Origin of the sequence: Polaromonas sp. JS666, assembly GCF_000013865.1 — a bacterium.
GTDB lineage: Bacteria > Pseudomonadota > Gammaproteobacteria > Burkholderiales > Burkholderiaceae_C > Polaromonas.
On record NC_007948.1, the window covers coordinates 112,818 to 225,849 of the forward strand.

The 113,032-nt window shown below is 64.6% G+C and carries 100 protein-coding genes and 1 riboswitch (2 of these 101 only partly in view); of the genes, 53 read left to right on the plus strand and 47 right to left on the minus strand.

Translation table 11 applies throughout. The features are described from left to right. The 3 genes from BPRO_RS00555 to BPRO_RS00565 form a co-directional block, all read right to left on the minus strand. Nucleotides 1-189 carry the 5' portion of a CopD family protein gene (locus BPRO_RS00555; RefSeq protein ID WP_011481085.1) on the minus strand. 249 nt of this gene lie to the left of the window's left edge, so only the first 189 of its 438 coding nucleotides appear in the window; it begins with the start codon at nt 187-189; its stop codon lies beyond the left edge, outside the window. 157 nt (nt 190-346) lie between these two features. Beyond that, nucleotides 347-1,768 (minus strand): FAD-binding oxidoreductase, encoded by a 1,422-nt coding sequence (locus BPRO_RS00560; protein WP_011481086.1) that lies wholly within the window; start codon nt 1,766-1,768, stop codon nt 347-349. Nucleotides 1,769-1,926: 158 nt separating this feature from the next. Beyond that, complete coding sequence (locus BPRO_RS00565) at nt 1,927-2,307, minus strand: EF-hand domain-containing protein (RefSeq protein WP_011481087.1); 381 nt, start codon at nt 2,305-2,307, stop codon at nt 1,927-1,929. A gap of 199 nt (nt 2,308-2,506) precedes the next feature. On the opposite strand from BPRO_RS00565, the gene BPRO_RS00570 reads away from it, so the two are divergent. Then, entirely contained in the window at nt 2,507-3,076 is a 570-nt protein-coding gene (locus tag BPRO_RS00570; RefSeq protein ID WP_011481088.1) for a cob(I)yrinic acid a,c-diamide adenosyltransferase, read from the plus strand. A 35-nt stretch (nt 3,077-3,111) separates the two neighbouring features. Here the strand turns inward: BPRO_RS00570 and BPRO_RS00575 are convergent, their stop codons facing one another. Then, nucleotides 3,112-3,540 (minus strand): hotdog fold thioesterase, encoded by a 429-nt coding sequence (locus BPRO_RS00575; RefSeq protein ID WP_011481089.1) that lies wholly within the window; start codon nt 3,538-3,540, stop codon nt 3,112-3,114. A gap of 137 nt (nt 3,541-3,677) precedes the next feature. Between BPRO_RS00575 and BPRO_RS00580 the strand changes: the two genes are divergently transcribed. Next, nucleotides 3,678-4,985: an AsmA-like C-terminal region-containing protein gene (locus BPRO_RS00580; protein ID WP_011481090.1), complete on the plus strand. Its 1,308-nt coding sequence runs from the start codon at nt 3,678-3,680 to the stop codon at nt 4,983-4,985. Between the two features lie 205 nt (nt 4,986-5,190). Next, nucleotides 5,191-5,583, plus strand: a complete 393-nt coding sequence (locus tag BPRO_RS00585) for a hypothetical protein (RefSeq protein ID WP_011481091.1) — start codon at nt 5,191-5,193, stop codon at nt 5,581-5,583. 283 nt (nt 5,584-5,866) lie between these two features. Here the strand turns inward: BPRO_RS00585 and BPRO_RS00590 are convergent, their stop codons facing one another. From BPRO_RS00590 to BPRO_RS00600, 3 genes are all read right to left on the minus strand, one after another. Next, a complete protein-coding gene (locus BPRO_RS00590) occupies nt 5,867-7,153 on the minus strand; it encodes a solute carrier family 23 protein (RefSeq protein WP_011481092.1) in 1,287 nt (428 codons plus the stop codon). Between the two features lie 115 nt (nt 7,154-7,268). Next, entirely contained in the window at nt 7,269-8,153 is an 885-nt protein-coding gene (locus BPRO_RS00595; RefSeq protein WP_011481093.1) for an alpha/beta hydrolase, read from the minus strand. A 243-nt stretch (nt 8,154-8,396) separates the two neighbouring features. Next, nucleotides 8,397-8,999, minus strand: coding sequence for a TetR/AcrR family transcriptional regulator (locus BPRO_RS00600; RefSeq protein ID WP_011481094.1), 603 nt, complete (start codon nt 8,997-8,999; stop codon nt 8,397-8,399). 99 nt (nt 9,000-9,098) lie between these two features. Between BPRO_RS00600 and BPRO_RS00605 the strand changes: the two genes are divergently transcribed. Together BPRO_RS00605 and BPRO_RS00610 are read left to right on the plus strand one after the other, a co-directional pair. Beyond that, entirely contained in the window at nt 9,099-11,189 is a 2,091-nt protein-coding gene (locus BPRO_RS00605; RefSeq protein WP_011481095.1) for an acetoacetate--CoA ligase, read from the plus strand. Further along, nucleotides 11,186-11,635, plus strand: coding sequence for a YbaY family lipoprotein (locus BPRO_RS00610; protein WP_011481096.1), 450 nt, complete (start codon nt 11,186-11,188; stop codon nt 11,633-11,635). The genes BPRO_RS00605 and BPRO_RS00610 overlap by 4 nt, the downstream gene beginning before the upstream one ends. Before the next feature lie 13 nt (nt 11,636-11,648). On the opposite strand, the gene BPRO_RS00615 is transcribed toward BPRO_RS00610, so the two are convergent. Continuing rightward, nucleotides 11,649-12,548 carry a DMT family transporter gene (locus tag BPRO_RS00615; RefSeq protein ID WP_011481097.1) on the minus strand — a complete coding sequence of 300 codons (900 nt, stop codon included), beginning with the start codon at nt 12,546-12,548 and terminating at the stop codon, nt 11,649-11,651. 86 nt (nt 12,549-12,634) lie between these two features. Between BPRO_RS00615 and BPRO_RS00620 the strand changes: the two genes are divergently transcribed. The 3 genes from BPRO_RS00620 to BPRO_RS00630 all read left to right on the plus strand — a co-directional run bounded on the left by BPRO_RS00620 (nt 12,635) and on the right by BPRO_RS00630 (nt 15,603). Continuing rightward, nucleotides 12,635-13,537, plus strand: a complete 903-nt coding sequence (locus tag BPRO_RS00620) for a LysR substrate-binding domain-containing protein (RefSeq protein WP_011481098.1) — start codon at nt 12,635-12,637, stop codon at nt 13,535-13,537. An 87-nt stretch (nt 13,538-13,624) separates the two neighbouring features. Continuing rightward, a complete protein-coding gene (locus tag BPRO_RS00625; RefSeq protein ID WP_011481099.1) occupies nt 13,625-14,632 on the plus strand; it encodes a Bug family tripartite tricarboxylate transporter substrate binding protein in 1,008 nt (335 codons plus the stop codon). Then, the gene (locus BPRO_RS00630; protein ID WP_011481100.1) at nt 14,629-15,603 is read left to right on the plus strand and encodes a succinylglutamate desuccinylase/aspartoacylase domain-containing protein; all 975 of its coding nucleotides are present in this window, start codon (nt 14,629-14,631) and stop codon (nt 15,601-15,603) included. The genes BPRO_RS00625 and BPRO_RS00630 overlap by 4 nt, the downstream gene beginning before the upstream one ends. A 120-nt stretch (nt 15,604-15,723) precedes the next feature. Here BPRO_RS00630 and BPRO_RS00635 read toward each other — a convergent pair whose 3' ends face one another. Both BPRO_RS00635 and BPRO_RS00640 read right to left on the minus strand, forming a co-directional pair. Then, on the minus strand, nt 15,724-16,242 hold the full coding sequence (locus tag BPRO_RS00635) for a flavin reductase family protein (protein WP_041388150.1): 519 nt from the start codon (nt 16,240-16,242) through the stop codon (nt 15,724-15,726). Nucleotides 16,243-16,387: 145 nt separating this feature from the next. Beyond that, nucleotides 16,388-18,202, minus strand: coding sequence for a sigma-54-dependent Fis family transcriptional regulator (locus tag BPRO_RS00640; protein ID WP_011481102.1), 1,815 nt, complete (start codon nt 18,200-18,202; stop codon nt 16,388-16,390). Between the two features lie 258 nt (nt 18,203-18,460). Between BPRO_RS00640 and BPRO_RS00645 the strand changes: the two genes are divergently transcribed. Genes BPRO_RS00645 through BPRO_RS00675 form a run of 7 tightly spaced genes read left to right on the plus strand, consistent with a single transcriptional unit; the run spans nt 18,461 to nt 28,305 of the window. Then, complete coding sequence (locus tag BPRO_RS00645) at nt 18,461-19,915, plus strand: benzaldehyde dehydrogenase (protein WP_011481103.1); 1,455 nt, start codon at nt 18,461-18,463, stop codon at nt 19,913-19,915. 23 nt (nt 19,916-19,938) lie between these two features. Next, entirely contained in the window at nt 19,939-20,706 is a 768-nt protein-coding gene (locus BPRO_RS00650) for a coniferyl-alcohol dehydrogenase (RefSeq protein ID WP_011481104.1), read from the plus strand. A 53-nt stretch (nt 20,707-20,759) separates the two neighbouring features. Beyond that, a complete protein-coding gene (locus tag BPRO_RS00655; protein ID WP_011481105.1) occupies nt 20,760-22,433 on the plus strand; it encodes a DUF1302 domain-containing protein in 1,674 nt (557 codons plus the stop codon). Between the two features lie 8 nt (nt 22,434-22,441). Beyond that, entirely contained in the window at nt 22,442-23,818 is a 1,377-nt protein-coding gene (locus tag BPRO_RS00660; RefSeq protein ID WP_011481106.1) for a DUF1329 domain-containing protein, read from the plus strand. Further along, on the plus strand, nt 23,818-24,897 hold the full coding sequence (locus BPRO_RS00665; RefSeq protein ID WP_011481107.1) for a WD40/YVTN/BNR-like repeat-containing protein: 1,080 nt from the start codon (nt 23,818-23,820) through the stop codon (nt 24,895-24,897). Before BPRO_RS00660 ends, BPRO_RS00665 begins: the two co-directional genes overlap by 1 nt. A 10-nt stretch (nt 24,898-24,907) precedes the next feature. Then, nucleotides 24,908-27,334, plus strand: a complete 2,427-nt coding sequence (locus tag BPRO_RS00670) for an efflux RND transporter permease subunit (protein WP_011481108.1) — start codon at nt 24,908-24,910, stop codon at nt 27,332-27,334. An 11-nt stretch (nt 27,335-27,345) separates the two neighbouring features. Continuing rightward, on the plus strand, nt 27,346-28,305 hold the full coding sequence (locus BPRO_RS00675) for an alpha/beta hydrolase (protein ID WP_011481109.1): 960 nt from the start codon (nt 27,346-27,348) through the stop codon (nt 28,303-28,305). Between the two features lie 33 nt (nt 28,306-28,338). Here the strand turns inward: BPRO_RS00675 and BPRO_RS00680 are convergent, their stop codons facing one another. The 9 genes from BPRO_RS00680 to BPRO_RS00720 form a co-directional block, all read right to left on the minus strand. Beyond that, complete coding sequence (locus BPRO_RS00680) at nt 28,339-29,157, minus strand: M55 family metallopeptidase (RefSeq protein WP_011481110.1); 819 nt, start codon at nt 29,155-29,157, stop codon at nt 28,339-28,341. 10 nt (nt 29,158-29,167) lie between these two features. Then, the gene (locus BPRO_RS00685; RefSeq protein WP_011481111.1) at nt 29,168-30,244 is read right to left on the minus strand and encodes a P1 family peptidase; all 1,077 of its coding nucleotides are present in this window, start codon (nt 30,242-30,244) and stop codon (nt 29,168-29,170) included. 15 nt (nt 30,245-30,259) lie between these two features. Beyond that, nucleotides 30,260-31,180: a glutathione ABC transporter permease GsiD gene (gene gsiD, locus BPRO_RS00690; protein WP_011481112.1), complete on the minus strand. Its 921-nt coding sequence runs from the start codon at nt 31,178-31,180 to the stop codon at nt 30,260-30,262. 13 nt (nt 31,181-31,193) lie between these two features. Beyond that, the gene (gene gsiC, locus BPRO_RS00695) at nt 31,194-32,114 is read right to left on the minus strand and encodes a glutathione ABC transporter permease GsiC (protein ID WP_011481113.1); all 921 of its coding nucleotides are present in this window, start codon (nt 32,112-32,114) and stop codon (nt 31,194-31,196) included. A gap of 78 nt (nt 32,115-32,192) precedes the next feature. After that, the gene (gene gsiB, locus BPRO_RS00700) at nt 32,193-33,755 is read right to left on the minus strand and encodes a glutathione ABC transporter substrate-binding protein GsiB (protein WP_011481114.1); all 1,563 of its coding nucleotides are present in this window, start codon (nt 33,753-33,755) and stop codon (nt 32,193-32,195) included. A gap of 61 nt (nt 33,756-33,816) precedes the next feature. Further along, a complete protein-coding gene (locus tag BPRO_RS00705; RefSeq protein ID WP_011481115.1) occupies nt 33,817-35,715 on the minus strand; it encodes a dipeptide ABC transporter ATP-binding protein in 1,899 nt (632 codons plus the stop codon). 72 nt (nt 35,716-35,787) lie between these two features. Then, nucleotides 35,788-36,720, minus strand: a complete 933-nt coding sequence (locus BPRO_RS00710; RefSeq protein ID WP_049764186.1) for an isoaspartyl peptidase/L-asparaginase family protein — start codon at nt 36,718-36,720, stop codon at nt 35,788-35,790. A 50-nt stretch (nt 36,721-36,770) separates the two neighbouring features. After that, on the minus strand, nt 36,771-37,730 hold the full coding sequence (locus BPRO_RS00715; RefSeq protein WP_011481117.1) for a MurR/RpiR family transcriptional regulator: 960 nt from the start codon (nt 37,728-37,730) through the stop codon (nt 36,771-36,773). A gap of 338 nt (nt 37,731-38,068) precedes the next feature. Then, nucleotides 38,069-38,371, minus strand: coding sequence for a hypothetical protein (locus BPRO_RS00720; protein ID WP_011481118.1), 303 nt, complete (start codon nt 38,369-38,371; stop codon nt 38,069-38,071). A 172-nt stretch (nt 38,372-38,543) separates the two neighbouring features. Here BPRO_RS00720 and BPRO_RS00725 point away from each other — a divergent pair, with 172 nt between their 5' ends. After that, nucleotides 38,544-38,957, plus strand: a complete 414-nt coding sequence (locus BPRO_RS00725; RefSeq protein ID WP_011481119.1) for a VOC family protein — start codon at nt 38,544-38,546, stop codon at nt 38,955-38,957. A 15-nt stretch (nt 38,958-38,972) separates the two neighbouring features. Here BPRO_RS00725 and BPRO_RS00730 read toward each other — a convergent pair whose 3' ends face one another. Further along, a complete protein-coding gene (locus BPRO_RS00730) occupies nt 38,973-39,608 on the minus strand; it encodes a LysE family translocator (RefSeq protein ID WP_011481120.1) in 636 nt (211 codons plus the stop codon). Between the two features lie 59 nt (nt 39,609-39,667). Beyond that, a complete protein-coding gene (locus BPRO_RS00735; protein ID WP_011481121.1) occupies nt 39,668-40,195 on the minus strand; it encodes a hypothetical protein in 528 nt (175 codons plus the stop codon). 126 nt (nt 40,196-40,321) lie between these two features. Between BPRO_RS00735 and BPRO_RS00740 the strand changes: the two genes are divergently transcribed. Beyond that, the gene (locus BPRO_RS00740) at nt 40,322-41,272 is read left to right on the plus strand and encodes a helix-turn-helix transcriptional regulator (protein WP_011481122.1); all 951 of its coding nucleotides are present in this window, start codon (nt 40,322-40,324) and stop codon (nt 41,270-41,272) included. Between the two features lie 58 nt (nt 41,273-41,330). On the opposite strand, the gene BPRO_RS00745 is transcribed toward BPRO_RS00740, so the two are convergent. Continuing rightward, nucleotides 41,331-42,668 (minus strand): D-amino acid dehydrogenase, encoded by a 1,338-nt coding sequence (locus BPRO_RS00745; protein WP_011481123.1) that lies wholly within the window; start codon nt 42,666-42,668, stop codon nt 41,331-41,333. 107 nt (nt 42,669-42,775) lie between these two features. Here BPRO_RS00745 and BPRO_RS00750 point away from each other — a divergent pair, with 107 nt between their 5' ends. The 3 genes from BPRO_RS00750 to BPRO_RS00760 all read left to right on the plus strand — a co-directional run bounded on the left by BPRO_RS00750 (nt 42,776) and on the right by BPRO_RS00760 (nt 49,305). After that, nucleotides 42,776-43,690, plus strand: coding sequence for a LysR family transcriptional regulator ArgP (locus tag BPRO_RS00750; RefSeq protein ID WP_011481124.1), 915 nt, complete (start codon nt 42,776-42,778; stop codon nt 43,688-43,690). 162 nt (nt 43,691-43,852) lie between these two features. Then, the gene (locus BPRO_RS00755; RefSeq protein ID WP_011481125.1) at nt 43,853-45,106 is read left to right on the plus strand and encodes an ABC transporter substrate-binding protein; all 1,254 of its coding nucleotides are present in this window, start codon (nt 43,853-43,855) and stop codon (nt 45,104-45,106) included. A 134-nt stretch (nt 45,107-45,240) separates the two neighbouring features. Then, nucleotides 45,241-49,305: a PAS domain S-box protein gene (locus BPRO_RS00760; protein ID WP_011481126.1), complete on the plus strand. Its 4,065-nt coding sequence runs from the start codon at nt 45,241-45,243 to the stop codon at nt 49,303-49,305. A 39-nt stretch (nt 49,306-49,344) separates the two neighbouring features. On the opposite strand, the gene BPRO_RS00765 is transcribed toward BPRO_RS00760, so the two are convergent. Continuing rightward, a complete protein-coding gene (locus BPRO_RS00765; RefSeq protein ID WP_011481127.1) occupies nt 49,345-49,896 on the minus strand; it encodes a hypothetical protein in 552 nt (183 codons plus the stop codon). A 305-nt stretch (nt 49,897-50,201) separates the two neighbouring features. Between BPRO_RS00765 and BPRO_RS00770 the strand changes: the two genes are divergently transcribed. Then, complete coding sequence (locus BPRO_RS00770; protein ID WP_049764189.1) at nt 50,202-50,777, plus strand: TetR/AcrR family transcriptional regulator; 576 nt, start codon at nt 50,202-50,204, stop codon at nt 50,775-50,777. A 292-nt stretch (nt 50,778-51,069) separates the two neighbouring features. Further along, nucleotides 51,070-53,670, plus strand: coding sequence for a CHASE domain-containing protein (locus BPRO_RS27875; protein WP_081430461.1), 2,601 nt, complete (start codon nt 51,070-51,072; stop codon nt 53,668-53,670). Between the two features lie 45 nt (nt 53,671-53,715). On the opposite strand, the gene BPRO_RS00780 is transcribed toward BPRO_RS27875, so the two are convergent. Next, entirely contained in the window at nt 53,716-54,585 is an 870-nt protein-coding gene (locus BPRO_RS00780) for a metallophosphoesterase (protein ID WP_041388155.1), read from the minus strand. Nucleotides 54,586-54,771: 186 nt separating this feature from the next. Between BPRO_RS00780 and BPRO_RS00785 the strand changes: the two genes are divergently transcribed. After that, the gene (locus BPRO_RS00785; protein ID WP_011481131.1) at nt 54,772-55,194 is read left to right on the plus strand and encodes a VOC family protein; all 423 of its coding nucleotides are present in this window, start codon (nt 54,772-54,774) and stop codon (nt 55,192-55,194) included. A gap of 171 nt (nt 55,195-55,365) precedes the next feature. Beyond that, a complete protein-coding gene (locus BPRO_RS30045; RefSeq protein WP_198140970.1) occupies nt 55,366-55,542 on the plus strand; it encodes a hypothetical protein in 177 nt (58 codons plus the stop codon). Nucleotides 55,543-55,592: 50 nt separating this feature from the next. Here the strand turns inward: BPRO_RS30045 and BPRO_RS00790 are convergent, their stop codons facing one another. Both BPRO_RS00790 and BPRO_RS00795 read right to left on the minus strand, forming a co-directional pair. Further along, nucleotides 55,593-56,603: a Bug family tripartite tricarboxylate transporter substrate binding protein gene (locus BPRO_RS00790; protein ID WP_011481132.1), complete on the minus strand. Its 1,011-nt coding sequence runs from the start codon at nt 56,601-56,603 to the stop codon at nt 55,593-55,595. Nucleotides 56,604-56,852: 249 nt separating this feature from the next. Continuing rightward, the gene (locus BPRO_RS00795) at nt 56,853-57,809 is read right to left on the minus strand and encodes a LysR family transcriptional regulator (protein ID WP_041389083.1); all 957 of its coding nucleotides are present in this window, start codon (nt 57,807-57,809) and stop codon (nt 56,853-56,855) included. 175 nt (nt 57,810-57,984) lie between these two features. Here BPRO_RS00795 and BPRO_RS00800 point away from each other — a divergent pair, with 175 nt between their 5' ends. Further along, on the plus strand, nt 57,985-58,494 hold the full coding sequence (locus BPRO_RS00800; protein ID WP_011481134.1) for a hypothetical protein: 510 nt from the start codon (nt 57,985-57,987) through the stop codon (nt 58,492-58,494). Nucleotides 58,495-58,637: 143 nt separating this feature from the next. On the opposite strand, the gene BPRO_RS00805 is transcribed toward BPRO_RS00800, so the two are convergent. Then, nucleotides 58,638-60,506, minus strand: a complete 1,869-nt coding sequence (locus BPRO_RS00805) for a phosphoenolpyruvate carboxykinase (GTP) (protein ID WP_011481135.1) — start codon at nt 60,504-60,506, stop codon at nt 58,638-58,640. A gap of 411 nt (nt 60,507-60,917) precedes the next feature. Here BPRO_RS00805 and modA point away from each other — a divergent pair, with 411 nt between their 5' ends. From modA to BPRO_RS00820, 3 genes are all read left to right on the plus strand, one after another. Continuing rightward, complete coding sequence (gene modA / locus BPRO_RS00810; protein ID WP_011481136.1) at nt 60,918-61,793, plus strand: molybdate ABC transporter substrate-binding protein; 876 nt, start codon at nt 60,918-60,920, stop codon at nt 61,791-61,793. Between the two features lie 118 nt (nt 61,794-61,911). Next, entirely contained in the window at nt 61,912-62,580 is a 669-nt protein-coding gene (gene modB / locus BPRO_RS00815; RefSeq protein WP_011481137.1) for a molybdate ABC transporter permease subunit, read from the plus strand. 36 nt (nt 62,581-62,616) lie between these two features. After that, nucleotides 62,617-63,768 carry an ABC transporter ATP-binding protein gene (locus BPRO_RS00820; RefSeq protein WP_011481138.1) on the plus strand — a complete coding sequence of 384 codons (1,152 nt, stop codon included), beginning with the start codon at nt 62,617-62,619 and terminating at the stop codon, nt 63,766-63,768. Nucleotides 63,769-63,853: 85 nt separating this feature from the next. Here BPRO_RS00820 and BPRO_RS30050 read toward each other — a convergent pair whose 3' ends face one another. After that, nucleotides 63,854-64,021, minus strand: a complete 168-nt coding sequence (locus BPRO_RS30050; RefSeq protein WP_198140971.1) for a hypothetical protein — start codon at nt 64,019-64,021, stop codon at nt 63,854-63,856. Between the two features lie 117 nt (nt 64,022-64,138). Between BPRO_RS30050 and BPRO_RS00825 the strand changes: the two genes are divergently transcribed. Beyond that, on the plus strand, nt 64,139-64,603 hold the full coding sequence (locus BPRO_RS00825) for a glycine zipper family protein (protein WP_011481139.1): 465 nt from the start codon (nt 64,139-64,141) through the stop codon (nt 64,601-64,603). A 330-nt stretch (nt 64,604-64,933) separates the two neighbouring features. Here BPRO_RS00825 and BPRO_RS00830 read toward each other — a convergent pair whose 3' ends face one another. Then, nucleotides 64,934-66,136, minus strand: coding sequence for a threonine ammonia-lyase (locus BPRO_RS00830; RefSeq protein ID WP_011481140.1), 1,203 nt, complete (start codon nt 66,134-66,136; stop codon nt 64,934-64,936). Nucleotides 66,137-66,313: 177 nt separating this feature from the next. Here BPRO_RS00830 and BPRO_RS00835 point away from each other — a divergent pair, with 177 nt between their 5' ends. Further along, nucleotides 66,314-68,683: an ATP-binding protein gene (locus tag BPRO_RS00835; RefSeq protein ID WP_011481141.1), complete on the plus strand. Its 2,370-nt coding sequence runs from the start codon at nt 66,314-66,316 to the stop codon at nt 68,681-68,683. Between the two features lie 143 nt (nt 68,684-68,826). Here the strand turns inward: BPRO_RS00835 and BPRO_RS00840 are convergent, their stop codons facing one another. From BPRO_RS00840 to BPRO_RS00860, 5 genes are all read right to left on the minus strand, one after another. After that, nucleotides 68,827-69,531 (minus strand): SDR family NAD(P)-dependent oxidoreductase, encoded by a 705-nt coding sequence (locus tag BPRO_RS00840; protein ID WP_011481142.1) that lies wholly within the window; start codon nt 69,529-69,531, stop codon nt 68,827-68,829. Beyond that, entirely contained in the window at nt 69,528-70,427 is a 900-nt protein-coding gene (gene phhA, locus BPRO_RS00845) for a phenylalanine 4-monooxygenase (protein WP_011481143.1), read from the minus strand. The genes BPRO_RS00840 and phhA overlap by 4 nt, the downstream gene beginning before the upstream one ends. A 10-nt stretch (nt 70,428-70,437) precedes the next feature. Next, a complete protein-coding gene (locus BPRO_RS00850; RefSeq protein WP_011481144.1) occupies nt 70,438-70,749 on the minus strand; it encodes a 4a-hydroxytetrahydrobiopterin dehydratase in 312 nt (103 codons plus the stop codon). A gap of 458 nt (nt 70,750-71,207) precedes the next feature. After that, on the minus strand, nt 71,208-73,109 hold the full coding sequence (gene recQ / locus BPRO_RS00855; RefSeq protein WP_011481145.1) for a DNA helicase RecQ: 1,902 nt from the start codon (nt 73,107-73,109) through the stop codon (nt 71,208-71,210). 92 nt (nt 73,110-73,201) lie between these two features. Further along, nucleotides 73,202-73,594 (minus strand): rhodanese-like domain-containing protein, encoded by a 393-nt coding sequence (locus BPRO_RS00860; RefSeq protein ID WP_041388161.1) that lies wholly within the window; start codon nt 73,592-73,594, stop codon nt 73,202-73,204. A gap of 328 nt (nt 73,595-73,922) precedes the next feature. Here BPRO_RS00860 and BPRO_RS00865 point away from each other — a divergent pair, with 328 nt between their 5' ends. Continuing rightward, the gene (locus tag BPRO_RS00865) at nt 73,923-74,969 is read left to right on the plus strand and encodes a homocysteine S-methyltransferase family protein (RefSeq protein WP_011481147.1); all 1,047 of its coding nucleotides are present in this window, start codon (nt 73,923-73,925) and stop codon (nt 74,967-74,969) included. Nucleotides 74,970-75,033: 64 nt separating this feature from the next. Here the strand turns inward: BPRO_RS00865 and BPRO_RS00870 are convergent, their stop codons facing one another. Beyond that, entirely contained in the window at nt 75,034-75,642 is a 609-nt protein-coding gene (locus tag BPRO_RS00870; protein WP_157045701.1) for a cyclic nucleotide-binding domain-containing protein, read from the minus strand. A 60-nt stretch (nt 75,643-75,702) separates the two neighbouring features. Then, nucleotides 75,703-75,796: riboswitch (S-adenosyl-L-homocysteine riboswitch) on the plus strand. A 17-nt stretch (nt 75,797-75,813) separates the two neighbouring features. Between BPRO_RS00870 and metH the strand changes: the two genes are divergently transcribed. The 6 genes from metH to BPRO_RS00900 all read left to right on the plus strand — a co-directional run bounded on the left by metH (nt 75,814) and on the right by BPRO_RS00900 (nt 83,222). Further along, nucleotides 75,814-78,648, plus strand: a complete 2,835-nt coding sequence (gene metH, locus BPRO_RS00875) for a methionine synthase (protein ID WP_011481149.1) — start codon at nt 75,814-75,816, stop codon at nt 78,646-78,648. Nucleotides 78,649-78,873: 225 nt separating this feature from the next. Then, complete coding sequence (locus BPRO_RS00880) at nt 78,874-79,698, plus strand: glycine zipper 2TM domain-containing protein (RefSeq protein WP_011481150.1); 825 nt, start codon at nt 78,874-78,876, stop codon at nt 79,696-79,698. A gap of 517 nt (nt 79,699-80,215) precedes the next feature. Further along, entirely contained in the window at nt 80,216-80,932 is a 717-nt protein-coding gene (locus BPRO_RS00885; RefSeq protein WP_011481152.1) for a Crp/Fnr family transcriptional regulator, read from the plus strand. Nucleotides 80,933-81,161: 229 nt separating this feature from the next. Then, a complete protein-coding gene (locus BPRO_RS00890) occupies nt 81,162-81,875 on the plus strand; it encodes a Crp/Fnr family transcriptional regulator (protein WP_011481153.1) in 714 nt (237 codons plus the stop codon). A gap of 299 nt (nt 81,876-82,174) precedes the next feature. Further along, on the plus strand, nt 82,175-82,600 hold the full coding sequence (locus BPRO_RS00895) for a hypothetical protein (RefSeq protein WP_157045702.1): 426 nt from the start codon (nt 82,175-82,177) through the stop codon (nt 82,598-82,600). Between the two features lie 64 nt (nt 82,601-82,664). Continuing rightward, nucleotides 82,665-83,222 carry a hypothetical protein gene (locus tag BPRO_RS00900; protein WP_011481155.1) on the plus strand — a complete coding sequence of 186 codons (558 nt, stop codon included), beginning with the start codon at nt 82,665-82,667 and terminating at the stop codon, nt 83,220-83,222. A 73-nt stretch (nt 83,223-83,295) separates the two neighbouring features. On the opposite strand, the gene BPRO_RS00905 is transcribed toward BPRO_RS00900, so the two are convergent. After that, the gene (locus BPRO_RS00905) at nt 83,296-84,867 is read right to left on the minus strand and encodes a YifB family Mg chelatase-like AAA ATPase (protein ID WP_011481156.1); all 1,572 of its coding nucleotides are present in this window, start codon (nt 84,865-84,867) and stop codon (nt 83,296-83,298) included. 196 nt (nt 84,868-85,063) lie between these two features. Here BPRO_RS00905 and BPRO_RS00910 point away from each other — a divergent pair, with 196 nt between their 5' ends. The 8 genes from BPRO_RS00910 to glcF all read left to right on the plus strand — a co-directional run bounded on the left by BPRO_RS00910 (nt 85,064) and on the right by glcF (nt 94,934). Continuing rightward, a complete protein-coding gene (locus tag BPRO_RS00910) occupies nt 85,064-85,861 on the plus strand; it encodes a TorF family putative porin (RefSeq protein ID WP_011481157.1) in 798 nt (265 codons plus the stop codon). Nucleotides 85,862-85,920: 59 nt separating this feature from the next. Continuing rightward, nucleotides 85,921-86,259: a P-II family nitrogen regulator gene (gene glnK / locus BPRO_RS00915; protein WP_007873831.1), complete on the plus strand. Its 339-nt coding sequence runs from the start codon at nt 85,921-85,923 to the stop codon at nt 86,257-86,259. Between the two features lie 36 nt (nt 86,260-86,295). After that, complete coding sequence (locus tag BPRO_RS00920; protein WP_011481158.1) at nt 86,296-87,843, plus strand: ammonium transporter; 1,548 nt, start codon at nt 86,296-86,298, stop codon at nt 87,841-87,843. 360 nt (nt 87,844-88,203) lie between these two features. Then, complete coding sequence (locus BPRO_RS00925; RefSeq protein ID WP_011481159.1) at nt 88,204-91,248, plus strand: transglycosylase domain-containing protein; 3,045 nt, start codon at nt 88,204-88,206, stop codon at nt 91,246-91,248. A 91-nt stretch (nt 91,249-91,339) separates the two neighbouring features. Continuing rightward, complete coding sequence (locus tag BPRO_RS00930; protein ID WP_011481160.1) at nt 91,340-92,275, plus strand: SMP-30/gluconolactonase/LRE family protein; 936 nt, start codon at nt 91,340-91,342, stop codon at nt 92,273-92,275. A gap of 107 nt (nt 92,276-92,382) precedes the next feature. Beyond that, entirely contained in the window at nt 92,383-93,489 is a 1,107-nt protein-coding gene (gene glcE, locus BPRO_RS00935; RefSeq protein WP_011481161.1) for a glycolate oxidase subunit GlcE, read from the plus strand. 18 nt (nt 93,490-93,507) lie between these two features. Then, nucleotides 93,508-93,696 (plus strand): hypothetical protein, encoded by a 189-nt coding sequence (locus BPRO_RS00940; RefSeq protein ID WP_157045703.1) that lies wholly within the window; start codon nt 93,508-93,510, stop codon nt 93,694-93,696. Nucleotides 93,697-93,701: 5 nt separating this feature from the next. Further along, nucleotides 93,702-94,934 carry a glycolate oxidase subunit GlcF gene (glcF, locus tag BPRO_RS00945; RefSeq protein WP_011481162.1) on the plus strand — a complete coding sequence of 411 codons (1,233 nt, stop codon included), beginning with the start codon at nt 93,702-93,704 and terminating at the stop codon, nt 94,932-94,934. Between the two features lie 48 nt (nt 94,935-94,982). Here glcF and BPRO_RS00950 read toward each other — a convergent pair whose 3' ends face one another. The 4 genes from BPRO_RS00950 to lplT are packed head-to-tail and all read right to left on the minus strand — an operon-like array spanning nt 94,983 to nt 98,259. Further along, complete coding sequence (locus BPRO_RS00950) at nt 94,983-95,489, minus strand: GFA family protein (RefSeq protein WP_011481163.1); 507 nt, start codon at nt 95,487-95,489, stop codon at nt 94,983-94,985. A 38-nt stretch (nt 95,490-95,527) separates the two neighbouring features. Further along, the gene (locus BPRO_RS00955; RefSeq protein WP_011481164.1) at nt 95,528-96,013 is read right to left on the minus strand and encodes a glutathione peroxidase; all 486 of its coding nucleotides are present in this window, start codon (nt 96,011-96,013) and stop codon (nt 95,528-95,530) included. Between the two features lie 36 nt (nt 96,014-96,049). Next, nucleotides 96,050-96,979 (minus strand): DMT family transporter, encoded by a 930-nt coding sequence (locus BPRO_RS00960; RefSeq protein WP_011481165.1) that lies wholly within the window; start codon nt 96,977-96,979, stop codon nt 96,050-96,052. Beyond that, on the minus strand, nt 96,979-98,259 hold the full coding sequence (gene lplT / locus BPRO_RS00965) for a lysophospholipid transporter LplT (protein WP_011481166.1): 1,281 nt from the start codon (nt 98,257-98,259) through the stop codon (nt 96,979-96,981). The genes BPRO_RS00960 and lplT overlap by 1 nt, the downstream gene beginning before the upstream one ends. Before the next feature lie 202 nt (nt 98,260-98,461). On the opposite strand from lplT, the gene alr reads away from it, so the two are divergent. Beyond that, nucleotides 98,462-99,556 (plus strand): alanine racemase, encoded by a 1,095-nt coding sequence (alr, locus tag BPRO_RS00970; RefSeq protein WP_011481167.1) that lies wholly within the window; start codon nt 98,462-98,464, stop codon nt 99,554-99,556. 284 nt (nt 99,557-99,840) lie between these two features. Further along, nucleotides 99,841-100,302, plus strand: a complete 462-nt coding sequence (locus BPRO_RS00975) for a GNAT family N-acetyltransferase (protein WP_011481168.1) — start codon at nt 99,841-99,843, stop codon at nt 100,300-100,302. 17 nt (nt 100,303-100,319) lie between these two features. Here BPRO_RS00975 and BPRO_RS00980 read toward each other — a convergent pair whose 3' ends face one another. The 5 genes from BPRO_RS00980 to BPRO_RS01000 form a co-directional block, all read right to left on the minus strand. After that, the gene (locus tag BPRO_RS00980; protein ID WP_011481169.1) at nt 100,320-101,213 is read right to left on the minus strand and encodes an NAD(P)-dependent oxidoreductase; all 894 of its coding nucleotides are present in this window, start codon (nt 101,211-101,213) and stop codon (nt 100,320-100,322) included. Nucleotides 101,214-101,307: 94 nt separating this feature from the next. Beyond that, entirely contained in the window at nt 101,308-102,216 is a 909-nt protein-coding gene (locus BPRO_RS00985; protein WP_041388172.1) for an EamA family transporter, read from the minus strand. Next, the gene (locus tag BPRO_RS00990) at nt 102,216-103,190 is read right to left on the minus strand and encodes a 2-dehydropantoate 2-reductase (protein ID WP_011481171.1); all 975 of its coding nucleotides are present in this window, start codon (nt 103,188-103,190) and stop codon (nt 102,216-102,218) included. Before BPRO_RS00990 ends, BPRO_RS00985 begins: the two co-directional genes overlap by 1 nt. 299 nt (nt 103,191-103,489) lie before the next feature. Further along, on the minus strand, nt 103,490-104,476 hold the full coding sequence (locus tag BPRO_RS00995; RefSeq protein ID WP_011481172.1) for a Bug family tripartite tricarboxylate transporter substrate binding protein: 987 nt from the start codon (nt 104,474-104,476) through the stop codon (nt 103,490-103,492). An 84-nt stretch (nt 104,477-104,560) separates the two neighbouring features. Beyond that, complete coding sequence (locus tag BPRO_RS01000; protein ID WP_011481173.1) at nt 104,561-104,974, minus strand: 5-carboxymethyl-2-hydroxymuconate Delta-isomerase; 414 nt, start codon at nt 104,972-104,974, stop codon at nt 104,561-104,563. 135 nt (nt 104,975-105,109) lie between these two features. On the opposite strand from BPRO_RS01000, the gene radA reads away from it, so the two are divergent. From radA to waaF, 6 genes are all read left to right on the plus strand, one after another. Then, on the plus strand, nt 105,110-106,507 hold the full coding sequence (gene radA, locus BPRO_RS01005) for a DNA repair protein RadA (protein ID WP_011481174.1): 1,398 nt from the start codon (nt 105,110-105,112) through the stop codon (nt 106,505-106,507). A gap of 73 nt (nt 106,508-106,580) precedes the next feature. After that, nucleotides 106,581-107,375 (plus strand): metallophosphoesterase family protein, encoded by a 795-nt coding sequence (locus BPRO_RS01010; RefSeq protein ID WP_011481175.1) that lies wholly within the window; start codon nt 106,581-106,583, stop codon nt 107,373-107,375. Between the two features lie 137 nt (nt 107,376-107,512). Next, a complete protein-coding gene (locus BPRO_RS01015; protein WP_011481176.1) occupies nt 107,513-107,947 on the plus strand; it encodes a hypothetical protein in 435 nt (144 codons plus the stop codon). A 102-nt stretch (nt 107,948-108,049) separates the two neighbouring features. Next, entirely contained in the window at nt 108,050-108,988 is a 939-nt protein-coding gene (locus tag BPRO_RS01020; RefSeq protein WP_011481177.1) for a branched-chain amino acid transaminase, read from the plus strand. 140 nt (nt 108,989-109,128) lie between these two features. After that, nucleotides 109,129-109,338, plus strand: coding sequence for a zinc-finger domain-containing protein (locus tag BPRO_RS01025; RefSeq protein WP_011481178.1), 210 nt, complete (start codon nt 109,129-109,131; stop codon nt 109,336-109,338). 93 nt (nt 109,339-109,431) lie between these two features. Further along, nucleotides 109,432-110,427, plus strand: coding sequence for a lipopolysaccharide heptosyltransferase II (gene waaF, locus BPRO_RS01030; RefSeq protein WP_011481179.1), 996 nt, complete (start codon nt 109,432-109,434; stop codon nt 110,425-110,427). Nucleotides 110,428-110,443: 16 nt separating this feature from the next. On the opposite strand, the gene BPRO_RS01035 is transcribed toward waaF, so the two are convergent. Together BPRO_RS01035 and BPRO_RS01040 are read right to left on the minus strand one after the other, a co-directional pair. Then, nucleotides 110,444-111,490, minus strand: a complete 1,047-nt coding sequence (locus tag BPRO_RS01035; protein ID WP_011481180.1) for an NAD(P)H-dependent flavin oxidoreductase — start codon at nt 111,488-111,490, stop codon at nt 110,444-110,446. Between the two features lie 277 nt (nt 111,491-111,767). Further along, nucleotides 111,768-113,032 carry the 3' portion of a HAMP domain-containing sensor histidine kinase gene (locus BPRO_RS01040; RefSeq protein ID WP_011481181.1) on the minus strand. 58 nt of this gene lie beyond the right edge of the window, so 1,265 of the gene's 1,323 nt are visible here — the last part of the coding sequence; the start codon falls outside the window, past its right edge — the gene reads right to left on this strand; the stop codon is at nt 111,768-111,770.

The window sequence follows — 113,032 nt, forward strand, 5'->3', positions numbered from 1 at the left end:
CAGCCCCAATGCGGGTGTTGTGACTTTGCGGTCCCATCGATGGATGGCGACCAGCAAACGGTGCTCGTTCGCCTCGCGTGGCAGCGTTGCGTGGGCCAGCGACCCCAGCACCAGGGACAGTGTCAACATCCCGCCGATCCAGGTCACGACGGCGACGATGTGAAAAGCCTTGATGGAAAGATAGATCACCGCGAACTGCCGCCTTGTGTGCTTTCGGGGCCTTCAGTCACCAGGTTACCAGGTCACCAGGTCACCAGGATTTGTTTGCAGGCAAGGCGTGCGGGGCAATCTCATGGCACTTTCATGGCACTTCAGGCCAGCAGAAATCGACCAGCAGCCCCTGTACTCACAGCGTGAAAATCTTGCCCGGGTTCATGATGTTTTTCGGGTCCAGCGCGCGCTTGATGGTGCGCATCATCTCGACGGCGGCATCACCGGTTTCCGTCACCAGGAAATCCATTTTGTGCAGGCCCACGCCGTGCTCGCCGGTGCAGGTGCCTTCCAGCGCCAGCGCGCGGCTGACCAGCTTGTGGTTCAGTTCTTCGGCCACTTCACGCTCTTTGGGCTGCTCGGGGTCGATCAAATAGCCAAAGTGGAAATTGCCGTCGCCCACGTGGCCGACGAGGAAGTAGGGAATGCCGCTGGCGTCGACTTCGGCGACCGACTCCAGCAGGCAGTCGGCCAGGCGCGAAATCGGCACGCAGGTGTCGGTGGAGATGGCGCGGCAGCCGGGGCGCGACTGGATGGCGGCGAAATAGGCGTTGTGGCGCGCCGTCCAGAGCCGGGTGCGCTCTTCCGGCGTGCTGGCCCATTCAAACGCCTGGCCGCCATGGCCGCTGGCGAGCTCCTGCACCAGCTCGGCCTGCTCCTTCACGCTGCTGGGTGAGCCATGGAACTCCATCAGCAGCATGGGTTCTTCGCGCAGGCCCAGCTTGGCATAGGCGTTGACCATGCGGACGGTGTTGTGGTCGATGAGCTCCACGCGCGCAATCGGCACGCCCATCTGGATCACTTCAATCGTGGTGCGCACGGCCGCCTCGATGCTGGGGAAGGAGCAGATCGCCGCTGAAATGGCTTCCGGCAGCGGATAGAGTCTGACCGTGACTTCGGTGATGACACCCAGCGTGCCTTCGCTGCCCACCATCAGGCGCGTCAGGTCGTAGCCGGCCGATGATTTCTTGGCGCGGGTGCCGGTGCGGATGACCTCGCCGCTGGCCGTCACCACTTCCAGCGCGAGCACGTTTTCGCGCATGGTGCCGTAGCGCACGGCGTTGGTGCCGCTGGCGCGCGTCGCGCTCATGCCGCCCAGCGTCGCATCGGCGCCGGGGTCGATGGGGAAGAACAGGCCCGTGCTTTTCACTTCTTCATTGAGCTGCTTGCGCGTCACGCCGGGCTGCACCGTCACGGTCAGGTCTTCCGCGTTGATCGACAGCACCTTGTTCATGCGGCTCACATCAATGCTGATGCCGCCCTGCACGGCCAGCAGATGGCCCTCCAGCGAGGTGCCAACGCCAAAGGGGATGACCGGCACGTTGTACTGGCTGGCCAGCTTCACGGCGTCGGCCACGTCCAGCGTGCTTTCGGCAAAGACCACGGCGGCGGGTGGCGGCGCGGCGAACGAGGACTCGTCACGACCGTGCTGCTCGCGCACCACCAGCGCGGTGGAGCAACGCTCGGCGAAGCGGGCCTTGAGTGCGTCCAGCAGCGCGGCAGGTGTCTCGCGCTGATGAATTTCCGGCAGCAAATGGACGGGTAGGGGTGCATTCATGGGTGTCTCCAGGTCAATGGCACAGTTTACGACGTGCGCGTCGCGTCTGCCAAAGAAAGCTTGTGGAGTTCCCGGACGCCGGGGCGTTGCCGGAGCACCTGGAAGTCACGCCGCCGGTGCAGGCCGGCGGCGCGCCAGGAGCGAAGATGCGTAAGGGGTCAGGAGCCTGCTGCGCTGCTGAATTCGCCGCGCGAGATGAAGGTGTCGTGATCGGTGTCGATCAACTCGAAACGCTGCGCCACGGCCGGGAAATGCTCGGCTTCCTGGCGATCCAGTTTGCCGTCCCGGTTGGTGTCGGCCCGGTTAAACGCCGCCTCCAGGTCATTGCGGGTCACCCGGTTTGGCGGGATGGTACCGGTTGTTGCCGAAGGTGCCATCTGTGCCGACGGATTGGTGGGGCTTGCGGGACTGGTAGGTGAAGGCGGTGAATTTTGTGCCCGCGCGGCAGCGGCGGCGCCCATGGCCAATGCAGCCACCAGCACCACGCTGCGCAATTCAAAGTTGCCAAAGTTGGGAATAGAATGGTTTTTCACCGTCATGCAGAGATGTCCTTCAAAGGTTGCTTCAAGGTTGAACAGGGCCTGATTGCATCGCAAAGCGCGCCAGGCGGCCAGCACTCTTGCAGGGTGTTTCTCTGCTGACATGGTGGCGGACCACGACACATTTGCTTGCCTCGCGTAACGCCGCGCGAGGCTTCACCGGTTTCACGGCGCCTCACCCCCTTCACACCTCACCCATATGGCCAACAGACTTTCACAGATCGCAACACGCACGGGCGACAACGGCACCACGGGGCTGGGCGACAACACGCGCGTCTCCAAAGACAGCCTGCGTGTTCATGCCATGGGCGACGTCGATGAATTGAATTCGCAGATCGGCGTGCTGCTCTGCGAAGAAATGCCGCCCGGCGTGCGCGACCTGCTGGTCGAAGTGCAGCACCAGCTGTTCAACCTCGGCGGCGAGCTGTCGATCCCGGGCTTTGAGCTCCTCAAGCCCGAGGCCGTGGCCCTGCTCGATGCGGCGCTGGCCGAGCACAATGCCCAACTGCCGCGCCTGGCGGAATTCATTTTGCCGGCCGGCTCGCGGGCCGCGGCGCTCGCGCATGTGTGCCGCACCGTGGCGCGCCGCGCGGAGCGGGCGGTGGTGGCCCTGGGCGCGGCCGAGCCCCTCAAGGAGGCGCCGCGTCAGTACCTCAACCGTTTGAGCGACCTGCTGTTTGTGCTGTCACGCGTGCTCAACCGCATGAATGGCGGTGACGATGTGTACTGGAAAAGCGAACGCATGGCGAGGGCGGCCTCGGAGGAGTGAGCGCATCTTAAAGCCGGCAGCGTCGAGCCTGGATATCACGACTGCTTCGGCTGCAGCATCGCCATGGTGATGCGCGACACGCAGGTCAGCTCGCCCGCGTCGTTGGTCATCTCGATCTGCCAGACCTGGGTGCTTCGGCCAATGTGCACGGGCCGCGTGATGCCGGTCACCCAGCCGCTGGTTGTGCCCTTGAGGTGGTTGGCGTTGATATCCAGTCCCACAGCGCGATGCCCTGCAGGCGCTGTGTAAGCGGCGCCACACGAGCCCAGTGTTTCGGCCAGCACCACCGACACTCCGCCGTGCAGCAGCCCATAAGGCTGGACCGTCCGGCGGTCCACCGGCACGCGGGCGCGGATGAAATCATCGCCCACTTCCAGAAATTCGATGCCCAGATGGGTGACGGCGCAGTTCGCGTTGGACGCGGTGAGCAATTCGATGGAGATGGGCTGTTTCCAGATGCGCATGGTGATTCCAGACTGATTCGGGGACAGGGCGCCCTCCACTATAAGGTGGCCGCCTACACCCCTTGGGCAACTTGTCGCGCCTTCCGCTGCCAGGGCCGGGCGTAAGCTGGAGAAATGGTCACGAAAGCACCCTCTCCATGACACGCGCACACCGCTGGCTGGTGGGCCTCGGTCTTGTCCTGGGCCTGCCGGTTTTGCTCTGGGTGGCGATGATGCGCCTCGTGCCCTCCGATGACGAGCTGGCGCGTCGCGCAGCCCTGCAGCTGGAGGCGTGGCTCGGTGTCAAGGTCAACGTGGGTGCGCTGCACTGGCGGCTGCTGCCGGCGCCGACGCTGGTGATGGAAAACATCATCACGGTGCAGCCGCAGCCCATCGTCATTCAAAAACTCACCGCTTATCCGGACCTGCTGGCGCTCTGGCAGCGCCGCGTGAAGATGGACCGTGTAGACCTGCACGGCGCCACCGTGCCGCAGTTGTCGCTGGGTTGGGCCCTGGCGCGGCCGGAACACGGTCGCGAGCCAACTGAATCGAGCGTCGGCGACATTCCGCTGGCGCGTCTGGTGTTTCGCGACGTGACCTGGATTTCGCGGCACGGTGTTCCCGTCATTTACGACGGCGAGGTGGACTTTGATCCCGGCTGGCGGCCGCGCCACGCCCTGTTGCGCCGTCCCGGTTTCACGCCCGTCACCGACCTCACGCTGACCCGCGAGGGGCAGGATGACCGGTGGGCTGCCCGCATCAACGTGGGCGGCGGCACGGCCCACGGCACGGTGGAACTGCAGACCCGCCCCAACGGCCGCTTCCACCTGGAAGGCGCCTTGCAACCGAAGGATATGGAGGTGGAGAGTGCGCTGGCCGCCTTCAACCGCCGTTCCATCGTCGCGGGCAAGGCCTCTGGCAATACGGTGTTGTCCGCCCATGGCGACAACGTTGTCGAACTGGCGCAGTCGCTTCACACCAGGACCACGTTCGCCATGGGCTCTTCGAAGCTGCTGCGGTTCGACCTCGACAAGGCGATTCGCAGCGCGGGCCAGGAGTTCGCCGGACAGACAGCGCTCGAATCAGTCACCGGGCAGCTCGACACGCAGAACACACCGCAGGGCATGGTGGTCGACTACACCGGTATCAAGGCAGGGTCGGGTGCACTGACCGCATCGGGAAAGGCCCGGGTGGCCAACCAGCAAGTCCAGGCTGAACTCTCGGTGGATCTCGTGGACGGTGTGGTCGGCGTACCCTTGCAAATCAACGGACCTCTTGAGAACGTGAGGGTGTCCGTATCCCGCGGTGCGCTGGCGGGTGCCATGGTGGGCACGGCGATACTGCCCGGCGTCGGCACGGCGATTGGTGCCCGTATCGGCGCCACGCTGGGCAAGATCCTCAGCCCGGATCCCGCGGGCAAGCCGGTTCCCCGAAGCGGCACGGGATCCCCCGGAAAGCAGCCCTGAGGCTCCCCACTCCCGAACTGGCGGGCGCGAAGTCCACACATGTGTTTATTTTTGTTAACGCCGTAATGGCCCGTAACTTGCCCGTCCTTGGGGTATTCCAGTGGAGTAAAGTTTTAAGTCGATAAATCTCCAGCTTTGCGGCAATCCGCTATTCGGGCAATCCCCCGGTGTCGATGTCCTTGCAACCTGACCCAAGGTCCTGACCATGTCCCCAAAGCAGTCCGCCTCTCCCCTTTCCACTCCGCTTGCGCGCGCGCTGGATCAGAATGACACGGCGAAAGAGACGATGGAGCAGGCGGCCGATGAACTGATGGTGATCAACACCGTACTCAAACAGGAAATTCCCGACCCCTTGCAAACCGGCGAAGTCGCACAGGCCCTGCGAAAAACTGACGAAATCGAACGCAGGATTCAGGAGTCCGCCGACGAGCTGGCGCAGGTTCACCAGGTCCTGGCGCAGGAAATCGGCGCACGCGTCGACCTGGAGCGCGAGTTGGTGGCGACCAAAATTGCCCTGGCCCAAGCCAGAGGTCAGCGCCTGCACGAAGTGGAGCCCTGCTCGACAGGTGGTCAGGGCGGCAGCCCGCGGCCCCGCTAGTACTCCGACCCAGAAATATCGAAACATGAAGGCGCGCCTTCGAACCCATGCCGTCGCTGCAAATCCTCGCCATAGCTACAGCTATGTCTGCGGTTTGCGCCTGGGCCCAATACGGTTCAGTTAAGCCCTTGCCCCCTGGTTTGTCATCGCGGACTTGATCCGGGATCCATGGATTGCGGGTCAGGCCCGCAATGACAAGTCAAGGTTTTGGTTCGGGCCCGAATCCATCGCTTTCATTGTGTTCCGATGCCTCTGTGTCGAAGTACTAGTGTGCAACACCACACTAGCGCTGGCGGTTGAGCAGCGCATACAGCAAGATGGCGCCGAAGGTGGCGGTGCCAATGCCGCCCATCGCAAATTGCCCGAACTTCAGCGTGAAGTCGCCGGTGCCCAGCACCAGCGTGATGGCCGCCACGATCAGGTTCCTGTTGTCTGAAAAGTCCACCTTGTTGTCGACCCAGATCTTGGCGCCGGCCACGGCAATGAGGCCGAACACCACGATGCTCACCCCGCCCATCACGGGCAGGGGAATCGCCTGGATCAACGCGCCGAACTTGGGGCTGAAGCCCAGCAAAATGGCGATCAGTGCTGCCACGACAAACACGGCCGTTGAATAGATCTTGGTGGCGGCCATCACGCCAATGTTTTCGGCATAGGTGGTGACACCGGTGCCGCCGGCGCTGCCCGAGACGATGGTGGCCACACCGTCGCCGATGAAGGCCCGGCCGATGTAGACATCCAGGTTTTTGCCGGTCATGGCGGTCACCGCCTTGATGTGGCCGAGGTTTTCCGCCACCAGGATGATGGCCACCGGCGCAATCAGCAGCATCGCGTTCAGGCTGAAGACCGGCGCGGCAATGCCTGGTAGACCGACCCAGCCTGCGCTGGCGATCCCCGACAGATCCAGTGGCTTGCCGAGGCCCAGCCCATTGGTGAGCACGGCATACACGATGCTGGCCACCAGCAGGCCGACGAGGATCAGCAAACGCTGCACCATGCCGCGGGTCATCACGGCCACCAGTGCCACGCTCACGAAGGTCACCAGCTGCATCCATGCATCGAAGTTGCTCGCCGCCATGTTCTTGACGGGTATGCTCGCCAGGTTCAGGCCAATCACCGCCACGACGGCGCCAGTCACCACCGGTGGCATGACGCGCTCTATCCAGCCGGTGCCGACAAGCTGCACGATCACGCCAATCAGGGTGTAGGCCACTCCGCAGGCAATGATGCCGCCGAGGGCCACGCCAAGGTTGGCATTGGGCCCCTTGCCCGCATAGGCCGTGGCGGCAATCACCACGCCGATGAACGAAAAGCTCGAACCGAGGTAGCTGGGCACCTTGCCGCCCGTGACGGCAAAAAAGATCAGCGTGCCGATGCCGCTCATCAGGATCGCGATGTTGGGGTCAAAGCCCATCAGGATGGGCGCCAGCACCGTGGCGCCAAACATCGCAATCACGTGCTGCACGCCCATCACCGCAGTTTGCGGCCACGGCAGCCGTTCGTCCGGCGCGATCACGCCTCCCTGCTTCAGCACGTCGACGCTCTTCTCCTTCCAGTCCAGCATTCCCATCACTTCCTCCCTTTGTAAAGTGTGGCAATGCTAGGGGGAATGGACGCATCCCACAAGAGCGACCGGATGCCGGCAGAACGGGCACCCTGCGATCTGCGGCCGGTGATGGCCGGCCTCAGGCCAGGAACGAGGCGACGTGTTGCAGCACCCCGGTGTCTTTCAGGATCTTCTGGTGCCCCAGCCCTTCGGTGGCCACCAGGCGTGCGCCTTCGATCGTTTGGCTGTACGCCACGCCGTCGGCGAAGTGGTTGATGTTGTCCTGCCGGTCATGCACCACCAGCGTGGGCAGGTGAATGCGCGGGCCCACCGCCGCCGGCTCAAACTGCGGCATCAGGATGCCTTCGCGCGCTTCGACGCGATGCTGCATGGCTGCGCGCGTGGTCTCGCTCAGGCCAAACACGTGGGCAAACAGGCGCGTGTACTCATAAGGTGAGGCGGGCGGGGCCAGCAGCACCAGCCGGTTCACCGGCAGGCCGCGGCTGGCGGCATAGGCGCCGGCGTTGGCTCCCAGCGAATGGGCCACCAAGCCGTGCACGCTGTAGCCCTGCTGCTGCAGGCGCGCCGAGACGTACTCGATCACACGTGCGAATTGCGGCAGGTTGCTGGTCGAGCCGCGGCTGCGTCCGTGCGCGGGCATCTCGACGATCATGGGCCGCATGCCCTGCGCCGCCAGCGTGTCGGCCAGCGCCAGCATCTGGCCGGCGTGTCCGCCCCAGCCGTGCACCAGCAGAACGACCGGGCCCTGCGGCGCGATCGGGCGTGAATAAAGCGTCAGGCTGGCGTCTTCAAACGGCCACTGTTCCAGGTGCCAGGCAGGGCTCCAGGCTCTGCGGCGGCTCAGCCACTTGGGCGGCAGCGGCGTGCCAAACAGGCGATAGGCCGCACGCACGGCCAGCGCCGGCCAGATGCGCTGCGAGGCTCCCAGGCCCCAGCGGAACACCCGCGTGAGCGGGCTGGCGTTGTAGTAGGCTGTGGCTGCCTGCAGGGATGTACGTGTCATGGGACTCTCCGTTTTTGAGTCAGCAGGGGGCCGGCCCCGGCTTCAGTCATTCAGTAATAGATCCAGTCTTCATTGCTGCGCGGCAGATGGCGCAGCGAGGCCAGGGCGGCCGTCACACCGCACACCAGCAGAAAACCGATGAACGAAAAAATGATGATCAACATGGCATCTTCCTTTCTTCGCACGGTCGTGCGAAATTAGAGCAAACACAACAAACAAGGGCACGTGGGCGTCCCTCAACAATCAGGTTTTGTAGCTGTTAATCAGGCGCTCCCAGGATGCCTGGGTGCGCTCGGCCGCGCGCGGGTCGCGCAGAAAGCGCGCATCGTGCAACAGCCCAATGGACAAGCTGCTGATTTCGCTGACCAGCTGCTCGGGGTCGGTGTCTGGTTGCAGGTGGCCGGCCTCGATGGCCTGCAACACGGTACGGCGCAAGGCGGCGCGCCAGCGCGTCACTTCCTGCAGCAGCGTGTTGCGCAACTCGCCCTCCTTGTCGTCCAGCTCGAACGCGCCGGCCGTGTAGATGCATCCCTGCTGCACTTCGACGTCGCGCGTGCGCACAATCCAGCGGCGCACGATTTCGTTGAGGCGTGGCAGGCCTTTGGGCTGCTGCATGGCCGGTACAAACACATCGGCCAGAAAGCGCCGGCCAAACTCTTCAATGACGGCTTTTTGCAAAGCCTCGCGCGAGCCGATGCGCGAGAACACGCCGCTCTTGGACAGGCCGATCCGGTCGGCCACGGCCTGCAGCGTGATGGCCTCCAGGCCTTCCGCCGCTGCGAGATCAATTCCCGCGCCAATGATGGCGGTCCGGGTCATCTCGCTTTTCTGGGTTTTGGCGTCCATGCGGCGAATATTAGCACGATTGTGCGAAATTGCAAATCACGCACTTCATGAGGCGTGCTGACCCTTCTCACGTCAAGGTCGTGGCGTTAAGCTTGCACCATGAGCGCACCCTTTACTCCCCAAATACGCCTCTACCAGGACTGGTTGAAGGCCACGCGCGGCCTGTCCTTTGACAGCTATGACGCACTGTGGCGTTGGTCGGTGACCGACCTGGAGGCCTTCTGGCAAAGCATCTGGGACTATTTTGAGTTGCAATCGCCGACGCCGCACACAGCGGTGCTGGCCGACCGGCGCATGCCTGGTGCCCGGTGGTTTCCGGGCGCCCAGGTCAACTATGCGCGGCAGGTCCTGCGGCACGTGGACAAGGCCCACGCCGCAGGTTTCCCCGCGCTTGTCAACCACAACGAAAAAAGCCTTGCCAGCGGCCAGCACCGCGAACTGAGCTGGCCTGCTCTGCGCCAGCAGGTCGCGTCACTGGCACTGCACCTGAAGGCCCAAGGTGTGGAGCCGGGCGACCGCGTGGCCGCCTATTTACCCAACATTCCCGAGGCCATGGTGGCTTTCCTGGCCGTGGTCAGCATAGGCGGCGTCTGGAGCATTTGCGCGCCCGACATGGGCACCCACGCCGTGCTGGACCGCTTCAAACAGATCGAACCCAAGGTGCTGATTGCCTGTGACGGCGTGCGCTATGGCGGGCGCGATTTTGACCGCACGGCTGTGCTGGCGGAGCTGCGCGCCGCGCTGCCCAGCCTGCAGCATGTGATCGTTCATGAGAATCTTGGCAGCACAAATTCAATAGCCGACAGCACCCTTCTCGAAAGCGCGACGGCCCGAAATGATGCGCAAACTGCGGCGTTTGAACCGCTCTGGCTGCCGTTTGACCATCCGCTGTGGATTGTCTATTCCAGCGGCACCACCGGCCTGCCCAAGCCCATCGTGCATGGCCACGGCGGCACGCAACTGGTAGCGCTGGCGTTGAAGACCCTGCACAACGACATCGGTTGCAGCTACGAGGCCAACAGCTGGGGCGAGCGCTACCACTGGTACAGCTCCACCGGCTGGGTGATGTGGAACGCGCAGCTGAGCGGCCTGCTCAACGGCACCACCTGCTGCCTGTTTGACGGCAACCCCGGCGGCAGCAAGGACAAACCCGACTGGACCACGCTCTGGCGCTTTGCGGCCGACCTTGACGTGACGTTTTTCGGCGCCGGTGCCGCCTTCTTTGCCAATTGCATGAAGGCGGGGGTTGAGCTGGCGGAATGCGGCGATCTGACAAGGATAAGGGCACTCGGCAGCACCGGTTCGCCGCTGAGCGAAGACACGCAGCGATGGGGGACGCAGCAATTCCGCAAGCTCCATGCCGTTCGCTCTGAGCCTGTCAAAGAGCCCTTCGACCTTGCTCAGGACCGGCTTCGACAAGCTCAGCCCGAACGGGAAGATATCTGGTGGTGCAACATCTCCGGCGGAACGGACTTCGCCGGCGCTTTCATCGGCGGCAACCGCGAATTGCCGCTGGTCCCCGGCGAGATGCAGTGCCGCCTGCTCGGCTGCGCGGTCGAGGCCTGGAACGAGCAGGGCCAACCTGTCATCAATGAAGTGGGCGAATTGGTCTGTACGCAGCCCCTGCCGTCCATGCCTCTGTACTTCGTCGGCGATGAGGGCAACCAGCGCTACCTCTCCAGCTACTTCGACATATACCCCAATGTCTGGCGGCATGGCGACTGGCTCAAGATTGGCGCCAACGGCGGTTGCGTGATATACGGCCGCAGCGATGCCACCATCAACCGCCACGGCCTGCGCATGGGCACCAGCGAGCTGTACAGCGCGATAGAGGCGCTGCCCGAGGTGCTGGACTCGATGGTGGTGGACCTGGAGTATCTGGGCCGCGAAAGCTACATGCCGCTGTTTGTGGTGCTGCGCGAGGGTGTCGCGCTCGACGACGCCCTGAAAGCCCGTTTGAATGGTGCGATCAAAACCGCGTTGTCGCCGCGCTTTGTACCCGATGCCATTTTTCAGGTGCCCGAAATACCGCGCACTCTGTCGGGCAAAAAACAGGAGCTGCCAATCAAGAAACTGTTGCTGGGGCAACCGATCGAGAAGGTGGTGAACCGGGACGCGATGGCCAACCCGGATTGCCTCGCATGGTATGTTCAGTTCTCGCAAAACTACCTTGCCGAAAGGGGCGCATGAATCGACGAATGATGGGGGCGGCCGCCCTCGCTGTCCTTGGCCTGCTCACTGCATGCGCGACCGGACCCGCCTCCGCTCCCCCGGCCGACGTGCCAGCAGCATCTGCCACCTCCGGGCTGCGTGTGACCGGCACCGTGTCCTACCTGCAGCGCGTGGCCTTGCCGCCCGACAGCGACGTCATTGTCCAGCTGCGTGACATCTCGCGACTCGACTCGCCATCGGGCGTGTTGGCCGAGCAGCGTTTCACGCCCCGCAGCCAGGTGCCCTTGCCGTTCGAACTCAGCGTGGATCCGGGCCGGATAGACCCGCGCATGCGCTACGCCGTGGCAGCGCGCATTCAGCGCAACGGCAAATTGCTGTTCATCAACGACAAGCTGCACCTGGTGCTCACGCAAGGCCATGGCAACCGTGTCGACATGGTGCTGCACATGGTGTCCAAACCCTGAAACCCTGAAACGCTCAGGCCGCCGCCGGCTGACGATTCACCAGCACGACACCGACGGCCACCAGCGCCAGCGCCGCCAGCAGGCCGGGCGTCACACTTTCCCTGAGCCACAGCGCGCCAAACAGCAGCGCAAACAGCGGCGTGAGAAAGACAAACACTGAAATCCGGGTCGCCGGGTAGTGCCCCAGCATCCACATCCAGGCCAGGTAACTGGCGAAAGCGCCGATCACGGTCTGCAGCAGCAGCGAGGTGATGGCAAACGGGCTGAATTGCCAGACCCACACCTCGCCCAGCGCCAGTGACAGCGCCGGGAAGGCCAGGCCGCTGACGGCCAGTTGGTAAAAGAGCAGTTTTTCCGCCGCGATGTTGGTCAGGCTGGAGGCGCGAATGACCACGGTGGTGAGTCCCCAGAGCAGCCCGGCCAGCAGCGCCAGCAAGTCACCGCGCGCCGTTGATCCGTGGCCGGCCGTGAAGCCTTCACGCAGGGCAAACACCACGGCGACAAAGGCCCCGAGCAAGCCAACCCATTGCAGGCCGCGCAAGCGTTCGGCCTTGACCCACAGCGGCACCAGCAGGGCGACCCAGAAAGGCGAGGTGTACAAAAACACCGTCAGGCGCGAGGCGCTGGTGTACTGCAGGCCCAGGTAAATGCAGGCAAACTCCGCGCCAAACAGCGCACCTGCCAGCAGGCCGGCCCGCAGGGAGCCGTCACGGCCAAACAGCGCAATGCCGCGCCACAGGCACCACAGCCCCAGCAGGGCCGTGGCGCCCAGCAAACGCAAGGAGGCCTGGAACATCGGCGGGATCTCGCTGATGGTGGCCTTGATCAGCACCTGCTGCAGGCCCCAGAACAGGCAGCAACCCAGCAGCAGGGAGACAGCGAGGGTGTCGAGGTGGGTCTTGCGTGCGGTCATGCCTTGATGGTAGCCGGGGCTCCCCGCGGCCCGGCGGTGGGTGACAAGGAATACCATCACATGAACTGACAGGACAGGGTGTTGCTGTGGACCATAAATGGCTGGAAGATTTCATTGTGCTGGCGCGAGAGCGCAGCTTTTCAAGGGCAGCCGAACTGCGTCATGTGACGCAGCCGCAGTTCTCGCGCCGCATACGCGCACTGGAGCTGTGGGCCGGCGCCGACCTGATCAACCGCGCCAGCATGCCGCTGGGGCTGACTGCCGCTGGCGAGGAACTGCTGCCGGTGGCGCACCGGGCGGCGGCGAGCCTCAACGACGCCCGCGCCCGCATACGCCATGCGCGTGGCAGCCTTGACTGGGTCACGCTGGCGACCGGGCGCACGCTGTCACGCACGGCCGTGCCGGACTGGCTCGCGCGCGTCAAGCGTTCGGCCGGCGAGTTTCGGCTGCGCATCCTGACAGGCTCCATCCATGAGGGGGCCACGGCCCTGGAGCAGGGCGCCGCCGATTTCCTGTTGTCGTTTACCCATCCGCGCCTGCCGCTGCTGCTGGACGAGCAGACGTTTGAAGGCATCACGCTGGGCACCGACGAGCTGGTGGCCGTGAGCGCGCCGCGCGGCGATGGCCAGCCGCGGCATGCCTTGCCTGGCACGGACCGCCACCCGGTGCCGGTGCTGGGCTATGCCCCGACGCTGGCGCTCAGCCAGATCCTTCAGGACGGACTCAGCCGCAGTTCGCGCGAGCTGCACCTGCACACGGTGACCGAATCGGACTTTGCCGAGTCGCTGCATGAGCAGGCGCTTCAGGGCGTGGGCATGGCGTGGCTGCCCCGCGGGTTGGTGGATGGCGACCTGCGCAGCGGCCGGCTGGTGGAGGCGGACGGCAAAGGTGCGGCGGTCCGCTTTGAAATCCGCCTGTACCGCCCGCGGAGCCCGCGCAACGATCTGGTGCAGCGCATCTGGTCGGCCAGTACCGCAGCCGGCGCCTGAGTCCGGGGCTCGCATGCTCCCATGCGTGATGCGCATGCGCGGCGCGCGGACGACTTCTAGACTGGCGCCATCAACAAGGAGCCCGTCATGCCTGAAACGTTTACCCTCAACCGCCGCGGCGTCGGCCGCACACTCTGCCTGGCCGCAGCCGGGCTGCTGTGCCTGCCCGCTGCATGGGCGCAGGCCTGGCCCGCCGGCAAGCCCATTTCCCTGGTGGTGGGCTACCCCGCCGGCGGGAGCGTCGACCTGGTGGCACGCATCATTGCGGAGCCGCTGGCCAAGCGCCTGGGCACCCCTGTGGTGGTGGACAACGTGGGCGGCGCCGGTGGAACGATAGGGGCGCAGAAGGTGGTCAATGCCGCAGCCGACGGCTATACGCTGTTGCTGGGCTCCGGAAGCGAAGTTTCCATCGCAAGGCTCTTCAATGCGGCGGTCAGGTACAACGGCGAAACCGACCTGGCCCCCGTCGGGTTGATCGGCGTCACGCCGATGGTCTTCGTGACCAGCCCCCGGACCGGTGTGAAAACCATCGAGGAGGCATTGGCCAAGTCCAGGCGCGAACGCAACCAGTTGAACTTCGCATCGTCCGGCATCGGCACGCCGCTGCATGTTTCAGGCGAACTCATCAACCTGCTGGCCGGAACGACCTTTCGCCATGTGCCCTATCGCGGCGCGGCGCAGCAGCTGCAGGACCTGCTGGGGGGCAATATCGAGTTCAGTGTCTCGGTGCTTTCCTCTGCTTTGCCGCACATCGAATCGGGCAAGATGGTTCCGCTTGGTGTGACGACAGCAACCCGCTCACGGGCGGCGCCGCAGATTCCCGCACTGGGCGAGAACCCGCGCCTGAAAGGTTATGACATGAACGTCTGGTTTGGCCTCTTCGGGCCCGCGAAATTGCCGGCGCCCCTGGTGGCGCGCCTGAACCGGGAGCTCAACGACATTTTGCGCGAGGAAGCCGTGTGGCAAAAGCTGCAAAAGGCCGGCATTTCCAACGAAGGAGGCACGCCGCAGGCGCTCACGGCCTTTATCCGGGCGGAAACCCAGCGCGTGCGCAGTGTGGTCAACAAGGCCGTGGCGACCGGCGCGGCCTCGTGAGCGGCGGTCCCATCAAGGCCCATGCGGTGCAACTGGAGCCGCCCGGGCTGTCCGGCTGGGCGGCTTCTCCCACAGGTACGGCCTATGTGCACGAGCGTGCCTCGGTCGAGGCCGGCCCGGAAGTCCTGCTGACGGCGCTGGTGCACGGCAACGAGTACTCGGGTGCGTGGGCGCTGGATGCGTTCCTGCGCAGCGGACTGCACCCCCGGCGGGGGCGTATCACTGCTGCGTTCTGCAACACGGCGGCCTTCGCACGCTTTGAGGCCCGCCATCCGGACGCATCCCGGTTTGTCGACGAGGACTTCAACCGCGTGTGGTCCGCAAGCGTGCTGGATGGCAGCAGACACAGCGCCGAATTGTCACGTGCCCGCGAAATCCGACCCTTCGTCGACCGCGCCAGCCATTTGCTGGACCTGCATTCGATGCATGAGCCCTGCGGGCCTCTTCTGGTCACCGGCCTGCTGCCACGCAACATCGCTTTCGCGCAAAGCCTGGGTACGGCGAGCCAGGTGGTCGTGGATGCCGGTCACGCCGATGGCGTGCGCATGCGGGACTACGGGCCGTTTGCGGAAAAAGAGGGCTCCCGCATTGCCCTGCTGCTGGAAGCCGGGCAGCACTGGGAGCTGGCGTCGCTGCAGGCGGCGCGCAATGTGCTGATGCGTTTTCTGGTGGGCTGCGGGGTCATGGATCATGGCGACGTGCCGCCTGGCTGGCTGCTGCCCGACGCGATGCCGCCACCGCCGGTGATGGTCACCCACCGCATCGTCGCGCGCTCGGCCGATTTTGCGTTTGTGCAGGACTTTCGTGGCGGCGAAATCATTCGCCGCGCCGGCACACCGATTGCGCACGATGCCGGCGAGGCGGTGGTGACGCCTTATGACGACTGCGTGCTGGTCATGCCATCGGTGCGGCAGTTGCGGCCCGGTGTGACCACCGTGCGCCTGGGGCAGCGGGGCGACGGGATGGTGTAGCGGGGGCGGCCAGGTCGCGTAGAACCCGGATGGATACTTCAGTCACGGACAGTCGTCGCGCCCTGCGCCTGTCGGCCAGGCAAGGCGCGCCGGATTCACCGATGAGGCATCAGCGCCGGCTCACAAAGGGTGCTCGGTGTAGAACCTGCCGCCGTGAAACAGCAGCGGCGCTGCGCCAGCGCGATGGCTGCAGCGCTCCACTTCGCCGACGAAGATCACGTGGTCGCCTTCCTCGTAGCGGCTGCGGTTGAAGCATTCGAAGGTGGCGGCCGCGCCGCTGAGCAGGGGAGAGCCGCTCGCGCCTTCGGTGAACAGCACGTCCGCCCAGCGGTCTTCGCGCCGGCTGGCAAAGCGTTCGGCCAGCGCTTTCTGATCCGCCGCCAGGATGTTGATGGCGTAGTGCGACCCGGCGCTCAGCGCAGCCATGGAGCCCGCTGCCTGCGCCAGGCTCCAGAGGACCAGGGGCGGGTTGAGCGACACCGAATTAAAGGAGTTGGCCGTCAGGCCGACCAGCACGCCGGCCGGCGTGCGCGCGGTGACGATGGTGACCCCGGTGGCAAACATGGCCAGCGAGGCCCGGAACTCTCGTTGGGAAAAGCTGGGACTGCTCGCTTTGCGCGGAATGGAAGGGGTCGGCATAGACGGGTAATTTAACTGAAGCGCTTGAAGCGCACCGGCCACAGGCTTGGCGGCCCTCCCGCCTGGGTGCGATGCTGGATGGGTGAGCGGGTTGGGGGCCGAAGCTGGCGGGGCAGCCCGAAACCTCAAGGCAAGTGTGCGCGAATCAAAGGAGGCGATGCTTTCTTGCGCGGTAGGCCAGCTTCGCCCGCGTTGTGTTGAGCAGCCGCGCTGCGGCGGACAGATTCCCCTGGGATGTGGAAATCGCCCGCAGGAGCGTGTCGCGCTCGGTCTGATCCAGAGACTGCGGAGCCTGCGCCGTGCTTGACGGTGTGGCTATCGCCAAGGCTTGTGCGCAGCCTGCAGGCTCTGCGAAGTTCAAAGTTGCGGAGCTTCCCTTCAGCCGCAGCGTCATGATGTCGGCGCTCAGGGTTTCACCGCTGGTGAATAAGTGGTGCACATCAATCAGCCCTTCCATGTCGGCCATGATCACAGCGCGTTCGATCAGGTTTTGCAGTTCGCGGATGTTGCCTGGAAAGGCATAGTTCAGCAGGGACCGAACCGCTGCCTGCGTGAAGCCGCCAGTGTTGCAGCCGTGCTTGCGCCGGTAATGGTTCAGAAAGTGGTTCATCAACAGGGGAATGTCATCACGCCGCTCGCGCAGGGGCGGCAGGTGAATGGGGAAGACATTGAGCCGAAAGAACAAATCCTCGCGAAACTTTCCCTCCAGCACGGCTTGACGCAGCGCTTCATTGGTAGCCGCCACGACGCGCACATCCACTGCAATGCTGCGCGTGCCGCCCACCCGTTCGACCTCGCCCTCCTGCAAGGCGCGCAGCAGCTTGCCTTGGGCGACGTAGCTCAGCGAGCCAATCTCGTCCAGAAACAGGGTGCCGCCGCTGGCTCTCTCAAAGCGGCCTGGCCGCGAGTGGCTGGCTCCGGTGTACGCCCCGCGTTCCACGCCGAACAGTTCGGACTCGATCAGGGTTTCCGGGATGGCTGCGCAGTTCACCGCCACAAACGGCCGGTCCTTGCGCGGGCTGATCTTGTGCAGCATGCGGGCAAATTTTTCCTTGCCCACGCCGGACTCGCCGGTAAACAGCACGGTGGCCGAGGTACGCGCCACGCGGCTCAGCTGGTGGCAGGCGGCGTTGAAGGCCGAGGAGGCGCCGACCATCGCATCGCCGGCGGAGGCCTCGACCTGGGGCAGTTCGGCGGCGCTGGGGGCTGGGCGGGCGTAGGCTGCGGTATCGACAAACTCCCTGACGTTGAGGTAGCGCATGTCTTGCGCGATATCGTCCCACTGGTCGGCCGATTTGCCTACCACCTGGCAATGCGCTTCGCCCATGGAGCGACACTGCGTTTCCCGGAAGACGACGAGATGGCCGAACAATGTGCTGACATAGCCCGTGGCATAGCCCACCTGCATCCAGCAGGCGGGTGAGCCGCCAATCCCGTAGGCGGCGATGTGTTCATCGTCTTCGCTGGAGTTGTGCCACAGAAATTCGCCTTCATAGCTGCCCGTTTCCGGCTTGTACGAGGCCCGCACCACCTCGACTTTCACCACCCCCTCCAGCGCATGCAGGCGCGTACCCGCGAGGGCGATGGCCGACGGGTCTGCATCGGGCCACTGCCGCCGCACCAGTTGGGCATCGCGGGCGCCGCTGACATAGCCCGCACGGGTGAACAGTCCGCGGGCCTGCTCCAGCCCCAGGCTGTCAATCATTTCGCGCCGCAGGGAGCCCAGGGCTTCCGTGTGCAACAAGACCATGCGCTGGTCTTGCAGCCAGATGCGTCCGTCCCCCGGAGAAAAAAACAGGCATTCGCTGATGTCGGCAATGTTGGGGTGGGCATCGCCGCCAATGTGGGCATTGGCAAATCCGCCCAGGGCTTTTGCCACCAATGCGCTGTCGAAGTTGCCAAGGGTCGTGCCCGTGGCCCGGGCCACGTCGGCCAGGGAGATGCGCGAAGTGTTGCCCATGGGTTTACTTTTTATTTAATCAATTGCGCAAATGTAGTTCACATTTATAACCATTTGATCAAAAAATAAAACAGGGATTTCCCTTTGCTGCGCCGCAGTAATTTGACTTGGGGTATGTCCCTAATTCCCCTCTGGAAAAGGCCTCAATGCGGGGCAGCAGGCGGTTGCGATTGTGGGTGTTGGTCTGTGCATTGCAATACATCCGGCATGTCACAGAAAAAGTGACGAACTGATAAACCAACCGAAAGGGCTTTTCCCATGGGTGCAGCAGATGCAACAGCATTTTTTAATTTTTCCGGCCTGAAGCAAGCTGCCTTGGGTGGTGGTGCGCGCGATGTGATCGAGCCCGCCACGGGCCAGGTCTTGTGCACCGTGGGCATTGCCGATGCGGCCGACGTGGCCGCCGCCACCGCCACTGCCGCTGCCGCGCAAAAAGCGTGGGTGGCGGTGCCTCCGCGTGAAAAGGCTGAAATTTTTCGCCGTGCTGCTGCCCTGTTTCAGCAGCATGGTGATGAATTGGCGCTGTACGCCGCACGCGAGACGGGCGGTATTTTGGCCAAAGGCCAGCATGAAATTCGCGAAGCCGCGCTGATATGCAACCTGGCCGCCAGCATTCCCCTGCAGTCGCAAGGCCATGTGCTGCCCAGCGTGCCGGGCCGCACCAGCATCGCGCGCCGTGTGCCGCACGGCATTGTGGGGGTGATTTCGCCCTTCAACTTCCCGATGATCCTGACCATCCGCTCGGTGGCCCCGGCCTTGGCCGCTGGCAATGCCGTGGTGGTCAAGCCCGACAGCCGCACCCCCGTAACGGGTGGCCTGATGATCGCCCGCATCTTCGCGCAAGCCGGTTTGCCCAAAGACTTGCTGCAGGTCTTGCCTGGCGACGCTGAAGCCGGTGAGGCCCTGGTCATTGACCCGTTGGTGCCGATGATTGCTTTCACCGGTTCGCCCGCTGTGGGCCGCCGCATTGGTGAGTTGGCTGGCCGCCACCTGAAGAAGGTGTCGCTGGAGCTGGGCGGCGCCAACTCCCTGATCATTCTGGACGATGCTGACCTGGATGTGGCCGCCAGCAATGCCGCCTGGGGTGCTTACTTTCACCAAGGCCAGATTTGCATGGCTTCCAACCGCATCCTGGTGCATGAGAGCATGGCCGCCGAGTTGACCAGGCGACTGATTGCCAAGGCCACGCATTTACCGATGGGCAACGGTGCCAGCGGCCAGGTAGCCCTGGGCCCGCTGATCGATGCCAGGCAGCGCGACCGCGTGCACGCCCTCGTGCAGGACAGCGTGAAAGCGGGCGCCAAGCTGGAAGCCGGTGGAGTTTTTGACGGCCTGTTCTACAAGCCGACCGTGCTGACGGGCGTCAAGGCCGGCATGCGGGTGTATGACGAAGAAACCTTTGGCCCCGTCGCCAACATCATCACTTACAAGACCGATGCAGAAGCCATTGCCCTGGCCAACAACAACACCGGCAGCCTGTCTTCCGCCGTCATCTCCAGGTCGGTAGGCCGTGCCATGGCAGTGGGCCAGCAGCTTAAGTCCGGCATGGTCCACATCAACGACCAGACCGTGAATGACGACTGCGTCAACCCCTTCGGCGGCCCCGGCATTGCGGGCAACGGCACCAGCGTGGGCGGACCGGCGGACTTTGAGGAATACACCATGTGGCAGTGGATGACGATCAAAGACACGGCTCCCAACTACCCGTTTTAAGTCAAATTTTCGAGGAGACATTTATGAGTTTGCAAGGGAAAACCATCGTCGTCACAGGCACCTCGTCCGGCATTGGTGCCGAGGTGGCCCGGCTGGCCCGCTTCCAGGGCGCCAAAGTCATTGGCATGGACCGCAACGATCCCAGCTTGACACTGGATGATTTCGTGAAGGCCGATCTGGGAACCGCCGCCGCCATTGATGCCGCCGTGGCCCGGCTGCCCGCGCACATTGACGCGTTTTGCAACGTTGCTGGCGTGCCCGGCACGGCCGCCGGCGATCTGGTGGCCCGCGTGAATTACCTGGGCCTGCGGCACCTGACGCAAGCCGTGTTGCCGCGCATGCCGCGTGGCGGCAGCATCGTCAACGTGGCCTCCATCCTGGGTGCCGAATGGCCGCTGCGGCTGGACCTGCACAAGGAGCTCGCCGCCGTTAAGGGCTTTGAGGCCGGTGCCGCCTGGCTGCGCGACCACCCCGTGCCGCATGCCACCTGCTACCAGTATTTCAAGGAAGCCCTGATCGTCTGGAGCGCCACCCAGTCGCAGGAATGGTTCCTGGGCAAAGGGGTGCGCATGAACTGCGTCGCACCGGGCCCGGTGTTCACGCCCATCCTGGGCGACTTCGTCTCCATGCTGGGCGAAGAGCGGATTCAAAAAGATGCCCACCGCATGCTGCGCCCGGCCTTTGCCGACGAGGTGGCTGCGGTGATCGCCTGGCTGTGCAGCGATGCGGCGCGCTGGGTCAGCGGCGTGAATATTCCGGTCGATGGCGGCCTGGCCTCGACCTATCTCTGAGTAAGCGATAGACCCCCACAGACCCCCACAGACCATAACTTGAGGAGACATGCATGACAAAAAAAATCACCCCCTTCCAACTCGGCGCCCTGGCGCTGGCGAGCAGCCTGCTCTGCGCGCTGTCGGCCCAGGCCATGGAGTTGGGTTCCAACCCCGACACCAGGATACGGTTGGACTTCACGCCAAAGTACAGCACGGCTTATCGGCTGAAGGATGCTTCGGCGGCCCTGACGGTGCCGTCGCCCGATGCCGGCGTGGCCAATGAGAACGACGGCAATGCCAATTTCAGTAAAAAAGGCATCGTCTCCAACCGCATCGATTTGCTGACCGAGTTCGATGTGACCCACGGCAACTTCGGTCTGCGCATCAGCCATTCCGCCTGGTATGACTCGAAGTACCGGGGCACCAATGCGAACGACGGCACACTGGGGGTCAGCAACTTCGTCGGCCAGCCCGCCAACCAGTTCATTCCAGCGACCAGCGCCCAGCATGGCCGCGATGACGAGTTTCTCGATGCCTTTGCGTTTGCCAAGGGCAACCTGGGCAGCATGCCGGCTTCGATCCGCGTCGGCAAGCATGCCTTGCAATACGGCGAAAGCCTGTTCTTCGGCCAGAACGGCATTGCCAATGCGCAAGGCCCGGTGGACATCGCCAAGATCGTCTCGGTGCCCAACTGGCAGTTCAAGGAAGTTCTGCTGCCGGTGGAGCAGATTTCCGGCTCGCTGCAGGTGGCGGAGGGGGTGACCCTGGGCGGCTACTACCAGCTCAAATGGCGGCCCAGCAAGATCCCTGGTGTGGGCAGTTATTTCTCGAATCAGGACTACATCGGCGGCGGCCGGGTCTACCTGGGGCCGACCACGGTGCTCAACACCGACAACAGCAAGGACCAGACGCCGGGCAACAGCGGTCAGTTCGGAGCCCAACTGCGCTGGTCGCCTGCAGGCAGCGCGTTTGAATACGGCCTCTACGCCGCGCGCTATAACGACAAAACGCCATCGGTACCGGTGTTCGACCTGATCAATGGCAACGTCCACAAGGTTTATGCCAAGGGCATCAAGACCTTTGGCGCCAGCGTCACGTCGTCCGTGGGGCAGCTCAACTGGGCGCTGGAAGGCTCGGTGCGCACCGACGCACCGCTGGCCAGCGACCCGGCTGTGTTGGGCGGTGCGCCCTTCATGCCGCCGGCCAACTGTGACGGATCGGCCAGCAACCCCTGCCACGCCATCGGCAAGACGGCGCACCTGAACCTGTCGGGCATCTATGTGCTCACCAAGTCCAGCCTGTGGGACGGCGGCGCCCTTTTGGCCGAGCTGGCCTGGAACCGGGTCTTGAGCGTGACCAGGAACCCCAGCGCCGTTGGCTTCGGCGGGCTTGATCCCAACACCACGCGCGATGCCGCGGCCTTTCGCATGATTTTCGAGCCGCAGTACTTCCAGGTACTGCCCGGCCTGGACCTGTCGATTCCGATCGGCCTGGGCTACAACTTTGGGGGCCGCTCCTCGGCCATCTTCAACTTCGCCGGCGGTGTCAGCAAAGGGGGCGACTTCAGCGTCGGCGTCAAGGGCAAGTACCAGGAATGGAATGTGGGCCTGAACTACACCGCTTTCTTCGGCAAGGAGAACACTTTCACCGTCACCGATGCGCGTACACCCACCCGCATGCTGTCCTACGGCCAGACGCTGAAAGACCGCAGTTACCTGTCCTTTACGGCTTCCCGCACTTTCTGAAAACACATATGACCGAGACATACACCATGATGAAGTTCGCAAAACCCCCCTTGCTCGCGGCAGCTTTGTTGACCGCTGCCCTGACCGCCCAAGCCGCCGTGAGCGCGGACGAGGCCGCCAAACTCAAGACCACGCTGACCCCGTTGGGCGCGGAGAAGGCTGGTAACAAGGACGGCACGATTCCCTCCTGGGACGGCGGCCTGAGCAAGGCCACACCCGGCTACAAGAGCGGCGATGCCCGCCCTGACCTGTACCCCAACGAAAAGCCCACCCTGTCGATCAACGCCAAAAACATGGCGCAGCACGCCGACAAGTTGAGCGACGGTGTGCAGGCCCTGATGAAGAAGTACCCTGACTTCCGCATCGACGTGTACCCCACGCACCGCACCGCTGCGGCCCCTCAGTCGGTGTACGAAAACACCCTCAAGAACGCCACCCGCGCCAAGACCATTGAAGGCGGCTACGGCATGGAAGGCGCTTTTGGCGGCGTGCCATTCCCCATCCCCAAGGACGGCTATGAGGCCATGTGGAACCAGCGCACCGCCTGGCGCGGTGGCAACGTGACCCTGCCGATGCGGGTGTGGGTGGTGACGGCTGATGGCCGACGTGCCATGGCCTCGGGTGGCACGCAGACCCTGAGCCAGGCTTTTTATGCCAGGGACGGCAGCCTGGAGAAGTTCGACGGTTACTACTCGCTCGGCAAGTTCGTCGCCAACGCGCCGGGCTCCAAGGCGGGCGAAGCGATTCTGGCGCTGGACGGTGTTTCAGAAGCCGCACCGCGTGGCCTGTGGCAGTACCTGGTGGGCCAGCGCCGTGTGCGCAAAGCGCCTTCGGTGGCCTATGACACGCCGGACTCGGTGACCTCCGGCATCGGTTTGTTCGACGAAGCCTTCACCTTGTTTGGCCCGATCGACAAGCATGAGCTGAAGCTGGTGGGCAAGAAGGAGATGTACATCCCTTACAACAACAACCGTGCTGCGTCAGCCAAGGTGGAAGACCTGGTGACGCCCAACACGCTGAACCCGGCCCAGGTGCGCTGGGAACTGCACCGTGTGTGGGAAGTGGAGGCCACGCTGGCCCCGGGCAAGCGCCACGTGGTGCCCAAACGCAAGTACTACATCGACGAAGATTCCTGGCAAATCGCGCTGTTTGACGGCTGGGATGCCAAGGGCCAGCTCTGGCGTACCAACTACGCCCTGATGCTGACCATGCCAGACGTTCCCGCCGTATCGAATTTTGTGCTGTGGGGCGGCTACGACATGCAAAACGGTTCTTACTACCTGAACATGGCCTCCAACGAAATGCCCAGGCAGTATGAAATCGTGCCCCCGATTCCGCGCAGCTTCTTCAGCGCTGAATCCTTGTCCAACGAAGGCGCGCGCTGATGAGCGGATTCGCACACGCTGGCGTTGCGCGGCGGGCTGCCCTGCTGGGGCTGCTCGGCATGGCGGCCACGGCCACGCTGCCCGCGTGGTCGGCCACTGCCCCGGCCGTGCTGTCGCAAGCCGCCCTGATGACGCCCAAGGCTCTGGGCGCGGCCACGCTGGCCGTGACCCGCGCAGGCAAGCGCCTGGTGGCCGTGGGCGAGCGCGGCACCGTGCTGCTGTCGGACGACCACGGCGCCCGCTGGAAGCAGGCCCAGGTGCCGGTGCAAGCCACCCTCACGACCGTGCGGTTTACCGATGAAAAAACCGGCTGGGCGGCAGGCCATCTGGGCGTGATTTTGCGCAGCATTGACGCCGGCGCCACCTGGCACAAGCAGCTCGACGGCATCCAGGCCGCTGCGCTGGCATTGCAGGCCGCGCAGGGCACGGGAGATGCAAAGGCGATTGCCAATGCCCGGCGCCTGGTGGAAGAGGGCGCGGACAAACCGTTTTTTGACCTGGAATTCATCGACGCGCAACGCGGCTTTGCCGTGGGGGCCTACGGCCTGATGTTCACCACCGTGGACGGCGGCAAGACCTGGGCGGCGGTGGGGCCGCGTTTGCCCAACCCCAGATCCTTGCACCTGTACGGCGTGCGCGCCCATGGCAGCACGCTGGTGATCGCCGGCGAGCAGGGCTTGCTGCTGCGCTCCACCGATGGGGGTGCCAGCTTTAGCGCGCTGGAGTCGCCCTACAAAGGCAGCTTTTTTGGCTTGCTGCACACCGCTGGCGATGTCTGGGTGGCCTACGGCCTGCGCGGCACGGCCTACCGCTCCACGGACGCGGGCACGCACTGGGAAAAACTCGACACCGGCCTGCCCATGGCTGTCGGCGCGGGCGCGGCTTTGGCCGGCGGCGGCTTTGTGCTGATGGGTCAGGCCGGGGACGCATTGGTGGGGCGCGACGATGGGCCCGCGCTCAAGCGTGTGCCTGCGCGCGAGCCGGTTCCGGTGTCTGGTGTCGCCATCGCAGCCGATGGCAGCCTGGTGCTGGCCAGCCTGCGCGGCATGCGACGGCTGCCTGCCCTGTCTGTTGATTGAAGAAAATTTTATGCACGCCGATTCCTCCTCCATCAACGCATCCAGCCAGCCTGTCGTCGCGCGGCTTGAAGATTTCGACACGCGCTCCGGCACGCTGCTCGAACGCGCTTTTTTTAACCACCGTCCCTGGGTCATGGCCCTGTGCCTGCTGCTGACCCTGGTGCTGGGCTGGCAGGCGACAAAACTGCAGTTGAACGCCAGCTTCGAGAAGACCATCCCGACCTCGCATCCCTACATCGTCAACTACCTGGCGCACAAGGGCGACCTGGCGGGCCAGGGCAACGCGCTGCGACTGGTGGTACAGGCCAAAAAGGGCACGATTTTCGACAAGCGCTATCTGGATGCGCTGCAGAAAATCAACGACGAAATTTTCCTGCTCCCCGGCGTGGACCGGCCTTTCATGAAGTCGCTGTGGACCTCCAACACCCGCTGGGTGGCGGTGACCGAAGAGGGCCTGGACGGCGGCCCGGTGATTCCTGACGTCTACGACGGCTCCGCCGCCAGTCTTGCCGACCTGCGCGCCAATGTGGAACGCTCGGGCGAGATCGGGCAACTGGTGGCCGGCGATTTCAAATCCAGCATCGTGTTTGTGCCCCTGCTGGACCGCAACCCCGAGACCGGCAAGGCGCTGGACTACGGTGATCTGTCGCGCCAGATCGAAGTGCTGCGCGCCAGGTACGGCAGCGACACGCTGGAGATCGGTGTGACCGGTTTTGCCAAGGTAGTGGGCGACCTGATTGAAGGCCTGCAGCAGGTGTTGCTGTTCTTCCTGCTGGCTCTGGCGATCACCACCATGGTGCTGTTTGCCTACACCCGCTGCGGCCGCAGCACGGCGCTGGTGGTGGCTTGTTCCCTGGTGGCAGTGGTCTGGCAGTTCGGCCTGCTGGCGCTGTTGGGTTATGAGCTTGATCCTTACTCGGTGCTGGTGCCCTTTCTGGTGTTTGCCATCGGCATGAGCCACGGTGCGCAGAAGATGAACGGCATCATGCAGGACATTGGCCGCGGCACGCACCGGGTGGTGGCGGCGCGCTATACCTTTCGCCGCCTCTTCATGGCCGGCCTGACGGCGCTGCTATGCGACGCGGTGGGCTTTGCCGTGCTGGTCATCATCCAGATCAAGGTAATCCAGGACCTGGCCCTGATCGCCAGCATTGGCGTGGCCGTGCTGATCTTCACCAACCTGGTGTTGCTGCCGATTTTGCTGTCCTACACGGGCGTGGCCCCGTCGGCAGCGGCGCGCAGCCTGCGCGAAGAAACCGTGCAAGCGGGCGCCAGACGCCCCTGGCTGTGGGCCTTGCTGGACCACTTCACGCAAAAGCGCTGGGCCACGGCGGCCATCGTAGTCTCAGGCTTGATGGCGGCGGGCGGTTATGCCGTCAGCGTGAACCTGAAGATTGGCGACCTGGATCCCGGTGCCTCCGAGCTGCGGGCCGACTCGCGCTACAACCGCGACAACGCCTACCAAATCTCGCACTACGCCGCCAGCGCCGACATCCTGACCGTGATGGTGACTACGCCGGTGGACCAGTGCACCAGCTACGGCACGCTGGCCAGGCTGGACAGCCTGGCCTGGGGCCTGGAGCAGTTGCCGGGCGTGGAGTCCACCAACTCCATGGCCGCGCTGTCCAGGCTGGCCATGGTGGGCTACAACGAAGGTAACTTCAAATGGTTTGAGCTGCTGCCCAACGACGGCGCTCTGGGCGGCGTGCAAACCCGCGCCCCGCGTGAGCTGTTCAACCAGAACTGCTCCTTCCTGGCGTTGTACGTGTACCTGAAGGACCACAAGGCCGAAACCCTGTCGCGGGTGGTGGCCGAGGTCGAGAAATTTGCCGCTGCCAACAACACGCCCGAGGTCACTTTCAAACTGGCCGCCGGCAGTGCCGGCATCGATGCAGCCACCAACATCGTGGTGGGCAAAGCCATGCAAGAGATGCTGCTGTGGGTCTATGCGGCGGTGGTGGTCCTGTGCTGGATCACCTTTCGCTCCTGGCGTGCCGTGGTGGTGGCGGTGCTGCCGCTGGTGCTGACCTCCATCTTGTGCGAGGCGTTGATGGTGTGGCTGGGCATGGGCGTGAAGGTTGCCACCTTGCCGGTGATTGCACTGGGCGTGGGCATCGGCGTGGACTACGCGCTGTATGTGCTGAGCATTACCCTGGCCCGCATGCGGGAGGGCGCCAGCCTGTCAGACGCCTATCACCATGCGCTGCAGTTCACGGGTCGGGTTGTCATGCTCACGGGCATCACCCTGGCGCTGGCTGTTGGCACCTGGGCCTTTTCGCCCATCAAGTTCCAGGCCGACATGGGCATTTTGCTGGCCTTCATGTTCGTCTGGAACATGGTCGGGGCGCTGGTGCTGCTGCCTGCGTTGGGGCACTTTTTGCTGCGCAAACCAGTGGTGGCGGTGGTTGCGCCAGCCGCGATTTCTGTATCAATCTAATCTTTAAATCCATGACGACATCTCCTGTTCGCACCACGCTGGACGCTACGCCTCTCGACCCCGCCTTTGCCGGTTTTCTGGCCCAAGCTGCGGCCCAGGGAGCCCCCCCTCTGGAGGCCTTGCCGCCTCCCATTGCGCGGCAGGTCTACCGGGACCTGGCCAACGCCTTGGGCCTGCCCGCCCCGGCCATTGGCAAGGTGGAAGATAAAAGCATTCCCGGCCCCGGTGGCGTGCTGCCTTTGCGGGCATACAGTCCCACGACTCAGGGGCCGTGGCCCGTGCTGTTGTACGTGCATGGAGGAGGTTTTGTGATGGGCGATCTGCAAACGCATGACGAGGTCTGCCGCACCCTGTGCCACCTTACGGGCATGCTGGTCGTGGCGGTGGACTACCGGCTGGCTCCCGAGCATCCGTTCCCGGCCGCCCCTGATGATGCGGAAGCGGCCTTGCGCTGGATCTGCGTCCATGCGGACACCCTGGGTGGTGACCCGCATCGCATCGCCGTGGCGGGCGACAGCGCCGGGGCACAGCTGGCCCTGGTGGCGGTGCGGCGGGTGCAGTCCCCCGCGGTGCGAGCCCTGGGCCTGATTTACCCCGTGGCGCAGCACCCGGACGAGCCCAGTCCGTCGTACCAGGAAAATGAAGGCAAGTTCCTCACCAAGGGGGTCATGCAGTGGTTCACCGCCAGCTATCTGGGCGGGCCATCACCCACGCCGCCGGATCATCCCGATGTGGCGCTGCTGAAGTCCGAGCTGGCGGCGCTGCCCGCCACCTGGGTCGCCACCATGGGCCATGACCCGCTGCGTGACGAAGGCCATGCGCTGGCCCTGCGTGCCGAGGCCGCAGGCGTTTTGGTCGCGCACCAGCACTACCCCAGCGCCATCCACGCCTGCATCCATTTCAGCGCCGTGTCCCCCATTGGCCCGCAGGTGCTGGCGGACTTGGCGCAGTGGTTGCGCGAGCAGGCTTGATGTGCCAGGCCGACTGGCGTGGTCTGTGATGCGCTAGCGCAGCAGGGTTGACATGGCCGACAGGCAGTTGACCATGCGCACCGCAGCCTCCACCGTCGGTGCTTCAAAGCCGACTTCATCGCCATCCAGCCGCTGCAGGGTGGGCCACTGGCAAAACAAATCGGCCAGCGCCGGTGTCTGGGTCTGGATGTGCACGGCGATGGGCCCCGCCAGCACAAAGGGGCGGGCCGTGCCGAGCTGCGCCAGCGCGGCCGCCACGCCCACCTGGATGGCGCTGCAGGCCTGCGCGGGCGAGAGGCTGATGCCGCTGGTCTGGCCGGTGGCGCGCTTGGTTTGCACAAAAGTGGCATGCGGGAACACGGGCCGGTGTTCCTCGATGAACACATCGTCGCCGCTGGCCATCACCACCGGCACGCCGTACTCGCCGGCCAGCGCGCCATAGATGCCGGCTTCGCCCAGCTCGACGCCGTTGAAGCGCACGCGTGCAAAAGCAAAGCTGTTGATGGTGTGGGCCAGGATGCCGCGGCCCTGCGCACGCGAGTGGTAACCGATCATGCACACAGCGTCCATGCCGTTGTCGACGCCGGCCATCATGCTCAGGTAGCGCGGCTTGCCCATGACGGCCTGGGCGCGAGCATCCAGCAGGTCTGGCGGCATGTTGCGAAAGCCACCGTGCGAGTCGTTGACCAGCACCTCGGTGGCGCCGGCCTCGAAAGCGCCGGCAATGGCGGCGTTGGCCTCGTGCGTCATCAGCAGGCGGGCGCGCTCGTACTCGGGGTTGCCGCTGCGCACCTGCTCGTGGTGGAAAACGCCGGCAACGCCTTCGATGTCGGTGGAAATCAGGACTTTCATGGGAACTCGTTCAGGGTGTCTGTGGATGTGTCGGCGCAGCGCCGTCGGGCAGCAGATCGGCCAGTGCCTTGCGGTGGTGGCCGTTGCGGCCGGTCACGGCACGGGCGCAGCAGAGGGCGTGGACGATGGCCTGCTCGGTGCTGTCGGCCACGGCCTGAAACAGCGGGTCGATCAGGCCGTCATGCAGCATGGCCACGGCCGGCATGGGTCTGTCGGTTTGCTGGGGCACGGTGTAGGCGGTGGAAAACGCCAGGGCGATGTCGCCGCTGCCGTGGCCGAACACCGAACCGGTGCGGGCCAGGCCGGCGCCGGCGCGCAGCGCCAGCCGGCGCAGCTGGCGCGCATCGAGCGGCGCATCGGTGGCAATCAGCAGGATGATGGAGCCCTTCTCGGGTTCGTCAGCCTCCAGCGCCAAGGGGCCGGCCAACTGGCTGGCCAGCCGGGCGCCCAGGGCCTGCCCGGCCATGACCAGCTGCGGCAGCCGGCCGTAGTTGGCCAGCACCAGCGCGCCGACGGTGTGTTCGCCGCCGCCAGGTGCCGGCACACGGCGCGACGCCGTGCCGATGCCACCCTTGAGACCAAAGCTCGACATGCCGCGCCCGGCACCGACCGAGCCTTCCTCGACGTCCGTGCCCGCTTGCGCGCAGGCTTGCAGGTAGTGCTGCCCGGTGACGGCCATGCGCTGGATGTCGTTGAGAAAGCCGTCGTTGCATTCAAATACCAGCGGATTGACCGTGGGCAGGCTGCGGCCGGTTTCGGGGTTGGCGGCGATGCACTGGCGGATTTGTGCCTCGGCCACGGGGGCGACCGAAAAGGTGTTGGTCAGCGCAATCGGCGTTTCCAGAACGCCGAGTTCCTCGACCTGCACCAGTCCCACACTCTTGCCGAAGCCGTTGAGCACGACCGCGGCCGCGGGCACCCGGTCGCGGAACAGATCGCCGCCATGGGGGCAGACCACCGTCACACCGGTCTGCACTTCGTGGGCGTCAAGCGTGCAATGGCCCACGGTGACACCGGCCACGTCGGTGATGGCATTGCGCGGCCCTGGCGGCAGGCTGCCGATGTGGGGCAGCAGATGGCGAAGCATCACGAAAAGGCTTTCCTACTGGCGGTCAATTTTGGGGTCCAGCGCATCGCGCAGGCCGTCACCCAGCAGGTTGAAGGCCAGCACCGTCAGGAAAATCGCCAGGCTGGGAAACAGCGCCACGTGCGGCGCGTTGACCATGTCGGCGCGCGCTTCATTGAGCATGGCGCCCCATTCGGGCGTGGGCGGCTGAGCGCCCATGCCGAGGAAGGACAGGCTGGCCGCAGTGATGATGGAAGTGCCCAGGCGCATCGTGAAGTAGACGACGATGGACGAGATGGTGCCGGGCAGGATGTGGCGCATGATGATGGTCCAGTCCGAAGCGCCTATGCTGCGCACCGCCTCGACATAGGTCATCTGCTTGAGCACCAGCGTGTTGCCGCGCACCAGCCGCGCAAAGGCCGGCACGCTGAACACCGACACGGCCACCACCACGTTGACCATGCTGCTGCCCAGGATGGCGACCACACCGAGCGCCAGCAGGATGCCGGGAAAGGCGAACAGCACGTCGGAAATCCGCATCACGATACGGTCCCACCAGCCCTCGTAATAGCCGGCCAGCAAACCCAGTGCGGTGCCGATCAGGCCACCGATGGCGACCGACGCAAAGCCTGCGGCCAGCGAAATACGCGCGCCCACCAGAATGCGGCTGAAGATGTCCCGGCCCAGCGGGTCAACGCCCAGCCAGTGCTGCCACGACGGTCCGGCGTTGAGCTTGTCGTAGTCGAAAAAGTTTTCGGCGTCGTAGGGAACGATGACCGGCGCGAGCAGGGCCAGCAGCACCAGCAGCAGAACGAAGGCCAGTGCCGCCATCGCCACGTGCTGCTTCTTGAACTTGCGCCAGAACTCAGTCCAGGGCGTGCGCACGCGGGTGTTTTGCGTGGCCACGGGTGTCGCCGCGATGGCGACGACGGCTTCGTTGACGATGGTCTGTGTCATGGCTGGCTTGTTCTCATTTGTAGCGAATGGTGGGGTTGATGAAACCGTAGAGCACGTCCACCACCAGGTTGATCAGGATGAATTCCAGCGAAAACAGCAGTACCAGCGTCTGGATCACGGGATAGTCGCGCATGGTCACGGCATCGACCAGCAGGCGACCCAGGCCGGGCCAGTTGAAGACCGCCTCGACGACGATGGAGCCGCCCAGCAGGAAACCGAACTGCAGGCCCATCATGGTGATCACCGGGATCAGCGCGTTGCGCAGGCAGTGCTTGAAAATCACCGTGCGCTCTTTCAGGCCTTTGGCCCGGGCCGTGCGCACAAAGTCTTCCTGGATCACTTCGACGAAGGAGGCGCGCGTGAAGCGCGCCATCACGGCGGCCACGGCCGCGCCCAGCGTCAAGGACGGCAGGACGTAATGCCTCCAGCTGTCGGCTCCCACGGTGGGCAGCCAGCCGAGCTGCACCGAGAAGACCTGCATCAGCAGCATGCCAAGCGCGAAGGCCGGAAAGGAAATGCCCGAGACGGCAATCGTCATGCCCAGCCGGTCCGGCCATTCATTGCGAAACACCGCGGAGACCACGCCTATGGCCATGCCGAAGATCACCGCCCAGCTCATGCTGGTCAGTGTCAGCAGCAGTGTCGGCAGAAAACGTTCGGCGATTTCGGTCGACACCGGGCGCCGTGTGCGCAGCGAGGTGCCGAAGTCGCCTTTGAGCATGTGCGTGAAGAAGCTCACGAACTGCTCGGGCAGGGGCCGGTCCAGGCCGAGCTCCTGGCGTACCAGTTCCACGGTCTGCTGGTCGGCATCCTGTCCGGCGGCCAGACGTGCCGGATCACCCGGCAGCATGTGGACGAACAGGAACACCAGCACTGCGACGATCAGCAGCGTGGGCGTCAGGCCCAGCAGCCGTTTCAGAAAATAGTTCAGCATGGTAGAGACTGGTCAGGGCGCGCGCCAGCGGATGCTGGCGCGCGCGGGATCGGTGCAAAGAAGGCGCAAAGGAAATGCTTACTCGGCGACCGCGATCTCGTCCGCATTGATGTTGCCGTCAGGCATCACGTAGACGCCCGACAGGCGCTTGCTTGTGGCGTACAGGTTTTTCTCCGTCACCAGCGGCGCCCAGGGCGCGTCTTTCATGATCTGCTCCTGTGCCTGGCGATACAGGTCGGCTTTTTCCTTGTCATCGACCGACTTCAGGGCCTTGGCGATAGCGCCGTCCACCTTCTCGTTGCTGTAGTAGGCGGTGTTGTTCAGCTTGGGCGGCCAGGCTTCGGTGGCCAGCAGCGGGCGCAGCGCCCAGTCGGCTTCACCGGTCGAAGAAGACCAGCCGGCGTAGTACATGCGCACTTTCGCGGTTTTGGGGTCCGGCGCGGTTTGCACCCACTCGGTACGCTGGCCGGGTTCGAGTGACTGCACCGAGATCTTGATGCCCACCTGGGCCAGCTGCTGCTGCACGAACTGGATGGTTTTCTGCGCGGTGGTGGTGGTGTAGGCGCTCCAGAGCACCGACTCGAAGCCGTTGGCGTAACCGGCTTCCTTGAGCAGCTCGCGCGCCTTCTTCGGGTCATAAGGCCAGGGCGCCATCTTGTGGGCGTACTTCACCCCTTGCGGCACGATGCCCTCGGCCGGGACGGCATAGCCACCGAAGGCCACTTTGGCGAGCGCTTCCTTGTTGATGGCGTAGTTGATGGCTTCGCGCACCTTGAGGTTGTCGAAAGGCTTTTGCTGCATGTTGAAGCTGAGGTAGCGCGTGATGATGGACGGGCCGCTCACCAGCTTGAGCTTGGCGTTTTTCTCCAGTTCGGTGGCCTGCTCGTAGGGCAGCGGGAAGGCAAAGTCGGTTTCGCCGGTCTGCAGCATGGCGGCGCGTGTGTTGTTCTCCAGCACGGGTTTCCAGGTCACGCTGTCGACCTTGGGGTAGCCCTTTTTCCAGTAGCCGTCGAATTTCCTGACCTTGACGAAATCGGTCTGCTTCCACTCCACAAAAGTGAAGGGGCCGGTGCCCACCGGGTTGAAGGCGATGTCCTTGTTGCCGTACTTTTTGAGTGCCGTCGGGGAGATCATCGCGGCCGAGGCGTGCGCCAGCGAGTTGATGAAGGGGCCAAAAGGCTCCTTGAGCGTGATGCGCACGCTGTACGGTGCAATCGCCTCGACCTTGTCCACGCGGTTGAACTGGTTGAAGCGGGCCAGTTTGTTGTCGGGGTTGAGCACCCGGTCCAGCGTGACCTTGACGGCTTCGGCATTGAAGTCGGTGCCGTCATGGAACTTGACGCCCTGGCGCAGCTTGAGGGTGTAGACAAGGCCGTCTTTGGAGGCGGTGTAGCTTTCGGCCAGCACGTTCTGGATTTTGAGGTCCTTGTCGAACTCGAACAGGCCCTGGTAGAAGGACTTGGTGACTGCCGTGGTCAGCGTGGTGTTGGTGTTGTAGGGGTCCAGCGTTTCGGGCTGGCCGCCGATGGCCAGTACCACGTCCTTGGCGGCAAGGGCCGAGCCAGTGGAGGCCAGGGCCAGCAGCGCCAGCAGGCTGGCAGCCAGGGCCTTGGGTCGAAGCGGTGTCATACGTTCTGTCATGGGGAAAACTCCTGGTTCAGGTTGAGGGAAATGATGGAGGGAAAGCGGATCGATGGGCGAGTCAATACGCACCGGCAATGCGGTGCTGCGCCACAAAATGGCCGGGGCTGACTTCCACCAGCGGCGGCACGACGGGCTCGTCGCCAATGGCGCGCAGGGGGCTGGGAATCTCGTCAGACATCAACTGGCGGCTCAAGTGGCGTCGGCTCGGGTCGGCCACGGGCACGGCCGCCATCAGCTTGCGGGTGTAGGCGTGCTGCGGGTTTTCAAAAATCGCGCGGCGCGGGCCGATCTCGACGATCTGGCCCAGGTACATCACGGCCACGCGGTGGCTGATGCGTTCGACCACCGCCATGTCGTGCGAGATGAACAGGAAGGCGATGCCCAGCTCGCGCTGCAGGTCCAGCATCAGGTTGACAATCTGGGCTTGAATCGAGACGTCGAGCGCCGACACCGACTCATCGGCAATCACCACCTTGGGGTTGAGCGCCAGTGCGCGGGCAATGGCGATGCGCTGACGCTGCCCGCCCGAGAACTCGTGCGGATAGCGCTGGGCGTATTCGGCCGGCAGGCCGACTTTGCCGAGCAGCCAGTCGACCCGCGCCTGCGCCTCCTTGCCCTTGGCGATCTTGTGCACCAGCAGCGGCTCCATGATGGAAAAGCCGACGGTGACACGCGGGTCCAGCGAGGCAAACGGGTCCTGGAAGATAAACTGGATATTGCGGCGCAGCCCTTGCAGCGTGCTGGTGGGCAGGTCGCGGATGTTCTGGCCACCGAACTCGATGAGGCCGCTCTGGCTTTCGACCAGGCGCAGCAGCGAGCGGCCGGTGGTGGACTTGCCGCAACCCGATTCACCGACCAGCGCTAGTGTTTCGCCGGGTCGGATGTCGAAGCTGACTTTTTCCACCGCGTGAACGCGGCGTGCCACGCGGCCAAAAAGCCCGCTGCGCACATCAAAGCGCGTCACCAGATCCTGTACCCGCAAAATCGGTGCGCTGCCGGGTGCGATGGTGTCTTGCGGTTGAGCCGCCTCGCGCGGTGCCGCATCGGCCTCTTCGGTGCGCAGCAACTCGAATTTGAGCGGCAGTTCGGTGCCTTCCATCGCGCCCAGCCGTGGCACGGCTGACAGCAGTGCGCGCGTGTAGGGATGGCGAGGGCGGGCAAAAACCTCCTCCGAAGCGCCTTCTTCCACCTTGTCGCCGCGGTACATCACCAGCACGCGGTCGGCCACTTCGGCGACCACGCCCATGTCGTGCGTGATGAAGACCACGCCCATGCGCATTTCGTCCTGCAGCGCGCGTATCAGTTGCAGGATTTGCGCCTGGATGGTCACGTCCAGTGCCGTGGTGGGCTCGTCGGCAATCAGCAGCGAGGGTTTGCACGACAGCGCCATGGCGATCATCACGCGCTGGCGCATGCCGCCCGAGAGCTGGTGCGGGTAGCGGCTCAGCACATTGCGCGCCTCCGGAATGCGCACGAGTTCGAGCATGCGCAGGGCTTCGGCGCGTGCGGCGCTCGCGCTTTTTCCCTGATGTTCCTGGATGGATTCGGCAATCTGGTCCCCGGCGGTGAACACCGGGTTGAGCGAGGTCATGGGCTCCTGGAAAATCATCGCGATGTCTGCGCCCCGAATGCTGCGCAGCGTCGCGTTGCGCGCCTGCGCTAGGTCAAGCACCTCGCCGCTGCGCCGCCGAAACGCCATGCTGCCGTTGATGATGCGGCCGCCGCCATGCTCGACCAGGCGCATCAGCGCCAGCGAGGTGACCGATTTGCCCGAGCCTGATTCGCCGACGATGGCCAGGGTCTCGCCGCGGTCCACATGGAAGGAGAGATGGCGTACCGCATCGACTGTGCGCTCGGAGGTGGTGAAGCGCACCGACAGGTCGTTGACGGCCACAACCCGGTTGTCGGGCAGGTACAGGGCGCTGGGTTGAGAGGCTTCGGCCACGGTGGGTTGCATTGGGGTGCGCTTTTGGGGTGGATGCGTGTGAGATGTTTGTGGAAACAGCAAGGAGCGTGCCGCAGATGGCGATCAGCGAAAAATCGCGGTCTGCGGCGCTTCACCGACGCGGGCATGGCCGCGGTACATGCCTTCGGTGTTGAAGGGAAGGCTCAGCTTGCCCTGCACGTCGACGGCAATCAGGCCGCCCCGGCCGCCCATGGCGGGCAGCACGTCCATCACCACCTGCTGCGCCGCCGCGTCCAGCGACAGGCCGCCGTAGGCCATGCGCGCGCAGAGGTCGTAGGCCGCCACGGTGCGTATGAACATTTCGCCGGTGCCGGTGCAGGAGACGGCCGCCGTGCGATTGTCGGCATAGGTGCCGGCGCCGATCAGGGGCGTGTCGCCGACGCGGCCGGGCCGTTTGTTGGTCATGCCGCCGGTGGAGGTGGCGGCGGCCAGGTTGCCGTGTGCATCGAGCGCGACAGCGCCCACGGTGCCGAATTTGCGGTCATCATCCAGCGGCGCCGCGCCGGCTGCCGAGGGACGGAACACCAGGGCCGCGCCGTCATGGTCCAGCATGGCCTGGTCGGTGGACAGGGCGCGGCGCAATTGCTCGCGGCGGGCCTCGGTTGAAAAGTAATCGGGCGAAACCATCTCCATCCCCAGGCCTTCGGCGAAGGCTTCGGCGCCGGCGCCCACCAGCAGCACATGCTCGCTGTGCTCCATCACGGCGCGGGCGGCGCGCAAGGGGCGGCGCACGCGGCTCACGCAAGCCACCGCGCCGGCGCGCAGGGTGGCGCCGTCCATCACGGCAGCGTCCAGCTCATGGGTTTCATCATGGGTGAAGACAGAGCCATGGCCGGCATTGAAGAGCGGGCAGTCTTCCAGCAGGTCAACGGCCAGGCTGACGGCATCGAGCGCGCTGCCGCCATCGGCCAGCAATTGCTGCGCGACCCGCAGGATGCCCTGCAGGGCAGCGTGGTAAGCCGCGGTTTGCTCGGCGCTGATGTGGTTGCGGCTCATGGTGCCGGCGCCACCGTGGATGGCGATGACGGGCAGGGGCTTGGAGGGTGTCACTTGGGGGCCTTTGAGGATTTCGATTTGGCGTTGGCCTTGCGGGGCGCAGGCGCCGCGGCCTCGGCCACGGCGCGCAGCCGGCCGCTGTGGCTGCCGTGCAGCCAGGGCAGCACCGACTCGGCCAGCTGCGTCGCCGCCTTGAGCGAGCCCTTGGCGCTGTGGGCGACAGCGCTGCTTAACGCTTCGATGAGTGCCAGTGCGCTGGCCTCGGAGTTGGCAAAGTACTGGCTGTCGGTATGGGCATAAAGCGCCACCGTGGCCAGCGGCGCCAGTGGCGACGTCACACGATCCGTGAGCGCCAGGACCGGCACGCCGGCTTCGCGCGCGCGGCGCGTCAGCAACACGGTGTCGGCGAAATACCGGGGGTAGGCAATGGCGATGAGCAGGTCTGTGGGCTGCAGGCGTGTCAGGACGCGCGCGGCGTGGGAGGAACTCTCAATATTGGCCAGCAACTGCACGTTGTCGCAGTACGGGTCCAGGCTGCGCTGCAACAGCCCGCCCAGCCAGCTGCTGGCGCCAAAGCCCATGATGTAAATGCGTTTTGCGTTCAGGATGGCGCCCACCGCCTGCTCGCAGCTGTGGGCATCGAGCGATTGCCGCGTCAAATCGATGTTGCGCTGGTTTTCCGCCAGAGCGCTCGCGAACACGTCCGCCACCGTGGTGGGGTGTTCGAGCGTGCTGCGCAGCTTCTCGACCGGGGCCAGCGTGGTTTCAAAGCCCAGCACCAGCGCCGCGCGGAACTGCTGGTAGCCGTCAAATTCGAGCGCCCGCGCAAACCGGTTGGCGGTGGCCACCGAAACCCCCAGCGTGGCGGCCAGCTCGTCGATGGGCATGGTGGCGGCCTGCAAGGGGTGGGCGAGCACATAGTCGGCCATCTGCCGGTGCGAGCGTGTCAGCGTCGGCAACACGCGTGCAATGCGCTGTGCCATCGAGGGGTTGCCGGGAACTGTTGTCATCAGGGTCGGGCGTGAAGTTGAATGTATATAAATTTACAAAACGACTCATGATAGCGAAATTTTTGATCATTTGGAATCGATGCCAACCCCCGCGATGCGCTGTCCGGCGATGGCAATGGCCTCGCCCAAGGGACGGGCTTCAGACACCGGCGCTGGAGGGGTGGCACGGTTCAGTGCGCCATTTTTCAGATTAAAAATGGCTGCTATCCCTCGTGATTCGGATCTAAGATGCTATTAAAATAATAGCTAGTGACGGACCCGGTGGATGGGTCAGGCCGGGCGCCGGAGGGCGGCGCAGAGGCGGGAGGTGCACTGAAGGAGTGCCCGCCGGCGGCCGCTCAGGACTTGAGCTTTTTATAGGCCCGGTCCATTTCGGGCGCCTTGCTGGTGTCCTTCAGCCCCTTGCGCACATCCCGCTCCGCCTGCTCGATGAGGGGGCTGGTCTGTTCGCCGGTCATGTCAACCGCCTCGTCACGCTCATGCGGCAGCTCCAGGCTGCTCTCCACGGACCGGTCTGCCGGTGTGATGGGCTGATCGGGTAGCGGCCGCTGGGCGCGCGGCGATTTGCCGGGCATGCCTTTGCCGGCAGCGGATGGATCGACAGGTTCGCCGGGCCGGCCGGCCGGTTTGGGTCTGGACATGTGTCCGAGTTTGAGCGCCCTGTTGTTGCGGCGCTGTCAGCCCGACAAGCTACCGGCTGTAGGAAAAAGCCACGTTGCCGAAGCATGAAGCCATGGCCGGCCGTGCGTGCCAGAATGACTGTGATCGGTAGTCAGGTCTTCTTTGGGTTTTCTTTGGTTTTCTGGGCTTTTCATGATCCATATCCGCGAGATTGATCACATCGTTCTTCGGGTCATTGACCTGCAGCGCATGCTCGGGTTTTACACGGGCGTGCTGGGCTGCACCGTTGAACGCCGGCAGGACGACATCGGCCTGGTGCAGCTGCGCGCCGGGCGCTCGCTGGTGGATCTGGTGCCGGTGGACGGCAAGCTGGGGCGGGCCGGTGGTGCGGCGCCCGGCGCGCAAGCGCGCAACGTCGACCATTTCTGCTTTCGCGTCGAGCCCTTCGATGCGGTGGCCATTCGCGGGCACCTGGCCGCCAACGGCGTGCAGGCGGGCGAGGTGGAGTCCAGGTACGGCGCAGAAGGCGAGGGGCCTTCGATTTACCTCACCGACCCCGAAGGCAATACCGTGGAGCTAAAGGGGCCGCCAGGCGCGCCCGCCTGAACACCCTCGGCACGGTCACAGCTGGCGCCAGCCCTGCCAGGCGGTGAAGGCCGCGCTCAGCATCAGCATGGCGCCAACTGCGCGCGCCAGGGCAACGCTGGCCGCGGGGCGGCTGGCCAGCCACCGGCGCGTGCCGCCGGCCGCCAGCGCCAGCGAGCCATACACCCCGGTTTGCGTGATCGCAATGATCAGCCCCAGCGCGATCGCCTGTAGCCACAGCGAGCCGTACTCAAGCCGCAGGAATTGCGGAAAGATGGCCAGCATGAACAAATAGGCTTTGGGATTGAGCAGGCAGGTGAGTGCTGCCTGCCGAAAGGTGCGCCATGGTGAGCGCGAATGGACGGCGGGCAAATCACCAAAGACGGAGGTGCTTTGAATCAATGACCAGCCTATCCACGCGATATAGGCGCTTCCCGCCAGCAGCATGACGTGAACCATGCCGGGAACGAGTTGCAGCAACAGGCCCAGTCCCAGCACGCCGGCCACCACATGGCAAATGCCGCCGGCCACAATGCCGCTGACCGCGAAGAGGCCTGACCTGCGCCCGCCGGTCAGCGAGCTGGCCATCACAAACGCCATGTCCATGCCGGGCAGGACGATGATGCCCAGTACCATCAGGAAAAACAGCCAGAGATGGGAGAAGTGGTCCATGGGTGACGTGCCCTTTCTTTTTCAGCAGCGCAGCAATTCATCAGTAATTCATCAGCAATTCAGTAATGGGCTGCGTAGTAGGCAGGCCGGGTCAGGGTCATCACCCAGTTGGCTTCCCAGTGGCGTCCGCCATCGTCCGAGAAGGCCTGCTCCCAGCGGGCCCTGCCCGGCGTGATCTCCGACCACAGAAAGCGCACCCGGACCGGCCGGCCCTCGTGCGTGTCGGTGCCTTCAAAGCGGCCGATGCCCTTGGCAAAGGCGCCGACCACAGGCGGCTGCAGCAAGCCGTCGCTGCGGCTCACCCAGTAAATGCTCCACTGCCGCGTTTGCGGGTTGAAAAAGCGCAGGGCCATGCCGATCACGCCTTGTCCCTCCACCATCAGGTCGTTCATGTTGCCCAGGCCACCCAGCAGCAAGGCGCCATCCTGAACGGCTTCAAAACTTTCCCATTCGGTGCAGCCCTGCAAGCGTTTGAGCAACCGCTGGTTGCTGACCAGCCAGCGCCCGGTGATGAAATTGAAGTCGTGGCGTCCATCGGTGAGCTGGATGGGTTGCGCGGCCTGAGCGGGATTGGCGGTTGTCATCATGGTGATTTTTCCGAAAGAAGCAGTGAGGAGTGGGTGAGCAGTGCTGGTCGTGAAGCACCGTAAAAATCCAGTCTAAAGAAGTAATAGGGCGATTTCAGTCCTAATTACGGAGTAGACTTTTTGACCATGTACTCTCCGACCACACGCGTGCTCACGGTGTTGGAATTGCTGCAGGCCCACGGCCGGCTGAGCGGCGCCGAGCTGGCCCGGCGGCTGGAGGTGGATGGGCGCACGCTGCGCCGCTACATCGCCAAGCTCGAGAGCCTAGGCATTCCGGTGGTGGCGGAGCGCGGTCGTTATGGCTGCTACAGCCTTGTCGCCGGCTTCAAATTGCCGCCCATGATGTTCACGGACGACGAGGCGCTGGCGCTGTCGATCGGCTTGGTGGCCGCTCGCGGGCTCGGGTTGGCCGAAGCGGCGCCTGCCGTGCAAAGTGCGCAGGCCAAGCTCGAACGCGTGATGCCCGGCAAGCTGAAAAACCGGATCCGGGCCCTGGGCGAGACGGTGACGCTGGACCTCACCCGGGCGGTCGCGCCCGGCGACAACACGGCGCTGCTGGCCCTTAGTGCGGCCGCCCATGGCTGGCAGCGCGTGCACCTGAGCTACCAGTCGGCCGACGGCGTGGTGACCGAGCGGGACTTTGATCCCTACGGCCTGGCCTACCGTGGTGGACGCTGGTACGTCGTCGGCCTGTGCCACCTGCGTGGGGGGCTGCGCTCATTCCGGCTGGACCGCGTGCAGCAGGTCCAGCCGCTCAATGCGGTGTTCACGCCGCCGGCGGATTTCAATGCGGTGCAGCACCTGGCGCTGGGCCTGGCCACCATGCCGCGGGCAATCACGGTCCGGGTGTTGTTGCACGCGGATTTGCAGTGCGCGCAACAGGCGCTTCCCGAAAGCATCGGCGTGTTCCAGCCGAGTGAAGAGGGGGTGTTGCTGCATAGCCAGACCGACCATGTGCCCTGGTTTGCGCGGCAGCTGGCACGGCTGCCGTTTGCATTCGAAATTCAGGAGCCGCCTGCCTTGCGCGAGGCGCTGCGTGCCTGGGCGCAACAGCTGCTGGACCAGCATGCGGCATGACACGCCATGTCCGCACGGGCCGCCCCAGGGCGTTGGGGCTTGTTCCTGTTGACAGGCCCTAAGTCGCCAGAGCCCTTTGCGGCTCGCTCGGGCGGGCAAATCCATAGAACCCGAAATCCATCGCCGGGACCTCGCCGCTGATCAGTTCGGCGATCGCCTTGCCCGAGCCCGCGCCATGCGTCCAGCCCAGCGTGCCGTGGCCGGCATTCACCCACAAACGGCCGACCCTGGTCCTGCCGATATAGGGGATGTTGGTCGGCGTGGCCGGGCGCAGGCCGGTCCAGAAATTCGGCTCGCCGCCTTGATCCGCCAACCGGGTGTCGCAGACGCCGGGCAGCACCTGTTCAATGCGGTCGGCCAGCATCTTGCAGCGGGCCTTGGCCAGCGGCGTGTCCAGCGACAGGTTGTAACCACCCACTTCGATGGTGCCGGCGACGCGTAGGTGGTCGCCCAGCCGGCTCATCGCGCACTTGACTTCGTCATCAATGGTGCTGACGAAAGGAGCCAGCTCCGGCTTGAGCAGCTTGAACGTGGCGCTGTAGCCCTTGCCCGGGTAGATGGGCAGATCGACGCCGACCGTGCGCAGCAGCGGCGCCGTGTAAGAGCCGCAGGCCGCCACCACCTCATCGGCCTTGAGGCGAACAATATTTTCGCGTTTTCCGTTTTCCGTACGGGCGCGAACCGCGACCGATTCGATCGCGCCACCGGCCTTTTCGAGGTGGTCAATGTCGTGGCCGTAGAGGAAGCGGACACCCCGGTCGGCGCAGCGCCGGGCCAGGGCCTGGGTGAACATGCGGGCATCGCCGCTTTCGTCGCTGGCGGTGTAGGTGCCGCCCACGATGCGGTGTGCAAAAGCCTGGAAGGCCGGCTCGATGGCGAGCAACTCGGCCGTGCTCACCACGCGCCGCGCCACGCCGTATTTCTGCATCAGCACAGCGGCGTCGCCGGCGGTGTCAAAGGATTTCTGGTCGGTGTAGTAATGCGCGATGCCGCGCTCCAGCCGCTTGTATTCAATGCCGGTGGCGTTCACCACTTCCTTCAGGGCGGCGTGGCTGTAGGCGCCCAGCGCCACCAGCTGCTGCACGTTGCGTTCAAAGGCGGCGTCATTGCACTGGGCCAGAAATTGCAGGCCCCAGCGCCATTGATGGATGTCCAGCTTGGGACGGAACAGCAGCGGAGCATCATTGCGGAACATCCACTTCAGCGCCTTCAGCGGCGCATCCCGGTTGGCCCAGGGCTCGCAATAGCTCACGGAAATCTGCGCGGCGTTGGCGAAACTGGTTTCCAGCGCCGCATCGGCCTGCCGGTCCACCACGGTCACGTCATGGCCGCGTTCCAGCAGGTGCCAGGCGGTGCTCACGCCAATAATTCCTGCGCCCAAAACAACAACTTTCATGACCGTTCCTTTCCGTGCATTCGAGTGTGCAGGATGTTGCTTTCAATTAAAAGAAAAATTAAACTCTTAGTGAAAACATCAGAACAGCTAATACTGAGGAAGCTCCCATGAGTACGTTTGACCCCGATGCGCTGGAGTGCCTGGCGGCGATTGTGGAAGAGGGTGGTTTTGAACGCGCAGCCCAGCGCCTGTCGATCACGCAGTCGGCGGTGTCGCAGCGTCTGCGCGCGCTGGAGGCGCAGGTCGGCACCGTGCTGATCGTGCGCAGCCGGCCGCTCAAGCCGACCTCCGCGGGCCAGCTGCTGCTCAAGCACACCAAGATGCTGCGTCTGCTGCGCGCCGACCTGGAGCGCGACCTCAAGGAGCTGGCGCCGAGCTGGCTGGGCGGCGCGCGCGAGGAAGAGCGCATCTCGATCGCCATCAACGCCGACAGCATTGCCACCTGGGCCATGCAGGCGCTGACCGACCTGGCGCAGCAGGGCCTGCCCATGGAAATCATCGCGGACGACCAGGACTTCACCCAGGAATGGCTGCGCGAAGGCCAGGTGCTGGGTTGCGTCACCACACTCAGGCAGGCCCTGCGCGGCTGCAAGGTGGTCTCTCTGGGCGCCATGGAATATGTCGCCGTGGCCGCACCGGAATTTGCGCGGGACCGGCTGGCCCATGCGACGCTGACCGCCCACAATTTTCGCGACATCCCCTTCGTGGCGTTCAACCGCAAGGACGACATGCAGAGCGAGTTTGTCGGCAAGGCCTTCGGGCTCAAGCGTGTCACGCTCAATCAGCTGTTTGTGCCGTCGTCGGAAGGCCAGGTGCGTGCGGTGCTGGCCGGTTGGGGCGCCAGCGTGGTACCGCGGCTGCTGGCGCAAGGGCTGATTGATCAGGGTCTGCTGGTCAATGTGCTGCCGACCTGCACACTGCCGATCCAGCTGTACTGGCATTGCTGGAATCTGGAGTCCGAGGTGCTGGATGCGCTCACCGCGGCACTGCGGCAGGCGGCGGCCCTGTCGCTGGTGCCTTGACGCGCCGGGCGACAGCCGCCAGCCTGCATGCAACCGAGAGCCGTTCCCCGCTGCCGGCCCGGAGGCTGACGGCTCGCTGACGCCTGTCCCTTTTTTAGGGGAAAGTCTGGTGCGTCCCCGCGCCCGGCGCCACCTATCCTGCATGGCTACAGGAGACACAACATGTTCATCAACTCACGTCTTGCCGGCTTCGGCGTTGCCGGTGCCGTTGCCGCCATCGTGGCGCTGGGCACCGCGCTGCCGGCGGCAGCCCAGGGGGTTTCCGCTGCGGCGGCACCTCCGTCCCCGGCCGCCAACACGCTCAAGATTGGCGTGATAGGTCCCTTCACCGGTGCGTCATCCGACTTCGGCGTGCCCATGCTCAACGGCATCCAGCAGGCTGTGGACGAGATCAATGCGGTGGGCGGCTACCTGGGCCGCAAGCTGGAGATTGTGCGCAAGGACGACAAGGCCAACCCCGATGTGGGCCTGAAAATGTCGCAGGAACTGGTCGCCGAAAAAGTGTCTGTAACCCTTGGCTTTTGCAATACCGGCGTGGCCGCCAAGTCGCTGGAGGTCTACCAGGCCAACAAGCTGCCACTGATCATTCCGTGCGCCACCGGCTCGCCGCTCACGGCGAAATACCCCGCAGCGGAGAGCTATATCTTTCGCACGTCGGCCAGCGACAGCATCCAGGCCCCGTTCGTCGTGGAGGACATCCTCAAGCGCGGCTGGAACAGGGTGGCGGTGTTTGCCGACACCACCGGGTATGGCGAAGCCGGCCTGCAGGATGTGGAAAAGGCGTTGGCCGCCAAAAACCTCAAGCCCGTTTATGTCGCCCGTTTTGCGCTGGGCGTGAAGGACCTCGGCGAAGAATTGAAGGCCGCCAAAGCGGCGGGCGCCAACGTGGTGTTCAGCTATACCGTGGGACCGGAGAACGCCGTGATCGCGCATGGCCGCCAGGCCCTGAACTGGAAGGTGCCGCAAGTGGGCGCATGGACCTTGTCATTTCCGTTTTTCATCGATGGCGGAAAGGATGCGGCCGATGGCGCACTGATGGCGCAGACATTCATTGCCGAGCCCAGCAACGAGCGACGCGCTTCTTTTCTGACCAGTTACGCCCGCAAATTCAATGTCAGGAAAATTCCGGTGCCCATGGCGGCTGCGCAGGGCTATGACGCCGTCTACCTCCTGATCTACTCGCTGTTCGGCATACGCGACGGCAACCTCAGCGGCCCTGCCATCAAGGCCGCCCTTGAAAGCAAGAGCCGCACCTATTACGGCGTGGTGGCTACCTATGACCAGCCTTTCAGCAAGCAGGACAAAGACGCCACCACGCAGAACATGCTGGTGATGGGCATGGTGAAAAATGGCGCAGTCACGTTTGCCTACCCCGAGGATGCCAAGCGCAACCTGTTTGTGCAGCGCAAGCAGTAGCCGCCCGCGCGCACCTGCAAGCCCGCGAGCCGCAGCCCGCGGCCGAGCCTATTTACAAACATCATCGCTTTCCGCACACTCGGGCAAGATGCGTGCATGGCGCTGCATCGCAGCGAAAGGCACAAGGAACCGGGATGCTGAGTTGGGGAGGGCTTCGTTTTCGTCTGGTGTGGCTGGCGCTGATTGCGCTGGTACCGGTATTTGGCCTGTTTGCCTGTACGGCCGCCAAAAACCAGCAAACGGCGCTTGAGCTGGCGCGGTCCAGGTTGCAGTCCGACGTGCTGCTGGCCGCGGCGCACCAGCAGCGTCTGGTGGATCGGGTCGCGCAGTTGCTCGGCGACATCGCCAGCGGGCCGTCGGTCAAGGACACGCGAAACCGGCTGTGCGTGCAGTACCTCAAAAACCTGCAATCGCAGGATGCGGCTTACGCCAACCTCGGCGTCGTGGGCCTTGATGGCAAGGTCTCCTGCCATGCGATGGATTCCGGCTTTGATGTGTATGCGGGCGACCGGCCCTTCTTCCAGCAGGTGCTGGCCGGCCGCAAGTTCTCGGTGGGTGAATACAGCACGGGGCGCGCCAGCGGGCGCCCCGGGATCAGCTTCGCCGTGCCGGTCTACAGCAGCGAGGGCATGCTCAATGGCGTTGCGTTTGCCGCTTTGGATGTCGGCAAGATGGCGCAGGCCCTGGCAGCAGGCCCGGTTCTTGACGGCGCCCAGCTGCGGCTGATGGACAGGCGCGGCACCATCGTGGCGATGCATCCGGCTGGAGCGGGCTTGCAGGGCACCCCCGAGCGCGATGCCGTGGTGCTGGAAGCCGCACAGGCCCAGCGCTCAGGAATACGCGAAGCGGTGGATGCGAACGGCGTGGGGCGCGTCTATGCGTACGCGCCGGTCGGTGGCACGGGGGGTGACGGTTTGTTCCTGGCGATCAGCGCACCGCGTGACGTCATTACCGCGGGTCCGCAGAAGACACTCCTCATCAACCTGCTGGCCCTGTTGGGCATGACGGCTTTTGGCATGGGCTGCGCATGGTGGCTGGGCGGGCGCTCGATTGTCAAACCGGCCGCCGCAATTTTGACAACCGCCAACGAGATTGCCGGCGGCAACCTGGCGGCGCGCGTCAGGCTCGGCCCGCTGCACCGGGGCGAATTCGGCGAAATCGGTTCATCCTTTAACCGCATGGCCGAGTCCCTGCAGGCGCGCCAGGACGAAGTAGGTGCTGCATTGGGCCGGGTGGACAAGGAGCGCGCCTTGCTCGACCTCATCATTAACAGCATGAGCGAGGGCGTGGTGGCGGTCGATACCGGGGGACGCTTCCTGCTGTTCAACGACACGGTGGGCAAGCTTTTTTCGGCCGCCGAGTTGGGCTCCCCGCTCGATGAGTGGCGCCGTGATCACGAATTGCTGGCGCTCGACGGCGAAACGGTCTACGCCTCTGTGGACCGGCCGCTAACGCAGGCCCTGCGCGGCGCTACGGTCGATAACCGGGATGTGCTGTTTCGCAAACCCGGCTTTGAAGACCGTGTCCTGAGGGTCAGCGCCAGGCCGCTGCGGGACCACGACAATCAACTGGTGGGCGCTGTGGCGGTGTTCAATGACGTCACCGACCTGAAGGCTGCGGAAAGTTTTTTCCGTGGCCAGCGGGAGGTGCTGGCGCTGATAGCCAGCGGCGCCCCCCTGTCGCAGTCGCTCGAAGCCATTGTGCGGCTCATCGAAGGCCGGGTGGCCGGCGGTCTGTGCTCCATCCTGCTGGTGGAGGGCCAGCAGTTGCACCATGGGGCTGCGGCCGGCCTGCCGGAGAGCTTTATGCGGCTGATCGACGGGCTTCCGGTTGGCCAGGGCGCCGGCGCCTGTGGCACCGCTGCTTTCCTGAAGCAAGCGGTGATTGTTGAAGACATCGCGACCGATCCCCTGATGAAGGACTTCCGCGAGGTGGCCAGGACCTACGGCCTGCAGGCCTGCTGGTCAACGCCGGTGATCTCGGGGGAGGGCGAGGTGCTGGCCACGTTTGCCGTGTACCACCGGACGCCCTGCAAGCCGCGGGACAAGGACCTGGAGCTGCTGGAAACCGGCATCCGGCTGGCGCGCATCGCCCTGGAACACACCCGTGCGCAGGCTGCGCTGGTGAGCAGCGAAGCGCGTTTTCGTGAACTGGCGGACAACATCCAGGATGTGTTTTACAACCGCGACGCCCGCACCGGCCGCATGTTGTATGTCAGCCCGGGTTATGAGCGGATCTGGGGGCTTAGCTGCGAGAGCCTCTACGCCGATCCCAAGTCCTATCGCGGTGCGGTTCTGCCCGAAGACCGGCCCGTGCTGGAGATGGCTGATGAGCTCACAGCGGCCGGAAAGGTTTGTGATCTCGAGTACCGCATCATCTCCCCGGATGGCCAGACGCGCTGGATACGCGATAACGCTTACCCGGTGTTCAATGCCGCAGGTGAGCTCGAGCGCGTGGTGGGCACGGCACGCGACATCACCGACCGCAAGCTCGCCGACCGGGCGCTGGACAGCACCAACCGTGCGATGCAGATGCTCAGCCGCTCCAGTGTGGCGCTGAACCGGATCGACGACGAGGCCAGCCTGCTGGCCGAGGTTTGCCGCGTGGCCGTCGAGGTGGGCAGCTACCGCATGGCCTGGGTGGGGTATGCCCGGGACGATGAGGCGCGCAGCATTGAGCCGATGGCTCATGCCGGCGAAGAGGCCGGCTACCTGGCGATGGTCAATGTCAGCTGGCAGGAGGACGATGCGACGGGTCAGGGTCCGGCTGGCCAGGCCATTCGCAGCGGGCAGCCACAGCAGACCGGGGACATCGCCGCTGCCAGCAACCATTTTTTCTGGCAGGAGGCGGCCCTGCAGCGCGGCTACCGAAGTGCCATCTGCTTGCCCTTGCGCGACGACGGGCGGCGCGGTTTTGGTGTGCTGTGCCTGTATGCCGCAGAGGTGCAGCATTTTGTCGCCGGGGAAGTCAGTCTCTTGCAGGAGCTCGCCGACAACCTGGCCTTTGGCATTGTCAGCCTGCGCGCCCGGCTGGAGCGTCGCCGCAGCGAGGAGTTGGTGCGCCAGACTGCCGCCAAGATGCGCGAACAGGCTTCGCTGCTTGACCGGGCGCAGGACGCCATCATGGTGCGCAACCTTGACAGAACCCTGCGTTACTGGAACAAGGGCGCGGAGCGGCTGTACGGCTGGACCGCCGAAGAGGTGCTGGGCAAGACCATGGACGAGTTCATGTACCGCAGCCCGCAAGTGCTCATCAGCGCGATGAACCGGACTCTGGCCAACCATGGCGAGTGGACCGGCGAGCTGGAGCAGGTGGCGCGCGATGGCTCCACCGTGTATATCGAGGCGCGCTGGACTGTGGTGCGCGATGAGCACGGCCAGGTCAACGGCGTGCTGGGCATCAACACCGACATCCGCGAGCGCAAGCGGGCGCATGAAGAAATCCTGCGTCTCAATACCAGCCTCGAAGAGCGCGTGCAGCAGCGCACCGCGCAGCTGGAGTTTGCCAACAAGCAGCTGGAATCCTTTTCCTATTCGGTCTCGCATGACCTGCGCACCCCGCTCAGTGCCATTGACGGGTTCAGCGATCTGCTCGACAAGGCGCTGGCCAAAACAGTCAGTGGTCCGCAGGCGGATCGCAGCCGGCACTACCTGTCGCGCATTCGTGCCGGTGTTTCACAAATGGGCGAACTGATAGACGCCATGCTGTCACTGGCCCAGGTCTCGCGCGCGAGCCTGCGATGGGAGACGGTGGACCTCAGCGCCCTCGCTCTGGACGTGCTGGCCCGCCAACGGGACAGGGAGCCCGGCAGGGTGGCGCAGCTGCAAGTCGATCCGGGCCTGGCGGCTCAGGGCGATCCGCGGCTGCTCCAGCAGGTGCTCGAGAATCTGCTGGGCAATGCCTGGAAATTCAGCGCCGGGACGGCCCGTACCGAGATCACCTTCGGCCAGCAGGCGGGCCCTGGCAGCGAAACGGTTTACTTCGTACGCGACAACGGCGCGGGTTTTGACATGGCGTATTCCGAAAAACTGTTCGGTGCCTTCCAGCGGCTGCATTCGCCGTCCGAATTTTCGGGAACCGGCATCGGCCTGACCACGGTGCAGCGAATTATTGCGCGCCATGGCGGCAGGGTCTGGGGCGAGGCCGCCCTTGGCCGCGGCGCCACGTTTTACTTCACGCTGGGCGCTGCGCGACTTTGAGCGGACGGGCCCGCGGCCGGCGCCGCAGGGGGCTCAAAGTTAAAGGCCATGCGTCAGCAGCGTCTCACGCAGGGTCTGGGCCTTGTCGGGATCAAACTGTCCCTCGACCCTGGCCAGTACGTCTCCCTGGCGGTTGATGACCACGGCATAGGCCTGCTCTACGCCATTCAGGCCTGCGGCCCGCACGAAGCTGGCACGGTCGGTGAACACCGGCACCAGCCGGGCCCGCTCGGTATCGGCGGTGTAGTGCTGCCGCAACTTGTTTTCAATCGCACTGCGGCCTGTCGGCGTTCCAGGGTCATGGAGAACGGGCATGCGCATCCAGGCAATGGACGGGTCGTTCTGCAAATTGAGTCCCTGGATCCAGCTCTCAGCCTGGCCGCGCTGGTCCCGCTGGAAGGTGATCAGCGCCAGCGTGCGCTCAGAGGGTAGCCCATCCGGCACTGCTACGGGTTGCTGCAGCAGCGTATGCGTCATGAAGGCCGGCAAGCGGCCCATCACGCTGGATTCGTTGGGTGCCACAAGCGCAAAAGCAAAGGCCAGGCTTGCTGCTCCAAGCCAGGCGCCAAGGTATGACGTTGTGTTTTTCATGACGCGCTCCCTGGGGGAGTCAGTCCCGCGCAAAAAATGAATGCTGCCCTGGACCTCGATCCATCCCTGAGTGCAACTTACATCCAAACGCAGGCTTTGCGCAAATCAACAATTGGAACAAAGTGTGAATACCGCTGGGTAGCGCCGTGCTCAACAGGTTCACCAAACATCTGGCGCGTCCGGCTTGTGGCCTAAAATGCGCCATGCCCCCCCGTAGCTCCGTCACCGTCAACCGTGCCGTACCTGCCGCTGCAAAAATCAGTGCGCTCAAAGCCGGCCCGGCCAGGGTTTCCTTCAAGGTGCAGATGTTGCAGGCGCGCGAGGAGGCGATTGTCCAGGCCACCAATCGCCTGCTGGCCGAAAAAGGCTTCGACCTGATGACGGTTGACGAGGTTGCCGCCGAAGTCGGTATTGCCAAGGCCAGTCTTTACAAGCACTTTTCCAGCAAGGAAGACCTCGCGGCGGCCGCCATGGTGCGGGTGTTGGGGCATGCCCGGACGTTTCTGGCCGGGCTGGCCGCCGACGCGCGGCCGATCGAGCAGCTCAAGGCCGTGGTGCGCTGGATGATGCAGATGCGGCTGGCCGGCGAGATGCCCTCCCTGCCCAGCCAGAACTCCAGCCTGCGTGCGGCGCTGATGGCCAACAAGGCCTATCTTGACGGGTTGATGGTGATCAGCGACCAGATCGGCGGCTGGATTGAACAGGCGCAGCAGGATGGCAGTCTGAACCCGGCCTTGCCCCCCATTCTGGTGCTCTACACGCTCTATGCGCGGGCCTGCGACCCGGTGCTGGAGTTTCTGAAGGCCGGTGGACAGCACAGCGACGCGGAGATCGTCGAGCTGGTGGTGGGCACCTGTTTCGAGGGGTTGAGCAGTCGGTAACCACGCCTGTGCAGCTGTGCCAGCGCCCGATTCGCCTGACATTGCATAACCTTTCTTGCGTGACCTTTCGGGCGTCACTGCTGTCCCGCAGGTGGGGGCTATTTTCATGTTGGGAAAGATTCGATGGGGGCACTGCGCTTGAAGCCATGAACATTGCATCACACAGGAAACTCTTGCGGCTTCAGCCCGCATCCGCGCCTCGGCCCGAGATGCGGGCGGTGTGGCCCTGTCATGCGCCGGCTACCGACGTGACCTCCCATGTGCCTCTTTCGCGACCGGTTGTCGTCCTGCCATGAGCCGGCAGGTAGTGCCCGCTGAACCGCCCTCCATCAACCGCCAGCGCGCTGCCGCGGGCATGGCGGGGCTGGCACTGGCGGTGGGGCTGGTGTTCACCGGGCTGGGCGCGTTCTGGGTGCATGACAGCATCCAGGCCGAAGCCAGGGCGCGCTTTGGTCGCCAGGTGGACCGTCTCCAGTCCGATGTGGAAAATCGCCTGAACGCGCCCTTGGTGGGCCTGCGGGGCGCCGCCGGTGTCTATGCGGCCAGCCATTCGGTAGAGCGTGCTGAATTCCGTGCCTACGTGGAGTCCCTGCAGCTGCAGCGCGATTTCCCCGGTGTGCGCGGCTACGGCTTCCTGGCATGGATGCTGCGTGATGACCTGGGCCGCTTCGTCAGCGCGGAACGGGGCGATGGCGCACCCGCCTTTTCTGTCAATGCGGCCGGCAGTGCACCCGACCTTTACGTGGTGAAATACATCGAGCCGGAGGCCGACAACCACCCCTTGCTCGGTGAGGACCTGGGCGCCGACGCTGTGCGTCGCGAAGCCATCGAAGGAGCCCTCGCCACCGGCATGCCGACACTGAGCAAAGCGGTCATGTTGTCGGGAGCGTCCCGGCAGGAGCGCGGGTTTGTCTACCTGCTGCCGGTTTTCCGCACCGGCACCGACCCCTCCACGCCGGCGCAACGCCGCGCGGCCCTGGTGGGGTTGCTGTTTGCGCCTCTGGCGGTGGGCGAGGTCATGAGTGGTGCGGTTGCGGCTGTGCAGGGGCAGGCGGACTTCGAACTCTTTGACGGTGCCAGGGCCACGGCGGATCAGCTGATTTATGACTTTGACGGGCACCTGGCCGCCGTCAGGGGCGAGATTGGCCCGGCGCACTATGCCGACCGCCTGCTTCACGCGTCACGTGCCATTTCAGCCGGTGGGCGCACCCTCACGCTGCATGTCAGCTCGACAGCCGCTTTCGAGGCGCAAGCCGCGAGCCCCTTGCCGGCCCTGCTGGGCCTGGGCGGCGCAGCGCTGAGCCTGTTGCTGGCGATCTGCATCTGGCTGCTTGGCAGCAGCCGGGCGCGAGCCCTGGCTGCGGCCCAGCGCATGACCCTCAGCCTGGCCCATGAGCAGCAGCGTCTGCTCAGCATGGTGGAAGGTACCAATGTCGGAACCTGGGAGTGGAATGTGCAGACCGGCGAGATCCGCCTGGACGAGCGCTGGGCCGGAATCATCGGCTACACGCTGGGCGAGTTGCAACCGGTCAGCATCCAGACCTGGCGCGGCCAGTCGCACCCCGATGACCTGGCACGTTCCGATGCGTTGCTGGAGCAGCATTTTGCCGGGCAGACCTCCTACTATGACTTCGAGGCGCGCATGCGCCACAAGGATGGCCGCTGGGTCTGGGTGTTGGTGCGGGGCCGGGTCTCGGCGTGGACCGATCGCCGCAGGCCCGCCCTGATGGCGGGCACCCTGATGGACATCACCGAGCGCCAGATGGCCCAGCTGGCTCTGCGCAACAGCGAGGAACATTTCCGTCAGCTCTATGAGACCAGCCTGGACGGCATTTTGCAGACCCGGCCCGATGGACAGGTGCTGCATGCCAACCCGGCCGCCTGCGAGCTGTTTGGCATGAGCCTGGACGAACTGCGGCAGCGTGGCCGGCACGGCCTGGTCGACCCCGGCGACGCGCGCCTGGAGCCGTTGCTGGAGGAGCGCCAGCGCGAAGGCAAAGCTTACGGCGAACTCCGGATGCTGCGCAGTGACGGTTCCTATTTCGAGTGCGAACTGTCATCATCGATGTACCTCGACCAGGGCAATCAGGCCTGCGCCAACATTGTTTTGCGCGACATCACCGTGCGCAAGCGCTCGGAGGCGCGCATCACGGAACTCAATACCGAGCTGGAGCAGCGGGTCAAGCGGCGTACCGCGCAGCTGGAAGCGTCCAACCGGGATTTGCAGGAGTTTGCCCATTCGGTGGCGCATGACCTGCGCCAGCCCATCATTGCCATTGGCGGCTTCAGCGGTTTGCTCGAACGCATGGTGACAGACCCGCATGGCAAACATTACCTCGCGCGCATCAAGGCTGGCGTCCAGCAGGCGGGTGAGTTGACCGAGGCCCTGCTCGCGCTGGCCAACCTGTCGCGCGTGCAGTTGCGTCCGCAGGCGGTGGACCTCAGCGCCATTGCGCGCAGCGTGATGGACAACCTGCAGCAGCAAGACAGCAGACGCGTGGCCAGCATCTGCATCGAGGGCAACCTGGTGGTGCAGGCCGATCCCATGCTGCTCCGGCTGGTCATGGAAGAGCTGTTGGGCAACGCCTGGAAATTCACCTCGCGGCAGAGCTGCACCGAAATCAGCTTTGGCGTGCGCGAGGTGGCGGTGGGTGAGGTCGCCCAGACCGTCTATGAGGTCAGGGACAACGGGGTCGGTTTCGAGATGGCACACGCCGGCAAGCTGTTTCGCAGCTTCCAGCGCCTGCACTCGCAGGTGGATTTTCCCGGTGTGGGGGTGGGCCTGGCCAACATCCGCAGAATCATCGTGCGCCATGGCGGGCAAATCTGGGCCCAGTCGGCCATTGGCCAGGGTGCCAGCTTCTGTTTCACGCTCGCATATCCCCGGCCTTGAGCGGGCTGGGGATGCCGGCTTGAAGTGCTATCAATTGTGTAGCTTTCAATCCTTGGAAAAAGAGGGCGGTCCAATTTCGATCAGCAAATCGGGCTTGAACGCCAACTGCTCGCCTTTGCGCGCATAGCCCAGCGGGTTGGCCATTACGCGGCAACCGTCCTTCACGTAATCAACCGGGCAATGCAGGTGGCCATGCAGCCACAGATCCGCGCCGGCAAACAGCTCGTCCAGCGAATTGCAAAATCCCGCCGTGCCCGGCACCAGGCCATAGCGTGGGTCAGCACTGAGCAGGCTGGGAGCAAAGTGTGTGATCACTACGGTGGGCCCGGCAAAGGGTGCCGACAGCGCCTGCCGCAGCCAGGCCTGGCTTTTCAGGCCTTCTTCACGGACGGCATCGGCCAGCATGGGCTGACCGCCGCGGAAGGCATGGTGCCTGTTCAGGTAAAAATTGGCCGCGCGAAAGGCTTTTTCGCGGGCCTTGAGCAGCGCTTCCTCCGTCACCGGCCCCGAGCGCGCCGCGGCGATGCCCAGCGCATCAAAATCGGTCCACAGCGTGCAGCCGACAAAGCGCACGCCCTGCAGCACAACGGTGTCACGCTCCAGCCAGACCATGCCCAGCCGCTCGCAGGTTTCCCGCAGCCGCGCTTCGGTCTCATCAAAATCCAGCCCGTCGTATTCGTGATTGCCGGGCAGGAAAAACACCGGTGTCGGCCAGCCGGCGCCGCCCTGGCTGACCGGCAATGGCGAAAACCGCGCCAGGCCAAAATCGCCGATGTTCAGGCTGCCCAGTTGCGAGCCATTCTGGTACGAGCCGATGTCGCCGGCCAGCACCAGCAGGTCGGCGCCGGGCAGGGGCTGCGCCCTGAAATGGGGATCGGATTCGAGATGCAGGTCGGACAGGAGCTGGATGTTCACCGGGTGATTGTGCGGTAAGAGCGCTGCCCCTCGCCATTGCCCCCGCCATGTGTGCACCGCGGTCATGAGCTTGGGCTTGAAAAAAGCGTGCCGGGTGATAGGCTGGCTCTTTCACTCTTTCACTCTTTCACTCTTTCTTCATTTCTCTACGCCTGAAGCGTCAAAGCCATCACCGGAGAAGCTGCCATGAAACCGCGCATTACCCTGATCACCCTGGCCGTCGACGACCTGCAGGCCTCCCTGGCCTTCTACCGCGACGGGCTCGGACTGGCCACGCAGGGCATCGTGGGCGAGCAGTTCGAACACGGTGCGGTCGCCTTTTTTGACCTGCAGTCCGGGTTCAAGCTGGCGCTGTGGCCGCGCGATTCGCTGGCGCATGACACCGGCCTGGCCAAATCGGCGCGCAGTGCCACCGAGTTTTCGATCGGGCACAACGTGGCGACACGGGAAGAAGTGGACGCGGTGATGGACCAGGCACGGCGGGCGGGCGCGAAAATCGTCAAGCCAGCCCAGTCCGCGTTCTGGGGCGGCTACGCCGGCTATTTCCAGGATCCGGACGGCCACCTGTGGGAGATCGCCTGGAATCCCCAGTTCGGTCTTGCAGATTAGGGTTGTGTGTGGGCCGTGCCTGGCAGGGCCCGTCACCCCGGGTCATGTCCGGCCGCGCGGCAAACTATGCGGGTTTTGCATGGACATGGCCTGGATGCGGCTTGTAAACCTAGGGAAAACCCTTAATCTAGGTTCATTGCAACTTTCTCGCCCCTTTGGGCGACCTCGAACATGTACACCCTGATTTCCCTGATCGTCCGTTTTTTGCCCTCGGCGCAGGGCGCTGCCCCGGTCCATGGGGTGGCGCACAACCTGATGGAGCGTGCCGAATCGCGTGCCGGCCGGCATCCGCACCAGGCGCAGGAGCTGCGCGACGCCGCCCGTGCCTATCTCAGCGTGATTCGCTGAAGCCGCCGCAGGCCCGGGCGGGGCCGCGTGCCGCGTTGTTGCTGCGTCCGTTAAAGCTTGACGCCTGCGCCTTTCACGGCCGGAGCCAGCACGGACACCTGCTCCTTGACAAAGCCGGTGAAGGCCGCGCTGCTGACCGGGCTGGTGGAAATGCCCAGGTCCAGCATTTTCTTTTTGATCTCGCTGCTGGCCAGTATCTCGTTGCACGCGGTATTGAGCCGCGTCACCAGGTCGGCGGGCAGGTTGGCCGGCCCGCTCAGGCCAAAAAAGTTGTCCAGCACCAGCTTGCGGTAACCAAACTCGACCACGCTGGGCACATCGGGCACCAGGGGTGAGCGATTCGCCGAGGTCACGGCCAGCGGCACCAGCTGGCCGCTCTTGAAGTAGGGCACAAAGGCGGTCAGCACATCAATGCCGATGGGGATCACACCGGCGAGCAGGTCGGTCGTCATCGGCGCCCCGCCGCGGTAGGGAATGTGCACCAGGTTCACGCCCATGGCTTTTTTCATCAGCTCACCGTAGATGTGGCCAATGGACGCCGGGCCGCCCGAGCCAAAGTCGAGCCGGCCGGCCTTGCGCGCCTGGGCTTCCACATCGGTGATGGTCTTGATCGGGGCGGCCGGGTTGGCCATCACCACGCAGGGCGCGTTGCCGATCAGCGCAATATGGGTAAAGCCGGCCACCGGGTCGTAGGGCTGCTTTTCCAGTGCAAAGGGGCCAATGGAAATCGGCGTGGAATTGCTCAGCATCAGGGTGTAGCCGTCGGCGGGCGCCTGCGTGACCACCAACCCGCCCACGCTGCCACCGGCGCCGGGCCGGTTGTCCACCACCACCGCCTGGCCGAGTTTTTTGCCCAGCTGTTCTGCCATGACCCGGGCCACGATGTCGCTGGCGCCCCCGGCAGGGAAGGTGACCACGATCTTGATCGGCTTGTCAGGCCAGGCGGCGAGCGCCGGCAGCGCCACGCTGGCAGCGCCGGCGGCCAGCACCTTCAGGGCGGTGCGGCGCGGAAGCCGCGTCGTGGAAGAGGCGAGGGTGGCGGGCAAGAGGGGGCAAGGCATGGCGGGCTCCTGAAAACAGTGGGTGTACAAAACTGTATGCAAAAAACATGCCCCGGCCTGCCGAGGCCTTGCTGCTGAACGTTGGAGGGCGTCCCGGTGCGGCTATTTCGCTACCAATGAAACAGCTGGATTCCCCGATATTACTGGGCTGTGGCCGTGTTTTGTCCCCAAAGAGATGCGAGAAGTGGCGAGAAGGGGCGGCACATGCCTTCTGCACCAGTTCATCAACGCCGGCGCCCGCGCCCGATGTCAATTCGAAAAGGCCTTGTCGGCCGCCCGCAGGACCGCCTCGCGCAGCCACACATGGGCGCCGCGTTGTTGCGAGCGGCGATGCCACACCGCATCCACATGCACCGCCGACACGTCAAAGGGCAGGGGACGCAGCACCAACTGCTCAGCGATACCGGTGACGCGCACAAAATGGCGCGGCAACACCGTCAGGAGGTTGGAGTTGGCCACCACCCGCCCCGCCGTGAAGAACTGGTTGACGGTTAGCACCACCTGACGTTCTCTTCCCAGCGAGGCCAGCGACTCATCAATAAAGCCATAGGGCCGGCCTGAAAAACTGACCAGCATGTGCCGCGCGGCGCAGAAGCGGTCGAGCGTCAGGGGCCCGCTGGCCAGCGGGTGCCCCTTGCGCATCACGCAGACATACTCGCCGTCATACAGTCGCCGATGCTGGAAGGGCATGGGCTCGCCGCTCTGGGCGTGGGCCGTCAGGTCGGCCAGCACCGAGGGGAAATAGCCGACGGCCAGATCGCAGGCTTGCTCGTCCAACAGGCGCCGCGGGTCGCGCGTGGTCAGCGGTATCACCCGCATCGACACCCCCGGCGCCTCCTGCTCCAGCGTCTCGATCAGCCCTGGTATCAGTTCGGCTGCCGTGGCATCGGCCATGGCCAGCACAAAGGTGGTGGTGGCTTGGCCGGGCACAAATTCGTCGGGGATCAGCGATTCCTGCAGCCGCTGCAGGGCTTCCCGCACCGCCGGCCAGATGGCGCGCGCGCGGGGCGTGGGCGCCATGCCCTGACCGCTGCGCTGCACCAACTCGTCTCCCAGCGTCTCGCGCAGGCGGCGTAGCGCATTGCTCACGGCCGGCTGGGTCAGCGACAGATTGCGCGCCGCCCGTGTCAGGCTGCGTTCGGCCATGACCTCGTCAAACACGCGCAGGAGGTTCAGATCGAGGGTACGGAAGTTGGTTGGGTTCAAGGGGCGCTCCTTCGTCAGCGGGCCAGGTGGCATGGTTTGGATCGACTTGTATATCACCATTGTGAATGACATTCATCATAAAGATAAAGTTGAACAACATTAGTAATTACCCTAATATTCTCCTACCCGCTGCCAATCTTGCCAGTCGGGCAGTTAACCAACGGAGGAGTTCGCCATGACCAGCTTTGTCAATATCAAGTATTCCAACCAGCACCCCGGCGTTGCCCGTGTTGAGTCGGCCATTGATGCCGCCAGGCAGCTGCGTCAGGGATTCTCCGGCACGCGCGGCCTGGCCACGCTGCTGCTCTCCGCCATGGCGGCTGCGGTCATGGTGGTCGCCTACCAGGTGATGGACAGCGTCACTGAAGGCCATCTGCTGGTCATGTGGATCGCGCTCTGGGCCGCGGCTTTCGCTGCGCTGGCGCTGTTTGCGGGCACCGCGCGCCGGCTGGCCACCCAGCTGAAAACCGGTCTGGCAGACTGGTCGCAAAGCCTGGCACAGGCCCGCGCCGACCAGCGCATGTGGGCTGCGGCCAGGAACGACTCCCGCGTGATGGCCGACCTGCAGGCCGCCATGTCGCGTCAAGAAGCCGCAGCTGAGGCCGCGACACCGGCCACGGCCGCAGAGCGCACCGTGAAACTGGGCAGCTCGGTGATGCGTGCTTACCAGCGCAACTACATTTGAGCTGAGCCCGGGCCGCTGGACGGCCACTTCATGGAAAAAAAGCCACCTCATGAGGTGGCTTTTTTTCGTCTGGCTCCAGCTTGTCGAAACGTCAAAGTGCCAGAGACAGCCCGGGCGCCAAGGCGCCCGGGCGCGGGCGGATGTCAGGCCGCCAGCCGGCGCTCGATGGCGGACATGGTCTGGTCCAGTTCTTTCGGCAGGTGGTGTTCAAGCTGCTTGAACAGTTCGGCGTGCAGCTCCAGCTCCTTGAGCCAGGCGGCCTTGTCCATGCTGATCACGCTGTCGAACTGCTCGGCGCTGAAGTCGAGGCCGGTCCAGTTCAGGTCTTCGTAGCTGGGGCTGACGCCGGTGATGTGGTCATTGCCCTGGCCGCTGCCTTCGATGCGGTCAATCATCCACTTCAGCACGCGCATGTTCTCACCGTAGCCAGGCCAGACGAATTTGCCATCCGCACCTTTGCGGAACCAGTTGGTGGTGTAGATTTTCGGTAGTTTGGCGCCGGAACCGGCGAGCTTCTGACCCATATCCAGCCAGTGCTGGAAGTAGTCGCTCATGTTGTAGCCGGTAAACGGCAGCATGGCGAACGGGTCGCGGCGCACCACACCGGCCTGGCCGGTCGCGGCAGCCGTGGTTTCGGAGCCCATGGTGGCGGCCATGTAGACGCCTTCCACCCAGTTGCGCGCCTCGGTCACCAGCGGCACGGTGGTCGAGCGGCGGCCGCCGAAGATGAAGGCGTCGATCGCCACGCCTTTCGGGTCGTCCCAGGCGCTGTCGAGCGCCGGATTGTTGGTCGCGGCCACGGTAAAGCGTGAATTGGGATGTGCGGCCTTGGCGCCGGTTTCCTTGGCAATCTGGGGTGTCCAGTCATTGCCCTGCCAGTCGATCAGGTGGGCCGGCAGTGCCTTGCCGGGTGCATCCTGCTCCATGCCCTCCCACCACACGTCGCCATCGTCGGTCAGCCCGACGTTGGTGAAAATCGTGTCGCGGTCCAGGCTGCGCATGCAGTTCGGGTTGGTCAGCATGTTGGTGCCGGGCGCCACGCCGAAGTAGCCGGCTTCCGGGTTGATGGCATACAGCTTGCCGTCGGCCGCGGGCTTGATCCAGGCGATGTCGTCGCCGATGGTGGTGACTTTCCAGCCGTCAAAGCCGGCGGGTGGCACCAGCATGGAGAAGTTGGTCTTGCCGCAAGCCGACGGGAAGGCCGCTGCGACATGGTATTTCTTGCCCTCAGGGTTGGTCACGCCGAGAATCAGCATGTGCTCGGCCAGCCAGCCCTCGTCGCGGCCCATGTTGGACGCGATACGCAGCGCAAAGCACTTCTTGCCCAGCAGCGCATTGCCGCCGTAGCCCGAACCGTAGGACCAGATTTCGCGGGTCTCCGGGTAGTGCACGATGTATTTGGTCTTGTTGCACGGCCATGTCACGTCTTTCTGGCCGGCGGCCAACGGCGCGCCCACGGTGTGTACGCAGGGCACGAAGTCGCCATTGACGCCCAGCACGTCGAACACCGCCTTGCCCATGCGCGTCATGATCTTCATGTTGACAGCCACATAAGGGCTGTCCGACAGCTCGACGCCGATGTGTGCAATCGGCGAGCCCAGCGGGCCCATGCTGAAAGGCACCACATACATGGTGCGGCCCTGCATGCAGCCGTCAAACAGCGGCTGCAGCGTGGCGCGCATCTCGGCCGGGGCCATCCAGTTGTTGGTCGGGCCGGCGTCTTCCTTGCGGGCCGAGCAGATGTAGGTGCGGTCTTCCACGCGCGCCACGTCGGAGGGGTCGCTCAGCGCCAGGAAGCTGTTGGGGCGCTTGGTTTCGTTGAGCTTTTTGAAGGTGCCGGCATCGACCAGCTGCTGGCACAGGCGCTGGTATTCGGCGTCGCTGCCGTCGCACCAGTACACGCGGTCGGGTTTGCACAGGGCCACCATGTCGGCAACCCAGGCAATCAGTTTTGCGTTCTTGACATAGCCGGGCGTGCCCAGTTCCAGTCCTTGCATCACGGGGTGGTTCATTGAAAACTCCAAAGTTGAAAAACGTTATTTCGATAAACGCCGGTGAATGTGGGCAATTGCGGCGGCAGTTGCTGCGACATCGGGCGTCTGTCGAAATGGCGCTGGGTGCCGATTGACGCGAGGCCGGCTCCGGCCCGAAACAATCGGCGACTACCATCGGACAGGTCTCGGCCGGCGTACGGAACCGCAACCGGAATTGCGGTGGCGCCAGGGCAGAAAGCGGCTGAGGGGCTGCTTGTGGGCTGCGTCAGGGGCCGGCCAAAAATTCATTTTAAGAAGATCGCGACGGGTTACCCGCCAGTTACGGTCAAAAGATATGCAAAACTTGCATGAGGTTATGCATGAATTATGCGGGCCATATGGCAGCCGTGAGCTGCCCGCCTCGATGCAAGGACAGGGAGAATTGATTTCATGAAAGCCGCCTTTCTGTACGCCCTGGTCGCGTCGCCACGCAGCGTGCTCAAGGCATGGATCCGGCGCTGGTCGGGGGGGGCACCTCGGCGCCGCGTGGCGGCGGCAGGCCTGCTGCACCTTGCACTGGCGCTTCAGCTGGGCTCCGGACTGGTGAGCCCGGCTTCGGCGCAGGATGCCGGGTCCTCCAGGCCCGCGCTGATCGCGGCAGCCGCCAATCTGCAACCGGTACTCGCAGAGCTGGTGCCGCTGTTTGAGCGGGGCCAGAAAAGTCGGGTCCGGGTCAATATCGGCTCGTCCGCCAACCTGGTGCGGCAGATCCAGCAGGGTTTGCCGGCCGAACTCTTCCTGTCGGCCGACGAGGACTTCGCGCTGCGCCTGGCCGACGCCGGGCTGACACCGGATCGCGGGCTGGTGTACGCCACCGGGCGCCTGGTGCTGCTGGTGCCGGCCGGCTCCCCGCTGGCGCTGGACCCGCAGTTGCGCGGACTGAGATCCGGCCTGAGCCAGGTGCAGAAATTTGCCATTGCCAACCCGGAGCTGGCGCCCTATGGCCGGGCGGCGGTGCAGGTGCTGCAAAAGCTGGATCTCTGGCCCGCCCTGCAGGGAAAAATCGTGCTCGGGGAAAACATGGCCCAGGCCACGCAGTACGTCAGCACTGGCGCGGCGCAGGCCGGCATCACGGCCCTGTCATTGGCGCTGGCGCCCGAGCTGGCGACACGCGTGCGTTATGTGTTGCTGCCCGATGATCTGCACGCGCCGCTGCGCCAGCGCATGGTGCTGCTGAAGAACGCTGGGCCCGCTGCCCATGCGTTTTACGAATTTCTGCAGTCAGCGCCCGCGAAGGCCGTGCTGATGCGCTACGGCTACGTTTAAGGCCGTGGTCTCCATGGCCAGGACATCAGGTTTCCTGCTGCGGCTGGCGGCCTTTGAGGGCACTTCCTGCATTTCGTGCATTTCCTGCCTTTGCAAGCGTTTGCGACAATAGGCCGCTATGGACTGGCAAGCTGCCCGCGTATCCCTGACCCTGGCCGTCTGTTCGGCGGCCTTGCTGTTGCCGCTGGGCGTGTGGCTGGCGCGCTGGCTCGCCGTCACGCCCTGGCGTGGCCGGCCCGTGGTCGAGGCCCTGCTGATGCTGCCCCTGCTGCTGCCGCCCACGGTCGTCGGCTTTTACCTGCTGATCACGCTGGGCCAAGGCTCGGCAGTGGGCGGCTGGCTGGCGCGCGCACTCGGCTTGCGGCTGGTCTTCAGCTTTGAGGGCCTGCTGCTGGCGAGCGTGCTGGTCAACCTGCCCTTCATGGTCCAGCCGCTGCAGCGCGCCTTTGCCGCCATTCCCGGCAGCCTGCGCGAAGCGGCCTGGGTGTGCGGCCTGAGCCCCTGGCGCGCCTTCTGGAAAATCGAGCTGCCGCTGGCCTGGCCCGGCCTGCTGGCCGGTGTCGCCCTGACGATGGCGCACACGCTGGGCGAGTTTGGCGTGGTGCTCATGGTTGGCGGCAGCATTGCCGGCGAGACCAAAACCCTGTCGATTGCGATTTACGACCGGGTGCAGGCCTTTGACATGCCCGCCGCCCACGTGATGGCGCTGGTGCTGGTGCTGGCTTCGCTGGGCGCGCTGGCCCTTGTTTTTGCGGCCGGCAAAGCGCGTCCGCTGCAGGAACGATAGCGCCTGGCGCTGTCACCTTGCCCGTCCCGAGTGCCCATGCTGCAGGTCTCACTTCAAAACCACGGCCCGATCCGGCTCAATGCCGACTTTGACTGCGCCCCGGGCGAGTTGCTGGCGCTGCTCGGCCCCTCGGGCAGCGGCAAGACCAGTGTGCTGCGGGCGGTGGCGGGCCTGCTGCAAAGCCCGGGCCTGCAGGGCCGCGTCAGTGTCGGTACCGATGTGGCGGATGTCTGGTTTGACAGCGCGGGCGGCATCCGCCGGGCGCCGCAGCAGCGCCGCGTCGGCCTGGTGTTTCAGCACTATGCCTTGTTTCCGCATCTGACTGCTGTTGAAAACGTCGCGCTTGCGGCTCATCCGGCAAAGGCGACAGCCTATTTTGATGCCCTGTTTGAGCGCATGGGCCTGGCTGGCCTGCAAGCCCGGCGGCCCCATCAGTTGTCCGGTGGCCAGCAGCAGCGTGTGGCACTGGCGCGGGCGCTGGCGCGGGAACCCCAGGTGCTGCTGCTCGACGAGCCCTTTTCGGCGGTGGACGCGCCGACGCGCCAGGCGCTGTATCACGAGCTGGCGGTCCTGCGCCAGAGCGTGGCGATTCCCATGGTGCTGGTGACACATGATCTGAACGAAGCGCGCCGGCTGGCCGACCGGGTCGTGATCCTGGATGCCGGCGAGTCGCTGCAGGTGGGCCCGCCCGCCCGGGTCTTTGCCAGTCCGCGCAACGCCCGCGTTGCCGAACTGGTGGGCATACAGAATCATTTTCAGGGACGGTTTTTTTCCAACAGGCCTGCCGATGCGCCCGGTTTTGGCCGCCTGGTCTGGCATGGCCAGGCGCCAGCCGGTGCTACCCCGAATAGCCTGCCGGGCGCAGCGGACGTCACCCTGGCGGTGATTGACAAGCGGCGGCTGGACGATGGTGCCGAAGTGTCGTGGGTGGTTGCCGGTGAGTTGCTGGACCTGTCGGCCACGCCATCGGCGCAGGCGGTCAATACCTTTGCCTGTACCCTGCGGGAAGTCCTGCCGCTGGGCGAGATCAGCCTGTGCACGCTGGTGCCATTGCAGCTGCCATCGCAATGCCTGACACTGAACCTGTCGACGGCTGCCCTGCGGCAACTCGGCGCCGCGCCCGGCAGCATGCTGCATCTGCACATTCCGCCGCAAGCCGTTCACATCATGCCGGTGCGGCAGGGCTGAAGGGCCGGACAACTGACAGGCGCGCGGCTTGCCCAACGAAAAAGTCCGCCTGTGGCGGACTTTGGCATTCCCGGCAGGGGGTGTATCAGGCCAGAAATACGGCGATGAAAGCCAGCAGGAACATCAGCACGCCACCGACGACAGGCAGTACCAGGGGCATCAGCGGCGCGATCGCATCCACGACATCCTGCTCTTCGGCAGGGGTGGGGCTGCTGTGCGCTGCAGGGGTGGTGTGGTCGGCTGAGCTGGACATGGTGGTTCCTGGATTTCTTGGTAACTTGTCGGATTTTACCTTTATCTTTACGGCCTGGGCTGCGGCAATGACCCGCCTGCGGTAATCTTTGGCCTGCGAATTTAGCGGAAGGAACGCATGAATACCCCAGCCCGAATGTTTGCCGTGTGCGCCGCTTGGGCGGCGGTGGCTCTGTTGTCAGCCTGCGCGGCCAGCGGGCCCGGCAGCCCGTCGGCCAGGCCCGTGCTCTATCCCAACGCCACGCTCAACCGCGTCGGCGAGGTACAAGGCCGGGCCGAGGCCGACGCCTGCATGGCGCGCGCCGTATCGGCCGGCCTGACGCCCGAGCAAAAGAGCAATGAAGTGGGCCGTCGGGCCGGCGAGGGCGCGGCCACGGTGGGTGTCGCCTCGGCTGTCGGTGCGCTGATCACGGGCCGCGGCACCGACGGCGTGTTGCGGGCCGGTGCCGCAGGGGCTGCCGTGGGCGGCTCGGCCGGTGCGGTGTCGGGGGCCTTCCATAGCGACCGGCCCAACACCACCTACCGCAGCTTCGTGCAGCGCTGCCTGAGCGAGAAGGGCTTTGACGTGATCGGCTGGAACTAGGGCCTGTGAACGCTATTTATGCAAATGCGAATGGGGTGAAAACAGCGCCAATCAAGGCGCGCGACGACGCCCAGACCGGGCGTCTGGGCTAGGAGCGCAACGCAGAGTGGCGCTGTTTTCACCCCATTCCCTTCGGGTTGCGATCAAAAAGGCCCTGCGCGGCGTTGCAAAGCCTTGGCGGGGTCTACCCCGCCTGCGTTTTGCGCCTTGCTCATGGCCTTTTTGACTCGCAACGCATCTTGCATAAATAGCGTTCACAGGCCCTAGTCCGGCGAGTCCCCTCCCGCCAGCCGCAACGGGACGATGAAAGCCATAGGGGGCGGCGGACGTTCAGTGCTGCTCGGACGCCTCAAATCCGGCTGCGGCCAGCGCCGCCAGCACCTGCGCGATGTGCTCGCGCCCGCGCGTCTGGATCACCAGCTCGATCTCCACATTCTGGACCGACAGCGTGGTGAAGGCGCGCTGGTGGTGTACCTCGTCGATGTTGGCGCCCGCATCGGCTACCGTCGCGGTGATCTTGGCCAGCGAGCCTGGCACGTCACGCACGCTGACCTTGATGCGGGCCAGCCGCCCGGCGCGCACCATGCCGCGCTCGATGATGGCCGCCAGCAGCAGCGGGTCGATATTGCCGCCGCACAGCACCAGCCCGACTTTCTTGCCGGCAAAGCGCGCCGGGTATTTGAGCACCGCCGCCAAGCCGGCCGCGCCCGCACCCTCGACCAGGGTTTTTTCAATTTCCAGCAGCATCACCATGGCCTGCTCGATATCCCCTTCATCGACCAGCACCAGGTCGTCCACCAGCTTTTCAATGATGGCTTGCGGGATGACCCCCGGCGTGCCCACGGCGATGCCCTCGGCAATGGTGCTGGTGCCCTGCGGGTGGTGCGTGCCCTTGATGGCGTTGACCATGGCCGGAAAGCGCGAGGTCTGCACCCCCACGATTTCAATCTCGGGCTTCAGGGCCTTGGCGGCGATGGCCATGCCCGCGATCAGCCCGCCGCCGCCCACGGCGACGACCAGCGTGTCCAGGCCGGGGACGGCGTGCAGCATTTCCAGCCCCACGGTGCCCTGGCCCGCCACGATAGCTTCGTCGTCGTAGGGGTGCACAAACACCAGGCCCTCGCGCTCGGCCAGCATCAGCGCGTGGGCGCGCGACTCCTCCAGCGTGTCGCCGTGCAGCACCACCTCCGCGCCAAAGCCGCGGGTACGCTCGGTCTTGACGCCGGGCGTGAAGCGCGGCATCACGATGACGGCCCTCAGGCCCAGGCGCTGGGCATGATAAGCCACACCCTGGGCATGGTTGCCGGCGCTCATCGCGATCACGCCGCGGCGCCGTTCGTCGCCTGAGAGTTGCGCAAGTTTGTTGCAGGCGCCACGCTCCTTGAAAGAGGCCGTGTACTGCAGGTTTTCAAATTTCAGGTAAATCTGCGCCCCGGTCAGCTGTGACAGCGTCCTGGACTCCACGCAGGGGGTATCCAGCAAATGGCCCTGCAGGCGCTGGGCGGCTTGTTCAATATCGGTCAGACTGAGCATGAAGGTTCTCCTCGGCAGATTGTGTGCCCTGAACATGCCATTTTCAGCCGCTTGTGTGGCACATTTCACACGAGGGCCTTCAAGTAGCGTCTTCCATGATGCTTCAAGCTGCGTTATGGTGTGTCTTTAGAGCTGGGTTTGCGTCAAAGGTTTTTTTTGCAAACTGGGGGTTTGTCCATGAGCAAGCGTTCCGCGAGTGAGCAGCAGTGGCTGTTGTCTCCCGGCCTGAAAGAAGCGCCGGTGCTCGATCTCATGTGCTCGCACTTTGTGCTGACCCTGGCAGCCCGCCAGGGCGCCAAGTTCAATGTACGGCGCGACCTCAACAGCCTGCTGTCGCTCTCGGGGCGACACCTGGTCTGGCCGCTGCCGGCGATGCAGCGCCTGCGTGAATTCCTGGGGCGCCGCTGCAAGGACAACGAACTGTGGCGCGGCCACGAAACCCTGAGCGACGCCGAGTTCATGGCGCGCCACGGCGCCTGGCGTGGTCCGTATGAGGAGGGCACGCTGTTCTTCTATCTCGATGAGCACGCCAAGGACCAGCCCAAGGATTTGCTGTCCGTGCTGGCCGCCACCGGCGAGTGGCTGACGCACGCGCTGAAAAAGCAGTCCACGCTGGTGGAGAAAAACATTGATGCGCTGGCCAACCTGCTGCAACTCAACCGGGCCGAGCGTGCGCTGCTGCTGTATGGAACCCTCGCGCGCTATCAGCGCGATCTTCGCTCGCTGCTGGTCGAGTTCAAGGTCAGCAACGCACCCGAGGCTTACGCCGCCATCGCCGACGTGGCCGGCGTCAAGGCACCGGAGGTCGCCGAGGCATTGCGCGCCGGCTCGCGGCTCGAGCGCATTGGTATGGTCGAAAACCTGATTTCAGAGCACAACATCACGGACCTGGCCGACCTGATGAAGGTCAGCGAAAAGCTGCCGCCGGTGCTGATGCGCGAATACCGCGACCAGAACGAGCTGATGGCCGTCTTTACCCGGCCCGCTGCGCGCAGCAGCCTCGGCTTGGCGGACTTCGCCTTTGTGCAGGACGACGCCCAGGTGCTGGTGTCCCTGCTGCGCAATGCGGTCGCCGCCCGGGAGCAGGGCGTCAATGTGCTGCTCTACGGGCCACCCGGCACCGGCAAGACCGAGCTGGCCAAGGTGGTGGCGCATGCGGCCGGGCTGGACCTGTTCGAGGTCGAATATGCCGACCGCGACGGCAACTCGCTGAGCGGGCGCGATCGCTACCGCTCCCTGCAGATCGCCCAGGTTTTCCTGAAGGGCAGCACGCACTCCGCCCTGCTGTTTGACGAGGTGGAGGATGTGTTCCCGCCGATCTCCAGTGAAGCCGCGCAGTTCATGGCGCGCTCCGAACAGTTGCCGCCCGCCAGTGCGGCCAACGGCTCGGTCAGCGGCAAGGCCTGGGTCAACCAGATCCTGGAGTCCAACGCGGTGCCCACGCTGTGGGTGACCAACCGCATCGAGCAGATCGATCCGGCCTTTCGCCGCCGTTTTGCCTACCACCTCGAGCTTCGCTCACCGCCGCCCGGTGCGCGCGAGGGCGTGGTGCGCAAGACGCTGGAAGGCGTGCAGGTCAGCGAGGCGTTTGTGGAGAAGCTCACCGCGCGCAAGGGCCTGACGCCGGCGCAGATACGCACGGCCGTGCGGTTTGCCCAGCTGGCCAGCGCGCCAGCGGACACGGTGGACGCCCAGGTGGATGCCGAGGGGATGAAGGCCATGCTGGCGGGCGGCCGCCCGGCGCTGATGGAGTCCCTGATCGAGCGGCAGCTCAAGAACGCCGATGTCGCACTGGGCAATCCGGCGGAAGCGGCGGGCCGCCGCAGCGTGACGACCTACGACCTGGCGATGCTGCATGTCGAGTCCCGTTTTGAGGTGCCGCGCATCGTCGAGGCGCTGAAAAGCCGGGGCCACGGCTGCCTGTGTTTTTACGGCGCCCCCGGCACGGGTAAAACTGCGCTGGCCGAACACATCGCCAAAACGCTGGACCAGGCGCTCATCATCAAGCAGGCCAGCGACCTGATGAGCAAGTATGTGGGTGAGACCGAGCAGAACATGGCGGCCATGTTCCGCGAGGCCGAAGCCGAGAAGGCCGTGCTGCTGCTCGATGAGGCCGACAGCTTTCTGCAGGACAGGCGCGGCGCGCAGCGCACCTATGAGGTCACCGAGGTCAACGAAATGCTGCAGGGCATGGAGCGCTATGCGGGCATCTTCATCTGCACCACCAACCTGATGGAAAGCCTGGACCAGGCCGCCTTGCGGCGCTTTACCTTCAAGATCAAGTTCATGCCGCTGACGCGCGAGCAGCGCGAGAAGATGTTCGTGGTCGAGGCGCTGGGCGGCGACGCCGCGCTGTTCACGGCGGCGCTGCAGGAGCGGCTGGGCAAGCTCTCACAGCTGTGCCCCGGTGACTTCGCGGCCGTCAAACGCCAGACAGATATTCTGGGCGCGGTGTTCAGCCCTGACGAATTCATGAGTCAGCTCGAAGCCGAGCACCGCATCAAGCCCGAAGTGCGCGAGTCGCGCAACATGGGCTTTTTGCACTGATCGGAATTTCAGAACTTGACAAGGCGGATGGTTTTGCGCGAGCCATTGCCCCTGTCGGTGACGGCCTGCACCCTGCGCGCCCGGCAGCCGCCGGCACCGCAGCTGGCGGTAGCGCCCGGCGCGCCGACAGGTTCAGGCGCGGCTCAGCTCAGTCCGGTCACGGGGAGGGCGGCGCCATGCACGGCGCGGGCGGCATCGGAGGCCAGGAACATGATCACCTGGGCCAGGTCCTGCGTCGAGACCCAGCGCGCGGGGTCGGCATCCGGCATGGCCGCGCGATTTTCCGGGGTGTCCAGAATGGTCGGCAGCACGCAGTTCACGTTGATGTGTTGCTCGCGCAGCTCGGCAGCCATCGCCTCGGTCAGGCGGATGACGCTGCTCTTGGAGGCGCAGTAGGCGCCCATATGGGCCACGCCTTTTTGCGCCGCAAAAGCCCCAACGTTGACAATCTTGCCGCCGCCATGCGCCAGCATGTGCGGCACCACGCTGCGCGCCATGTTCAGCAGCGTGCGGGCGTTGATGTCCAGCAGGAAATCCCAGGTGCTGTCGCTGGTGGCGTGCACCGCCTCGCCCATACGAAAACCGCCGGCCAGGTTGCACAGCACATCGATGCGCCCGAAGCGGGCGAGCGCTGCTGCCTGCGCGGCGGCGACCTGTGCGGCGTCCAGCAGGTCGGTGGCCACCAGCAGGCGGTCGGTGCCGGCGGTGCCGTATGCCCGGTGCAGCGCATCGAGTTGCCGGTCCAGCAGCACCAGTTGTGCGCCCTGTGCCGAAAATGCGGCCGCCACCGCTTGCCCCAGGTTGCCTGCGGCGCCGGTCACCATCACGGTGCGATGCTTGAAGTTCATGCTGCTGCTCCCTGCCGTTTGGCGTGGTGGTAATGGCCCGATCCGCGGGTGAACATCCGGTCTGTTGGCAGCACCGTTCCCGGCGTGTGGTCGGGCTGGTCCTGCACCCGCGCGTAGCTGGCCGCAAAATCGATCTTCGCCAGTGCCAGCAATTCGTCCAGGTCGTCAATCACAAAGTAGCTTTCCTGGAAATCGTCAATCCGGTACTGCGTGCGCATCACCCGCTCCAGCTCAAAGCCCAGCCGGTTCGGCGAGGCATCATCGAGCGCAAACACGCTTTCCGCGGCGGACGAGGCGATGCCGGCGCCATAAATACGCAAGCCGTCCTGTTGCTGCACCAGGCCGAATTCGACCGTGTACCAGTAGACGCGCGCCAGCTTGTCGAGCACGCCCAGCTTCTGCGCGCGCAGCCCACCCACGCCATAGGCCTGGATGTAGTCCGCAATGGCCGGGTTCATCAGCATGGGCACGTGGCCGAATACGTCGTGAAAAACATCGGGCTCTTCCAGGTAGTCCAGCTGGTGCCGCCCGCGGATGAACTGGCCCGCGGGAAAGCGGCGGTTCGCCAAGTGTTCAAAGAACACATCATCGGGCACCAGGCCCGGCACGGCAACCACCTGCCAGCCGGTGCGCTGCATCAAGGTGTCGGACAGGCGCCGGAAATCGGGAATCTGGTCTGCGCCTATCGGCAGCCGGGCCATGCCCTCCACGAAAGCATCGCAGGCGCGCCCGGGCAGCAGGCGGCGCTGGCGTTCGAACAGCGTCTTCCAGATGCCGTGCTCTTCGGCGCTGTAGTGTTCCCAGCCCTGGTCCATGGTCCAGTCGGCCCGCTCCGGCTGGGCCGTGTCGCCGGCCGCCAGGCCGTGTTTGCTGCTGGTGTCTGGGAGTGTCTGCATGGTGTCTTGCCTAAGCGCGCGGGGTGTTCAAGGGGGCGTAGATGGCATCGACCTGTTGTGCCAGGTCGACGTCGTTGGTCGACAGGCCCTGGACGTCGTGGGTGGTCAGGGTGATGGCCACCCGGTTGTAGACGTTGGACCATTCGGGGTGGTGGTTGAGCTTTTCGGCAACCAGGGCGACCTGGGCCATGAACCCGAAAGCCTGGACAAAGTCGGCGAAGCTGAATTCACGGCTGATCAGGCCACCGCGTGCCTCGCTGAACTGCCAGTCGGGCAGGGCGGCGCGCAGTTGCTGGATTTCCGGCGGGGCTAATTTGTGCATGGCAGAACTTCCTGAAAGGGCAGGTATGGCGGCAGGGCGGGGCGAAGCGATGGTTTGAAGACGCGAGTTTTGACGGGGCACGTTGCCATGCGCTGTGGGGCGACGTCGCATGACCTGTGTACCGGGCGACTCCGCCTTCACCTCAACATCAATAGCGGCTTGTGCAGCAGGGCCAGGCGCTCAGCCGTGTTTCGTCCAGGAACAACGAAACCGGAAAAGGGGCTGCCACGGTGAATCTCCTGATGAAGTAAGACTGCTTGAAAGCCGGATATGGCGCTGAGATCGGTCAATCATCTCGCAATATTTGCGCAGTTTTATTGCAACTTCAGAGCCGATCCGGCGCTGCGGCACAGCTTTTCAGCGCGACGCTGCACCTGTCGCAGCGACGATGCCGGCCATGCCGAGGATCGCCAGCCGAGGGAACAAAACAGCCAGGGGCGGCCTGGGCCGGCTGTCGTTCAGCCTGCCGCCGGGGCCACGCAGACCCGCAGCACCTCGGCGCCATAGGCTTCCAGCTTTTTCGCGCCAATCCCGCTGATCCCTTCCAGGTCGTGCAGGCGCTGCGGTGCGCGCTCGGCAATGGCGCGCAGCGTGGCGTCGTGAAAGATCACGAACGCCGGCAAGTTGTGCTCGCGCGCCACCTCGGCGCGCCAGGCCTTGAGGCTGGCCAGCCGTTCCAGCGCGCCGGCATTGAGCGCGGCTTCGGCCAGGCCCTTGACGGAGGTCTTGGTCACGCGCTTGCGGCGGTCGGCCTTGCCGCCCAGGGCCTGCTCGCGCAGCACCACGCTGACCTCGCCCTTGAGCACCTGCCGGGCATCGGGCAGCAGCTGCAGCGTGCTGAAGGCTTCCGTGTCGACGCGGACCATGTTTTTCGCAATCAGCTGGCGCAGCACGCTGCGCCACTGCGCCTCGGCCAGATCGGTGCCAATACCGAAGGTGCTGAGCTTGTCGTGGCCGTATTGCGCCACTTTCTCGGTGGCCTTGCCGCGCAGGATATCCATGATGTGGCCGGCGCCAAAACTGATGCCGCTGGCCTGCTGCACGCGGTAGATGCAGCTGAGCATTTTGCGGGCCGCTTCGGTGGCGTCCCAGACGGCCGGCGGGCTGAGACAGTTGTCGCAGTTGCCGCAAGGTTGGCTTTCCTCGTCAAAGTAATGCAGCAGGCTGACGCGGCGGCAGCGCGTGTCTTCGGCCAGGCTCAAGAGCGCATCGAGCTTGCCGCGCATCACCTGCTTGAACTCTTCGCTGGCGGCATCGCTGGTGTCTATCATGCGGCGCTGGTTCACCACGTCCTGCAGGCCGTAGGCCATCCAGGCGTTGGCGGGCAGCCCATCGCGCCCGGCCCGGCCCGTCTCCTGGTAATAGCCTTCGATGTTTTTCGGCATGTCCAGGTGCGCGACAAAGCGCACGTCGGGCTTGTCAATGCCCATGCCGAAGGCAATTGTCGCCACCATGACGACGCCGTCCTCGCGCAGGAAGCGGTCTTGCCGCTGCTGGCGCAGCGAGGCGTCCAGCCCTGCGTGGTAAGCCAGCGCCTTCAGGCCGGCATCCTGCAGGGTTGCGGCAATCTCTTCCACGCGCTTCCTTGACTGGCAATACACAATGCCGGCCTCGCCCTCATGCTCGGACTCGATGAAGCGCAGCAGCTGGCGCGTCGGGTCGGCCTTTTCGACAATGGTGTAGCGGATGTTGGGCCGGTCAAAGCTGCTGACAAACTCGCGCGCGTCTTCAAGCTTGAGCCGCTCAATCATGTCCTGCCGCGTCAGGGCGTCGGCGGTGGCCGTGAGCGCGATGCGCGGCACATCGGGAAAGGTTTCGTGCAGCAGGCTCAGGGAGCGGTACTCCGGCCGGAAATCATGGCCCCACTGGCTCACGCAATGCGCCTCGTCGATCGCAAACAGGCTGAGTAGGCCGCGCTCGTGCAGCGAGGCCAGCAGGCCCTTCATGCGCGGCGTGTTGATGCGTTCGGGCGCCGCGTACAGCAGCGTCAGCTCGTTGCGCAGCAACTGTTTTTCAAGCTGGCTGCTTTCTTCAAAGCTTTGCGTTGAATTCAAAAACGCGGCGGACACGCCGGCCTCATGCAGCGCGCCGACCTGGTCGTGCATCAGCGCAATCAGCGGCGAAATCACCACCGTCACGCCATGGCCGGCGTTTTGCCGCACGATGGCCGGGATCTGATAGCACAGCGACTTGCCCCCGCCGGTAGGCATCAGCACCAGCGCGTCGCCGCCCTGCACCACGTGTTCCACGATGGCTTCCTGCGGGCCGCGGAACTCGGAGTAGCCAAAGACCTGACCCAGAATGTCCAACGGGGTCGGCCGGGATAAAGACCGGGATGAAGAAACAGGCGATGAAGACAAGGGGATGCTGCGGATGCAGGTTTGTTATGAAAATAATAGCTGCAAGTTCAAAAGAAACAGGGGTTGCAGCCGGATTTGATGCCGAAGGCGGGTTACATCTGCTCCCAGGGCAGGCCGTCAAAGCGCCAGCCCGAGAGCGTAGACCTGCGAAACTGCTCGTCGAGCTCTCCTTCAAAGCCATGCACCACATGCTGCACGTCGGAAAATCCGGCGGCCTCCAGCGCCTTGCCGGCGTCCAGCGTGCGCTTGCCAGAGCGGCAGATCAGCAATACCGGCTGGGTTTTGCCGGTGGCCTCGCGAACCACAGCTTCGGCAAATTTCTGCGGATCAGGCTGCAAGTCGGGGTATTCATACCACGGCACATGGACCACACCGGGCGGGCGGCCGACATACAGCGACTCGATTTCCATGCGCACATCCACGAACAGGGTGTCGGGGTGCGCCTGCAGCCAGGTCCAGGCTTCTTTGGGTTGGAGGTTTTTCATGTGCGGAGGGTCAATGCCCGCTATTGTGGCTGATGGGGCCCCCACGGTCGCTCACTGCGTGTAGCTCCCTGCCCCCCGAGGGGGCCGCTGCACCTGCGGCCCGGCGAAGCCGGTTCCGCGGCCCCTGCTGGTGGAATAGAGCCCCCACGCTCCCCACTGCATGTGGTTCGCTGCCCCCCGAGGGGGCGCTGCGCCTGCGGTCTGGCGAAGCCAGTCCCGCGGCCCCGGCTGGTGCAGAGCTCTTGCGAAGGGTAGGGCGGCTCTGGCGAAAAACAGGGACGCTATTCAGGAGCCTGCTGAAAAAACCGCCGCACCTTAAAATCGGCGCATGAAGCCCCTAAATTACACCCGCGGACAGCAACTGCCAGCCATCCTGGAACAACGCATCGCCATCCTTGACGGCGCGATGGGCACGATGATCCAGCGCTTCAAGTTGAACGAAGCCCAGTACCGCGGCGAGCGCTTCAAGGACTTCCACAAGGACGTCAAGGGCAACAACGAACTGCTCAGCCTGACCCGTCCCGACGTGATCCGCGACATCCATGAAGGCTACCTCGCCGCCGGCGCCGACATGATAGAGACCAACACCTTTGGTGCCACCACGGTCGCCCAGGCCGACTACGACATGGCGGATCTGGCCGTGGAGATGAACTACGAGTCGGCCCGCATCGCGCGTGCCGCCTGCGACAAGTTTTCCACGCCCGACAAGCCGCGCTTCGTGGTGGGCGCCCTGGGCCCGACGCCCAAAACCGCCAGCATCAGCCCCGATGTGAACGACCCGGGCGCGCGCAACACCAGCTTTGAGGAGCTGCGCAAGGCTTATTACGAGCAGACGGAAGCGCTGGTCAAGGGCGGCAGCGATGTGCTGCTGGTCGAAACCATTTTCGACACACTCAACGCCAAGGCGGCCCTGTTTGCGATCGACGAGTACTTCGACAACTCCGGTGAGTGCCTGCCCCTCATCATCAGCGGCACCGTCACGGACGCGTCGGGCCGCATCCTGAGCGGCCAGACCGTGACCGCCTTCTGGCACAGCGTGCGCCATGCCCGGCCGCTGGCGATTGGTCTCAATTGCGCGCTGGGCGCCACGCTGATGCGCCCCTACATCCAGGAACTGGCCCGTGTGGCCGGCGACACCTTTATCAGCTGCTACCCGAATGCCGGACTGCCCAACCCCATGAGCGACACCGGCTTCGATGAAACGCCCGACGTGACCTCGCGCCTGCTGCGCGAATTTGCCGACGAAGGGCTGGTCAACATCGTGGGCGGCTGCTGCGGCACCACGCCAGAGCATATCCAGGCCATTGCGCATGCGGTGGCGCCCCTGCCGTCCCGGGCTGTCGCTTCCCGCTTCTTCTACCGTGAGGCGGCTTAGGCCGGGTTAGATCGCGGGTCAGGCCGGGTTGGCGGGCACCGCGCTTTTTTATTCGCGTGAGGCGTCAGTCCGGCAGCAGGTGATCGATTTCCTGCTGCATGGCCTGCGTGAGCTGGCTGTATTTCTTGAGTTTTTCGGTGGCATCGCGCAGCCGCTCGGCAATCCGCAGCGAGACGGCGAACATCAGCTTGGCCGCCGTCCGGGGATCATCCACGCTGAGAGTTCCGAGTGCGGCGCGTGACAACACCGCGCACCGCACGTCGGTGCTGGCCGTGCAGGAGGCCAGCCGGGCCCGGCCATCGACCAGCCCCATTTCGCCGACCAGGCTGCCCGGTCCCAGCACCGACACGGTGACGGGTGTGCGGCGACTGACCAGGATGCTTTCCACGGTGACCTCGCCTTCGACCACCAGCAGCATGTAGCCGGTATCGCTTTTGTCCCCTTCGGTGATGAAGGTGGTGCCCGCGGCAATTTTTTGCGGAATCATGTAGCTCACCACGGTGAGCGCCTCTTCGGGCGTGAGCTGCATCAGGGCCGTGGGCGCAATCAGCAGCCTGGCCGCCAGTTCGGCCGTGCTGGAGCCTTCAATCGCACGCCTGCGCTCTTCCGGCCGCATCAGCTCAGGGGGACCGGGCGCCAACTTTTTCTTGTCGCCAAACAGGTATTCGAACATGGATTTTCCGGATTTGTTGCAAAGCATGGCGCCGGCCGCTGCCTGCCCTTAAAATAATGGTAACCCAAGGAGCGTTGCAGCGAAGCATTGATTCGTCAGGCTTGGGTCACCGGCGTGTTCCCCGAAGCGCCTGCAGCAACGACGCTCACCTTGAGCCCAAAAGGTGAGTGCATGTCCGAAATTCAAGATCCCATCGCTGTTCCCCCCATGAAGCTGTCCGGCCTGGAGCCGGTGGCCATCGGGGAGGGCACGCTCTTCGTCAACATCGGCGAGCGCACCAACGTCACCGGTTCCAAGGCCTTTGCCCGCATGATTTTGAACGGCGAGTACGAGCAGGCCCTGGCCGTGGCGCGCCAGCAGGTGGAGAACGGCGCGCAAATCATCGACATCAACATGGATGAGGCCATGCTGGACAGCCAAGCCGCCATGGTGCGCTTTCTGAACCTGATCGCCGGCGAACCCGACATTGCCCGCGTGCCCATCATGATCGACAGCTCCAAATGGAGCGTGATCGAGGCCGGCCTGCGCTGCATCCAGGGCAAGGGCATCGTCAACTCGATTTCCATGAAGGAGGGGGTCGAGCCCTTCAAGCACCAGGCCAAGCTGCTCAAGCGCTATGGCGCGGCTGCCGTGGTGATGGCCTTTGACGAGCAGGGCCAGGCCGACACCTACCAGCGCAAGATCGAGATCTGCGAGCGGGCCTACCGCGTGCTGGTCGACGAGGTCGGCTTTCCGCCCGAAGACATCATCTTTGACCCCAACATCTTTGCCATTGCCACCGGCATTGAAGAACACAACAACTACGCGGTCGATTTCATCAACGCCACACGCTGGATCAAGGCCAACCTGCCGGGTGCCAAGGTGTCGGGTGGTGTGTCCAACGTGAGTTTCAGCTTCCGTGGTAACGACCCGGTGCGCGAAGCGATTCACACGGTATTCCTGTACCACGCGATCCAGGCCGGCATGGACATGGGCATCGTCAACGCCGGCATGGTGGGCGTGTATGACGACCTGGAGCCGACGCTGCGCGAGCGCGTCGAAGACGTGGTGCTCAATCGCCAGCCGGTCTACAAGCCGGGTGAGCCTGAACTCACACCCAGCGAGCGCCTGATTGAAGTGGCCGAAAGCGCCAAAAGCGGTGCCAGGGACGACAGCAAGAAAAACGAGTGGCGAGCGCTGCCGGTGCGCGAGCGTCTGTCGCACGCGCTGGTGCTGGGCATGAACGAATTCATCACCGAAGACACCGAGGAAATGTGGCAGGCCATCAAGGCCGAAGGCGGCCGGCCGCTGCATGTGATCGAAGGCCCGTTGATGGACGGCATGAACGTGGTGGGCGACCTGTTTGGCCAGGGCAAGATGTTTTTGCCGCAGGTGGTCAAAAGCGCCCGCGTGATGAAGCAGGCCGTGGCGCACCTGCTGCCCTACATCGAGGCCGAAAAGCTGCTGCTCGAAGCCGCGGGCGGCGACGTCAAGACCAAGGGCAAGATCATCATTGCCACCGTCAAGGGCGATGTGCACGACATTGGCAAGAACATCGTGACCGTCGTTCTTCAGTGCAACAATTTTGAGGTGGTCAACATGGGCGTGATGGTGCCCTGCCACGAAATCCTGGCGCGCGCCAAGGTCGAAGGCGCCGACATCGTCGGCCTGTCGGGCCTGATCACGCCGAGCCTGGAAGAGATGCAGTACGTAGCAAGCGAGATGCAGAAGGACGAGCATTTCCGCATCAAGAAAATCCCGCTGCTGATTGGCGGCGCCACCACCAGCCGGGTGCACACGGCGGTGAAGATTTCCCCCCATTACGAGGGCCCGGTGGTCTATGTGCCCGATGCCTCGCGCAGCGTGAGCGTGGCGCAGAGCCTGCTGTCCGACCAAGCCGCCAGATACATTGATGAGCTGAAGGCGGACTACGAGAAGGTGCGCACCCAGCACGCCAACAAGAAGCAGGTGCCGATGTGGCCGCTGGCCAAGGCGCGTGCCAACAAAACGCCCCTCGACTGGACAAGCTACACGCCGCCCGTGCCCAAATTTATCGGCCGCCGCGTGTTTAAAAACTTCGACCTGGCCGAGCTGGCCCGGCACATCGACTGGGGCCCGTTTTTCCAGACCTGGGACCTGGCGGGCCCGTTCCCGGCCATCCTGAAAGACGAGGTGGTGGGCACCGAGGCCGTGCGTGTGTATGCCGACGCACAGCGCCTGCTCAAGCGCCTGATCGAAGGCCGCTGGCTCACCGCCAGCGGGGTGATCGGCCTGTACCCTGCCAACAGCGTGGGCGACGACATCGAGATCTACACCGACGAGACCCGCAGCGAGGTGGCCATGACCTGGTATGGCCTGCGCCAGCAAGCCGAGAAGACGGCGGTACCTGGCGACGACGGAAAGAACCACATGCGCCCCAGCCGCTGCCTCTCGGACTTTGTGGCGCCCAAGGTGCTTCCCGCCGAAGCCAGGGCCGTGCGCGCCGGCCACGCCGGCCAGGAAGGCCACAACACGTTCATGCTGCCGGATTACATCGGTTTGTTCGCAGTCACCGCTGGCATTGGCGCCGAGAAGAAAGAAAAGTACTTTCTTGACGACAACGACGACTACTCGTCCATCATGCTCAAGGCGTTGGCCGACCGGCTGGCCGAAGCCTTTGCCGAGGCCATGCACCTGCGCGTGCGCAAGGACCTCTGGGGCTACGCCGCTGGCGAGTCGCTCACCACCGAAGAGCTGATTGCAGAGAAATACCAGGGCATACGCCCCGCGCCCGGCTACCCGGCCTGCCCGGACCACAGCGTGAAGAAAGACATGTTTGCGCTGCTGAAGGCCGACGAGATCGGGATGGCCCTGACCGAAAGCCTGGCCATGACGCCGGCGGCCAGTGTCAGCGGTTTTTACCTGAGCCATCCCGAGAGCACGTATTTCAACGTGGGCAAGATCGGCGACGACCAGCTGCAGGATCTGGCCCGGCGGCGCGGTGCAAAAGCGGAAGAGTTGCAACGCTTGCTGGCGCCCAATTTGTGAGGTAGCAGGGCCGGCAGGCCGGCTCCCGGCTGCGCTCCTACCCTTCTGTTTACCGTGTGTTTACCGCCGCATTGCCTGTACTTACAAAAAAACACGTGTCGTTGGCGCGGTCTGTGTACCTTTAGGCTGTCTCGGACGTTCATGAGTGAACGGCGAAGGGCGCCAGCCTGCATTCATGCAGCTTGGTGCCGTCCCGGGACTTTTTAACAAAAGAAGGGATACCCCATGAACACCTCCGTCGACAACCTCCAGCCGGGCCAGCAAGCTGCCTCGTCTGGCAGCAAGCCCCTGTGGGCGGCGATCGGCATACTCGGTGTGGCGGTGCTGGCCATGGGCGCCACCATGCTGTACAACCAGCGTGCCCAGCCCCCGGCTGCCAGCGTGGCGGCTGTAACGATGCCCCAGGCCCCGGCGGCACCGCAGCTGGCCGGGCCGGCGCCTTCTGCCAACGCAGTCGACGACCTGATTGAAAAGCCGGTGGCCACCCCGGCCAAGCCCGCCGCCGCGCCCGCGCCGGCCAAAAAAGTGGTCAAACCCCAACCCAGGCCTGTGCCGACACAGGCGCCGAGCTACTCGGGCGTTTCACCCGCGCCCTCTGCCGTACCGGCCCCGGCCATGGCGGCGGCACCGACGGTGTGCGCCGTGTGTGGTTCCGTTGAATCGGTCACGCCGGTGGAGCGTTCCGCCAAACCAGCCGGCCCCGGCGTGGGCGCTGTGGCTGGCGGGGTGCTGGGTGCGGTGCTGGGCAACCAGGTGGGCCATGGCGGCGGCCGCACCGCCGCCACCATCCTGGGCGCGGTCGGCGGCGGTTTTGCCGGCAACGCGATCGAAGGGCAGATTCGCAAGGAAACGGTTTACCAGGTGGGTGTGCGCATGGAAGACGGTTCGCGCCGCACCGTGGAAGTGGCGCGCGCGCCCGCAGTGGGCAGCCGCGTGACCGTGGACGGCGCCGTCCTGCGCACCAGCGATGGTGCAACCTACGGCCCCAAGCCGCCACCGGCGCCTGTGGCCGCACAGCCTGCACCTGCACCGGAATACCAGGGGCGTTGATCAAGCCCGACAGGCTCCTGGACAGGGCATGACAGCGAAATCGGTGGCAATCCTGGCCATCTGACAGACCTGCAAGCCATCCCCGGCGCCAGGCGAAAGCTGCCACCAGCTTTCGCCTGGCGCTTTTTTGTGTGTCCGCTGGACGGTATCCGACATCAAGCGCATCAGTCCGGCCAGGCTGGCTGACTGACTATTGACAAGGTCAATTTTCAGCAGTACTACCCTCAAAAATAGCTTGATTTTTGTCGGGTGATGCCAGGATTGATCCAGGCGCAACTGAAGAAGAAAACGATATCGTTGCGGTGTGGTGCGCGCGAATCCGGGCGGAAAGCGCTTTTGCTGGCTGCCTGGCCTCAGCCTCTTGTATGTTTGATAGCGAACATATAGAGTCGAATGGGGTTGGTTTGTGCGCTATCGAACATACAGAAGGGGGTCTGGCTGCATATAGTCCAAGGTTGCAAAAAAAGCCTCTGCCAGAGGTGGTTTTCGAAGTCAGACCCCGCCCCGGAGTTTCGTGATGGCTATTTCCCCCGATCCCCAAAAAAACCAGCTGCTCGCCGCGCTGCCAGATGCCGAGTGGCAGCGCTGGCTGCCACAACTGGAATTCGTCGATATGCCGCTGGGCCAGGTGCTGTACGAGTCGGGTGGCACATTGAGCCACGTGTATTTTCCAACGACAGCCATCGTCTCCTTGCTGTATGTGATGGAAAACGGCGCCTCGGCCGAGATTGCCGTCGTGGGCAACGAGGGCGTCGTCGGCATTTCGCTGTTCATGGGCGGCGAGTCCACGCCCAGCCGTGCGGTGGTGCAAAGCGCTGGCCAGGGTTTTCGGCTGAAGGCGCAGTTGATGAAAGACGAGTTTAAAAAAACGCCGGTGCTGCACCTGATGCTGCGCTACACCCAGGCGCTGATCACGCAGATGGCGCAAACCGCGGTGTGCAACCGCCACCATTCGCTGGACCAGCAGCTGTGCCGCTGGCTGCTGCTGAGCCTGGACCGCCTGCAGGGCAACGAGTTGGTGATGACGCAGGAGTTGATCGCCAACATGCTCGGCGTGCGCCGCGAAGGCGTGACGGAGGGCGCGCTCAAGCTGCAAAAGGCCGGGCTGATCAGCTATGCGCGCGGCCGCATCTCCGTGCTGGACCGCCAGGGGCTGGAGCAGCGCACCTGCGAGTGTTATGCGGTGGTCAAGAAGGAGTACGACCGCCTGCTTCCCCAGCGGCTGGCGGCTTGACGGCTTGAGGTCTGAGGTCTGAGGCGGGTGCCGGCTTTCGGCCCGGTTCCTGCCGCCTGGCGCTGTGGCCGTGGCCCCGCCCTGGCATCGCGCCGTATGTGCGCTGGGATACAGTGGCGCGGCGGTGCTTGGCGCATACTCGGGACATCGACCTACACTGCATCTCGCAGCAGCGCGCCATGTTCGCCCCCGGCATCTGATAGGGCCAGCAGCACACCGGAGAGCCATTTTGGCCACCGTCCAGAACCATCTGATAGAGCGGCTTCCCCGCAAGGACCGGGTGCGCCTGCTGGCCATTTGCGAACCCGTCCAGCTGGCGCTGTCGGAAGTGTTGTGCGAGCCCGGCACGCCTACGCGCCATGTCTATTTCCCCACCGAGGGCTTTATTTCACTGGTGGCGCTGCTTGACGGCAGCCCCGGCGTGGAAGTGGGCATGGTGGGCCGTGAGGGCATGCTGGGGGCGCAGGTGGCCCTGGGCGTGGTCACCTCGCCATTGCATGCGCTGGTGCAGGGCCCGGGTGCGGCCTGGCGCGTAGACACCGGCGCCTTCCGCAAAGAGCTCGCAGCCAGTGCGGCGCTGCAGCGCGGCCTCAATCGCTACCTCTATGTGCTCATGGCCCAGCAGGCCGCATCGGCTGCGTGCCTGCGCTTTCACCTGATCGGCCCGCGCCTGGCGCGCTGGCTGCTGATGACCCAGGACCGTGCCCACTCCGACAGCTTTCATGTCACGCAAGCCTTTCTCGCCTACATGCTCGGTGTGCGCCGCGTCGGCGTCACGGCGGCTGCCGGTGCTTTGCAGCGCAGCGGCCTCATCGAATACCACCGCGGCGACTTCAGGGTGCTGGACCGCAGCGGGCTCGAAGCCGCGGCCTGTGGCTGTTATGCCGCTGGGCGGCAGTCCTATGCCGAACTGCTGGACGGCCCATCCCCCGTCGCGCCATAGGGCGTAGGGCCTTCATGCCTCTGGTTCAGGGCCGCTCGGCGGCTCCCTGACAGGGCGGTCGTTGTGATTGCAGGGTTGAGCACCCGGGCTGGCCTGTTCTGTTCGGTAGTGCACCGACGCACTGCCCGCGACTTGCTATAAGGAATCAGTGCGGTATCTCCAGCCCTGTACTGGTCGAGGCACCTGGCCGCTGCTGCGGCATGATGAAATCAACCTAACTCAGTACGAGGCGTGTCATGATTCGAACAAAACCTGATTGGCCAGATTGGATGCCCGGAGCCGCGAACCTGGCGTCGGCCATGCCGATTTTCGGAGGTCTCTGGCCAGACTCAAGGAGTCGCTACGCCGGGCTTGCCATCCCGACCAACATCTCCTTTTCCCGTGCCAGGCGCAAAGCCGCCGATACTGACACCGGCGACGCTGTTCCCGTGCCTGCAGCAAGCGCATCGCTGCCCGGACGGTTGTGCGAGATTGCGAACGGCGACTGGGACGCCATGTTCCGCGCGGTCGAATCCAGGCTGAGGCAAACGGTAGGCGAGCGCCTTGCCGTCATCGCCGAGCCGCAGCCGCAGGACGCAGCAGGTCGGGTCCAGGCCGTTGTGCTGGAATGTGTGGAGGCACTGGAGCAGTTGCACACGGCGCTGATGCTGGAACGCGATCGATGCGGCCAGCTGGAACGGGAGCTGGCCATTCTGACCGGTTCAGCGGCCCGACCGCTTCTCTGAGCCGCAGCCTGTTCCGGGTGATCCGCTCCCGCACCACGCACTGAAATCACTGAATCGCTGAACCATGGGAACATCGATTGAGCCGGTGACGCCGGCGCCGGATGAAAAAAAAGCCGGTCTCGCTGGCGATCGCGATTTCGCAGCGGTGCGTGCAGGGTGTCAGGCCACGGGTGGCGCGGTGCGCGAGAGCGATCTCGCCGGCTGGCTGGAGAAGCGCCAGCGCGGAGATGCTGTGAGCCTGGCAAAGCTGATCATCTCGGGCAATATTTTTGGTTTTGAATGGCAGGGCAACTTCTGGGTTCCGATGTTTCAGTTTGACTTTCGCGACCTGTCGATCAGGCAGGCGCCCCGGATGGTGCGCGCCGAACTGGAGGGCGTGTTTGACGGCTGGGCGCTTGCCGTCTGGTTTGTCCAGCCTTGCGTCTGGTTGAACGGCCGAAGCCCCCTCCACCTGCTGGAAGCGGACCTGCCGGCCGTCCTGGAAGCAGCGCGCAGCGAGCGCCTTGTTGCAACGGGTTGGACGGGAAAGCCCGGTGCGTCGTTTGCCACGGCACTCCGGGGGCGGAGCCATCATGCACCTGCAGCCTCAGCGGAGGCTGCGGGTCCTGGCACTGGTGAATGACGCCCCGGCGCCACCCGGCCAGTCGTCTGCTGGCGTTGCGCGCGCAGACCCGGCCGCGCCCGGCGCGCCAGGTTCAGTGAGCGGCCTTGAGTGCACGGCGGTACTGCACCGCCTCGGCTACATGCGTGACCTGCACCGTGGCCGCACCCGCCAGGTCCGCAATCGTTCTTGCCACCTTCAGGCACCGGTGAATGCTGCGGCCTGACCAGCCCAGCCGCGTGGCCGCGGTGTTCAGAAATTTCGCCGCTGCGTCATCGAGCTGGCATTGCGCATCAATCGCCTGGCCTTCCAGGGCCTGGTTGGTGCTGCCCTGCCGGGCGATGGCGCGCTCGCGGGCCTGGACTACCCGGCCCCGGATGGACGCACTGGCCTCGCCGGGCGGCGTGTTCACCAACTCATCGGCGGCCAGCGCACCGACCTCTACATGCAGGTCAATCCGGTCCAGCAGGGGGCCGCTGAGTTTGCCCTGGTAACGCGACACCTGGTCGGGCGAGCAGCGGCAGGCGCGCAGGCTGGAGCCCAGGTAGCCGCAGGGGCAGGGGTTCATGGCGGCGACCAGCTGAAAGCGCGCCGGAAATTCGGCGCGCTGCGCCGCCCGGGAAATCGTGATGGTGCCGGACTCCAGCGGCTCGCGCAGCGCTTCCAGCGCGGCGCGCGGGAACTCGGGCAGCTCGTCGAGAAACAGGACGCCCCGGTGGGCCAGCGAGATCTCGCCCGGCCGGGGCGGCGAGCCGCCGCCCACCAAGGCCACGGCGCTGGCTGTGTGGTGGGGTGCGCAGGTGGGCCGCACGGCCCAGTTTTCCAGCGCGAAGCGGCCACCCAGCGAGGCGACCGCGGCGCTTTCCAGCGCCTCCTCGGTCGTCATGGCGGGCAGCAGGCCGGCAAAGCGCTGTGCCAGCATGGACTTGCCGGAGCCTGGTGCACCCATCATCAGCACGCTGTGCCCGCCGGCTGCCGCGATTTCGAGCGCCCGCCGGGCAGCGGCCTGGCCCTTGACGTCGGCGAGATCCGGGTAATCTGCCTGCTCCCGGCGCGGGATGGGCGCGATCCGGGTCCAGCCGTCCAGCACCTCTGGCGGCGTGTCGCCCGGCAGAAATTGCCTGACCACGTCCAGCAAATGGTGCGCCCGGTAAATTTCGGCGTCGGGAACCAGCGCTGCCTCCTGGGCACTGCCTTCGGGCAGCACCAATTTGGGTTGCCTGGCCGGCATGCCGGGCTTGTCGCGGGGCATGGCGCCATCGTTTGCGAGGTGCGCCAATGCCAGGCTCATGGCCAGTGCGCCTCTTACAGGCCGCAGGTCGCCGCCCAAAGACAATTCCCCCGCGAACTCGTAGCCCGCCAGCTTGCGGGCGTCCAGCTGGCCGCTGGCGGCCAGAATGCCCAGGGCAATCGGCAAATCGAAGCGGCCGGAGTCCTTGGGCAGGTCCGCAGGTGCCAGATTCACCGTGATCCTCTTGTTGGCCGGAAACTCCAGCCCGGTGTTCTGAATGGCCGAGCGCACCCGCTCGCGTGCTTCCTTCACCTCGGTTTCTGCCAGCCCCACCAGGGTGAAGCTGGGCAAGCCGTTTGCCAGGTGCACTTCGACGCACACCGGACGTGCTTCCAGTCCCAGCAGGGCACGGCTGTGCACTAAAGACAAGCTCATTTTTGCAACTCCCTCTTAAATGCTTCAAAGTTGTGCGCATATTTGCGCCAACTTGGTGCAATATTCATGTTTCTTGTTCTTGATGTAACGCGACAGTGCGCGAGATGGTAGACGTGTACCCACAGTATTAGCGGGGGTTTGGCACGTAACGTGCTACGAATAATCAGGCCAACTTCAACAACCTTCGGAGCTTTTCATGAAACTCATCCCCGTCCAGGCCGCACTTGCCGCATCTCTGCTTGTGTCCGGCGCAGTCTTTGCCCAGACGCCTGCCCCTGCCGCAGAGCCATCTCCGTTGTCGTTCAACATCTCCCTGACCAGCAACTACAAGTTCCGCGGACAGGACCAGGATTACTCCAAGACCCGGAGTTTCAAGCCAGCCCTGCAAGGCGGTGTCGATTATGCGTTCAGCAACGGTTTTTACGTGGGTAACTGGAACTCCACCATCAACTGGACCAAATACCTGCCTTCCGGCGATGACAGCAAGATCGAGATCGACGTGTACGGCGGTTACAAGTTCAAGGCCGGCGCTGTCGATCTGGATGTCGGTGCCCTGACTTACTACTACCCGGGCGCCAGCGGCGCCAACACGACCGAGGTCTACCTCGGAGCCGCTTACGGTCCGGTCAGCGCCAAGTACTTCCACACCGTCTCCAAAGGTTACTTTGGCCTCGGCAAGGAATACCTGGTGGGTGAAGGCCGTGGTACCGGCTACCTGAACCTGGCGTTCGCCCAGGAAGTGATGCCCAAGGTGACCTTCAAGGCCTCCCTCGGCTTCACCGACCTGAAGAGCGCCGCGAACTCCGCCGGCCTGCCTGACTACATGGACTACAGCGTTGGCGCCAGCTACGACCTGGGTAGCGGTCTTGCCCTTGCCGGTGCTGTGGTCGGTGGCAACAAGAAAAACAGCTATCTGTATCCCGCGTCAGTTGACACCAGCGGCAAGTCCATCAACAAGGGCACCCTGGTTGTGACGCTGACCAAAACCCTGTAAAGCGGCAGAAGCGGCGCTCTGCATGGGCCGCTTCCCTATTCATCCTGGAGGAACCTGAAATGAAACTCGTAACGGCCATCATCAAACCGTTCAAGCTGGATGAGGTGCGTGAAGCACTCTCCGGCATTGGCGTGCAAGGCATCACGGTGACTGAAGTCAAAGGCTTCGGCCGTCAAAAAGGCCACACTGAACTGTACCGCGGTGCAGAGTATGTGGTCGACTTTCTGCCCAAGGTCAAAATTGAAGCGGCAGTGTCTGACGATCTGGTGGATCGCGTGATTGAGGCGGTTGAGGGTGCTGCCCGCACCGGCAAGATCGGCGACGGCAAGGTCTTTGTCTATAACCTCGAGCAGGTTGTGCGCATCCGCACCGGTGAAACCGGCAAGGAAGCGCTCTGACGCGCGGTTCAACCCTAGAAAAAAGAGAACATCGACATGAAAAAATTTCTTGCTTCCCTTGTATTGGGATTGAGTCTGCTGGGAACTGGCGCAGCCGTCATGGCGCAGGCGCCCGCTGCAGCGCCTGCCGCGTCCGCCGCCGAAGCCAAGCCGGCTGAGGCAGCTGCACCAGCGGCACCGGCCGCCGCAGCAGCCCCGGCGGCCGCAGCTGCAGCGCCCGCGGCTTCCGCCGCAGCAGCTCCGGCCCCCGTCCCCAACAAGGGAGACACCGCCTGGATGATGGTTTCCACCCTGCTGGTGATCATGATGACCGTGCCGGGTCTGGCCCTGTTCTATGGCGGCCTGGTCCGCAGCAAGAACATGCTATCGGTCCTGATGCAGGTCATGGTGACGTTCTCCATGATTGTGGTGCTGTGGTTCATCTATGGCTACAGCCTGGCATTCACGGAGGGCAACGCATTCTTTGGCGGCTTTGACCGGCTGTTCATGAAAGGAGTCTGGGACAACGCGGCCGGCACTTTCGCCAACGCCGCGACCTTCAGCAAGGGCGTCGTGATTCCTGAAATCGTGTTTGCCGCCTTCCAGGCAACGTTCGCCGGCATCACCTGCACCCTGATCGTTGGCGCCTTTGCCGAACGCATCAAGTTCTCGGCCGTGCTGCTCTTCATGGCCATCTGGTTCACCTTCAGCTACGCGCCGATTGCGCACATGGTGTGGTTCTGGATGGGGCCTGATGCCTACACGGGCAAGGAAGTGGTTGACGCGATGACCGGCAAGGCCGGATACATCTGGCAAATGGGCGCGCTGGACTTTGCCGGCGGTACCGTCGTGCACATCAACGCGGCTGTCGCCGGCCTGGTGGGTGCCTTTGTGATTGGCAAGCGTATCGGCTACGGCAAGGAATCGATGGCGCCTCACAGCCTCACGCTGACCATGGTCGGATCCGCCTTGCTGTGGGTCGGCTGGTTTGGTTTCAACGCCGGCTCGGCGCTGGAAGCCAATGGTTTTGCCGCCCTGGCATTCATCAACACCCTCGGTGCCACCGCCGCCGCTGTGCTGGCCTGGTGTGTCGGTGAATCGCTGATGCGTGGCAAGGCTTCGATGCTGGGTGCTGCATCCGGTGCGGTTGCGGGTCTGGTGGCGATCACGCCAGCAGCCGGCAATGTGGGTATCGGTGGTGGTCTGGTGATCGGTCTGGCGGCTGGCTTTGCCTGCCTCTGGGGCGTGAATGGCCTGAAGAAACTGCTGGGTGCCGACGACTCGCTCGACGTGTTCGGCGTGCACGGCATCGGCGGTATTCTGGGCGCCTTGCTCACCGGCGTGTTCAATTCCCCGAGCCTGGGCGGCCCCGGCTATGTGGCCGACTGGACGACGGCCACCATGGTGACCGCTGCCGATTTCTCGGTCGTGTCGCAACTGTGGATCCAGGCCAAGGCCGTGCTGATCACCATCGTCTGGTCTGGCGTGGTTTCCTTCATCGCCTACAAGATTGTTGACCTGACGATCGGCCTGCGTGTGAGCGAAGAAGACGAGCGCGAAGGTCTGGACATCACCGCACACGGTGAAACGGCCTACAACCGCTAAGAGGAATAGGAATGCCGGGACTGCCCTGAGGGCAGTCCCTTGATCAACGAGAGTCTCCTTTGGATGTTCAGCCCGCCGGTGCCAAGCCGGTGGGCTTTTTTTGTGCCTGTGCGGCTTTGCAAGATTGGGTGCCGAATCGGCACGGCCGGCGCTTCGGCGCCCGGCTGACGCCGCAGGGCTGTGCCTCTCCTGCACCGCCAGTGATATACAACAACCCATTTCGCGGGGATGATGCAACAGTAGGTATCGCCAGTGCGTGCAATTTTGTACATTTATTGCTGATTCGGGTAGCCTGTTTGTTCATTCAGCAAGGTGTCGCACGGTATTGCCAGTACGGAACCATCACCGGAGGGATTCAGGATGACGCGCGTGCCGGAAAAATGGCTGTCATTTTTTCGCTGGTTTGGGACCGCTTGGGCGTTTTCCCTGCTGATGGCGCTTGTCGTGCTGGGGCTGGTGGTGGACCGGGAACTGAGCACCTCCAGTTACCAGGCGCGTTTTTTTGCCCACCTGGCCAGCAAGGCCAGTTACGCCCTCGGCGAGGGTCCCAGCCCGTCCATCCGATTTCCCCGCAGCGGGCCATATGATGACCGCCTCGGCTACACCGAATTGCCGGCATTTCTGGGCAAGCTGACGGGACGGGGCTTCGAGATCACGCAGCAGGCGCGCTTGTCGGAGGGCATGGTGCGCCTCGTGGACGCCGGTTACTTTGCCCCCTACCCTGAAAAGACGCAGAGCGGTCTGAGCATCTTCGATTGCCACAACGACAGCCTGTTTCAGGAGCGCTATCCGCAACGGGTTTACAAAAGTTTTGACGATATTGCGCCCGTTCTGGTGCAGAGCCTGCTGTTCATCGAGAACCGTGAGCTGCTTGACCCAGATAATCCGAAGCGCAACCCGGCCGTGGAGTGGGACCGGCTGGCCAATGCGGTGCTGAACAACGCCCTGACCACCATCACCGGTAATGGCCGCTCGCCCGGCGGCAGCACGCTGGCCACCCAGATCGAAAAATACCGCCATTCTTCCGAGGGGCGCACCTCATCGGCCCGTGAAAAACTGCAGCAGATGGTGTCGGCCTCGCTGCGCGCCTATCAGCAGGGGGAGGACACCCGCGCGGCACGGCGCCAGATCGTGCTGAGCTACATCAACACCATGCCGCTGTCGGCCAAGGCAGGCTTTGGCGAAGTGCATGGCCTGGGCGATGGTTTGTGGGTCTGGTACGGGCGTGAATTCGACGACGTCAATCGCCTGCTGAAAGACGTCGATGAGAACGGCGGAGACCTCAGTGAGCCGGGCCAGCTTTACAGGCAGGCGCTCAGCCTGATGATTGCGCAGCGTCGTCCCTCCCATTACTTCGAGACCAGCGAAACCGAGCTGGAACAGCTCACCGACAGCCATCTGCGCGTGTTGGGCGGTGCCGGCGTGATTCCGCCCGCACTGCGCGATGCGGCGCTTCGGGCGAGCCTGAACCGGCGCGCCGACAAGGTGCCCGCCGAAGTTGCTTCCTTTGTCGCGCAGAAGGCGGCTAACACGGTGCGCACGCATCTTGCCGGCCTGCTCGGCGGCAGCCGTCTGTACGACCTGGATCGCCTCGATCTCGGCGTGGCCAGCACGCTCGATGCGCCGGTGCAGCGGGCGGTGACCCGCGTGCTGCGGGAGTTGCGCGACCCGGCCAGCGCCAAGGCGGCCGGACTCCAGGGCAAGCAGTTGCTGGACCGCGGCGATCCAGCCAAGGTGGTGTACAGCTTCACGCTGTACGAGCGGGGACGCGATGTCAATTACCTGCGGGTGCAGACCGACAATTTCGACCAGCCGCTCAACATCAACGAAGGCACCAAGCTCGACCTGGGCTCTACCGCCAAGCTGCGCACGCTGGTGACCTATCTCGACATCATGGCCAGGCTGCACCAGCGCCTGGCCATGCTGGACAGCACGCAGCTGCGCGCACTGGAGGTTGACAAGAAGGACATCCTGACGCGCTGGGCGGTCGATTATTTTCTGACTGCGAAAGACAAGCGCCTGGCTCCCATGCTGGAGGCCGCACTGGAACGTCGGTACTCGGCCAGCACGGGAGAAGGCTTTTTTACCGGCGGGGGACTGCACTACTTTGAGAACTTCAAGCCTGAAGACAACGGCAAGGTGATGTCGGTTCGCGATGGCCTGCGCAACTCGGTCAACCTGGTGTTCATCCGGCTGATGCGTGACATCGTGCATCACTACATGTTCCTGACGCCCGGTTCCTCGGCCAGGCTGCTGCAGGATGTCGACGATCCGCGCCGCGCTGTGTACCTGGCGCGTTTTGCCGACCAGGAGGGGCAGGTCTTCATGCGTCGCTTCCTGGTCAAATACCGCCGCAAAACCGCGCAGGAGGCAGAAGACCTGCTGGTGGGTGGTGTGCGACCGACCCCATCGCGGCTGGCCGCCATCTTCCGCACCATTGCACCCGATGCGTCGATGGATCAGTTCATCGCCTTCGTGAAGCGGCATCGAACCCCCGCCATCGACCCGGCCGACGACCGGCTGATCAAGCTCTATCAGCAATTTGCGCCCGGGCAGATGTCCCTGGCCGATCGGGGCTACGTGGCCGGCGTGCACCCGCTGGAGTTGTGGCTGGTCGGCTACCTGCGCGGCCATCCGGGCGCCAGCCAGTCGCAGGTGATGCAGGACAGCCATGCCGAGCGGCAGGCGGTGTATTCATGGCTTTTTTCATCCCGTCGCAAGCAGGCGCAGGACAAGCGGATCCTGGGTCTGCTCGAAGGCGAAGGCTTTGTGGAAATCCACCGTCAATGGGCGCTCACAGGGTATCCGTTCGACACGCTGGTGCCGTCCTATGCAACCGCCATCGGCGCATCGGCGGACCGTCCCGCGGCGCTGGCCGAATTGATGGGGATTCTTGTCAACGATGGCCTGCGCAAACCGGCCATGCGGATCCAGTCGCTGCATTTCGCCGCCGCCACGCCCTATGAGAGCGTTCTCCAATACAAGCCAGGCTCGCCCGAGCGGGTGCTGGCGCCGGAAGTGGCGCAAGCGGTGCGCGGGGCCCTGCGGCTGGTGGTGGAAAATGGCACCGCACAACGTGTGAAGCGGGCCTTTGTGCGGGCGGACGGCAGTATCATGCCGGTGGGCGGAAAAACCGGCACCGGCGATCAGCGCTTTGATGTCTACGGAGGCGGTGGGCGGTTGATCACGTCGCGCGTGGTCAATCGATCAGCGACCTTCGTGTTCAACGTCGATGAACGTTTTTTTGGCACCATCATTGCCTACGTGCCAGGGGCCCAGGCCGCCGCCTATGATTTCACCAGCGGCCTGCCGGTGCAGTTGCTGAAAGTGCTGGCACCCAAACTGATGCCCCTGATGTCCGCAGCTGCCGACGACGACGTTTCTCCGGGCGCCTGCGTTCATTGAGCGCTCCTGCGCATCGCCCCCTTCCGGGAAGCGAGGCGTTGGGGCAGTACTCACAGATGACACCGATGACATTGACCAAGAGAAGGAAATCATGACCTGGCAAACCCTTGTTGCACCGCTCAGCGAACTGGGGGAGTCCCCGTTCTGGCACCCGGAGGAGCAAAGCCTTTACTGGGTGGACATTCCGGGGCGGCAGATTCACCGCTGCAAGGTGGGGGATGTGTCGAATGGCCCGGTGCAAAGCTGGGCCATGCCGACCGAGCCGGGCAGCATTGCACCAGCCCGCACAGGTGGCCGGGCCAGCGGGCTCGTTATCGCGTTGCGTGACGGCATTTATCGCGCCCGGCAGTGGGGAGGGGAATTGGAGCAACTGGTGCGGGCCGGGCACGACACCGCCACCACCCGCTTCAACGATGGCAAGGCTGACCCCGTGGGCCGCTTCTGGGCTGGCACCATGTACGAGCCCCGCGACGCCAGGCAGGCACAACTTTTTTCCGTGGATTGCCGCGAGGGCCGCGCACCCCTGGTGGAACTCAAAGCAGGCGATGCCATCATTGCCAACGGGCTGGCCTGGTCGCCCGACGCTGCCACCGTCTATTGGACCGACACGCCCAGCCACACCATACGCGCCTGGGACTGGGACGGCCAGAGCAATGTCATGAGCCGGGGCCGCGTGTTCCGGCAATGGCCGGGAAAACCGGAGGGCTGGCAGCCCGGCATGCCCGGCTACGGCGGCCGGCCGGACGGTGCCGCTGTCGATGTGGAGGGCAACTACTACGTGGCCATGTTCGAAGGCGGCCGGCTTCTCAAGCTGTCACCGGCCGGCGAACTGCTGGCCGACATCGCCGTGCCGGCGCGCTGCCCCACCATGCCGTGCTTTGGCGGTGCCGACCTGCGCACCCTGTACCTCACGACGGCCCGCTACAAGCGCCCGGACGAGGAGCTGCAAACCTGGCCGGACTCGGGCTGCGTGTTCTCGATGCGGGTCGACGTTCCCGGCCTGCCGGTGAACTTCTTCAGGGACTGAAGGGCGGGTTCTGCGGTTGGGGTGGCGCCGGCCCGCAGGAAAAAATCGAACACAGCCCGTTCAAAAAAATCAAAACCCCCTGCGCTGGAGCCGCTTACCATTGCCCCATGGCTTCAGATATTGCAGATACCGAGGTAACAGCGTCCCTGGCGGCGCGGGTGCGGGACGCCGCCGCCAGCGGTACGCCCTTGCGCATCCGCGGGGGCGGCAGCAAGGACTTTTACGGGCAGGCCCTCCAGGGCGAGGTCCTCGATATGACCGTGTTGACGGGCGTGGTCAGCTACGAGCCCAGCGAGCTGGTGGTCACGGTGCGTGCCGGCACCCCGCTGGCCGAGCTGGAAGCGCTGCTCGCGGCACAAGGCCAGTGCCTGCCGTTTGAGCCGCCGCATTTCGGCGGCGCCGGTGCGCGGGCCACCGTCGGCGGCATGGTTGCCTGCGGCCTTAACGGCCCGGCGCGCAGCAGCGTGGGGGCGGTGCGTGACTACATGCTGGGCGTGGTCCTGCTCAACGGCAAGGGCGAGCGGCTGATCTTTGGCGGCCAGGTGATGAAGAATGTGGCCGGCTACGATGTGTCGCGTTTGATGGCGGGCTCGCTCGGCACGCTCGGCGTGCTGCTGGAGGTCTCGCTCAAGGTGCTGCCCGTCGCGCCGCAGGAGGCCACGCTGGTGTTTGACATGGATGAAGCGGCGTCCTTGCGCCAGCTCAACCGCTGGGGCGGGCTGCCTCTGCCGGTCAACGCCTCCTGCTGGCACGGCGGCCAATTGTGGGTCCGCCTGCGCGGCGCCAAGGCGGCGGTTGCTGCCGCGCAAAAAACCATGGGCGGCGACCTGGTGGACGAACCATCGCTCAAGCTGTGGGCGGCCTTGCGTGAACAGACGCTGCCTTTCTTCGAACTGCAGGATGGCGAATCCCTGTGGCGGCTCAGCGTGCCCGACACGGCCGCGCCACTTCCCTTGGGCGCCACGCTGCTGGAGTGGGGCGGCGCACAGCGCTGGGTGAAACGATCGGGGGGACACCCTGCCGGGGACGTCCAGGCCATCCGCGATGCCGCGCTGGCGGCTTGCGGCCATGCCACGCTGTTTCGCTCGGCCAACAAGACCGTGCCGGTGTTCTCGCCGCTCAAAGCCCCGCTGGACCGCATCCACCGCGACCTCAAGAAACAGTTTGACCCGGCCGGTATTTTCAATCCGGGCCGCATGTTTGCGGACTGGTAAGGAACGGCAGGGCCAAGCATGCAAATGCAACGTCTGCGCCATCTGACCGGGCAACACCGGACGGTTTCCATCAAGCACCTGCCTGGCGGTGTGCAGAACCGCCAGACCCCATTTGCCGTCCCGCTGACCGTGCCAGTGCTGGCGTTCGCCATGGGCTTTCACCGCACCCTGCGGCGCAAGGTCAAAGCCATTCAACCGTCTTCCTGAACACCATGCAAACCAACCTTGCCCCCGAGTTCAAAAACACCGCCGAAGGCCAGCAGGCCGAGGCAATATTGCGCAAGTGCGTGCATTGCGGGTTCTGCACCGCCACCTGCCCCACCTACCAGCTGCTGGGCGACGAGCTGGACGGCCCGCGCGGACGCATCTACCTGATCAAGCAGGTGCTGGAGGGCGAGGTGCCGACCCGCAAGACCCAGCTGCACCTGGATCGCTGCCTGACCTGCCGCAACTGCGAAACCACCTGTCCGAGCGGCGTGCAGTACGGCCACCTGGTGGACATCGGCCGCAAGCTGGTCGACGAACGCGTGCCGCGCCCGGCGGCCGAGGGCGCCATGCGATGGGCGCTCAAGGAAGGCCTGCCCTCACCGCTGTTTGCGCCCGCGATGAAGCTGGGTCAGGCCGTGCGCGGGCTGCTGCCGGCGTCGCTCAAAAACAAGGTGCCTGCGCGGCAGGCCGCAGGGGTGTGGCCACAACGCGAACTTGCCCGCAAGGTGCTGATGCTGGAAGGCTGCGTGCAACCGGCCATGATGCCCAACATCAATGCGGCGACGGCGCGCGTGCTGGACGCGGCCGGCATCCAGGCGGTGGTGGCCCGCAACGCCGGTTGCTGCGGCGCGGTCAAGTTCCACCTGAACGACCAGGAGGGCGGCAAGGCCGAGATGCGTCGCAACATCGACGCCTGGTGGCCGCATGTGCAAGCGGATGAGGGCCAGGGGGTCGAGGCCATCGTCATGAACGCGTCGGGTTGCGGCGTCACCGTCAAGGAGTACGGCCACCATCTGCAGGACGACCCGGCCTATGCCGCGAAAGCGGCGCGCATCAGTGAATTGACGCGTGACCTCAGTGAGCTTTTGCCCGAGCTGGCCGACCGGTTGCGCGGCCGGGTCTCGGCCCCGGCCGCACCAATGGTGTTTCACCCGCCCTGCACGCTGCAGCATGGCCAGCAGTTGCGCGGCGGCGTGGAAAAGTACCTGGGCGAGCTGGGTTTCAACGTCACGGTGGCACGCAACGAAGCGCACCTGTGCTGCGGCTCGGCGGGGACGTACTCGGTGCTCAATCCCGGCATTGCCTTTCAGCTGCGCGACCGCAAGCTGGAGAATTTGAACGAAATGGCGCCCGAGGTGATTGTGTCGGCCAACATCGGCTGCATCACGCACCTGCAAAGCGGCACGGCCACGCCGGTCCGGCACTGGGTGGAGGTGCTTGACGACGCGCTGGCCTGATCGCTACGCTTTGAGCGGATACCGAGGCCGATTCCGGACGGCTTCGCGCTACTGCTGTTGTTGCTGTTGCTGCGACCTCGCCAGCAGTACCGCACGGCGCTCGAGACTTTCCTGCGGCCACAGCTGCGACGCCTTGTAGTACTCGGGGACAGCCGGCGTGTTGGGCGGCAGCACGACCCACGGCTGCTTGGTGGTGGTGTAGATGTGAATGTCGGGCGGCAGGCGGTCGGGCTCGTCAAGTGTTCCGACGCGTACAAAGCGAACAGCGTCGCCGGCGCCGGCATAGTTGCTCCAGACGGCGATGTGGCACCGCGGGCAGCGGGAAATCTTCTGGCCCTTGCCGCTCTGGGAGGGCGTGTGGATGATTTCGACCTCGCCCTGCAGCAGCTGCACGCGGTCGGCCTCGATCATCGCGTTCAGCGCGAAGGAGGCTCCGGTTTCCCGCTGGCACCAGCGGCAATGGCAGCAGTGCACGAAGAGGGGTGGCGTGGTCATGCGGTAGCGCACAAAGCGACAGGTGCAACCGCCCTCAAGGTGCGTGGCCTCCGTACTCATGGCTTGACTCTCCTGTCGAACCGGCTGTGAAAAATCCATCAGGCGGCCAGCGCTGCCTCAATGTCCCGGGCCAGCTCGGCGGGCTTGTCGGTCGGTGCATAGCGCTTGATCACCTGGCCGTTCTTGCCGACCAGGAACTTGGTGAAGTTCCATTTGATGGACTTGCTGCCCAGCAGCCCCGGCGCCTCGGCGGTCAGCCACTTGTACAGCGGGTGCGCGGCGGGGCCGTTGACGTCGATCTTGGACATCATGGGAAAACTGACCCCGTAGTTGACCTGGCAGAACTCGGCGATTTCGCCATCGCTGCCCGGGTCCTGCGAACCAAACTGGTTGCACGGAAAGCCCAGCACCGCCAGCCCCTTGCCGGCATAGGTTTTGTGCAGTTCTTCCAGCCCGCCAAACTGCGGCGTGAAGCCGCACTGGCTGGCGGTGTTCACGATCAGCATCACCTTGCCGCTGAATTCGGAAAGCGGGATGTTCTGGCCATTGATCTGGCGGGCTTCAAAAGCGTAAACGGTGTTCATGGGATTGCTCCTTGCCGGAGCCGGCTTGGCTCATAGTCATTTTGCGCCAGTTTGCGGTGGCGGCGCCAGCGCGGCCAGCAGGGCGGCCAGCACAATCAGGCCGCCACCCGCCAGCGTGCGCGTGCTGAAATCGGCCGCGCCCAGCAGCGCCGCCGACCCGCTGGCAAACAAAATCTCCGTCAGCATCACGATGGCTGTAGTGCTGGCCGCCAGCCGCGCCGCGCCGTACTGCAGCGCAGTATTGCTGGCGAGAAAGGCGACGCACAGGCCCACGGCCACGCCCACGCCACCGGCCTGAAAAGCCGGGGCGGGAACGATCTGCCAGGCCATGCCGGCCAACGCGGCTGTGCAGGCCATCACCGCACCTCCGCCAAACATCGCCAGCATGCGCGACTCGCTCGGCGTTGAGCCCAGCTTGCGCAGCAGCACATTGGTGACGGCAAAGCAGAGGCCGCCCATCAGGCTCAGCCAGTCGGCAGCACTTTGCGGCACCGGCCACGGCGCGCCGGGCGACTTCAGCACAATCACCACGCCCGTCAGCGCCAGTGCCAGCCTGAACAGCGATGCGGGTGTTGGTTTTTCACCCAGTACGGCCCAGGCGATCAGTACGGACCAGGCCGGCATCAGGTAAAACAGCAGCACCACCCGCACGACGTCGCCCACTGTCACGGCCCAGTTGAAGCCGACATTGGTCAGGCCCGCTGCAGCCAGCAGCAGCAGCAGCGCCGGGTATTTCAGCAGGCCACGCCAGGCCTGCGGTCGCCACGCCAGCACGCTGAGGGTGGCCACGCCGTAGATCAGAACGGTGGCCCACAGCGGGTGCAGGCCATAGGCCAGCAACTCGCGAAACGGCCACCAGGAGACGCCCCAGACAAAGGCGTTGAGGACCAGTGCGCCTGCGGGTAATAAGGCCCCACGGTCGTTTACTGCGGGTACCTTCCCACCAAGGCTCGCGTCGGCCGGCATCAGTGGAATTTGTCGCTGCGGGCGATGCTGAGCAGGTGATCCACCTGCTCCTTGTATTTGATGCAGTTGCTTTTGTGCCAGCGCTGGATCAGCCACATGAAGCTGGCCACCACCATGCCAAAGGCGGTGATGGCACCGAAGGCCGACAGGCCCATGCCGGTGGACAGGCTGTAGAAAGCGCCCAGGCTCAGGATGCAGGCCTGTTCGTTGAAATTCTGCACGGCGATCGAGCGGCCTGCGCCCATGAGGTTGTGGCCCCGGTGCTGCAGCAGCGCATTCATGGGCACCACCAGAAAACCGCCCAGGCCGCCCAGCAGGATCAGAAAGGGCGCGGCGATCCAGACGTTGCCAATGAAATTCATCAGGATGACCAGAAGACCCATGGCAATGCCCAGCGGCATCACGGTCGCGGCCTGGTCCAGGCGCATGCGCATCGAGGCCAGGATCGCACCCACGGCGGTGCCGATGGCCACCACACCCACCAGCGAAGAGGCCTGCGTGGTGCTGTAGCCCAGGGCGGCCGCACTCCAGGCCAGCACGATATAGCGCAGGTTGCCCGACACGCCCCAGAACAGCGTGGTGGTGGCCAGCGAGATCTGGCCCAGCTTGTCGCGCCACAGCGCCGCGTTGCAGTTCCAGAAGTCGGGCAGCAGCTCCAGCTTGTTGCGCGGCATGGGACGCATTTCGACGCCGGTGTCGGGGATGCGGGTGTTGAACCAGGCGGCAATGCTGTACAGCAGGATCAGCACGGCAATGGCGGCTTCGGGGGCGGTGTCGACGCCGGTATTGATGACGGGCAAGTCGATCGACAGCAGCAGGCTGGACACCGAGTGGCCCACCAGTTGTCCCCCCAGCAGCACGCCCAGAATGATCGACGAGATGGTCAGGCCCTCGATCCAGCCATTGGCCTTGACCAGTTGCGAGGCCGGCAGCAGTTCGGTCAGGATGCCGTATTTGGCCGGCGAGTAGGCGGCAGCGCCGAGCCCGACGATGGCATAGGCCAACAGGGGGTGCGAGCCAAACAGCATCATCAGGCAACCCACGACCTTGATGCCATTGCTCACAAACATCACCTGGCCCTTGGGCCGCGCATCGGCGAAGGCGCCGACAAAAGGCGCCAGCACCACGTAAAACAGCGCGAACATGGGCACCAGCGCCGCGGGCTGCCACTTGGGCGCCCCGCTGGTTTTCAGCAGTTCCACGGCGGCTACAAACAGCGCGTTATCAGCCAGCGAGCTGAAAAACTGGGCCGCCATGATGGTGTAAAAACCGCGCTTCATTAAATTGTGTTGATCACTGCCTGATTTGCATCAGCCGGGCTGATACCGCAAGATAAGGGTGAATGTCTCCAAATGATTCTGGTTTATAGCATGGGGGCTGGTGTCAGAATCCGGAAAGACCTTTAACCGGCGCTTTGACTACCGCAGCCAGCGCCACCTTGTCCACCAAGTCACGTTATTTCACCCACTACCTGTTTGCTTCATGCCACGTCCCATCCTTGCCACCATCCACCGACCGGCGCTCGCCCACAACCTCGCGCGCGCCCGCAGCGCCGCGCCTGACGCCCGGGTCTGGGCGGTCGTCAAGGCCAATGCCTACGGCCATGGCATTGAACACGTCTTTGACGGCCTGCGCAGTGCCGACGGATTTGCGCTGCTGGATCTGGCGGAGGCGCGGCGCCTGCGCGCGCTCGACTGGCGCGGCCCCATCCTGCTGCTGGAAGGCTGCTTCGAGGCGCGCGACCTGGAGTTGTGTTCGCGCCTGAGCCTGTGGCATGTCATCCATTGCAACGAGCAGATCGACATGCTGGCCGCGCACAAGACCCAGGTTCCGCATCGCGTGTTCCTGAAAATGAACTCCGGCATGAACCGCCTGGGCTTGCGGCCCGAGCGCTTTCGCGCCGCCTGGACGCGTCTGAATGCGCTGCCGCAGGTTGACGAGATTTCGCTGATGACGCATTTCTCGGACGCCGACGGCCCGAAGGGCATCGCGGCGCAACTCCGCGCATTTGATGCCGTGACGCATGACCTGCCCGGCGAGCGCTCGTTGAGCAACAGCGCGGGTGTGCTGCGCCATGGCGATGAACTGGCGGCCCGCTCCGACTGGGTGCGGCCCGGCATTGTGGTCTACGGCAGTGCGCCCGACTTCCCGGAGCACAGCGCCGCCGACTGGGGGCTGCAGCCGACCATGACGCTGTCGTCCCGCATCATTGGCGTGCAGGAGCTGGCGGCCGGCGACACGGTGGGCTATGGCTCCAGTTTCACCGCCGATGGCCCGCTGCGCATCGGTGTGGTCGCCTGCGGTTATGCCGACGGCTACCCGCGCCACTGCAGCACGGGCACGCCGGTGCTGGTAAACGGCGTGCGCACTCGCATGGTCGGGCGCGTCAGCATGGACATGATCACGGTCGACCTGACGCCGGTACCGGACGCCGGGATGGGGGCGGAGGTGACCTTGTGGGGCCGGTCTTCGGGCGGTGCCGTGCTGCCCATTGACGAAGTGGCGCAAACCGCCGGAACCGTGGGGTATGAGCTGATGTGCGCGGTGGCGCCGCGCGTTCCGGTGATGACTGAGTGAATGTCATTGGCTGGAATGTGCGCCTGGTATTCATCTGAGAATTGTCAGATTCACCTGCGATGGTTGCAATGCACATCTTGTGGATATCTTGTGCGATTGATGGGGGTTGGCAGCCAAAATATGTGAATAACTTTGGAATAGCATCGGGATAACTTTTCCAAAAACGACGATACGTTTTTGTCCACGCATCTGGACCTGGTTCAGCTCCTCATGGTTTGGCGGGAACTTCCATTTGAATTCTTGGTTCGATTTCCCCAACAACAATCAACTCATGGAGCTTTTTAATGCCGTCCCAAGTCACCGTCCGCCCTATCGCTGCCTCGGACTTCGAGGCCTGGCTTCCCCTCTGGGCGGGCTACAACAAGTTCTATGGGCGTTCAGGCTCCACCGCGCTCGCCGACGACATCACGCGCATGACCTGGTCGCGTTTCTTCGACGCGTACGAGCCGGTGCATGCACTCGTTGCCGAGTCCGAAGGGGGTTTGCTGGGATTGGTCCACTATCTGTTTCACCGCAGCACCACCCGGATAGCGCCCACCTGCTACCTGCAGGACCTGTTCACCACCGAGTCGGCACGCGGCCGCGGCGTCGGCAGGGCGCTCGTCGAAGCCGTCTACGAGAAGGCCAGGGCTGCGGGCTCCTCGCGCGTGTACTGGCAAACACACGAGACGAACACCACGGCGATGAAGCTGTATGACAAGGTCGGAGAACGCTCGGGCTTCCTGGTCTACGGAAAAGCGCTGTAGCGCGCCAAGGCTTCAGTTCACTGCGGCGCGATCTTCGCGCCGGTGAGCTTCTCCTGCGCCGTCACCAGGGCCGGGACGAACTTTTTCCCCTGGCCCAGCGCGCTGGCGGTGGCCAGGCTCTGGTGCACGGCTTCGCCGACGAGCGAGGGCACGTTCACCATTTCGGCCAGGTGGGTGTAGTAGCGCAAGTCCTTGCGCGCGTTGTCCAGCTCGAACTTCAGGCCTGTGAAATCGCCGTTCAAGGTCTTGGCCATCGCCTGGAACAGGCCGGAGTTCACCGCGCCGGCCGAGATCACCTCGACCAGCTTTTGCGGATTGATTCCGGCCAGTGCGCCCACCGCAAAGGCTTCGGCCGTGGCGGTGCAAATGGCCTGGCCGATGAAGTTGTTGAGCAGCTTGATCACGTGGCCGGCGCCGGGGCCGCCGACATGAAAGATGTTTTCGCAATAGGCCGCCAGCACCGGACGAATTTTGTCGAACACCGCCTGCTCGGCGCCGACCATGGTGTTGAGCCTGCCCAACTCGGCTTCCACCGGCGTGCGCGCCAGCGGCGCATCCACCAGCGTAACGCCGCGCTCGGCACACAGGGCGGCCAGGCGCCGCGTCGACTCCGGCTCGCTGGTGGACGTATCGATCACGATCAGCCCGGCGAGCGCCCTGGACAGCACGCCGTCGGGCCCGGACAGGGTTTGCTCCACCTGGGGCGAACCGGTGACGCAGATGATCACCGCGTCGCAGTCGCCCAGCCCGGCGGGGCTGGCGACCTGTTTGGCGCCGGCGGCCAGCAGGTCGGCCACGCGCTCGGTGTTGCGGTGCACGGTCAGGCTGAGGTCAAAGCCCTTGGCCTGCAGGTTGCGTGCAATGCCGTGGCCCATCAGGCCCGAGGCGCCGATCATTCCAATGTGTTTCATGCTTGTCTCCTGTGAAAATTAGCGGGAAGGTTTTGAGTTCGCACTGTACTCCGGCCCATCAGCAAGGTGGTTTTGGGTGCGTGCGCGTGCAGGCCTAGCGCTTGCGCAACCCCAGCACCATCACCGCCCCGACCACCAGCAGCGCGCCCGCGACCTGCACAGGCGCAATGGCCTGGCCCAGAATCAGCCAGGCCAGCACCAGCGCGCAGACGGGCTCGACATTCATGATGGCCGAGTTGCCGACAACGCCAAGCCTGGGCAGCACCGTGAACATGATGGTGAAGGCCGTACCGTAGAGCAGGGTCAGCGCGGTCAGGCCCCACCAGCCCGCGGCCTGCTGGGGCAGGTGAAAACCGCCCTGGCTCGCCACTGCACTCAGGGCCACCAGCCCGGCGATGGACATCGTGGTGGCCGTGCGCACCCGGCCATCCACATCGGCCGCTTCATGCTGGGTAATCACCAGCGCCAGCCCGAAAGTGCCGGCGGCGCCCAGCGCAAAGGCAACGCCAGCGCCTATGCGTGCCCACTGGCCCGCGGCGTCCAGGCCTGACGCGGCGCCGAACACGTCCAGTGCCAGCGCCAGACCGAGCAGGATGACCGGCATGGCCATCAGCAGGGCGCGCTCGGGCGCCTGCCGGTACACCAGCCAGGCCCACAGGGCCGTCCAGATGGGGTAGGTGTTGAACGCCAGCAGCGCCAGCGCCACCGGCAGCCGCGCCACCGATGAATACAGGAACAGGCTCTGGATGCCGATCAGCAGACCGATCAGCGGCAGCATGCGCTTGTGGCGCGCGCTGAAGTTCACCGGCACCCGCTGCGCCATCAGAATGACGGCAATCACGCAGGCGGTGATGACGCTGCGAAACACCACGGCGGTGGCCACATCCACGCCGTCATTGAAGGCAATCCGCGCCGCCACATGGTTGGCGCCCATCATCAGCGCGATCAGCAGCAGCGTGGCAAAGGCCGTGCCGCTGATGGCTCGGCGGGCCGGGCCAGACATCAATAAAGCCCGTGCACCCGGGCATGCAGCCGCGCCAGGCCCAGCAGCGCGTCCGTGAAGGGCGTGGGCACCTTCGTCAGCATGCCCAGCTCCCTGACCGCGCTGACCAGCGCATCCAGCTCAACCGCCTTGCCGGCTTCCACGTCCTGCAGCATGGAGGTCTTGAAGGCGCCCAGCTTGAGCGTCACGGCATGGCGGTCTTCCGGGCGCTGGTCTATGGGTATGCCAATGCGCGCGCCTATCTCTTTGGCCTCCAGCATCACGCTGGAGATGAAGCCGCGCACCAGGTCGTCGTCCATGATGCGGTCGGTGGTGGCGCCGGTCAGCGCGCTGATCGGGTTGACCGTCATGTTGCCCCACAGCTTGAACCAGATGTCTTTCTGGATCTGGTCGGACACGGGGGCTTCGAAGCCGGCCTTTTCCAGCAGGGCGGCCAGCTGCCGCACCCGGGCGGTCTTTTCACCCGAGGGCTCGCCCAGAATGAGCTTGTTGCCGAAGTGATGGTGCACCTGACCCGGTTCGTCCAGCGAGCAGCTGGCATGCACCACGCAGCCCACGATATGCTGTGCGGGAATGCCTTCGGCTAGCGCACCTTCCGGGTCGATGGAGGTCAGGCGCGTGTCCGCCAAGGCACCGCCGAAGCCCTGCAAGAACCACCACGGCACGCCGTTCATGGCGGTCAGAACGGTGGTCTGGGGCCCGATCAGCGGCGCAATCTGGCGCACCACCTCCGGCAGTGACGGTGCCTTGACGGCCAGCACCACCAGGTCCTGCACGCCCAGGTCGGCCGGCAAGGCGCTGGAGGCCACGGCCTGCGAGCTCACACGCCCGCCCTGGTGCAGGCGCAGGCCGTGCAGTTGCAGGGCGTCCAGCGTGGCGCCACGGGCCACCACGCTCACGCTGCAGCCCGCGCGCGCCAGCCCGCTGCCAATCCAGCCACCAATGGCGCCCGCGCCGTAAATGCAGACTTTCATGCTGTGCCCTGTCAAGTTGTTAATAAAAATGGGCCGGCAGCCCAATCAATATCGCCACTCTTCGCTCCTTATTTGATAGCGATAGCGTGACGGAGCGTCGGGGCCAAGACTATTCCAGTAGGGGCCGCGGGACTGGCTTTGCCAGACCGCAGGCGCAGCGGCCCCCTCGGGGGGCAGCGCAGTACACGAAGCGACAAGAGTGGGGGCCAACGAACGCAGCGCCGGGCCGCCCCAAGCAAGTTCAGCCCCCTCGGGGGGCAGGGAGTTACACGCGGTGAACGACCGTGGGGGCCACATCTCTAGCCTTCCGGCGTGAACCCAATGGCTTTCACCAGCGGGCCCCAGAGTTCGGTGTCGGCCTTCAGCATGGCGGCCAGCTGGGCGGGCGATGTGGGCATCACTTCCAGGTAAGACACCGCCAAGCCGTCAATCACGTCCTGCGACGCCAGTGCCGCACGGATCGCGCTATTCAAGCGCTGCACCACGTCCTGCGGCGCCTTGGCGGGCAGGAAGAAACCAAACCATTCGGTGAACGCCATGTCCTTGAAGCCCTGCTCCAGCAGCGTCGGCGTATTGGGCGTGAACTTGCCGCGCCTGGGGCCGCTGGTGGAGAGCAGGCGGCATTTGCCAGCCGCCACATGCTGGGTGAACTCGCCGGTCGGTCCGGACACGGCGGCGATCTGACCGCCAATCATGTCCAGCACCGCAGGCTGCGTGCCGCGAAACGCCACATGGCGCAAATCGACGTTCGCGGCGCGGCCCAGCAGGGCGCCGATGAAGTGCGGCGACGAGCCGGCGGCGGGCGAGCCGAAGTTGGCCAGGGTTGGGTTGGCCTTGCACCAGGCCAGGAACTCGGGCACGGTTTTCACGCTGGCCGGCACCATGGGACCCACGGCAAAGCCATAGTCAAACACAGCCGCAGCCGACACCGGCGTCAAGTCGGCCACCGGGTCGTAGGGCAGCTTTTTGTAGGTGTGCGGGTAAATGCCCAGCATGGACATCGGCGTCAGCAGCATGGTGGCGCCATCGGGCGCGGCGTTCTTGACAAACTGCACCGCGATCTGGCCGCCCGCGCCGGTCTTGTTTTCCACCACCGCGCTTTTGGCATAGCCGGGGTGCAGCTTGTCGGCCACGCGGCGCGACACGATGTCGGCGGTGCCGCCGGGCGCAAAGCCGGCGATCACCTTGGTGCTGTCAAGGGCCTGGGCCCAGGCCTGCTGGCCGATGCCGGCGAGCAGGGCGGCGGCGCTGGAAGACTGGATGAGCTGGCGGCGTGAGATGTTCATGGTGTGTCCTCGAAAAGTCGATGTAATCGTTGGTGAACCCGCAGATATTGTCCATGGCAAGCGGGCAGGTTGTTCGGATGTTGTTCAGCCCTGGGCGGGTTTCAGGTGCGCGGCCAGGTTGTTGCGCTTGCCTTCGTAGACCGGCATGCCTTCGTCAATTTGCAGCGTCAGGCCGAGGGCATGCTGCGCAAACACCGTTTCCAGGTGGGCGCTGGCGCTCGCCAGCACAGCGTCGCCAGCGCGCTTTTTCAGCGCCTCGCTGCGTCCCGGTGTGATGCGCAGGTTGAGGTAAATAAAGGCCCGGTCGGGCTGGCCGTCGGCGACCGCAAAGTAGGGTGCCGGCCAGGCCATCACCCGCGTCCCGGCCACCGGGAACAGCGGCGCCACCCCGTCTTCCCCGCGCAAGGCCACCAGCGTGGCGGCCAGGGTTTTGCACAAGGCGTTCATGTCGATGGCACGGTCGAGGTTGGCCGTGTATTGAATGTTCAGGTGAGGCATGGGAGTCCTGAAGAAAAAGAAAAGAAAGCCGAAAGAGCCGGCCAGTCAGCGATTATTCACCTGCCCGCAAAAACAGGTGGCGTGCCAACATTGACAAAGCAGCAATACTGGTTGTTTGTACAGTAATATCCGTTCATGGCCAAAGAAAAAACGATTTACACCTGCACCGAATGCGGCGGCACCAGCCCCAAGTGGCTGGGCAAGTGCCCGCACTGCACTGCCTGGAACACGCTGATCGAGTCGGTCGCCGAAAACAGCTCACCTGTCAAAAACCGTTTTGCATCCCTGGCCAAGGCTTCCGAGGTGACCACCCTCTCCGACATTGAGGCCACCGACATGGCGCGCACACCCACGGGCCATGAGGAGCTGGACCGCGTGCTGGGCGGCGGCATTGTGGACGGCGGGGTGGTGCTGATCGGCGGCGACCCCGGCATCGGCAAGTCCACGCTGCTGCTGCAGGCGCTGGACTCCCTGCAACGCGCCGGCCTGAACACGCTGTATGTGACGGGCGAGGAAAGCGGGGCGCAGGTTGCGCTGCGCTCGCGCCGGCTGGGGCTGGACGGCTCGCAGGTCAAGGTGCTGGCGGAGATTCAGCTGGAGAAAATCCTCGCCACGCTGGAGGCGACCCGGCCGGCGATTGCCGTCATTGACTCGATCCAGACGGTGTACTCCGACCAGCTCACCTCGGCGCCCGGTTCGGTGGCGCAGGTGCGCGAATGCGCGGCCCACCTGACGCGCTACGCCAAAGCCAGCGGACAATCTGACGGTGTTGCCCGTGGCCGGGCAACGTGCATCGTGCTGGTCGGCCATGTCACCAAAGAGGGCGCGTTGGCCGGCCCGCGCGTGCTGGAGCACATGGTCGACACCGTGCTGTACTTCGAAGGCGACACGCATTCGAGCTTTCGCCTGGTGCGCGCCATCAAGAACCGCTTCGGCGCCGTCAATGAAATCGGCGTGTTTGCCATGACGGAGAAGGGCCTCAAGGGCGTGACCAACCCGAGCGCGATTTTCCTGTCCCAGCACAGTGAGCCGGTGCCCGGCAGCTGCGTGCTGGTCACGCTGGAAGGCACACGCCCGATGCTGGTCGAGATCCAGGCGCTGGTCGACAACGGCGGCCCCAGCCCGCGCCGACTCTCGGTTGGCCTGGACCGTGACCGGCTGGCCATGCTGCTGGCCGTGCTGCACCGCCATGCCGGCGTGGCCTGCATGGACCAGGACGTGTTCGTCAATGCGGTAGGCGGCGTGCGCATCAGCGAGCCGGCCGCCGACCTGAGCGTGATGCTGGCCATCACCTCCAGCCTGCGCGGCAAACCGCTGCCCAAGGGCTTCATTGCTTTTGGCGAGGTGGGACTGGCCGGCGAGGTGCGCCCCGCGCCGCGCGGGCAGGAGCGCCTGAAGGAAGCGGCCAAGCTGGGGTTTAGCGTGGCGGTGGTGCCCAAGGCCAATGCGCCGAGAAAGCCGATTGAAGGGCTGATCATCCATGCCGTGGAGCGGGTGGAGCAGGCCATGGAAGTGGTGCGCAGTTTGAATTGAGCGCAGTTTGGTTCTAGAGTCATGCATGTAGCCAGTTCGTTTTCAAGCCCTCTCGAACCACCTCGGCCATCTCATGAGAATTGCAGTCATTTCGGACATCCATGGCAACCTGCTGGCCCTGCAGGCGGTGCTGGCCGACATTGCGCGCGCCGGTGTGGACCAGACGGTGAACCTGGGCGACATATTGAGCGGGCCGCTGCAGGTCGCCGAAACGGCCGACCTGCTGATGGCCAGTAACTTCCCGACCATCCGGGGCAACCACGAGCGGCAGCTGCTGGCGGTGCTGGGCCAGCCCGCCGGGCAGATCGACCCGCTCGACAGCGACGGCTACGCCGCCACCCAGGTGTCGCCGGCCCACGTGGCATGGATTAACGCGCTGCCCGTCTCGATGGCGCTGGACAGCGATGTGTGGCTGTGCCATGGCACACCCGGCAGCGACCTGCAGTACTGGCTGGAGACGGTGGTGCCCGGTTTTGAGCAGGGACTGGGCCCGGGGGTGCGGGCCGCCACCCTCGATGAGGTGGCCGAGCGCCTGGGCAGCGTCACCTCCGCAGTGGTGCTGTGCGGCCACACGCATGTGCCGCGCCTGGCGCAGTGCGGCGGCACGCTGGTCGTCAACCCGGGCAGCGTGGGCCTGCCGGCCTATGACGACAACCATCCTTATCCGCACGTCGTTGAAAACGGCGCCCCGCACGCGCGTTACGCCGTGCTGGAAAAATTCCGCCAGGGCTGGCAGGTCGAGTTGCGCGCCGTGCCCTACGACCACATGGCACAGGCCCGGCTCGCGGCCCACCATCAGCGCCCCGACTGGGCCCATGCGCTGGCGACGGGCTTCATGCCGCGCCCGGCCAGACCTGTGTCGCCATGAAAATGGCGGCGGCTTGTCCCCTTGACGGCTTGGCCAGGGGCCTGAGATGCCTGAAAATCAGTGCCTGAAAGGGCGCCCCGGGCGGCTACGCACTCCCCACAGCGCCAGTTCGGCTTGGCGGCTGCGAAAATAGCGCCATGAACTTCCAAAAAATTCTCGTTCCCGTGGCCGGCGTTGCCGTGGTGGTGCTGGCCTACCGGTTTTACGGCTGGGCCGGCGTGGCGGCGGCGGCTACCGCCCAGGTGATGTGGGTGCTGCTGCACTTCACGCGCATGATGCAGGTGCTCAAGCGTGCCGCCAATCGGCCGATTGGCCATGTCGAGAGTGCCGTCATGCTCAATGCCAAGCTCAGGCCCGGCATGACGCTGATGCATGTGATCGCCATGACCCGGTCTCTGGGCGAACTGAAATCAGTCAAGGACGAGCAGCCCGAAGTGTTCCGCTGGACGGATGGCTCCGAGTCGTACGTCACCACGACCTTTGTGGGCGGCAAGCTGGCGCACCACGAGCTTTTCAGGCCCGAGGTGCCCGATTCGCCGCCGGTGCAGGACGCCCCGCCGGCCGCCCCGTAAAATCAGCGTTTCGGGTTTTTACCGCCGGCCCCGGTTCCTGCCGGGCGGCTGTCCCGATTTCCGGCCCTCATTCCACGACACTCACCACACAGGATCAGCACCATGTCCCCAGTAGCACCCTCCATGGCAGACCGCGACGGCAAAATCTGGATGGACGGCCAGATGGTCGACTGGCGCGACGCCAAAATCCATGTGCTGAGCCACACCCTGCATTACGGCTGCGGCGCGTTTGAAGGCGTGCGGGCCTACAACACCGCCAGCGGCACGGCCATCTTCCGGCTGGAAGAGCACACCGAACGCCTTTTCAACAGCGCCAAGATCCTGCGCATGAAGATCCCTTTCAGCAAGGAAGAGGTCAATGAGGCGCAAAAAGCCGTGGTGCGCGAGAACAAGCTCGAAAGCTGTTACCTGCGCCCGCTGACCTGGATCGGCTCGCAGAAACTGGGCGTGTCGCCCAAGGGCAACCAGATCCACCTGATGGTCGCCGCCTGGGCCTGGGGCGCCTACCTGGGCGAAGAGGGCATGAAGCGGGGCATCCGCGTCAAGACATCCAGCTACACGCGCCACCACGTCAACATCACCATGACGCAGGCCAAGGCGGTCAGCAACTACACCAACTCCATCCTGGCCAATATGGAAGCGCTGGACGACGGCTACGACGAGGCACTGCTGCTGGACGCCTCGGGCTTTGTCAGCGAAGGCGCGGGCGAGAACGTGTTTGTGATCAAGGGCGGCGTGGTCTACACGCCCGACCTGTCGGCCGGTGCCCTCAACGGCATCACCCGCAACACCGTTCTGCACATCTGCAAGGACCTGGGCCTGGAGCTGGTGCAAAAGCGCATCACGCGCGATGAGGTCTACATCAGCGACGAAGCCTTCTTCACCGGCACCGCCGCTGAAGTCACGCCCATCCGAGAACTGGACCGCATCGAGATCGGCGCCGGCTCACGCGGCCCGATCACCGAGAAAATCCAGAGCGCCTTCTTTGACATCGTCAACGGCCGCAATCCGAAATACGCCCACTGGCTGGCTAAAGTGTGAGCCCCACGCTTGTCGCTTCGCGTACTACGCTGCCCCCGAGGGGCCGCTGCGCCTGCGGCCCGGCAAAGCCGGTTCCGCGGCCCATGCTGGTAGCTGACGCCAGCCCCCTTGTGGCGGCTCTCTGAATTGATTGGAACACCATGACTACCTCCGCAACCGTTGAACTGCTGGCGTCTGACCTCAATGCCCAGGGCGGCGTCTACTGCCCCAGCCCCAAGGCCGACATGAAGATCTGGAACAGCCACCCCAAGGTCTACCTGGACGTGGGCCGCACCGGCCAGGCCAAGTGCCCCTACTGTGGGACGGTCTACAAACTCAAAGAGGGCGAGCACTTTGGTGCAAGCCACTGACGGTTCGTGCCTGGATTGTCATTCCGGGCTTGACCCGGAATCCACCGTTTGCGCGCCAGCATGGATGCCGGATCGAGTCCGGCATGACAAACCTTGAGCAAATCACTGATCATTGCCCCGCAGTGGATAGGCGACGCGGTGATGACCGAGCCCTTGCTGCGCCGGCTGCATGCACGGGGTGAGCGCATCACGGTCGGGGCGCTGCCCTGGGTGGCGCCGGTGTACCGGGCCATGCCGCAGGTGGCGGAAGTCATCGAGTTTCCGTTTGCCCATGGCGGCCTGCAGTTCAAGGCCCGCCGCGCCCTTGCCAAGCGCATCGAAGGCCAGTTTGACGCGGCCTACGTGCTGCCCAATTCACTGAAAAGCGCGCTGTTGCCCTTTCTGGCCAGCATTCCGAAACGCGTGGGTTACCTCGGGGAGGCGCGCGTCGGCCTGCTGACCCATCGCCTGAAAAACCCGAAAAACAAACCGCCGATGGTGGCGTTTTACTCAGCCCTCAGCGGCGAGCAGGACGTGGCCGGGGACCGGCCGCAGCTGCAGATGGATGCGGCCGACGTGGACCGCGCGCTGGCAGAGCTCGGACTGGCGCGTGGCGCTTACTACGTGTTTGCGCCGGGCGCCGAATACGGCCCGGCCAAGCGTTGGCCGGCCCGGCATTTTTCCGAGCTGGCGGCGAAGCTGGACCGGCCGGTCGTGTTGCTCGGCTCCGGCAAGGAGGCGTCGCTGTGCGACGAGATTGCGGCGCCGGTGAATGCGGCAGAGGCCGGCAAGTGCCTCAACTTTGCCGGCCGGACCTCGCTGCTGCAGGCGCTGTGCCTGATCGCCGCCAGCAAAAGCACCATCAGCAATGATTCCGGCCTGATGCATGTGGCCGCCGCGCTGGGCGTGCCGCAGGTGGCCATTTTTGGCTCATCGAGCCCGCTGCACACACCACCGCTGAGCGAGAAGGCCGCCGTGCTCTGGCTGAAAACCGACCCGGCCTACCAGCCGCCGCTCGACTGCGCACCTTGCTTTGCGCGCGACTGCCCGCTCGGCCATACCCGCTGCCTGAATGACATCACGGCCGATCAGGTGCGCCAAAAGTTATAGCGACCAGAGCCCAAAGTTATTGGGCTAGAAGTTGTTTTTGTTCAAAAACTTCAACGGCGTCGGCGCTCATGCGGGCAATCACCTCGGCGGCCGGCGCCAGATTGCCAATCAGGCCCACGGCCTCCCCCACGGTGGCATGGGCCCGGGAAAAGTCGCCGCTCCTGACGCCTTCGTCATAGTCGGCGCGGGCGGCGGCCGGGTCCGCCCGCAGGGCATCCACACGCGTTTCCCACTGGCGATGCAGGTCGTTGCGGATGGCGCGGAAATCGTAGGGTTCAGGCCAGTTCTTGCGCCGCAGGATGTCGAACACGCTGCTGCGGGCCGTGCCATCACCGGTGGTGGCCAGTGCCAGGTCTTTCGCCACCTGGGCGGCCAGGCTTTCGGCGGTGGCCCACAACCGCGAGCCGACCAGCGCGCCGTCGGCGCCCAGCACCAGCGCGGCGGCCAGCGTGCGCCCGTCGGCAATGCCGCCGGCGGCCAGCAGCAGTGTGTCGGGCGCATGGACGGTCAACCAGTCTGCCAGTTCGGGCACAAAGGTCATGGTGGCGCGGCCGTTGAGGGCATTCATGCCGTGGCCGCCGGCCTCGCCGCCCTGGGCGACGATGATCCGCGCGCCGGCTTCGAGCGCCTGAGGAACCTGATCCATGCGCTGCACCTGGCAGATCAGGGCCGCGCCGGTGGCGGCGATGCGGGCCGCATAGGGCCGCGGGTCGCCAAACGACAGCATGATGGCGTGCGGTTTGTCGGCGGCCGGATGCGCCAGCACCCAGTCGAGCGCGCTGGCGTCCTCGTCAAGCTTCCAGGTGATGAAGCCGCAGCCGAGGCGGGCCCGGTCGCCGGTGGCGCTGGTGCCTTCCAGCGCGAGCGTGTACTGCGCCTGCGTCCAGGCCAGATCGCCATAGCCGCCGCCGACCAGTCCGAGCGTCCCGGCCCTGGCGCAGGCCGCAGCCAGCGCCCCACCCGAGGCCAAGGCCATCGGTGCCAGCACCAGCGGGGTCTGGAGGCCAAACTGGCGGGTCAGGCGGGTTTGCAGGCGGGGGTAGTCGGAGGTGGCGGTGTTCATGCGTTCAATTATGGGAACGCGGCCAAAAAAAAGCCACCTTTCGGTGGCTTTTCGAAGTCCTCCTGAAGAGAGGACGCCGTTGGGAGATCATATGAATGGTTCGCCGACGTTTTGTTTTCGTCCTGTTTTTGTTTTTGTCTTGCTTTTCTTCCCTGAGACTTCTTCGTTGTGACAGCAACAATGAAACTGTAGGCCAAGCTTTTCCGTATGACCATCCCCTAAATGGAGGAGAAAGCAAGATTTTTTTGAGCGGGCACGCAGAATTTCCGGCGTACCTTCATGCCCTCTGGCTTGCGGCGGGGAGTTCCACAATGAATGACGCGCCGCCGCCCGGACGGGCTTCGCAGCGCACGCTGCCGCCGTGGCGCAGGCTGATGGACTTGACCAGCGCTAGCCCCAGGCCGACGCCACCCTCGCGCTCGCTGGCACCCGGCAGCCGGTAGAACGGCTCAAAAATGCGTTCGCGCTGGCCGGCAGGCACGCCCGGCCCCCGATCGTGAACCCGGACGACGGCCAGTTGCCGGATACCAACGCGAATTTGCGCCAGCTCCAGGCTGATGTCGCCATTGCTGTAACGCCTGGCGTTTTCCAGCAGGTTGCGGATCAGCCGGCGCAGCAGCCGTGGCGAGCCCTGCACCGTCAGGCTGTGGCCGGAGGGCGCAATGCCTAGACCGGTCCCCAGTTCGGCCTGCAGCTCGGCATTGACGCGCGAGCATTCCTCGGCGGCCAGCCCGGTCAGGTCCACGGTTTCAAAAGGCTCGGCATCGGCCTGCTTGGCATCGAGTCGGCTGGCCAACAGGATCTCGTCGATCAGCTGGTCGAGTTCGTTGATGCTGCGGTAGATTTCTTCGACAAGAGCGGGGGAGTACTTGGGCGCCCCGGAATTTTCCGACGGGCCGCCCCCAGGAAAATTAGCCCCAACTTCAGAGGAAAGGGGCAGCGCAACGCCGGAGGCACGCGAAGCGACAAGCGTGGGGGCCATTAATTCCAGGCCCATGCGGATGCGCGCTAATGGCGAGCGCAGCTCATGGGAGGCATTGGCCAGCAGGGATTTGTGCGACTCCATCAGGGTTTCAATGCGTTCGGCCGCGTGGTTGAACCGTTCGGCCAGGAAAGCCACCTCGTCACGCCCGTCGGCATTGACGCGCGCCGACAGGTCGCCGGCGCCCCAGCGCTCCACGCCGCGCTGCAGCGCTTCGAGCCGCAAGGTCAGGCGCCGCATCACCGGGTAGGCGCCCAGCGCCACGGCCAGGCCTACGAGGACCAGCATCCAGCCAAAGCCGAAACCGAAAGGGGGGCGCATCCACGGCGGGTTGCCGGGCGGCCGTTTGGGACGGGGCAGCAGCAGGTTCAGGCTCTGGCCGTCTTTGGTGAGCACATCAAATTCGAGGTCGTCGCCGAGTTTGCGGTCCGGCCGGGTTTGCGCCGTGCCGATGACTTCGCCCGCTGCGTTGTGAACCAGCACCTCGCGAATGGGCAGCTGCGGCGGGTCGGCGCTCAGCCGCCAGGCCGCGCCCACCAGGAAGGTGAGCACCACCACGG

Coding starts and splice junctions, on each gene's coding strand:
- BPRO_RS00560 (WP_011481086.1), bottom strand. CDS start 1,768: ATGAATGCACCCCTACCCGTCCATTTGCTGCCGGAAATTCATCAGCGC.
- BPRO_RS00565 (WP_011481087.1), bottom strand. CDS start 2,307: ATGACGGTGAAAAACCATTCTATTCCCAACTTTGGCAACTTTGAATTG.
- BPRO_RS00570 (WP_011481088.1), top strand. CDS start 2,507: ATGGCCAACAGACTTTCACAGATCGCAACACGCACGGGCGACAACGGC.
- BPRO_RS00575 (WP_011481089.1), bottom strand. CDS start 3,540: ATGCGCATCTGGAAACAGCCCATCTCCATCGAATTGCTCACCGCGTCC.
- BPRO_RS00580 (WP_011481090.1), top strand. CDS start 3,678: ATGACACGCGCACACCGCTGGCTGGTGGGCCTCGGTCTTGTCCTGGGC.
- BPRO_RS00585 (WP_011481091.1), top strand. CDS start 5,191: ATGTCCCCAAAGCAGTCCGCCTCTCCCCTTTCCACTCCGCTTGCGCGC.
- BPRO_RS00590 (WP_011481092.1), bottom strand. CDS start 7,153: ATGGGAATGCTGGACTGGAAGGAGAAGAGCGTCGACGTGCTGAAGCAG.
- BPRO_RS00595 (WP_011481093.1), bottom strand. CDS start 8,153: ATGACACGTACATCCCTGCAGGCAGCCACAGCCTACTACAACGCCAGC.
- BPRO_RS00600 (WP_011481094.1), bottom strand. CDS start 8,999: ATGGACGCCAAAACCCAGAAAAGCGAGATGACCCGGACCGCCATCATT.
- BPRO_RS00605 (WP_011481095.1), top strand. CDS start 9,099: ATGAGCGCACCCTTTACTCCCCAAATACGCCTCTACCAGGACTGGTTG.
- BPRO_RS00610 (WP_011481096.1), top strand. CDS start 11,186: ATGAATCGACGAATGATGGGGGCGGCCGCCCTCGCTGTCCTTGGCCTG.
- BPRO_RS00615 (WP_011481097.1), bottom strand. CDS start 12,548: ATGACCGCACGCAAGACCCACCTCGACACCCTCGCTGTCTCCCTGCTG.
- BPRO_RS00625 (WP_011481099.1), top strand. CDS start 13,625: ATGCCTGAAACGTTTACCCTCAACCGCCGCGGCGTCGGCCGCACACTC.
- BPRO_RS00635 (WP_041388150.1), bottom strand. CDS start 16,242: ATGCCGACCCCTTCCATTCCGCGCAAAGCGAGCAGTCCCAGCTTTTCC.
- BPRO_RS00640 (WP_011481102.1), bottom strand. CDS start 18,202: ATGGGCAACACTTCGCGCATCTCCCTGGCCGACGTGGCCCGGGCCACG.
- BPRO_RS00645 (WP_011481103.1), top strand. CDS start 18,461: ATGGGTGCAGCAGATGCAACAGCATTTTTTAATTTTTCCGGCCTGAAG.
- BPRO_RS00650 (WP_011481104.1), top strand. CDS start 19,939: ATGAGTTTGCAAGGGAAAACCATCGTCGTCACAGGCACCTCGTCCGGC.
- BPRO_RS00655 (WP_011481105.1), top strand. CDS start 20,760: ATGACAAAAAAAATCACCCCCTTCCAACTCGGCGCCCTGGCGCTGGCG.
- BPRO_RS00660 (WP_011481106.1), top strand. CDS start 22,442: ATGACCGAGACATACACCATGATGAAGTTCGCAAAACCCCCCTTGCTC.
- BPRO_RS00665 (WP_011481107.1), top strand. CDS start 23,818: ATGAGCGGATTCGCACACGCTGGCGTTGCGCGGCGGGCTGCCCTGCTG.
- BPRO_RS00670 (WP_011481108.1), top strand. CDS start 24,908: ATGCACGCCGATTCCTCCTCCATCAACGCATCCAGCCAGCCTGTCGTC.
- BPRO_RS00675 (WP_011481109.1), top strand. CDS start 27,346: ATGACGACATCTCCTGTTCGCACCACGCTGGACGCTACGCCTCTCGAC.
- BPRO_RS00680 (WP_011481110.1), bottom strand. CDS start 29,157: ATGAAAGTCCTGATTTCCACCGACATCGAAGGCGTTGCCGGCGTTTTC.
- BPRO_RS00685 (WP_011481111.1), bottom strand. CDS start 30,244: ATGCTTCGCCATCTGCTGCCCCACATCGGCAGCCTGCCGCCAGGGCCG.
- gsiD (WP_011481112.1), bottom strand. CDS start 31,180: ATGACACAGACCATCGTCAACGAAGCCGTCGTCGCCATCGCGGCGACA.
- gsiC (WP_011481113.1), bottom strand. CDS start 32,114: ATGCTGAACTATTTTCTGAAACGGCTGCTGGGCCTGACGCCCACGCTG.
- gsiB (WP_011481114.1), bottom strand. CDS start 33,755: ATGACAGAACGTATGACACCGCTTCGACCCAAGGCCCTGGCTGCCAGC.
- BPRO_RS00705 (WP_011481115.1), bottom strand. CDS start 35,715: ATGCAACCCACCGTGGCCGAAGCCTCTCAACCCAGCGCCCTGTACCTG.
- BPRO_RS00710 (WP_049764186.1), bottom strand. CDS start 36,720: ATGAGCCGCAACCACATCAGCGCCGAGCAAACCGCGGCTTACCACGCT.
- BPRO_RS00715 (WP_011481117.1), bottom strand. CDS start 37,730: ATGACAACAGTTCCCGGCAACCCCTCGATGGCACAGCGCATTGCACGC.
- BPRO_RS00720 (WP_011481118.1), bottom strand. CDS start 38,371: ATGTCCAGACCCAAACCGGCCGGCCGGCCCGGCGAACCTGTCGATCCA.
- BPRO_RS00725 (WP_011481119.1), top strand. CDS start 38,544: ATGATCCATATCCGCGAGATTGATCACATCGTTCTTCGGGTCATTGAC.
- BPRO_RS00730 (WP_011481120.1), bottom strand. CDS start 39,608: ATGGACCACTTCTCCCATCTCTGGCTGTTTTTCCTGATGGTACTGGGC.
- BPRO_RS00735 (WP_011481121.1), bottom strand. CDS start 40,195: ATGATGACAACCGCCAATCCCGCTCAGGCCGCGCAACCCATCCAGCTC.
- BPRO_RS00740 (WP_011481122.1), top strand. CDS start 40,322: ATGTACTCTCCGACCACACGCGTGCTCACGGTGTTGGAATTGCTGCAG.
- BPRO_RS00745 (WP_011481123.1), bottom strand. CDS start 42,668: ATGAAAGTTGTTGTTTTGGGCGCAGGAATTATTGGCGTGAGCACCGCC.
- BPRO_RS00750 (WP_011481124.1), top strand. CDS start 42,776: ATGAGTACGTTTGACCCCGATGCGCTGGAGTGCCTGGCGGCGATTGTG.
- BPRO_RS00755 (WP_011481125.1), top strand. CDS start 43,853: ATGTTCATCAACTCACGTCTTGCCGGCTTCGGCGTTGCCGGTGCCGTT.
- BPRO_RS00760 (WP_011481126.1), top strand. CDS start 45,241: ATGCTGAGTTGGGGAGGGCTTCGTTTTCGTCTGGTGTGGCTGGCGCTG.
- BPRO_RS00765 (WP_011481127.1), bottom strand. CDS start 49,896: ATGAAAAACACAACGTCATACCTTGGCGCCTGGCTTGGAGCAGCAAGC.
- BPRO_RS00770 (WP_049764189.1), top strand. CDS start 50,202: ATGTTGCAGGCGCGCGAGGAGGCGATTGTCCAGGCCACCAATCGCCTG.
- BPRO_RS27875 (WP_081430461.1), top strand. CDS start 51,070: ATGAGCCGGCAGGTAGTGCCCGCTGAACCGCCCTCCATCAACCGCCAG.
- BPRO_RS00785 (WP_011481131.1), top strand. CDS start 54,772: ATGAAACCGCGCATTACCCTGATCACCCTGGCCGTCGACGACCTGCAG.
- BPRO_RS30045 (WP_198140970.1), top strand. CDS start 55,366: ATGTACACCCTGATTTCCCTGATCGTCCGTTTTTTGCCCTCGGCGCAG.
- BPRO_RS00790 (WP_011481132.1), bottom strand. CDS start 56,603: ATGCCTTGCCCCCTCTTGCCCGCCACCCTCGCCTCTTCCACGACGCGG.
- BPRO_RS00800 (WP_011481134.1), top strand. CDS start 57,985: ATGACCAGCTTTGTCAATATCAAGTATTCCAACCAGCACCCCGGCGTT.
- BPRO_RS00805 (WP_011481135.1), bottom strand. CDS start 60,506: ATGAACCACCCCGTGATGCAAGGACTGGAACTGGGCACGCCCGGCTAT.
- modA (WP_011481136.1), top strand. CDS start 60,918: ATGAAAGCCGCCTTTCTGTACGCCCTGGTCGCGTCGCCACGCAGCGTG.
- modB (WP_011481137.1), top strand. CDS start 61,912: ATGGACTGGCAAGCTGCCCGCGTATCCCTGACCCTGGCCGTCTGTTCG.
- BPRO_RS00820 (WP_011481138.1), top strand. CDS start 62,617: ATGCTGCAGGTCTCACTTCAAAACCACGGCCCGATCCGGCTCAATGCC.
- BPRO_RS30050 (WP_198140971.1), bottom strand. CDS start 64,021: ATGTCCAGCTCAGCCGACCACACCACCCCTGCAGCGCACAGCAGCCCC.
- BPRO_RS00825 (WP_011481139.1), top strand. CDS start 64,139: ATGAATACCCCAGCCCGAATGTTTGCCGTGTGCGCCGCTTGGGCGGCG.
- BPRO_RS00830 (WP_011481140.1), bottom strand. CDS start 66,136: ATGCTCAGTCTGACCGATATTGAACAAGCCGCCCAGCGCCTGCAGGGC.
- BPRO_RS00835 (WP_011481141.1), top strand. CDS start 66,314: ATGAGCAAGCGTTCCGCGAGTGAGCAGCAGTGGCTGTTGTCTCCCGGC.
- BPRO_RS00840 (WP_011481142.1), bottom strand. CDS start 69,531: ATGAACTTCAAGCATCGCACCGTGATGGTGACCGGCGCCGCAGGCAAC.
- phhA (WP_011481143.1), bottom strand. CDS start 70,427: ATGCAGACACTCCCAGACACCAGCAGCAAACACGGCCTGGCGGCCGGC.
- BPRO_RS00850 (WP_011481144.1), bottom strand. CDS start 70,749: ATGCACAAATTAGCCCCGCCGGAAATCCAGCAACTGCGCGCCGCCCTG.
- BPRO_RS00860 (WP_041388161.1), bottom strand. CDS start 73,594: ATGAAAAACCTCCAACCCAAAGAAGCCTGGACCTGGCTGCAGGCGCAC.
- BPRO_RS00865 (WP_011481147.1), top strand. CDS start 73,923: ATGAAGCCCCTAAATTACACCCGCGGACAGCAACTGCCAGCCATCCTG.
- BPRO_RS00870 (WP_157045701.1), bottom strand. CDS start 75,642: ATGTTCGAATACCTGTTTGGCGACAAGAAAAAGTTGGCGCCCGGTCCC.
- metH (WP_011481149.1), top strand. CDS start 75,814: ATGTCCGAAATTCAAGATCCCATCGCTGTTCCCCCCATGAAGCTGTCC.
- BPRO_RS00880 (WP_011481150.1), top strand. CDS start 78,874: ATGAACACCTCCGTCGACAACCTCCAGCCGGGCCAGCAAGCTGCCTCG.
- BPRO_RS00885 (WP_011481152.1), top strand. CDS start 80,216: ATGGCTATTTCCCCCGATCCCCAAAAAAACCAGCTGCTCGCCGCGCTG.
- BPRO_RS00895 (WP_157045702.1), top strand. CDS start 82,175: ATGCCGATTTTCGGAGGTCTCTGGCCAGACTCAAGGAGTCGCTACGCC.
- BPRO_RS00900 (WP_011481155.1), top strand. CDS start 82,665: ATGGGAACATCGATTGAGCCGGTGACGCCGGCGCCGGATGAAAAAAAA.
- BPRO_RS00905 (WP_011481156.1), bottom strand. CDS start 84,867: ATGAGCTTGTCTTTAGTGCACAGCCGTGCCCTGCTGGGACTGGAAGCA.
- BPRO_RS00910 (WP_011481157.1), top strand. CDS start 85,064: ATGAAACTCATCCCCGTCCAGGCCGCACTTGCCGCATCTCTGCTTGTG.
- glnK (WP_007873831.1), top strand. CDS start 85,921: ATGAAACTCGTAACGGCCATCATCAAACCGTTCAAGCTGGATGAGGTG.
- BPRO_RS00920 (WP_011481158.1), top strand. CDS start 86,296: ATGAAAAAATTTCTTGCTTCCCTTGTATTGGGATTGAGTCTGCTGGGA.
- BPRO_RS00925 (WP_011481159.1), top strand. CDS start 88,204: ATGACGCGCGTGCCGGAAAAATGGCTGTCATTTTTTCGCTGGTTTGGG.
- BPRO_RS00930 (WP_011481160.1), top strand. CDS start 91,340: ATGACCTGGCAAACCCTTGTTGCACCGCTCAGCGAACTGGGGGAGTCC.
- glcE (WP_011481161.1), top strand. CDS start 92,383: ATGGCTTCAGATATTGCAGATACCGAGGTAACAGCGTCCCTGGCGGCG.
- BPRO_RS00940 (WP_157045703.1), top strand. CDS start 93,508: ATGCAAATGCAACGTCTGCGCCATCTGACCGGGCAACACCGGACGGTT.
- glcF (WP_011481162.1), top strand. CDS start 93,702: ATGCAAACCAACCTTGCCCCCGAGTTCAAAAACACCGCCGAAGGCCAG.
- BPRO_RS00950 (WP_011481163.1), bottom strand. CDS start 95,489: ATGAGTACGGAGGCCACGCACCTTGAGGGCGGTTGCACCTGTCGCTTT.
- BPRO_RS00955 (WP_011481164.1), bottom strand. CDS start 96,013: ATGAACACCGTTTACGCTTTTGAAGCCCGCCAGATCAATGGCCAGAAC.
- BPRO_RS00960 (WP_011481165.1), bottom strand. CDS start 96,979: ATGCCGGCCGACGCGAGCCTTGGTGGGAAGGTACCCGCAGTAAACGAC.
- lplT (WP_011481166.1), bottom strand. CDS start 98,259: ATGAAGCGCGGTTTTTACACCATCATGGCGGCCCAGTTTTTCAGCTCG.
- alr (WP_011481167.1), top strand. CDS start 98,462: ATGCCACGTCCCATCCTTGCCACCATCCACCGACCGGCGCTCGCCCAC.
- BPRO_RS00975 (WP_011481168.1), top strand. CDS start 99,841: ATGCCGTCCCAAGTCACCGTCCGCCCTATCGCTGCCTCGGACTTCGAG.
- BPRO_RS00980 (WP_011481169.1), bottom strand. CDS start 101,213: ATGAAACACATTGGAATGATCGGCGCCTCGGGCCTGATGGGCCACGGC.
- BPRO_RS00985 (WP_041388172.1), bottom strand. CDS start 102,216: ATGTCTGGCCCGGCCCGCCGAGCCATCAGCGGCACGGCCTTTGCCACG.
- BPRO_RS00990 (WP_011481171.1), bottom strand. CDS start 103,190: ATGAAAGTCTGCATTTACGGCGCGGGCGCCATTGGTGGCTGGATTGGC.
- BPRO_RS00995 (WP_011481172.1), bottom strand. CDS start 104,476: ATGAACATCTCACGCCGCCAGCTCATCCAGTCTTCCAGCGCCGCCGCC.
- BPRO_RS01000 (WP_011481173.1), bottom strand. CDS start 104,974: ATGCCTCACCTGAACATTCAATACACGGCCAACCTCGACCGTGCCATC.
- radA (WP_011481174.1), top strand. CDS start 105,110: ATGGCCAAAGAAAAAACGATTTACACCTGCACCGAATGCGGCGGCACC.
- BPRO_RS01010 (WP_011481175.1), top strand. CDS start 106,581: ATGAGAATTGCAGTCATTTCGGACATCCATGGCAACCTGCTGGCCCTG.
- BPRO_RS01015 (WP_011481176.1), top strand. CDS start 107,513: ATGAACTTCCAAAAAATTCTCGTTCCCGTGGCCGGCGTTGCCGTGGTG.
- BPRO_RS01020 (WP_011481177.1), top strand. CDS start 108,050: ATGTCCCCAGTAGCACCCTCCATGGCAGACCGCGACGGCAAAATCTGG.
- BPRO_RS01025 (WP_011481178.1), top strand. CDS start 109,129: ATGACTACCTCCGCAACCGTTGAACTGCTGGCGTCTGACCTCAATGCC.
- BPRO_RS01035 (WP_011481180.1), bottom strand. CDS start 111,490: ATGAACACCGCCACCTCCGACTACCCCCGCCTGCAAACCCGCCTGACC.